Here is a 115,343-nt window from a genome sequence, read left to right as displayed (position 1 = left end):
ATTTTCCGAAGATGTAGTTTTTCTTTAATGCTTTTTTTGCTTCTTTAGAAAAAGTTCCTTTTCCTGTATTAAAATAATCCTGCGTATTGGTTATAATTACTACATCTTTGTCTTTTTTGATAAAAATAGTACCGTAATCTTCTGTTCCCAGTATTTGATAATAATCTCCTTTAGGCTCCAAGAATTGTTTGCGAACTCCTAACTGAATAAGTTTATCACCAAAAGTGGGATGCGTAGAGGTAAAAACAGCAGAAAATAACGGAATGTTCTTCTTAATCTTTTGTTCTGTTACTGTTTCTTCATAATTTTCATCATATCCATAAGATTTCGTTGTTACTTCAACTTCCTTCATGTTATAAAAAAACATGCTTAAATCACCATCAAAAAGCGTTGCTGTTGCTTCTTCATCTATTATTGTCGAAATTAAATCGGTTACAATAGTTATATCTTCTTTACGAAGTTTTGGATTTTGAAATAATTCAGCGGTTAAGGACGGAAAGCTTTCAAGTATTGCTTTACTGTTGACATGATAAGACATATATGCTAATGGCTTTTCATCAGGAAAGTAATTAAAGATGTTTTTATTCACTTTTCTATTCGTCATTTTTTCGACCATTGCAGCCATTGGTTCAGCATATTCGATGACTTCATCAATACGGGCATTGTCATTATCGAAATAAAAATCAAGGTTAATTCCTTTTACAAAATTCCCAAAGCTATTTTGTACCGGTAAAAACTTGTTATAACTGGTAAACTGTGACAAAGCACCATATGTAGAACTTAAAGTAGACATTACAGAACTGTAGTTTAACCATGACGAAATATCAGCACTGGCATTTATTTTATCTGAATGTGGCGGTGTAAAGCCATTTTCGAATAACGATTTGATAAAGAGGTTTTGTTGTTCTGCCTGCAAAAAATTAAAATCGGCTTCTGCTTTTTCATATTCAGCATTTGATATTCCGGCATACTCTTCTACTACTTCAGTATCATCATTTTCTGTTGTTGCGTTTGTCTCGTCTGTTGTCGTTTCTTCATAAGGTTCTTCGATTGAAATAGAATCTTGCGTTGTCTCAGGAAAAAGAATGTTTGATTTATACTTTTTAGTAAATTCTAAAATGACCAGATAATTATCATTCCATGCAAATGATTTCTTTTGGTTCTTTGGCGAAAAAAGCAAATATTTACCAAGGTCTTGTATTATTGGCACCTCAACAGAATCTGTATTTTTATTAATCGTGCGTTGCTCCATTAGAAACTGCTTAACGGCTTCTTTATTTTTTATAGGAATCGTAACCTGATAATACGGAATACTATCTGTAAAATTTCCATGAATAGATGCTTTTTGATCCATTTGAAAAAGAGCTGCGTATTTCGCTAAATCAGGACCATCCTTGTATTTCGCAATAAGCGGATGATTCAGTATATCAGTAAGGTTTACTTTTTTAGAAAGCTGGTTTCCATTAAATTGAACGAAATAATCGTATTGTTTTTGATTGGCTTGGCCAAAAGTCAAATGCAGGGCGAATAATAAAAAGAGCGTATAAAACTGCTTCATAAATCAGGGAGTTAATTGGATTGTATTGTTCATTAATGCCGATTTTTTAAGCACGCTATACATACTTTGTTTTAAAAATACGGTCTTTTTGTTTTGGGAAATTTTACTATTTGCATTTTGCACTGCCTGAACATCTTTATCAAATGTGTAAATAGCAATAATATTTGCTGCTTCAAGATCTTGTTTTTTCTTAGGATCTTTTAGCAATTTTTCAGGAATTGGATACGAAGCAATTCTTTCGAAGTTCTTGGCACTACTGGCAAAATGAATCTGATCGCTTTGATTGTTTATTGTATTTACAACAGCATTGAGTGCTTTTACATTTGCATAATTGAGTTTGATAATAAAAACATAATTTTCAAAATCAGTTTTGGTAGTTACATTTGTAATTCCGTCAATTTTAGACGCTTTTGCTTTAAAATCTTCCAGTTTTTTGGTGATTTCCTGTTCGTTTGGGATTTTTACGCCATCGACTTCTTCCAGCCACATTGCCGATTTTGTTTTAAACCAGGATTTCGAAAAATCAACCATCAACGTATATTCGCCACTTTGATCGTCGTGATGTTTGATTCTTTCTGTTATTTCAAAACAACTTGTTAGCAGTAAACAACAGCATAAAGCGAGAAATTTCTTCATCAGACAAATTTAATGGGAAAATTTTTAAAAACCATAGCATCCTAATAAACAACTTCCATTTCTAGGTTTTAAGAATTAAACGGAAACAAAAAAATAGCAAAATTTTAGATAATATTAACGGATTCTACCGTACCCTAATCTCCTTATTCTGTTGATTTTTCTTTAACTTTGCACTGCTTCACAAAAAGCATTATAATCTTCAAAAAAATAAAAAATAACTCCACTTTTAGCATTAAAGATTACCAATCTGCTTTCGAATAAATCAGATTAAAATCTGAAATCTAAAATCTAAATCCTAAATTATATGTTCCCATTACAAAGAAACCGCCGTTTAAGAACTAATGAATCTATTCGCTCTTTAGTTCGTGAAACAAGTTTGAGTCCACAAGATTTTATGCTTCCAATGTTTGTTGCTGAAGGAAAAGACGTCAAAGTTGCTATTCCGTCAATGCCGGGAATTTACCGTCATTCGTTAGACAATACCATAAAAGAAGTAAAGGAAGCGTGGGATTTAGGAATCAAAGCGGTTAATATTTATGTAAAAGTAAGCGATAATCTAAAAGACAATAAAGGTGTTGAAGCCTGGAATAAAGATGGTTTGATGCAACAAACGATCCGTGCGATCAAAGATGCTGTTCCGGAAATGATTGTTATGCCGGATGTAGCATTAGATCCTTATTCGATTTATGGTCATGACGGAATTATAGAAAATGGTCAATTAATCAACGACGCTACTGTAGATGCTTTGACCAGAATGAGTTTGAGTCATGCTGAAGCTGGAGCTGATTTTGTTGCACCAAGTGATATGATGGATGGACGTGTTTTAGCAATTAGAAAAGCACTGGAAGAAAACGGACATCATAATGTGGGAATCATGAGTTATAGTGCAAAATATGCTTCGGCATTTTACGGACCATTTCGTGATGCTCTGGATTCTGCTCCTGTAGATTCTCAAAATATCCCTAAAGATAAAAAGACCTATCAAATGGATTATGCTAATCGAATTGAAGGAATTCGTGAGGCATTATTAGATGTTGAAGAAGGTGCAGATATTGTTATGGTAAAACCCGGAATTGCTTATTTAGACATTGTTCGTGAGATAAAAGATACCGTTCATGTACCGGTTGCCGTATACCAAGTATCTGGTGAGTACGCGATGGTAAAGGCCGCAGCAGAAAGAGGATGGTTAGATCACGATAAAATTATGATAGAGCAACTTTATTGCATTAAGCGTGCAGGTGCCAGTATTATCTCTACTTATTTTGCAAAAGAAGCTGCAATTCTTTTAAACAAGTAATATAAATTAAAAGCTACTTTAGCCGAAAATATAACTTATGAAAAAAGTATTACTTGGACTTGCCATGATCGTTTCTTTAACAGCAATTGGTCAGGATATTAAAATTAAAAAAGATAAAATCAGTATCGACGGAACTGAAGTCGCGATTTTAGATAAAGAAAAATTATCGTATAAGATTCTTTCATTAGACAACAGACCTATTTTTTCTATCGAAAGAAAAGCTAATACCCTCCTTGATGGTTCAATGGTTTATTGGTCTCTTCTTACTGATTTAAGCAATAATAAAACAAATGAAATTGTTGATTATGGTACAGATCAGGGTTTAAGCTTTCAAAGAGCGATTATTGCCAGTGTTTGCAATGAAAAATACAAATTTATCAGCGCATCCGGTTTAGATGAAAAAGGCGTTTTAGAATTCATTAACGGAACACCAACTAACATTACAAAAGTTTTTGATGATGCAAATCAAAAAACAATTGACCAGTTAAAAACAGAAAATGATGCAATGGTTGCCCTAAGAATAAAAGTTGAGAATGGAAATATCCTTCAAAAACAGGAAGTTCTTAAAGATGGCCAGCTTGTTATGGATTATGTTGTAATAGGAGAAGTTAAAAAAAGCAATATAACTTTTATGCCTAATTTTCCGCCTAGTCTGGTTTATACTGTAAACTCATTATATTCTGAAAAAGACAATAACAGCAGAGTTCAAAACCGAGTTAAAGTATTGGGTGCCTGGTATGCTACAAAAACAGGATATCAAAACCCAAATACCAATAAAAATATCAGGGACGAAATAATTACCTGGGATAACAAATACTATAATTTAAGAGGAACTCTTACTGATACCGAGAAAATTAATCTTTCGTTTTATGGTAATGAAGATAAAGATCTTCTTTCAAAACAAATTGTAGCCAAACTTCTTTATAATGGCTATAAGTTTGAAGCAATGAAATAAAATTAAATCTATAATGAAAAAACTATTATTCTTATTTGCTGTTTTAGCTTTAGCTTCTTGTAAAAAAGAAGCAACAGAAAATACTGTTCAGGAACCTGTAGACAACTATTCAGAAGGACATTCGGCAGAAGCCAAAACTCCGGAAGCTTTAGGAAAACAAATTTTTGAAGGACAAGGAAACTGTTTTTCCTGTCATCAGGCTGATCAAACAGTAATTGGCCCAAGTATTCAGGAAATTGCCAAAATCTACAAAGACAAAAAAGGAGACATTACTACTTTCTTAAAAGGAAATGCTGAACCAATTGTAGATCCAAGTCAGTTTGCGGTTATGAAAACCAATTTTCCTGTGACTCAGGCAATGTCTGACGAAGAATTGAAAGCGATTGAGGCTTATATTTACAGTCATTTAAAGTAGTATTTACCATTTCTGCTGACATACTGTTGTCATTGCATGGTTTTACATTTACAGCTTAACAAAAATGACGTAAAATGATAATTCAAAAATTCAATGTAATTGGTATTTCAGTAAGAACTACAAATGAAAATGGTACTTCAGCAAAAGACATTCCAGTGCTTTGGAACAAATTTATGAGTGAAGAAATTCAGCATAAGATTCCGGGCAAAGTTTCGCAAGATCTATTTTGTATTTATACAGATTACGAAAAAGATCATACCAAACCTTACACTACTATTTTGGGCTGTAAGGTTGAAAGCTTAGACTTTATACCTGAAAACATGATTGGAATAACAATTGAATCCGCACATTACGAACAATTGATTGCCAAAGGAAATCTAGCCGAAGGAATTGTGTTTAACAAGTGGCTGGAAATCTGGAACTCAGATTTAGATCGAAGTTTTACTGCAGATTTTGAGGTTTATGGAGAGAAAACCCAGAATCCTAAAAATGCAGAAGTTGCAATTTATATTGCCATTCAATAACATACATAAACAAAAACGGCGCTAAAATTAGCGCCGTTTTTTATTTTATGATTGGATTGATTACCATATTTTAACTCTTTTTTCTGGTTCTACATACATCTTATCGCCTTTCTTAATACCAAAAGCCTGATAAAAAGTATCTAAATTCTGAATTGGCACAACAGCTCTGTACATTCCAGGTGAATGCGGATCTGTTTTAACCTGGCTTTTTATGGCTTCGTCTCTTGATTTAGTTCTCCAAACTGTCGCCCAGGAAATAAAGAAACGCTGTTCTGGTGTAAATCCGTCAATTAACCCCGGATTACCATGTTGTTTCAAATACAATTGCAAACCATCATAAGCTGCATTCGTTCCACCTAAATCTCCAATGTTTTCACCTAATGTAAATTTACCATCTACGTGAATTCCAGGAAGTGGTTCTAAAGCGCTGTATTGTGCAGCAAGTTCACCGCCAAGAGCAGTAAATTGTTTTAAGTCTTCAGGAGTCCACCAGTCAACTAAATTTCCATCAGCGTTGTAACGTGCACCAGAATCATCAAATCCATGAGAAATCTCGTGACCAATTACAGCTCCAATTCCACCATAATTAACGGCTTCATCAGCTTGGTAATTGTAGAAAGGCGGCTGTAGAATTGCTGCAGGAAAAACAATCTCGTTATAAGATGGATTAAAATATGCATTTACAGTTTGTGGCGACATTCCCCATTCTGTTTTATCAACCGGTTTGCCTAATTTGGCTAAATTTTCGGCATAAGACCATTTTGATATATTTCTCATATTATCAAAATAAGTTCCGCCTTCGTTAACATTTTTAAGTTCTAAAGCTGAATAATCTTTCCACTTGTCCGGATATCCAATTTTTACGGTAAGTTTCTTTAGTTTTTCAATCGCTTTAACCTTAGTTTCCTTAGACATCCAAGGCAAAGCATTAATTCTGTTTTCATAAGCTAACATAACATTGTTGATCATGTCTTTAGCTTTTGTTTTTGCTTCTGAAGGAAATAATTTCTCTACATAAAGTTTTCCTAAAGCTTCACCTGTTGCTCCGTTGATTACCTGAAGTGCTACTTCTTCACGCGGACGTTGCTTTAAAGCTCCTGTTAACGTTTTTCCGTAGAAATCGAAATTAGCGTTTTCAATATCAGTACTTAAAGTAGCTGCGGTTTTATTTAATAAAGACCATTTCAGGTATTCTTTCCAGGCTTCTACTTTCTTATCTGTCAAGGTTTTTTCTAGAGCAATCATATAACGCGGCTGCGCTACGTTTACTGTATCTAGTTTTGACATCCCGATTCCGGTGAAATATTTCTCCCATTGAATTGAAGGTGTATTCTTTTTTAAGTCAGCAACAGCTGTTGGATTATATTGTTTTCTACGATCTCTGCGCTCAACACGGTCTAATCTTGGCGCTGATAATTCAACTTCTAAAGCCACGATTTGTTTGGCGCTTTCTTTAGCTTTTGCAGGAGATTCTCCAATATATTGCATCATTCTTGCAATATGCACTTCATATTTTTCACGTTTTTCCTTAGAGTCTTTATCATCTGCGTTGTAATAATCTTTATCAGATAATCCTAAACCTCCGGGAACAAGGCTAACAGAATTTTTATTACTGTCTTTTGCATCAGCTGAAACATACACACTAAAGAAACCAATACTTCCCTGAGACTGCATTTCGATAAAGAAATTTTGTAAATCTGTTACGTTTTTAATCGCATCGATCTTCTTTAAATAAGGCTGAAGTGGTTTGATGCCGCTTTTATTACGACCAACAGTATCCATAATTGTATTAAACAAAGCAATTGCTTTACCCTGATCTGTATTCGATTTGTACTTAGGATCTTTTGAAGCTTCTTTTAAGATTGCAAGTGCATCATTATCTGTCTTTTGACGTAATTCGTTGAAACTTCCCCATGAATTTCTATCACTTGGTATTTCAGTTTTATCCAGCCAGGCTCCGTTTACGTAACGGAAGAAATCTTGTCCCGGACTAACTTTTGTATCCATGTTAGAAAGATTAATACCTGGTTCTTTCTTTTTTGCATCCTGAGCGTTTACTGCAGTAATAGTAATCATTGCAGAAACAACACAAAACATAGGTTTTCGTAGTTGTTTAATCATTTTAATTTATAGTTTTTAGTATATACACAAACATATTGCAATTATTTCAAACTCTATGTTAAATTTGCCAAATAATTGATTTTGAAAAACCTCGTTCATTTTTTGTTCAGAATTTGACTAAAAAAACAACAGAACAAACAATTGCAGGATAATTTTAAACAAAAAACGACGCTGAATCAGCGCCGTTTTTATAGTATTTATATATTACCAGATTTTAACTCTTTTAGCTGGATCAATATACATTTTATCTCCTTTTTTAATCCCGAAAGCATCATAAAAAGCATCTACGTTCTGAATTGGCACAACAGCTCTGTACATTCCAGGAGAATGCGGATCTGTTTTTACCTGATTTTTAAGGGCTTCATCTCTGGTTTTTGTTCTCCATACGGTTGCCCATGAAATAAAGAAACGCTGTTCTGGCGTAAAGCCGTCTATTAATCCAGGATTTCCATGTGCTTTTAGATACAATTGCAAACCATCATAAGCTGCATTAATACCACCTAAGTCACCAATATTTTCACCTAGTGTAAATTTACCATCTACATGAATTCCCGGCAACGGCTCTAATGCGCTATATTGATCTGCTAAAGCAGTACCAAGTGCCGTAAATTGTTTTAAGTCTTCCGGTGTCCACCAGTCTACTAAATTTCCTTCGGCATTATAACGTGCTCCGGAATCATCAAAACCATGAGAAATTTCATGACCAATTACAGCTCCAATTCCGCCATAATTTACAGCTTCATCCGCTTGATAATTATAAAACGGAGGTTGCAAAATTGCTGCTGGAAATACAATTTCGTTGTATGATGGATTATAATACGCATTTACAGTTTGTGGTGACATTCCCCACTCTGTTTTATCAACTGGTTTTTTTAGTTTTTCGATTCCTTTTTTAAAGTTCCATTTAGAAAGATTACGCTCATTTTCGAAATAACTTCCACCATCGGCTACACTTTTAATTTCAAGGGCAGAGTAATCTTTCCATTTATCCGGATAACCAACTTTTATGGTGATCTTGTTTAACTTTTCATTCGCTTTTACTTTTGTAGCTGCAGACATCCAGGTTAAATTATTGATACGGTTTTGATAAGCCAAAATAACATTATGAATCATATCAACTGCTTTCGCCTTTGCTTCGGCAGGAAATACTTTTTCTACATATAGTTTACCAAGTGCTTCACCAATACTGTTATTTACAACTTGTAATGCTTTTTCTTCTCGTGGTAATTGTTTTATTGCACCTCTTAAAGTCTTGCTGTAAAAATCAAAACTGGCAGTTTCAACATCTGTAGATAATGTCGTAGAAACTGTGTTTAGTAAATCCCATTTCAAATATTCTTTCCAGAGTGCTACTTTGTTTTCAGTAAAAACAGTTTGCAGAGCTTTCATATATTTAGGCTCCATAACTATTACAGTATCTAAGTTTGCCAAACCAATACCTGCAAAATAAGCATCCCACTTAATAGCCGGCGTTAATTTTTGAAGTTGGGCAATTGTCATTGGATTGTATTGCAAACGGCTGTCTCTGCTTTCAACACGGTTTAATCTTGGTTTAGACAATTCTGTTTCTAAAGCCAGGATTCCGGTTGCATTTTGTTTTGCTTTCTCAGGAGATTCTCCAATAATCTGAAGCATCTTTGCTAAATGCAATTCATATTTTGCTTTCTTTTCTTTAGAGTCTTTATCTTCAGATGTGTAATAATCTTTATCAGGCAATCCTAATCTGCTTACGCCAAGATATACAGAGTTTTTAGAACTGTTTTTTTCATCAGCACCAATATATATCCCAAAAAAGCCAGAACCTCCTTCAGGCTCCATCTCTACCAAATATTTTTGAAGATCAGCAATGTTTTTGATTGCATCAATCTTTTTAAAATAAGGTTCTAAAGGTTTTATTCCCGCTTTATTTCTACCCACTGTATCTAAAATCGTAGAGAATAAGTTAATTGCTTTTCCCTGATCTGTATCTGATTTATATTTTGGATTTTTAGATGCTTCTTTCAGGATAGACATTGCATCTTTATCTGTTTTCTTAATCAGTTCATTAAAACTTCCCCATGTTGTACGATCACTTGGAATTTCAGTCTGATCAAGCCAGGTTCCGTTTACATATTTAAAAAAATCCTGACTTGGACTAATTTTGCTATTCATGTATGAAACGTTAATACCCGGTTCTTTTGAAGCTGCATTTTGGGCTTTGACAGCCGTCAATGAAACCGTTACAAAAAAGGCGCAGAATAAAGGTCTGCAAATGTGTTTTTTCATTTATATTTAATTTTGTGGTCTTTATACAAACGTATTCCTAATATTTGAAACGCTATGTTAAAATTTTTGAAATAATCGCAAAAAAGCGATTTCTTCTAACATCATTAATAGATATCATCGAATATTTTCATGTATTTATTACCGGTTTATATCTGAATATTAGAATTGTTTTTGGAATATTTGTTACAAAGAATTTCAATAAAAGTGAGAACAAAAATTCAGAATGCCGTTTCAGGAAAAATTAATGCCATCGGATTACCTATTTTGGCTTTGTGCTGGGTAAGTTTCTTTTGGGGAACTACGTGGTTAGCTTCAAAAGAAGGTGTGAGACATATGCCCGGTTTGCAATTAGCGAATATTCGTCAGCTTTTGGGTGGAGTTCTTTATGTAGGATATTTTATTTTTAAAAAACAACCCTGGCCAAAAGGCAAACAATGGCGTACAATTATTGTTTTAAGTATTTTAAATTTTGCTTTGAGTAACGGATTAAGTACTTGGGGCGTAAAATATATGAGCAGCGGTTTGGGAGCGATTATTAGTGCACTTTTTCCTATTTGGATTATCATAATCAACTTTTTTAATGGTAAGAAAATTGCAAAAATGGCTTTGCTTGGAATTCTTATTAGTTTTGGAGGGATTTGTATTATTTTCATTGATTATATCGCCGATTTTCTAAAACCTGAATTTCAATTCGGAATTATTTTAATGACTGCTTCTACAATTACGTGGGCTTTTGGAATATTGGAAACTAAAAAACATGCCGTAAATTTTAATCCCTATTTTAGTTTAGGATTGCAAATGCTAATCTCGAGTGTATTACTGTTTGGAATCACAGAAGCTTCCGGAATTAATATTCCGCTTAGCGAAATACCTTTGGCTTCGTGGTGGTCAATTGGTTATTTGGTAATCATTGGTTCTGTTCTAACTTTTATTGCTTTTATATATTCCCTTCAAAATCTTCCAACAGAAATAAGCAGCATTTATGTTTACATCAACCCAATCGTGGCTATGGTTTTAGGCTCTTTTATTTTTGATGAGGTTTTAACGCAGGCAATTGTTATTGGTGCTGTCGTAACTTTAGCTGGATTGTATCTGGTCAATAAATCTATTCGAAAAAGATAAGGAGTATTTTTTGCCTTTTCTTAATCTGTTACATTGTTAAAAACCAAACCCAATTAGCATTTTAAAATACCCTTTTTGTACTTTTGCAGCAAATTATTTTTATGAAATCGTTTCTTTACAAATACCGCAAATTCTTTATTGTTCTTATTGTATTTTCGGCTGTTACTATATCCTTATTTTATTCGGCTTTAAAGCCACAAAAAACATTACCAATTTACAATCCTGCTGATGTAAACCCTGAATTGGTTGATAGTACGATTCAATATAAAAGTAAATACCATACAATTGCTGATTTTAAGTTTGTTAACCAAAACGGAGATACGATTACTCAAAAGAACTATGAAGGTAAAATTTATGTAGCCGACTTTTTCTTCACGACTTGTGGATCTATTTGCCCAAAAATGACGACAAATTTAGAAGATGTTCAAAAAGCAGTTTTAAATAATCCGAAAGTAATGTTGCTTTCTCATACTGTTTTTCCTGAAGTTGACAGCATTCCGGTTTTAAAAGCATATGCTATAAAACATAATGTTGTGGATAGTAAATGGAATCTGGTTACAGGAGATAAAAAAGAAATCTATACAATGGCCAGAAAATCTTACCTGGCGGTTAAACTAGGCAGACCAGATCAATTGTATGATATGGTACATACAGAGAATTTTGTTTTGGTAGATCAAAAACGTCGCGTTCGCGGTTTTTATGACGGAACAAATAAAGAGGAAATCAAACGTCTTTTAGAAGACATCAATTTCTTGTGCCAGGAGTAAAATCCCTTATTTTTAGAAACATTTAGCATTTACAAAAGTGTTAAATACCTTGAAATAAAGAATAATTGCCTACTTTTGCAATCTAAATTCAATCTAAATAAGCTTTGCAAAATACTATCCACACTCTAAAAAAAGGCGAGAAAGCCATTATCAAAGATTTTGATATCGATCTTATTCCTCTAAAATTATTAGAAATGGGTTGTTTGCCAGGCAACTTAGTCGAATTACTTCAAATTGCTCCTTTTGGAGATCCATTATATTTAGATATTAATGGTTCGCATGTTGCCATTCGTGTTGAAACTGCTCGTGAAATTGAAGTTGAACTTATCAAAACCAACTTATAATGAGCATTCAAAATATCAATGTTGCCCTTATTGGGAATCCAAATACTGGAAAAACTTCTGTTTTTAATCAGCTTACAGGTTTAAATCAACAAGTGGGGAATTATCCCGGAATTACGGTTGAGAAAAAAATCGGGTTCTGTAAATTGCCGCACAACATCAAAGCCAACATTCTTGATTTACCCGGAACTTATAGCCTGAACGCAAGTTCTATGGACGAAAGTGTGGTGATTGAGCTTTTGCTGAATAAAAATGACAAATTATACCCTGATGTTGCAGTTGTAGTTACAGATGTTGAAAACCTGAAACGAAACCTGCTGATTTACACTCAAATAAAGGACCTTGAAATTCCAACGATTTTAGTGATTAATATGTCAGATCGTATGGAAAGCAAAGGAATAACTTTGGATATTCCGTATTTAGAAGAAAAACTAAAAACAAAAATTGCTTTAGTAAGTTCACGAAAAGGTTTGGGAATTGATGAATTGAAAGAATTAATTGTTTCTTATAAAACGATTCCACACGAACCTTGCCTTAATGCTTCCGTTATTGACGAAGACTATTTTGAGAGTTTGCAAAAAGCATTTCCAAATCAATTATTGTATAAGTTGTGGCTTGTAATTACGCAGGATGTTAACTTTTTGAATTTAGACCGAAATGAAATCAGAAGTACTTTTACAAAATCACATTCAGAATTAAAGCGTTTACAGCAAAAAGAAACGATAAAACGTTATCAATTTATAAATGATGTTCTTAAGGAAGGTTTAAAAATTGATGCGACTAATGCCAAAGATTTTAGAGCTAAACTTGATCGTGTTTTAACGCACAAAGTTTGGGGTTATGTGATTTTCTTAGCGATATTATTTTTGATTTTCCAATCGATTTTCAGTTGGTCAACTATCCCGATGGATTTCATTGACAGCACTTTTGCTTCTTTAAGCAGTTGGGTTGCTCAGGAATTACCAAGCGGAATTCTTACTGATTTACTTTCGCAGGGAATTGTACCGGGAATTGGCGGTGTTATTATTTTTATTCCTCAAATTGCCTTTCTATTCTTGTTTATTTCTATTCTTGAAGAAAGCGGTTATATGAGTCGCGTGGTCTTTTTGATGGATAAAATCATGCGTAAGTTTGGTCTTTCCGGAAAAAGTGTCGTGCCTTTGATTTCAGGAACTGCCTGTGCGATTCCGGCAATTATGGCAACCAGAAATATCGAAAACTGGAAAGAACGTTTGATTACAATTCTCGTAACTCCGTTTACCACTTGTTCTGCAAGGTTACCGGTTTATACGATTATCATTTCATTGGTTATTCCGGAGGAACGCTTGTTTGGATTTCTAAATGTGCAAGGTTTGGCTTTGATGTTGTTGTATTTATTAGGTTTTGGAACTGCAATTTTATCGGCTTATATCTTAAATAAAATATTAAAAATAAGTGCTAAAACGTATTTCGTTGTCGAAATGCCAAGTTATAAATTGCCTCTTTTCAAGAACGTTGCGATTAATGTTGTTGAAAAAACAAAAGCTTTCGTTGTTGGAGCGGGTAAAATTATTTTAGCCATATCTGTTATTTTATGGTTCCTGGCTTCTTTTGGTCCTGGAGAAAACTTTAATGAAGCAGAAACTATTGTAAAAGAACGATTTGTAGACAAACCTCTAACCGAATTAGAATTCGAAAATGAAGTTGCTTCCCAAAAACTGGAAAACTCTTATATTGGAATCATGGGAAGAGTAATCGAACCTGCGATTGCGCCATTAGGTTATGACTGGAAAATAGGAATTGCGATTATCAGTTCATTTGCTGCGCGTGAGGTTTTCGTAGGAACTCTTGCTACTATTTATAGTGTAGGAAGCAGTGATAACGAAGCGACTATAAAAAGCAAAATGCAGGAAGAAATTAATCCGGAAACGGGTAAGAAGATCTTTAATTTTGCTTCTGGAATCTCCTTATTGTTGTTTTATGCTTTTGCAATGCAATGTGCCAGTACGCTTGCCATTACTAAAAAAGAAACGAATTCATGGAAATGGCCTGCAATGCAGCTATTCCTGATGAGTGGTCTTGCTTATTTTGTAGCGCTTTTTGCGTATCAACTTTTAAAATAAACAATCATGGTACAAGAAATTATTGCCTTTGTCATTTTATTTATCGCCGTTGGTTTTTTGGTTAGAAAATTCCTTTGGAAATCTAAAAAGAAAAAAGATTGCGGCGACGGTAATTGCGGGTGTTCTTAGAAGAAGGTTCTAACTTACTAAGGAACTAAGACACTGAGGTTTTTAGAAAGGCTTCGACTTCGCTCAGCCTGACAAAGCAAACAGCTTTTCATTTTACAGATATCAATTATAAAACATAAAAAAAATGGCTTCAATATGAAGCCATTTTTTATTACTGAAAACTGAAAACTGAAAACTGAGACTGAGACTCAAAACTGAGACTCAAAAACTTATTTAACCCCTTCCCACTCTGCATAAAACTGAGCAAGGAACAATTCCATGAAACGATGTCTTTCGGCGGCGATTTGTTTTCCGGTTTCGGTATTCATTTTATCTTTTAAGAGTAAAAGCTTTTCGTAGAAATGATTTATCGTTGGTGCATTATTCTTTTTATATTCTTCTTTGGTCATATTCGTTATTGGAGCAATTTCAGGATTATGAAGGGTTCTGTTTTTAAAACCTCCATAATTAAACGCTCTTGCTACTCCAATCGCCCCTATTGCATCTAAACGATCCGCATCCTGAACGATATCCAATTCTATAGACTTGAACTTCTTTTCGAAATTTCCACCTTTATATGAGATGTTTTCGATAATATTCACGACATGCTGAATAATATTTTCTGAAACACTTTCGGATTCTAAAAATAAACGAGCCGTTTTGGGTCCGATAGTTTCGTCTCCGTTATGAAATTTACTGTCGGCAATATCGTGAAGCAAAGCTCCTAATTGCACTACAATCAAATCACATTCTGTTCCTTTTGCGATTAAAAGTGCGTTTTTGTAAACTCGTTCGATATGAAACCAATCGTGTCCGCCTTCGGCATCATTTAGTTTTTCTTTTACAAAAGCGATTGTTTTGTTTATTAATTCAGGATTATTCATAGTTGTGTTTTTGAATTGAGAAATGGCAAGCGGATGACACAGATTAAGCAGATTAACGCTGATTCGTTTATTTGATACTTTTTAAATAAAAAATGTTGATTGTCAAAGTTTTGAAGCTTCAACAATCAACAATATGTTTTAAATGTCAATATCAAATATTAATTGCGAAATCAATTTTAAATCTATCCCGAGGCTTCGGGACTAAAATCTGCAATCTAAAATTATTTAAAGTCTCGCTGGTTCAACCCATTTAAAGATATGTGATTCTTGCGGAATTACTAATCTCTCTGAGATTCTTGCCATACGAGCCGGTAATTTCATTAAGTAATCACGTGCTTTTTCAGCTTCATCTGTTAAATTAGAAATTTTATCAATTTCCCATTTATCGATTAATTTTTGCATGATATCTACATAATCGTTTGCGGTGTAAACTCCAATACGTTGTGCAGAATCAGAAAATTGTTCAAAAGCAGAACTGATCTTTTGACCTGATTCTCTTAAAAAGTGTGCCGGCATAACGATTTTTTGTTTCATCATGTATTGAAACGCCAACATCATTTCGCTTGGATCAACTGCAAAAATACGAGTAACAAATTCGCTGTAAGCGTGATGATGACGCATTTCGTCACCAGCAATCATTTTACACATTTTAGACAACTTGTTATCACCAAATTTTTTCGCCATTTGAGCTACTCTGTTGTGTGATACATATGTTGCTAATTCCTGGAAACTCGTATATACAAAGTTTTTGTATGGGTCAGATCCAGTTCCAATATCAAAACCGTCGTTGATTAAATGCTGTGTTGTCATTTCGATTTCACGCATGTTTACACGACCGGACAAATACAAGTATTTATTTAGCAAATCACCGTGGCGGTTTTCTTCTCCGGTCCATTGTCTGATCCATTTAGACCAGCCATTTCCACCGTTTTCTATTTGATTTATTCCCTCTACATCCATTAACCATGATTCATATGTTGGCAAAGCTTCTTCAGTGATTGTATCACCTACAAGGGTTACCCAGAAATCATATGGTAATTCTTTAGCAATTTCACGTAACTCTTTTACCTCCTCAAAGAAATTTTCTCCTTCAGAATTAGGCAAAAAGTCTGACGGCTGCCAAATTTTTTCCACTGGAATTAAATACTGTTCAACGAAGCTATCCACGTTTTTTTCTAAAAACTGCATTACTTCTAATCTAATGTTTTTTATAGACATTACTTATTTTAGATTTGGGATTTTCATTTCAGATTATTCTGAATCAAAAATCTATTTATACTCGTTTACTCCTTCTACAACTGCTTTCTCTGTCATCGCCATTAAATCAGCAAAGTTATAGTCTTTTACGGCCAAAGCCTTATGTGCTGTAAAGGTAAGGCGATTTCCTAAACCTACAGGAAAAAAACCATATTTTACCATTTTCCATGAATTGTTGATACTCACTGGTACTATATACGCAGAAGGTGCATATTTACATAGAATTTTTAAACCATTTTGAGCGAATTCTTTAGGTTTTCCTGTTTTGCTACGCGTTCCTTCAGGAAAAATAACAGCAGATCTATTGTATTTCTCAATATATTCAGACAATCCTTTGATGGCAGGAATGGCTTGTTTTGGGTCTTTACGGTCGATTAGCACTGATCCTCCGTGGCGTAAATTATATGATACACTCGGGATTCCGCTTCCTAACTCCTTCTTACTTACAAATTTACAATGAAAACGTCTAAAATACCAAATCATTGCGATAATATCGTACATGCTTTGGTGGTTTGAAACAAAAATAATTGGAACTCCGGTTGGAATCGTTTCTCTGTTTTCGATTTTATACGTTGTTCCTACAAGATTTGTGCATCTTAAAAGGCAAAAATTTAAATAATCGACACTTTTTTTATGAGCCTGATAGCCAAAAACATTTAGGCAAATCCATTGTATTGGATGAAATACAAGCAAACACAAACTAAAAATGATATAGTATATGACAGATACTGGATAGGAAATTATTTTTTGCATGCTTAAAAAATTAATGCCCAAAAGTAATAAATAAATTTTTAGCCGTATAAAAATTGAAAACAATAACCGTTTTTCTGGTTTAATTGTACCTTTGCCTATAAAATTGCAAATTTTTTCTGAATTAAATGAACTTCACTTACCCCAAAAATGAACGCTTAAAGAGCAAAACGACAATAGGTTTACTGTTTTCTGAAGGAAAATCGGTTTCTAAATATCCATTGCGTTTAGTTTACCGTGAAGCGGAAGTTGATGCAGATGAAAAAATAAAAATGGGTGTTTCTGTCTCTAAAAAATACTTTAAAAAAGCAGTTGACCGCAATTATTTCAAACGCGTTTTGAGAGAAACGTACCGATTGAACAAACATTTGCTTTTAGACAATATCCAGCAACCGTATTCTTTGATGTTTTTTTATCAGACGAAAGACAAATTATCATACGAAGAAATCAATACCAAAACGATTCAGTTGTTTGAGAAATTTCTTTTGCAGGTAAACAAACCTATTGATTCTGAAAATAAAACGGAGTTGTAATGTTTCAATCATAACTTTATTTATCAAATTAGACCAACGCTTATAAAAAAATTGTAGTTTTAGATTTAATTTGAAATAGATATGAAATATATTTCCATTTTATTCTTTGTTCTTTTTAGCTTTACGGGTTGTGGTAAAAACGAAGAGCCAATTGCTGAGATGGCAGTTAGTGCCATTAAACTTGCTGCAAAAAACGAATCTGCTCCCAGTTCAGATGTACAAGCTGAGCCTGCTTCTCCTCAAATTCCACAAAAAATTATCAAAGAAGCTTCTCTTCGATTTGAAACTAATGATTTAGAAGAAACTTTTAAGCAAATTCAAACTGCAATTGTTACAAATAAAGCTACGATTGAAAATGATTCTGAAGGAAAAGATTATAACAACATTTATAGAAATCTAACCATTCGTGTTCCAAGTGAGAATTTTGATGCTTTTATAAATTCTGTTTCAAAAGGTGTTTCTTATTTTGAAAGAAAAGATATTTCGGCTCAAAATGTAACCGAACGATATATTGACCTAACCACAAGACTAAATAACAAACGTAAACTCGAAGCCCGTTACTTAGAAATATTACAAAAAGCGACAAAAATTAGCGAGATTTTAGAAATTGAAAAGCAAATTTCAGCCATTCGCGAAGAAATTGAAGCTAAAGAAGGGCAACTAAAATACCTGGAAAGTCGTGTATCAGAAAGTACTGTTACAATCGAATTCTACAAAACCATTGCTCAAAAAGAAGGGGTAAAAACTTCGTACGGATCAAAAATCTGGACTGCCCTTCAATCGGGATTTTATAGCCTTTCAGAATTTTTAATATCGATCATTAGCCTTTGGCCATTTATTATACTATTTTGCGTATTCGCCTATTTTATTAGAAAAAGATTTAAAAGAAAAAAACTATAATCATGTATCCTTATTTCAAAAAGAAATTCATCATACCAACTGTTGCGGCAGGATTTTTATTTATTGGAACCAGTTTCAAAGACGACTTTTTTGAAATTGCCAAGCAAATCGAAATCTTCACCACATTATTCAAAGCTGTTAATACGAATTATGTCGACGAAACCAATCCTGGTGACTTGATGGATAAAGCGATTAAAAGCATGTTGGGAAGTTTAGATCCTTATACTGTTTATTTTAACGAACAGGATGTTGTGAACTTTAAAATTAACAATACGGGAGAATATACGGGAATTGGCGCTTTGATCTCCAGAAAAAAAGATCGTTTAATTGTTCGCGAACCTTATAAAAATTATCCTGCTGATAAAGCGGGACTAAAAGCGGGCGATGAAATTATCCAGATTGGTGATGTTTTGATTGCTGATTTTAAAGATGATGCTTCGCAATTGCTAAAAGGAACCAAGAATACTAAAATCCAGATTAAATATCTACGTCAGGGAAAAACATTTACAACTGAATTAGTTTTGGATGAAGTGGATATTAAATCAGTTCCGTTCTACGGAAAGATAGATGATAAAACGGGTTATATCGTTCTGGCACATTTTAGCCGAAAAGCTTCAAATGAAGTAAAAGAAGCCCTGGAAAAACTAAAAGCAGACGGTGCTACGCAAATCGTGCTTGATTTAAGAGGAAATCCGGGTGGTTTGCTAAATGAAGCCATTGATATTTGTAATTTATTTGTTCCTAAAAATGAAGTTATTGTAACTACAAAATCAAGAATCGAAAAGCACAACAACACCTACAAAACGACAAAAGAACCTATTGATACTCAAATTCCGTTGGCGATTTTGGTAAACGGACGAAGTGCTTCTGCCTCTGAAATTGTTTCGGGAGCTTTGCAGGATTTAGATCGCGCGGTGGTTTTGGGAAGCCGTAGTTTTGGAAAAGGTTTGGTACAGCGTTCTGTTGATTTAACTTACGGAACTCAGCTAAAAGTAACAATTTCACGTTATTATACGCCTTCCGGCCGTTGCATTCAGGCTTTAGATTATGCACATAAGGATAAAAATGGCGTTGCTCAAAAAACGGATGCTAAAAACTTTAATGCTTTTAAAACCAGAAAAGGAAGAACGGTTTATGATGGCGGTGGCGTTTTGCCGGATATAGAATTAGACGAAGCTAAAATGAGCCCGATTACGACTGCGTTATTAAAAAATGACGGAATCTTTGATTATGCAACAACCTATTATTACAAGAACCCGAATCTGGGAGATAAAATCCCAACGGTTTCAGATGCTGATTATACCAGTTTCAAACAATATTTAAAAGCAAACAAAATTAGTTTTGACACGGAAACTGAAGTGGCTTTGAAGAACACTTTGGCTGCAGCCAAAAATGAAAAAATTGATGAAACGATAGCTCCGGAATACCAACAATTATTGGCAGCTCTCGAAAAAAGCGAAACAACTTTGCTGGATAAAAACCAAAAGGAAATTAGAAACCTGATTCAGGAAGAACTGATTAAGAGATATCAATATCAGGAGGGATTATATCAATATTATATTAGGAACAATTCAGAGATTAAGAAAGCGGTAAGCGTTTTAAATAATCAAACTGAATATAAAACGATTTTAAAGATGTAAAAAATGAAACTTTGTAGCGCCTTTTTTCTGTTTATTCTTTACAATTTATCGGCACAGCAAAACACCATTGAAACCATTTATTTCGAATTTGATAAATTCGATCTTACGCCCAGACAAACCGAAGTTGTAACTTGTTTTATTAAAGATATTGACAGCTCAAAAGTAGAGTCAATAGAAATTTATGGATATTGTGATGATCGCGGGAATGACGAATACAATTTCCGCTTATCAAATAATCGTGCCAAAACTATTCAGAAGCTATTAGTTTTGGCCGGGTTTAATAATCAGACTAAAATTATAATTATTGAAGGAAAAGGACGCGTCAGGATTAAAGCTGACACGGTTGAAAATCTTCATGAAACCCGTTCCAGAAATCGTAGGGTCGATTTGATTGTTGTCAAGAAAAGCAACCTGGGGAAGGGAATTCACAATTCGTTTAGCAATAAAATTAAAGTTGGCGATAAAGTTTTCTTAGAAAACATTCTATTTAATCTGGGAAGTTCAAAACTTACTTTTACATCTAAAAAAGAACTGGACAAAGTTGTCGCAATTTTAGAAAAACAAAAGAACATTAATTTCGAAATAAGAGGTCACGTTTGTTGCACTCCTCAAATATATAGTGACGGAATTGATAGGGACACAAAAGAAAGAAAGCTTTCCTGGAACCGTGCAAAAACCGTTTTTAATTATCTGAGTTCTAAAAAAGTTTCTAAAAACCGCATGACTTATCGAGGCTGTGGTAATCAATATCCGTTGGGAAAAGGCGATGCTCTTGATCGTCGCGTAGAGTTTTTAATTACCAAATTATAGCTTTCTGACTTAAAGTTAAACTCTAAGAAAAACTAGTATTCGATTGTTTTTAAATGTATTATAATTTAAAAACCTAAAATTTAAAATTATCGCAATATTGTAACATTAAAATTCACCCTGATCATTTTCAGATTTATAAATTTTTGAAATCCTCTTAAAAAATTATTCTTTTATCATCTCAATATGTGGGATATCATCTTCAAGATACATTTCGCTGGTTTGGACAAATCCGTGACTTTCATAAAATTTCTTCAGGTACAATTGAGCGCCAATAGTTATTTTATCTTTATTGAAATTTGATTTTATTCCTGCGATGGCTTCACGCATTAAATCATGTCCCCATTTTTTGTCACGATAATTGGCGTCAACTGTTACTCTGCCAATCGAGGTATTATCAAAGCTTATTCCTGCATCGAATATACGTGCATAAGCTACAATTTTATCATCGTACTCTCCAATTAGGTGCAAGGCTTTCTTATCTTTTCCGTCAAGGTCTAAATAAACGCAATTTTGCTCGACTACAAAGATCTCACTTCTTAGTTTGAGCAAATCATATAGTTCATGAACTGTTAATGCCTCAAAAGGCTTTATTTTCCATTTTAATTCCATTGTGTTGTATATTCAATTTTAATAGGGTTAGGCAAAATTACATTAAATAAAAATCCTGACTACAAACTGCAATCAGGATTTATACTTTTTAATGCACTAAAAACTTATTTTTTCTTCATTATGATTTCCATGCTTTTATATTCATTACCATTTTTTACGTCAAACATTTCCATTTTACGCGTTTGCGGGTCTACAATGGTATAAATTTCACGGAAGGGCGTTTTTTTCTGACTTACAGGATTTACCACATCTCCTTTCAGTTCCATACTTTTTGTTTTATCATCATATGTACCGGTTGCAACCATCATTCCTGTTCCCATGTTGTCGATAAAAGTTGTAGTATATTCTTTGCTGGCATTATTATAGGCAAGGGTACTTTTTCCTTCAAATGGCTGTCCCATTATTTTTCCCTCATAATTGGTTTCCTGATAACGTCCGCCAAGAATCATTTTGACATTTGCCGTAGAACTTGATTTTTCGGGTTTTCCATTTGGTTCATACCAGAAAGTCATGTCGCAATTCCAGGTTCCTACTTCATCTGTCATTAGTTTGTGCGGTTCACCGGGTTTGGCATATTCTTGCCAGGCTTTCATTTCTGTTGCTGAATCTACCGGTTGTTCGGCAATTGGTTCTGTGGTCGAAATGCTGTCTTTAGCATTTACGGTTCCAACTTCTGTTTTTACTTCTTTCTTACAGGAAGCAAAAAACAGTAGTAACATTACTAATACTGTGATTAAATTTTTCATAAGCCTTTGTTTTAATGTTTGTTACAAAACAAAAATAAGAAAAATATTAGTTAATTGTGTTCTGATTTGATTCTTAACGTTTATCGATTTTAACTGACTTTATAATTGCTTCTAAATCGAACATTAAATCTCGTTCCTGATTTGAGGGCGAATAACAGAATCCTTCAATAACCAAAATCCTGTTGTACATTTCATCTACTATTGCATAATTGATAAAAGGTCCTGACATAAAATCATTTTTAAGCTCCCATGTTCCTTTGGTCTCATAAGCATTTTTGTCGTCTAAGGTTGTTGCAGAAAAATATGGTGCATAAGCTTCGCCGGTAATCATTCTGGTATTGGGTTCACGTCCTTTGATGTAACTTCCAATAGAATCACGCATTCTGATAATATTGGTTACCATGTTTGAGTTCTTTTTAAAACTACGTAAAGGTATCTGGTAAATAAGTAAGCTCGTATTGCCGCTGATTATATCTTTTTTTAACCAAATGAAATTCTTTTTGTGCAACATGTATTCATATCCTGTTGGAATTTGTAAATCGATATGAAATTTGTTTTTTATAACAGCAGGGTTTAGAAGTGATTTGCTGTTATCTTCCTGGATTTTTTTTATTTCGGCATCGCGAATAATCTTAATAATTTGTGATGAATTAAGTTCGATACTGCAAATAATATCATCTACAGATTTACCGTAAATGCGAAACGTATTATGGGGCAAGGCTTTGCTGTGATAGATTTCGAATTTATCTGTAACTGCTTTTTTGACTACAATTATACTGCGGCTGTCGGTAACAAAGCCTTCAAGTAAACGAGCGGGATATTGATTTATGGTAAATAACGGTTCTTCCTGGGTAAGACCTAAAACCGGTGAGGCAAATTTATTACGGATACTGTCGCCTACTTCTCCATACCATAACTGATCGTCTATAATAATAGAGATCGAATTGGTTTTTCCGGATACTGGTTGGGACTGCTTTTCATTCCTGAAACATGAAATGAGTACAAATGGAATTAGCAGCAATAAAAAATGGGTTTTATTCATTTTCTTAATTTATGAAATAAAACCCAAATTTATGTAAGATTTTTTTACTATCCGTTTATTTTAAGTTTCATTCCGGGTTTAATATCTCCGTCTTTTATATTATTCCATTTTTTAATATCTGAAATCGTAACTCCAGGATATTTTTTTGAAATACTATATAACGAATCTCCTTTTTTAACGTAATAGTCTTCTCCAAGATCTTTGGTTGAAGTTGCTTTTTTCTTGAATGAATCAATCGAAGAATTTGAAGCTATTGCTGTGTTTACAGCATTTTCATCAATAATTTCAGGTGTTGTTTTAGAAACTAAAAGTGTTTTACCTAAACCAATATTATTTGAAGTTAAACTATTTAATTCTTTTAACTCCGCAATAGTCGTACCGAATTTTTTAGCAATGCTGCCTAAATTATCTCCGGCTACTACAACATATTCTTGTGATTGTGTATTGTTTTTATCCTTATCGTCTGCAGCAGCAATTGCTTCTTCAGATCTTTTCTCTACTGCAAGTGTTGCTTTTATTTCTTTTGGATTTTTAATAATCGGATCAACATCTGATTTAATCTTTAGACTTTTTCCAAGTGCAACGGCATTAGATTTAAGGTTGTTCCATTTCTTTAAGTCGATAATGTTTACGTTATATTTTGCAGCAATGGCTCCTAAATTATCTCCTTTTTGAACTTTATACCATTTAACATCTGTGTCGATCGTTTTCTCCAGTTTTGCTTTTGCTTTTGGCGTTACTTTCAAAGCCAATTTTGCGGGCATGGTTTTATTTAGCGACTGATACGCTACGTAATCATAAATTTTATTTTCGTTTGAAACAAATGTTGCGATTTTATCTTTTGGCAAACGCAAATAATGTGGTTCGTTTTGATAAAAAGGTACTACGTTTAATTTATACGAAGGGTTTAAAAGTTGTATTTGAGATTGAGGCATGTCTAACAAATCAGCGATTTGTTTGAATGACATTTGGTTTTTGATCTGAACTGTATCAGTTTCGAAGTTTTTAACTACGGCTCTTTGCGGATTGATTCCGTGTTCTTTATGATATTCAAAAAGATACATTGTAGCTAAAAAAGCGGGTACATAACCTTGGGTTTCTTTAGGAAGATGGTTACGAATGTCCCAGTATTTTGTTTTTCCGCCAGAACGACGAATTGCTTTGGTAACATTTCCCGGACCTGAGTTGTATGAAGCTAAAACAAGTTCCCAGTCGCCAAAAATGCTGAACATTTTAGTCATGTATTCTGAACATGCAGCTGTTGCTTTAAGCGGATCACTGCGTTCATCGATATAGGAATCTATTTTAAGGGCATATTGTTTCCCGGTTCCGTACATGAATTGCCAAAGTCCTGTGGCACCCATTTTAGAAACTGCTTTAGGATTTAAAGCAGATTCTACAACGGCTAAATATTTAATTTCTAATGGGACGTTTTGTTTTGCAAAGGCGTCTTCAAAAATTGGGAAATAATATTCTGATAAAGACATTAATCGTGAAAACGATTTTTTACGATTTTTAAGAAATGACTTTATTATGTTTTCTAAACCTTGATTGTATTCAATGTCAAAAGGTGATTTCTCATTCATTGCCTGAAGACGCTGTTTAAGCAATTCTGTTGGCAGTTCTTCATCTACAGTAACATCTGTGTTGATGGTTTGAATGTCTTTCGTGAGATCATCGTAAATATCCAGACTTACTAATTCGTTCATCCAGAGACTATCAACGCGAGTTGCCATCTCGTCTCTTTTAAAAGAATTTTTAACAGAATCTAAATACGATATCTTTACAATTGGCTTAATCTCTACATCTGTCTTTGCAACATCTTGTGCAAACATCGAAATTGAAAAAAAAGCAGAAACAACTATTGATATTTTTTTTACAATCATATAACATTTTTTTAAAATTCTATAAATCAAACTATTATAGAAACCTTACTTTTGCAAACTTAACCAGTTTATGGATGTAAATTATGTAAAAAAATGTTAATTGTGATATTTTAGTCTAAAATCGCAGCGATTCCAGGTAAAACTTTTCCTTCTAACATTTCTAGCATAGCCCCGCCACCAGTGGAAACATAGCTCATTTTGTCTTCGAAACCAAATTGTTTTACGGCGGCAACTGAATCTCCGCCTCCAACTAATGAAAATGCTCCATTTTCTGTTGCTTCAGCAATATAATCACCTAAAGCAATTGTTCCTTTTGCAAATGATTCCATTTCAAAAACTCCTAATGGACCGTTCCATAAAATAGTTTTTGACTCTAAAATTACTTTTTTGAAGTTTTCTAAAGATTTAGGACCTGCATCAAGACCTTGCCATCCGTCAGGAATTTCTGTTACGTTAACCACTTTTGTATTTGCCGTGTTTGAGAAATCATCTGCAGCAATTACGTCAACCGGAATATGGATCTGAACTCCTTTTTCTTTGGCTAATCTTAAAATTTCAAGTGCTAATTCTTGTTTGTCATCTTCGCAAATAGAATCTCCAATTTTACCACCTTGTGCTTTAATGAATGTAAAAGTCATTCCGCCGCCAATGATCATGTGATCTACTTTGTCTAAGATATTTTCGATAACAGTGATTTTAGACGATACTTTTGATCCTCCAAGAACTGCTGTTACTGGTTTTTCGCTATTTTTAAGTACTTTGTTTAAGCTTTCTATTTCTTTAGCCAACAATGTTCCGAAACATTTTTCTGTTGGAAAAAATTGTGCAATAATTGTTGTTGAAGCGTGCGCTCTGTGTGCAGTTCCAAAAGCATCATTTACATAGATGTCCCCAAGTGAAGCTAATTCTTTTGCAAAAGCAACATCTCCAGCTTCTTCTTCGGCATGAAAACGTAAATTTTCAAGTAATAAAACTTCTCCTGGTTTTAAATCTTTTGCTGCAGCCTGAGCTACTTCTCCAACACAATTTTCAGCAAATTTAACCTCAACTCCTAAAATTTCTGAAGCTGTTTTTAAAATATGTTTTAACGAATATTTTTCTTCAACACCTTTTGGTCTTCCTAAATGCGACATTAAAATTACGCTTCCGCCTTGTGCTAAAATAGCATCAATTGTTGGTTTTGCAGCTTCGATACGTGTAGCATCAGTTACATTAAAATTTTCATCCAGTGGTACATTAAAGTCAACACGGATAATTGCTTTTTTATTTTTAAAATCGAAATCGTTTAAAGTTTTCATTAGATAATTTTTTAGTTTTTTTGAAAGAAAAACAAATATAGAACTTTTAAAGTATCAATAAATATAAAAATAACCTATCTACAATAACGAAAACGTTATAAGTTAAGAAAAAAAACAAATTAGGTATTAAATTGTTGAAAATGCTCTTTAATCGTGAACCGGACTTTGTGTACAAGGACAGTTACTGATCGATTGTAAGAAATCGAAACCAATAGTTATCGAGTGTGTACCTGTGTTATAGTTACCCAAATCGTTGAACATTACCTGGTATGAATATCCAAAATAGAATTTAGATTTCATGAAACCTACCATTGGCCCAACTGATAATGGTTTAGGAAACTGGTCGTTTAGGAAACGGTATGAAACTCCTATCCAATAATAATCTTCGTAACGATTGTAACGTCTGTATTTGAAGTTGAAATCGGTTGTAGAACGTTTATCGCTGGCAAAATATTGGTAGTAAACAGACGGTTCATATTCGATACGGCTGTTTTCTCCGTCTTTAAAAACGTATCCTGAATATACCTGATAGTTTGAAAGTAAACTAGGTTCTACTCCTCTGTATTTATCGGTATTTTTCTTTAAAACGTTGTTGGCGTTAAAACTTACATAGAAACTTTTATTACGGTACAAAGCACTAATATCAAAGTTACTATTTGCATTATAACGATTGTCTGTAACTCCCGGATCAATAAAAGGCTGATTGGGCGTACTAGTAAATTCATCTGTATCAATACGGAAAGTATTGATGTTATAGGAAAGTCCAAAAGACAGATATTGCTTAGAATAGTAATCTAAAATGATGTGATGCGCAAATGAAATTTTAGCTCCTGTTTGACGCGTATAACCATTTTTATCATTATAAACATTAATACCAACTCCGGAACGATCCAGTACTCTAAAATCAGCATAAACCGATTGGTTATCTGGCGCATCTTTAATCCCCACCCATTGTGTAAGACCGTTTGCCCTAATTCTAAGGTTATCCCCAATACCGGCAAAGGCTGGTGAGATAACAAAGGGGTTGTCCGCCAAATATTGTGTAAAAACTGGTAGGTTTAACTCTTGGCTGTAACTTGTTGTTACAGCCATGAGTACTAAAGATAAAATAAACTTTTTCATTGTAATAATTTTTTTAGATAACATCATCAGGGGCTCTTATTTTGTTATCTGTATAAAGTGAAATGTCCTACAAACTCTCTCGCATCTTTCTCGTCTTTTAATTTAAGAACATACCAGTAATCTCCTGTTGGTAATTCTTCGCCATTGTATTTACCATCCCATTTTTGACCGTAGTGGTATTTAGCAATTACACGACCGTATCTGTCGAAGATTGAGAACTCAAGGTTGTTGTAAATATTTGTACAACCAGGACCCCATGTATCATAAATACCATCTCCGTTAGGGGTAAAGTAATTGTCAAGACAAACATCTACGTAAATAGCATGAACAGTAATTGTCGCTGTACATCCGTTTTGATCTCTTACTACTACTACATAATCTCCTGTTTTGTAGATTTTGTATTTGTTTGAAGATGTAAACGGCTCTCCGTTGAAACTGTATTCATAAGCAGGTGAACCACCAGCAGCAGTAACATTAATAATATTCATTTCCTGTTGTCCTGTAGTCTCAATAAGAGTTAACGGATCGTATGCTTTGATGTCGAAACTAATTGTTGGTACAATACATCCATTTGTATGTCTTGCTACAATAAAGTGTCTACCAGGAGCAACATTTGTAAAGATGTGGCTTGTCTGGAAAGGACCTGCTTCGTTATCAAGTGAATAATCAATTTGTGTAAGATCTATATTGCTTGCATCAACTGTAATAGTTACCATGTTAGATTGTGCATTGTTTACACAGTCATAATTTACTTCAACAATTGGGTTAAGAACTACCGGTAAAGGCATATTCTCTACAAACTCAACCGCACATCCCTCAGCATCTTTAACATAAACCGTATGAACACCTCCTGAAAGGTTAGTAAAGTCAAAGATTGTCTGACCAATTGCTCCTACAGTATAAGTTCCGTTTTTAACATCAAGACTTACGCTGTATGGTGCTGTACCTCCTTTAATTTCGATACTAAATGCTCCGTCTTTGTCGTCTTTACAAACTTCAGGAATCATAGAGTTTGCCAGTTCTTTAACAATAACAGGCAATGGTTGTGTAATCTCTATATCATCTATTTTGTAACAACCGTTTTCATCTTGTGTAACGATAGTGTAGATACCAGCTGTTAATTTCTCGAATGTGTTTTTAGTGTCAAACTGATTCAAGTTTGGTGAGATAGCATATTTAACTACACCTGTACCACCTGTGTAACTCATCACAATTTTACCATTGTTATCTCCGAAACAAGTAACATTGTTTTTTACATATGTAGCACTTAAACCAACTGCAGGTTCTTTAATTTCTACCGATTTAACTACTGCATCACAATCGCCACTTACAACTCTAACATTGTAATTTCCTGCGATCAGACCTTCGAATCTACCATTAGTCTGAGGCCCTTGTAATATAACTCCCGCACTTGTTTCTAAAGTATATTGATAGTTTCCTAAAGCACCTTTTCCTTCAGCAACGATAACGCCTGTAAAATCACCTGTACATTTTACAACTGCATTTGTAATATCTAAGTCTAATAACAGAGGCTCTAAAGCGTCTATTTTAATTTCGTTAGAAATACTAGCCACACAGTTATTAGCATCTTTTACAAAGTACTGGTATTTACCAACCGGCACCTGGAATGATACTGAACTTATAAATGGAGTAACATTATATGTTGTACCATCTGCACTGTAAGTGTAAGGAGCTAATCCGCCTGTTGCACTTAATGTAAGGGTCGTTTCTGTATCACATGTTTGTGATGTTGCTAAAGTTAAGTCAGCAACAATTTCTGTTGGTTCTGTAATAACAATATTAGCTGATGTTATTGAACAGTTGTATCCGTCAGAAACTGTAATACTATATGTTCCGGCAGGTAATCCTGCGAAAACAGGATCAATTTGCGGACCTGAAACAGCAACCGGGTTTACTGATAAGTAGTTTAATGTATACGAATAGTTACTTCCCTGACCACCTGTTGTTGTATGAACTGTAATGATACCGTCTCTTCCTCCAAAACAAGATAACATTGCCGCATTTGGCGTAGCATTTACCTGGATTGGATCCGGCTCAACTAATGTCACTATTTCAGAATCGATACATCCTTTACCATCTTTAGCACTTACTGTGTAAACTCCAGCTTTTAATCCTGTAAAGTTTCCATCAGTTCTGTAAGGAACTATTGGAGCACCGTTTAATGCTAATTCATAAGTATAGTTATTATCCCATCCACCTACTGCAGAAGCAGAGATTTCACCGTCATCATAATTTGCAGATGTACAAGTAATTGGACTAGTTAATACTTTAACCTCTAATTGAGCTGAAGGCTGTGCTATTGTAAACACAGTCGAAACAGTACATTCAGGTAAAGCTCTTAATTTTGCCGTTACGGTATATGTACCTGCAACAAGGTTCGAAATCAATTCAGGACCTGCACTTGTAGTTGTTCCTGAGATTACTGCAGGACCACCTGTAATAGTGTAATCAAAAGGACCAGCTTCATCAAGAGGATCAGTTTGATTGTCTACAAAATTTAATTCAACGCTTCCGGTACTTGTACCATAACAAATTTCTGTAGCAATTGGATTAACTTTAATTTCAAATGTGTTAGGATTTGAAACATAATGTGCTTCTTGTATTGAACAATGTGTATCAGGGTTTTCAACAGTAATTAAATAATTTCCTATTGGCAATCCTGTAAATACTCCTGTTGTATTGTTATCTGTAAATGTACTTCCGCCAATACCTTCAATTTTGTATAACAAGAATGCCGGAGCTGGTGTACCTGTTGTTTTAACAGTTACAGTTATATCTTCATTGTTTACACAAGTGATGTTTTTATTAATTGTAATATCAATATCATCTAAACTAATGAAAGGTTTAATATCGATGATTGATGTTGCTGATCCAACACATCCGTTTTCATCATAAACATTTACAGTATAAATACCTCCGCTAAGATCAAATACAGTATATACATTTGATGTACTGCTTTGAAGTACTGTTGCTCCTTTAATAAATTCATATTTAATGAAGTTACCAGAACCACCAGTTACATTGTTTACTGTAATTGTAGCCAGATTATTTCCGTTAGTACCAGGAGTACAACCAAATTGAGTAACAACCGGATCAGGAACTGTAATTACAGCTGGCTGACCTATTGTAACATCTTCTAATGCTTTACAACCTCTACCTGAAGTAACTGTTACGGTATATTGTCCTACAGGTAATCCTGTAAACACTCCAGATGTTTGATCTGGTCTTGTAACTGGTCCTGCAGTAATACTATAGTAATAAATAGGATTATTATTTACACCTGTTTCATCAATAGTAGCAGTAATAGTACCATCTGTAAATCCATTACAAGTTACATCAGTTCCTTTTACAAGTAAACCTTGAATGTCTGTAGCTTTTTCAATATCAAACTCAACTGTATCTGTACAATTAGTTGTTAGATCTGTTACAATAATAGTATGATGTCCGTGATTAACATTATTAAATGTTCCTGACGTCTGACCAAAGTTACCATCTAAACTATAGCTATAATTTGCAGGAGTTGCTCCTCCTGTAGCCGTAGCAGTAACTATACCATCTACGAAGTTACAACCTGGCAATTTAGTTACCACAACATCTAAAACTAATGGTGGTAAAATATTTACTACAGCTGTTGTTGTTACTTCACAACCATTACCATCTTTTACTGTTACATCATAAGAACGAGCATCAGTAACTGTGAATGTTGGACTAGATTGGAATCCGTTACCAATACTATAAAGGATTGGTGCTACACCTGTAACTCCGGTAATCGTAAATGTATACGTTCCGTTTGTTGCATCCGGACATTGACTGAACGGAGCCACACTTGGAGTTGTTGGTAATGCATCCTCAATAATTGTTTGAGTTTTTGTAGCTGGACATCCGTTAAGATCTTTTACATAAATATCCCAAACCATGTTAGCTCCATTGTTTGTATCTACAACAATCGTAGGATTAGCTCCAAACGTTGTTGGAACCGGAGATCCCTGAACTACTGCTGCATAACCATAAGCTTGCGTTCCGCCTGTAGCAGTAATTGTAATTATAGCTTTTTTATTGTTACAATTAATATTTGTTGCAGTAGATGTGAAATCCAGAACAGCCGGCTCACCAACTACAAAATTAATTACCTGACGCTGACATCCTGAAATATTATCTAAAACAGTAAATGTATAACTACCTGCTGTTAAACCTGTATATGTAATAACATCTCCAACTTTTGTAGCAGTTCCTGCAATTGGCGAGATACTATATCCATAATTAGCCGGAGTAATATAGTTCGTTACCGTAAAGGCTACTGAACCTGTATTACCACCATTACATAATACATCGCTTAATAACTGAGCAGTTACATTGATTTTCTCAGACTCTTTTATCACAATCGCTTTAGTTGTACTACAACCGTTAGCATCTGTAACTTTTATTTGATAATTATCTGGTAATAATCCTGGGAAAACACCAGTTGTATTGTTTGCTACTGCTGTTGCAGGCGAAACAATTTCATATTTATATGGTCCTACACCACCAGTTACTCCAGTTACAGTAGCTGTAGAAGTTCCTCCTACAGTGTTACAGTAAATTGGTGTTGAAGTAATATTCATATCTGTTGGCGGTGTGTAAGGATTAACGACTACAGAGTTTGCAACTCTACATCCTTTAGAATCGATTACAACATAGTAAACAGTTTTTGGAGTAACTATAGTACTTACAGTTAATGTTGGAGAATCTCCAAAAGTAACTCCATTATCAAAACTATATTTATATCCAGGTGTACCATCAGCAGCTGTTAAGGTAACAACTGCATCCTGAGGAGCATTAGTCAGGCTACAACCAAATGGTGTAACTACTGCTGTTGCTGTTAATGTAGCTGGCTCTGAAATTACAACAGTCTCACTTACAACACATTTTTTAGCATCTCTTACGTAAACTGTGTAAGTATTTGCTGTTAATCCAGCAAAAATGTTAGATGGCTGATATGTTGTACCATTAATACTGTATTCGTAAGCAGGAAGTCCGCTTCCGGCTGTGATTGTAATACTTCCGGTATTTCCACCATTACAACTTACGTCTGCGTGAGTTGTAGAAATTGTAGGCATTACAATAGGATTTACAACTACAGGAAGTGAAACTGCCTGACAGTTTTTACTATCTGTTACTGTAAAAGTATATGTTCCAGGAACATTTGTTGTGTATGGAGAAGTTGCCGGTGTAGGTGCACCTCCATTAAATGAAACCTGATAATTATTATATGTCAATGATCCCTGAGTAGCTGTTAGTGTAATTGTAGCTAAGTTAGGAGCGGCACATGTTAAATCCTGCAATTTAGCATCTAACAATAATTCCTGATCAAGGTTGTAAACATACGGTGTAACTGCATCACAATTGTTTGCATCTCTTACATAGAAAGTATAAGATCCCGGTGCATTTAATACGAAATCTGGACTAGATTTAAATCCGTTACCAATACTGTACATTAATGGACCAACACCATGACCAACCAAAGTAACATTTACCGGAGCACCATCATAACAAACACCAGTTATTGGGTCGATTGTTGGTCTAGGATCTGTTGCGATAGTTAATGGTAATTGTGCGATACATCCTTTTGAATCTTTTACATAGGCAATCCATGTTTTAGACGGATCTAAAATAGCATTAGGACTAGCTTTATAATCAGTTGCAACCGGAGTTGCAGGAGTTGCAACGAAAGCATAAGTATAGTTTGGAGTTCCTCCAGAACCTATCACGCTCACTTTTGCACCAAAACTACAGTTTGCATTAACATTAGAAACTAAAGATAAATCTAATGGTACAGCTGGTTGGCTAACCACTACAGTATTTGTAGCGACACAACCTGTTGCTACGTCTACAACATCAATTTTATAAGAACCTACAGCTAAATTTACAAGAGTAACTTTAGGGTTTGTATGCGTTCCTGCAACGGCAACACCGTTGATTGAATAGGTATATGATCCGGCAAAATTACCTACTGTAAATTCTACAGAACCATTTGGAGTTGCTGCTGTTTCGTTACAGCTAACATCTTTTATTAATTGACCAGAAACTGTAATATTTGTTACTGGTTTAATTGTGTATGATTTTTGGAATGAACATCCATTTGCATCAGTTACTTTGAAAACATAAGTATCTGGTCCAAGTCCTGCAAAAACATTTGATGTACCGTTATCAACCGTAATTGGTGATACGATTTCATATTTAGTAATTGCATATCCACCTACTACAGAAACTGTAATACTAGTTGTTGGAGCATTACAAGTTATTGCAGCACCAGCAAAAGTTAAGTTTGTAATTTTTTGGTATGGATTAACTGTTACCGTATTATCAAATGTACAGCCTTTAGCATCTTTAACATAATAGTGAATAGTTTGTACTGTACCATTATCCAGAACTGCTAATGTATTAGCGTCATTGTATACCGCAGAACCATCAAAATTGTATTTGTATGGAGCTGTTCCTGTACCTGCCGTAACATTTACTGTTACAACTGCTGGCTGAGCAACATTACTTGTGTTACAAGAATATGGTGTTACTGCTGCAGTAGCTGCAAGAATTGCTGGTTGTCCAACTGTGAAAGGTTTAGACAATGAACATCCTCTACCTGAGAATACTGTAATAGAATACGTTCCCTGAGGTAAGTTAGAGAATATGTTATTTGTTTGTACTGATCCCGGAGGAACTGGTAAGATAGAATACGTGTAAACCGGATTATCGCTGTTAGCAGCCAGATTTACAGTAATCGTACCATCACTAGCTCCGTTACAAGAAGCATCAATTACAACAGCAGTAAAATCTACAGGTGTTGGAGCAGATAACTCAACCGGAGCATTTGCAGTACACAATGTATTTGTATCTGTAATAGTAATTGTATAAGCACCTGCAGGAACACCTGAAATAACATTACCTAAAATAGTTCCCACATTAGGAGTGATACTATATGAATAAGTACCTGAACCTCCAGAAGGTGTCAATTTTATAACTCCATCGTTATTCGCACAAGTTGGTAATTTAGTAATAGCAGGTACTACTAAAAGAGGTTTTTCGATTACGATCGATTTAGTGTCAATACAACCGTTAACATCTTTGATGCTAATTGTATTTGAACCTGAATTAAGACCTGTAACGTCATAAGGTAAACCAGGAATACTTGTATATAAACCGTTGTTTACACTTATAGAATAAGGTGCAACACCTGCAGTAGTTTGAGAAACTCTCACTACATAAGTTCCTTCAGCCACACATTTGTCTACAACTGCTAAAGCAATTACCGGACTTGGTGCTAAAGATATTGTTGTACTAACTCTGTCTGTACAACCATTTGCATCTTGAACAACAATATCCCAATTGGTTCTTGTTGCATAGTTTAAGCTCAAAACATTGCCTGTATTGAAAACTGTAGGCGTGAAACCAACAGCTCCAGCAGCATATTTATAAGGACCTGTTCCTCCTGTTGTTGTTAGGGTAACCTGAGCATCTACATTACAAGTAGCATCTACAACTGCTGTTATAGCAGTTTTAAGTGGTTGTGCCGGTTGTGTTATGTCAAATGTATAAGCATTAGAACATAATGTACCTGTAGACTCAGAAACTTTTAAAACATAGCTTCCTGCTTTTAAATTTGGTATCGTATAAGAAACCGGACCACCTGCAGGACCTGTTAATGTTCCGCCAATTGGTGGAGTAACCGGTAATAAAGTCAAAGCATTTAAAACAACATAATTAATTACAGAAACTGTAGCATCGTAACCGCTAACAGTAAATTGTAATGTTCCTGTTGAAGTACCAGTACAAGTAACATTAGTTGCTGTTGTACCAGTAATTACTATTCCTGAAGGAGGAGGAGGAGTTTTAAATTCTAAAATAGAGATACAATCATTAGCATCTTTTACTTGTAAGTAATAAGTAGTTCCGTGTTGTAAACCTATAAATGTATAAGTTGGACTTGTTTGCGCAGGGCTTTCCGTTAAAGGTTGTCCAAAAATAGAATATTTATAATCTGGTGTACCTCCTGAAGTAGTCACTGTAACATTTACACCTGTAGCACAATTGTTTGAATCTATAACCGCAGTCATGCTCAAATAAGGTGGTGTTTCAATTCTTAATTTACCACTTTTAAATTCACAACCAACTGCATCTACAACGGTAATATAATAATCACCAAAGTTTAAGTTTGCAAATTTATGAACTGCAGTTGCCGCAGCGCCTGTTTCAGTATAGGTATCTATTTGTGTAAATGTATTATCGTATAGTCTGTAAACGTATGGAGCAACTCCACCTGAAACTACATTAAGGTCAAAACTACCAGGAGTATTTAAGTTACATAAAATTGCATTACGCACTATATTAACCACAATTGGAGCTGGATTATTCAACGTAATTGTTGCAGGTGCAGAAATACAACCTTTAGAATCTTTAACGAAATAGTCATAAGTTCCTGCAGCTAAACCTCCAAAAACATTTGTAGATACATAAGTAGCACCGTTATCAATACTGTAAGTAAAAGGAGAAACTCCTGATGTAGCTACCAATTTGATAGAACCATCTGTGTAAGCATTACAAGTTGGGTCAACTTTTGTAGCTGTTACAGCAATACTTTGCGGTGTTGTTGTAGTAACTTTATTGGTAACTTTTTTACAACCTGCTGCGTCAGTTACTTGAAAATAGTAATCACCGGCTACAGTTGTTGTAAATGTGTTTCCAACTAAATCCGGAGATGTACCATAAGTTACTCCGCCATCTGTAGAAACTAAATATGAATAAGGAGCTAAACCTCCGCCTGCATTAATAGTAATACTTGCTCCAGCAGGAGTTAAACAAGTAATATCGCTAACTAAAACAGCATTTGCTGTTAAAACAGAATTAACTGTAACCGTAGCTGTAGCGGTACAATTATTAGCATCCTTAACCGTAACAATATATGTTCCCGGAGAAGTAACTGTAAAAGTATCTGCAGGGCTAGGCGTAACACCATTACTGATAGAATACGTTAAAGGTGCAACACCTCCTGTACCAACAGCTTTTATCACAAAAGAAGTTCCTGTTGAAGTACATTGATTTGTAACCGAAGCTGTAACAGTAGGTGCAATATCTGTAGTAACTGCTACATCTAATTTAATCAAACAACCATTTGCGTCTTTTACCCAAACATCCCAATCTGTAATTGTAGCGTTAAGGTTAGCAGTGTTATTTGATACATAATCACCTGCTGTAGGTGCAACATTATTTTGTACAAAAGCATAAGAGTAAGCTGTAGTACCTCCAGTAGCATTAACTGTCACTTTTGAAGTAGTTACATTACAATTCGCATTTACCACATCAACAGTAGCTGCAAGAGCTTGGGTTGGTTGTGTAATTGTAACTGATTTATTGTCTTTACAATTTGTAGTATTATCTGTTACCTCAAGGTTATAAGTACCCGCAACTAAACCATTTAATGTAATAACATCTCCTGTTGTTACATTTGTATAAGGTAATCCTGCAGGAGTAGAAGTTACTGCAACAGCATAATTTCCTGTTGCGCTAAAGCCACTGATCGTGAATCTTGCTGAACCTGTATTTCCTCCAAAACATAAAACGTCTGTCAATTTAGATGCTGTAACAGCAATTGGTGTCAGACTGTTTACGGTATAAGACTGAATTGCAAAACATCCGTTTGCATCAGTAACTTTAAAAGTATAAGTATCCGGAGTTAATCCTGTAAAAATTCCTGTTGTAGCTCCCGTTACGTTTGTAATAGCAGAAGCCGGAGCAGTAATTACATAAGCTAAAGTTCCAACACCATTTGTTGTTGTAACTGTTACTGTACTTGTAGTACTTGCAGCAGGAGAACATAAAATTGCTGTACCGGTAATTGATGCAATAATTGGAGGATCTAATTTTTTTACAACAATTTGTTGAATTGCTGTTGTACATCCTTTTGCATCTTTAACAGAATAGTTGATCGTTTGATCTGTTCCGTTATCATTGATTGTTAAGGTATTATTGTTGCTATATGGACTTCCGTTGAAGCTATATTCATATGGAGCTGTACCAGTTGTTGGTACTGCAATTGTAATCGTAGCAGATTGTTTTGTATTTGTAACACTACAAGTAAAATTAGTAGCAGTAGCAGTAGCTGTTAAAGTAGTAGGCTGACCAATAGTTACAGTTACAGTATTTGTACAACCTTTACTGTCTTTTACATAGAAAGTATATGAACCTGCTGCTAAATTTTCGAATAATGAAGTTAATGCATAAGTTGTTCCATTAGAACTGTATGTATATCCTCCTGAACCACCAGCTCCTGTTAACTGAACAGAACCTGTTGCTGAACCATTACAAGAAGCATCAACTTTTACAGCAGTAACAGTTGGGTTTGTAATTGGGGCAACAGTAGTAGATGTAGTAGTCGAACATCCGTTAGCATCTGTAATTACAAATGTATAACCATCAGCGTTAGACGGAGTTACAGAAATTGTAAATGATGTTCCGGCAATAGGACCAACCGGAGAACTTGGTGTTCCCGATCCTTTTGTTACTGTATAAGTATATGGTGCTTTTCCTCCTTTAACATCAACTTTGATAGTGGCGTCTGGAGTAGTAGTACAATCTAATTCTTTAGTTACACCTGCCAAAGCAGATACCTGAGGGTAAACAGTTACCGGAGTAGCTGCACTAGTTGTACAACCATTTTTATCCTTAACTGTAACTGTGTATGTTCCTGCAGTTACTGTAAAAGTATTACCTGGCTGGAAATTCGTTCCATCAATACTGTAAGATAAAGGGTTTAATCCTGTAGCATTTGCCGTAATAGTAAAGCTTGAAGTTGAACCTGTCTGACATTGATTGTCAACAGTAACTAAACTAATTACCGGTTTAGCATCTACAGCGATAGTGATTGGGAAATTATCTGTACAACCATTAGCGTCTTTAACGTAAACAATCCAGTTTAATACTGTTCCGTTTGCAGTATCAACTGTCAATACATCATTATAAACCGTAGGAACTGGAGCTCCTTGTCTTGCAACAGCATAGGTGTAAGCAGGAGTTCCTCCTGTTGTAGTAGCTGTAATTTCGGCTGTAAATTTATTACAATTTACTGTAGTTGCCGTTGCAGTAACATCTAACACAGCAGCTGGCTGCGCTAAAATAACTGAATAAGTAGCCTGACATTTTGTTAATCTGTCTGTTACAGTAATTGTATAAGTACCTGCAGGCTGAGCAGCAGTAACAGCAATAGTTGTTGTTGCCTGGCTTACATTTGTAGCTTGCTGAATAATTGTATTAGCAGCGTTTCTAATAATATAATCGAATCCGCTTGCTTTTACTCCACTAACTGTAAATTCAATAGTTCCTGTAGATCCAAAACATTTAATATTTGTAAGTACTGAACCACCAGCAGTAATATCAGAAGTACCTTTTACGGTATGACCTTTTGTAAATAAACAATTTGTAGCAGTATCAGTAGCCTGGAAAATATAATCACCAGGAGCTAATGATTTAAAGTCACCTGTTGTATTTGTTGCAGGATTAAATCCGGCAGGACCAGAAATAATCTGGTATGTAATAGTCGCTAAACTTCCAGCTTTTACAGCTGTCAAAGTTACGTGTCCGCCTGGAGGAGTTGTAGAACAATCGTATCCGCTATCAACGATAGTGATATCTGTGATTTGATCTAAAGCACCAATGGCAATAGATAACGGTCCAAGCTGACAATTATTAGCATCTCTAATATAAGCAGTAACCGTACCTGCAGTTGTTGTAGAGAATGTATTTGTTGTTGTAAAATTAGTAGTTCCGTTAAAACTATACGTGTAAGTACCTGTTCCGCCACCAGCAGTAACTGTAACTACTGCAGGAACTGTTCCTGTAGCACTACATTTAATTGTTGTAGCAGCAATTGTTCCTGTTACAACAGCCGGTTGCGTTAATCTTATAATTGCACTTGCAGAAGTACATCCTTTGCTATCTCTAACCTGATACGTATAATCAACGTTTGGACTTAAATTAGAGTATAAAGTATTTGTTGACCAACCTAAATTGTTAAAGTTATATTCATATCCGCCTGAACCACCCGCACCAAGTAATTCAACTGTACCGTTTTGTAAACCATTACAAGTAATTTGTGTTGGTGAAGCAGTAACAGTAGGATTAGTAATTGGGCTAATAGTAGCCGTAACAGTTGTAATACAACCTTTAGAGTCTGTAATTTCAAAAGTATAAAGTCCCGCTCCGGTTGTAGCTGAGTAATTAAATGTATTACCAGTAACATTTACAACACCGCCATAAGCTCCGGTATCTTTTTTAACTTTATAAGTATATGGTGAAACTCCATCTGTAATGTCAACTTTAATAGTAGCATTAGGAGTTGTACAATCTAATGTTTTTGTAATTGAAGCAGCCGCTTTTAATTCCGGTGCAATAACAATATTTGAAATTGTTACAGGACAGTTATTGCTATCTGTAACTGTAATAGTATGTGTACCTGGTCCAACATTTGTAAATGTATTCGTGTTTTGTGCAGGCGCACCATCTAAACTATATGTTATTGCTCCTGTACCTGTTGCAGTCACTACAAGTGTAGCTCCTTTACTAGATGAGAAACAATAATTTGAAGTAGCAGCCAAACTTGCTGTTGGCAATACTGGCGCATCTACAACTACTTGCGCAGACGCAGTAGAAGAACACGCATATTGATCACGGGTTACAACAGTATAAGTTCCTGTAGGGACATTTGCAAAAACTCCAGTGTTTTGGAAAGCTCTTACAACTGTAACACCATTTGCAGCTCTTAATTCGAATTCATAAGCAGGAGTTCCTCCTGTTGCAGTAGCTGTAATTGTTGCACCTGTAGTACAAGTTGCAAGTTTAGTAACTTTTGCATCAATTTTTAATTCGGCTGGAACACCAATAGGCTGGCTAAATGGGAAACTACAACTTGCAGCTTTATCATCGTAACGAATTAAAATATTATATGTTTTACCTGTTAATCCGGTAACAGTAACAGGAGATGTTTTAGAGTTTGTCCATGTTGTTCCATTATCCAATGAATAATCGAAACCATAAGCAGTTCCAAAATTTTGAGCTGATAAAGTGATTTCTCCATTATTAGCACCAAAACAAGTAAGATCTTTATGACCTACAATTGCAGCTGAAAACGCTTTATCTGTACCCACAACAACTGGGAAATCTTTTGTAGCAAGACAAGATTCCGGAATCTGGCGAACCCAGATATCATCTATAAGTACGTCATTACCGTTAAATTCATTACTGTAAGATCTAATTACAAAACTTAAATTAGTTTTACCAATACCCGGATTTAAGGTTAACTCTTTATATTCCCATTTTTCAGTTTTAGGAACAACCCATGGGTTTGATGTATCTGTAGTAGCAACAATTTCTTCTACTCCACCTACATTATTTAAATTGTTTACTAACTGAATCGTTAATTTTGGATCAGCATGAGATGTTGATGTTTTAACAATAAGGTTTTCTGCCCATAACGAAATAATTACAGACTGATTATCAATAACATCTTTAATTGGTTTACTATATAAAATACCACCAATTCCTGCAGAACCTCCTACGTTTACACATAAAAATCTTCCTAACGGATCTTGTGGAACTGTATGATCTTTTGCAAAAATCCAAGAATTTCCAAAGTTTGTTTTAATAGAACTAGCTACCGCATATTTACCATCATTAATTTGGTAATCGTTAAAAGCTCCACAAGGATATCCAACTGGGTGTGGTGTAGATTCATCTTCAAAACAGTAAGCAGGATTAATACCTGGAGTAGTTGTATAACCACCTTTACCAAAATCTTCCTGTAATAAGTTACTATAAGTAGAAACTGTAGTTACAGTATACTTAACAGAAATTGTATGAGTTCCTGAAGGAACATTTGCAAATACGTTATTTGTAATTGGAGTATTTGGAATACCATTTCTAAAATATTCATACTTATAGTTTGCAGATGTACCGTTTGTAACCGTTACAGTACTTGTTGCAGTACCATTACAATTAAATATCGGATCTTCAACTTTTATAGTTGGTTCAGCTGGTTTTTGATCCAGAGTTACCGTGTAAGGAATTGTATACTCACAACCAACTGCATCTTTAATTTTTAAGATGTAAGAACCTGGCAATACATCTTTTTCATTTGTAGCCTGCCATGTTGCACCACCATCAAAACTGTATTGATAAGGAGTCGTTCCTCCTTGTGCATTATTAATTCTTAATTTACCACCTTGCTGACCTAATGTACATCCTGCCAATGCTGCAACACCACCAGATGCTGTAACAGCAGAAGTTGGTCCTAAAATGATTTTTTGTACCGCAGGATCTGAACAATATTTAATAGTAGGCTGACCAAATTCAGGAGTATAAGTTATACCATATCTTACTACTACATTATAAGTACCAGGTTGTAAATTAGAAAACACAGGATTTGTTTGATAAGTTCCTCCATTATTAATACTGTAAGACATACTATATCCGTTAGCATTAGTAACATTTACTCTAATTTCAGAGTTATCATTATAACAAGTACTGTTTGTATTTGTAATTGTATAAGTTGGTTTTGTATTACTAGGAACTACAACTGTTCTTGTTAGTGTACAGTTATTTTTATCTACAATTTTAATTACATATGTTCCCGGAGCAGTAACTACATACTCGTTTGAACTTTGAAAAACGGTATCGCTATTTATAAAATAAGAGTATGGGCTGTTTCCACCTTCTGTAGTAATTTTAATTTTTCCGTCGCTACAAGCTGTCAATGGTTCTACCAAAGTTGCTGTTGCTTTGTACTCATTCCAAACCTTACCTATATAAATGTATTTTGTATCCTTACAACCATCATCTGTAGAAACCTCTACAACATAATTTTGATCTGTAGTTAAATTATCAAAAGTATATTCAGATGCTGCAACCGGTCCTACATTATATAACAAGCTTCCGTTATTGTAAACTTTATAATAGTATTGAGGATTAGCATCATTTACCGCCACTTTAATTCTACCTTTTTCTCCATAACACAATGGTTGTGTTACTTCTGAAACAACAGCAAAATTTCTTTGTCTGATTTGAATATTAGGAACTGTAAAAATACAAGGATTTAGATTTACACCAGTTTGTCTGATGTATACCGTATAGAATCCTGCAGTAGTTACATTAAAAATATTACTTGCCTGATAATTTGTACCATTAATACTGTACTCATATCCTGCCGGAACACCACCAATAGTAATTGTACCTGGTTTTCCGCAAATAATATCTGTATGTTTTTCGGTTGGGTTTAATGAGTTGGTAAATACATTAAAATAGAAACGGTTAAAACAACCACCTGCATAATTTAATGTTAACCTGTATTGTCCCGCTATCTTGGCTTCATAATTTGGTCCGGTCGCAACCTGAGTCCATGCACATGAAGTCCCTTCATTAGCACAACTTGCACTAATTGGAGCAGCACAACTTGCCTCATCCAGTTTTTCCCAAACAAGAGTAGAACCATCTGAAATATGAGTTTCTATTAATCTCGAATCATTTGCACCACACAAGAAAAGATTAGGTAACTCTTTTCCGTTGTTAGGACAAATTAATACCTCACCTTTATATGGAGCTTTTGCATACGGAATAACCGGATTTGTTGTTGTAGCACCAAATCTCGTTACAGTAAAAGCCTGGTAAATTGATCTACATGGAGCTGCGGCTAAATTATAAACATAATAAATTCCAGGCTCTTTAACAGTAAGAGTTTGTCCTGTACCTATTTGTTTAGTACGAGCTTCATCACTAAACCAAGTATAAGAAGTATACCCATTAGCAGCTACCAGATTTACATCATCTTTACATAAAGTAGCAGTTGCTGTATATTTACAACCATCAACACCTACTAAAAAGTTAGTCGCTTTTGGAGTTAATATACATCCTGTATTGGTATTAACACTTGGATCGTCTGAAATTTGAAAATCAGGATTTAATGTTCCTTTATAAGTTGCGTAAGCCGAGTTATCAATACTGTTAGAACATGCTTCACTCAATGAATTACAATCAGGAACAACCTTAACTTTGAAACTGATGATTTTATCTGATAATGAATTTGCCTTAACTACTGAATCATCAATTTTAAATACAATACTTCTGGTAGCAGGATCATAACTTTGAATAGACACTCCAGCTGGTAAAGGATTTATATCAGTAGGATAATTAAATATAATATTGATAGGCAATTGATCTCTAATCGTTAAAGATTTAGCATCATCATTACCCGTGTTTTTAAAACCAATTTCATAATTTAATTGTTGACCTAATGTTACATTCTGGTTTCCAATATCTGTACCCGCAGAATTTTTTACAATTTTTGTCAGTACAATATGAGGTTCGATAATGTCTACCGCAAAAGCATTAAAATAATAGAAATAAACGTCCTGAGTACTTCCTAACTTAATTTTTGCCGAAGTTTCATTATTATCAATTACAATCCCCCCGGGCCTTAACAGCGTTCCCGGATTATTAATATTCAAGATACCGGCATCATACCCTAAGGTGTTGGTACTGGCGGGATTTCGATTTAAGAAATCTTCTGTTTTATCCGTTGCCGGATCAACAAAAGTTACACTACTGTTAAAGAAGTTATTTGATGGCCTGATGATTGCATTTGCAGCATTTGTAGCCGTAATAGTTGTACCATTAATTTGCAGATAATCTCCCGCAATAGGCTGATCTCCCTCTAAAGCTGCAAAAGCAAATTTTACACGAACAGGACCAGTAGGAATAGTTTTAAATCCGGCAACATCAATATCTAAAGTTGTTGCTCCACCAATACCGCTAAAACCATCAAACGAAGTAATAAATTTTGCAGGTAAAGTAGGATCTTCATAAACCACAAAAATAGACCAACCGGCAGATAAACCAGTTCCGCCATTTGTTCCTTCGCTAGACTTAACGTTTGCAACAGTATATAAACCCTGAGCATTTGTTTGTCCCGCAACTAAAGATGTAATATCCGCATAACACGCATATGCTTTGTTATTATCACCACCAATTGGCGCTGCATTAGCATCATGAATGATTTGACCGGTAATGTCATTATAGCCACCTGTAGGCAACTTAAGTTTTACTTTTTCTATACCTGTACGATCATTTTGCTGAAGGATCGCACCCCAATATAAACCAGCATAAACTATTTTATAACAGGCAGGTTTTGGTACTGTTAATGTAGCACTACTCGAACTGAATGTAGTGTTATCATTATCGATATCAATATATTTCATATTGAAATCAGAATTGTATCCATTACCATTATAAGCGTCTTTTGGACTCCTATTATTGGTTTCCCTGTTCAGGATATTGTTACCAATAAGTAACATATCACCCTTCAATCTCTTGTCAAATCTTGGCGTAAATGGCTTAAGATTTTGAGAAATTACAAAGTAACTTTGAAAGAAAATCAAAGCTATTAAAATCAATCTTAGGTTAGTAGGTGTTTTCATAATCATTTTTTTGTTTACTTACATCTTATCCTCTAAGGGGCATTAGTGAATAAAACAATTAGTATTCTATAACATTTATTATTATGTCCTTCTTAATTTCTTAAGAAGGACCGACTCAATCTTAATACGTATTAATTCTCAACTTTTACGATAGCCATTTTCCCGTTATATGGCTTAGTACCTTTTGCTTCTAATGCTTTAGTTGCTTCAGATAATCCATCGAATTTCTCGTAATAGATATAATATTTACTTGTTGTCACATTGTAAAAGAAATTAACATCTGAACGTCCGGCTGCCACCGCTTTGGTTAAGAATTGATCTCTTTTTTCAACACTGCTGTGAACGGCAATAATTAAATAATAACCATTATCAGAATTTTTAATGTTCTTGATAATTTGCATATTCGATTGGTCTTCACCAAAATCAAAATCACTTGCGGTTAATGGTGTACTACTCAATTTTGTTGTTTCTTTTATACGTTTAAGAGCAGCAACGTCCTGCGCATATCTTCCTTGATCATTCTCGTAAGCTGCACGTTTGATTCTACGTTTTTTCTCTATCTCAGTTTCTGCTTTAATACGTTCTAAATTCGAAAGTAAAGTAGCACTATCCTGTTCCATTTTTAATTGTGCTGCTTTCAACTGATTTATCTTTTCAAGATAAGCTTTGTTCAGAGCGTCATTTTTATTAGGAACTTTTTTAAGTCTTTCGTTATATAAATTAGTCAACTTATCGATTTCATCTTTTTGAGCTCTGTTTGCTTCTGCAAGTTGTGCTTTTAATGCCTCTAACTGACTGTTTTCTGCCGCAACACTTTTAAATGGTTTAGGCTCTCTGTAAATTCCTTTTTCGCTTAAATCATTCTCTTCTCTTAAGTCATTCAAGTCTCTTTGTTTATTTGCCACTGTTGTATTAAACTGTGATAATAAATCTTTTTGATTTTTACTTGAACTTTCAATAGATTCCGTCAAACTTTCTATCGCTTTTGCTGTATCATCTTTTGGAGCCGAAGCAGCTTTTGCAAGTGCATCTGCAGCCAGTTTAGCCTGAAGAGCCTCAGCATCTGCCTTCGCTTTTGCATCAGCTAGTAATTTTGCTTCACGTGCTTCTTCTGCCAGTCTCAATTGTCTTGTTTCCTCTTCAGCTTTTAATCTTTCTGTAGATTCAGCATCTGCTTTAGCTTTTTGATCAGCCAATAACTTAGCTTGTGCTGCTTCCATATCTGCTTTTGCTTTTGCGTCTGCAGCTAGTTTTGCCTGAATTGCATCTGCATCTGCTTTCGCTTTTGCATCTGCAGCTAACTTAGCTTGTTGTGCTTCGGCATCGGCTTTCGCTTTTGCATCTGCTGCTAGTTTTGCTTTTAATGCATCAGCGTCTGCTTTAGCTTTTGCGTCTGCAGCTAACTTAGCTTGTTGTGCTTCTGCATCAGCTTTTGCTTTCGCATCAGCAGCTAATTTTGCTTGTTGTGCTTCCGCGTCTGCTTTGGCTTTAGCATCTGCAGCTAATTTTGCTTGTAACGCATCAGCGTCTGCTTTAGCTTTCGCATCAGCAGCTAATTTTGCTTGTAATGCTTCAGCATCTGCTTTAGCTTTTGCATCTGCAGCTAGTTTTGCTTGTAATGCATCAGCGTCTGCTTTAGCTTTCGCATCTGCTGCTAATTTAGCCTGAAGTGCAGCCGCATCTGCTTTCGCTTTTGCGTCAGCTGCTAGTTTCGCTTGTTGTGCTTCTGCATCAGCTTTTGCTTTCGCATCAGCAGCTAATTTTGCTTGTTGTGCTTCAGCATCTGCTTTCGCTTTTGCATCTGCTGCTAGTTTTGCTTGTAATGCTTCAGCATCTGCTGCTAATTTTGCTTGCAATGCTTCAGCATCTGCTTTGGCTTTTGCGTCAGCAGCTAGTTTTGCCTGTAATGCTTCAGCATCTGCTTTGGCTTTTGCATCTGCAGCTAGTTTTGCTTGTAATGCATCAGCGTCTGCTTTAGCTTTCGCATCTGCAGCTAATTTTGCTTGTAACGCATCAGCGTCTGCTTTTGCTTTCGCATCAGCAGCTAATTTTGCTTGTAATGCTTCTGCATCGGCTTTTGCTTTTGCATCTGCAGCTAGTTTTGCTAAACGAGCATCTTCTGCTTCTTGTAATTTTTTCGCTTCAGCATCTGCTTTCGCTTTTGCTGTTGCTTCAGCATCTGCCTTAACTTTGGCATCAGCCAGAAGTTGTGCTTGTAATGCTTCCATATCCGCTTTAGCTTTCGCATCAGCAGCTATTTTAGCTTGTTGTGCTTCTGCATCGGCTTTCGCTTTTGCATCTGCAGCTAATTTTGCCTGAAGTGCATCAGCATCTGCTTTCGCTTTTGCATCTGCAGCTAATTTTATTTTAAGAGCTTCCGCGTCTGCTTTTGCTTTTGCATCAGCTGCTAATTTTGCTTGTAATGCTTCTGCATCTGCTTTAGATTTTGCATCGGCTGCTAATTTCGCTTGTTGTGCTTCAGCATCTGCTTTCGCTTTTGCATCTGCAGCTAATTTTGCTTGTAATGCTTCTGCATCTGCTTTAGCTTTCGCATCGGCAGCTAATTTTGCCTGAAGCGCTTCTGCATCTGCTTTCGCTTTTGCATCAGCGGCTAATTTTGCTTGTAATGCATCAGCGTCTGCTTTAACTTTAGCTTCAGCATCTAATTTTGCCTGAAGTGCATCAGCATCTGCTTTCGCTTTTGCATCTGCAACTAGTTTTATTTTAAGAGCTTCGGCATCAGCTTTGGCTTTTGCTTCAGCAGCGATTCTTGCTTCTCTTGCTTCTGCATCAGCTTTTGCTTTTGCATCGGCAGCTAATTTTTCTTTTAATGCAGCCTCTTCAGCAGCTTTCTCTTTTGCTGCAGCAGCTAATTTTGCTTTGTTGGCAGCATCAATATTTGCTTTTGTTTTTGCAGTTGCAGCAGCAGCAATTTTCGCTTCAGCAGCTAATCTTGCCTGATAAGCATCTGAATCTGCTTTTGCTTTTGCATCTGCAGCTAAAATAGATTGTAAGTCTGCGGCTTCTGCTTTTGCTTTTGCATCTGCTTTACGTTTTGCTTCTGCAGCATCAGCTTTAGCTTTTGCATCAGCCACTAATTTTGCCTGAAGTGCTTCGGCATCAGCTTTGGCTTTAGCATCTGCAGCTAATTTTGCTTTTGCAGCAGCTTCAGCATCGGCTTTCGCTTTTTCAGCAGCTAATTGTGCTGGTGTTTTTTGAGGTGTTGCACTTTCAGCAACTTTAGCTTTTGTAGCTTCAGCATCGGCTTTCGCTTTCGCGTCTGCAGCTAATTTCAATTTCAATGCTTCGGCATCGGCTTTTGCTTTATCAGCCGCTAGTTGAGCTGGTGTTTTTTGAGGTGTTGCATTTTCTGCCGCTTTTGCTTTTGCAGCAGCCTCAGCATCTGCTTTCGCTTTTGCGTCTGCAGCTAATTTCAATTTCATTGCTTCGGCATCAGCTTTTGCTTTATCAGCTGCTAATTGTGCTTGTGTTTTTTGTGCAGCAGTAGCTCCTGGTTTATTTGCAGCTGCTTGTGCTCTTGCAGCGGCAGCAGCATCTACTCTTGCTTTATTATCTGCAGCTAATTTTATTCTACGGGCTTCAGCATCGGCTCTTGCTTTATCTGCAGCCAATTGCGCTTGTGTTCTTTGTTCTGTACCAACTGCTCTGTTTGCAGTTGCAGTTTGTGCTCTTGCTGCAGCAGCGGCATCTGCCTTGGCTTTAGCATCGGCGGCTAATTTTATTTTAATAGCTTCTGCATCTGCTTTCGCTTTATTGTCGGCTTCTAATTTTGCTTTTGCAGCGGCTTCAGCATCTGCTTTTACTTTTTCTGAAGCGGCAAGTCTTGCTGCTTTCGCTTCGGCATCTGCTTTGGCTTTAGCTTCTGCTGCCAGTCTTGCTTTTTCTACACCATCAGCTCTGGCTGCTGTTGTAGCGCTCGATGGTTTCGCAATTACAGCTTTTGGCTTAGACGGATCTAGTAATGCACCTTCTTCATCATCACCATAATAATAGTTTTTGTTTTTGAATTTATAAGCAATTGCAAATTCATGAGAACCTCCCATGTTAGTGAAATTACCCATTCCTCTTTCATAGTTATATTCAATAGCAATACTTGGAGTTATATTAACACCAAGTCCTGCTGAAACACCATATAAAGTATTGTATCCTGCCTGCGCCCAAACTCCTTGCGGAATAGCGATCATGGCAAGTCCTGAAATAACTGTTTTGTCTTGTTTGATTTCTGTTTTTACAATTCCTGAAAATTTACTTCTGTCAAAAAAACCATAACTATCAATGTATCCTGTGTACATTGCATGAAGTTCGATTGCTCTTTCCGGATCTTCTTTTACAATACCACCACCAAAATTGTAAAGGATCAGGTTATTTACCGATACTCCAAAATCAAGAAATGCAGTTCCGTAATTAATCCCCGGATTTACGGTAAGTAGAGTGTGTGAAGGATAATCTCCGTTTAAAAGATTGGGATCATCAGTGATAAGTTTTCCTTTGTCTAAACCGCTTTGATAAACACCAACGTTTAAACCAAAAGTTAAATTACTATCCTGTTCTAAAACGATGTTATGTGCAAAGTTTCCTATTCCGCCAAAAACAGTCATCAGACCATAATTTTGCTGGAATAAGCCAAAAGCAAATGCTTCATTTTCTCTAAAACGTCCGGAATAATTGGCTAAGTAAGTATTTGGTGCATTCTCAAATTGCACCCATTGTCTTTTATTATAAAAACTTGCATAAGCATTTGTTTCGCGAACAAAACTGAATGCAGGGTTAATTAAATATCTATTAAACTTTAACGAATTTCTGATAGGTAACGAAAACGAAACAACTCCATCCTCAGAAGCTGTCTGTGAATAGAGTGTATTTGAAAAACCGTAAAATAAAGTTATGAATAGTAAAATTTTCTTCATATTATCTTATCACAGTTATTGATCCTTTTTTTTCACCTGTGTCGGATTGAATGACATAGTAATATACTGGATTTACATTTTTAAAATCTTTTATAAACGAATTGACTTCAGGATCATAATTGCTTCCTACATCATCAAACATTATTTCGCCATTTGAACTTAAAATTATTATTTTAGTTGAGGCTGTTTTGTATGCATCAGGAATGTTCCAATATGGATTTGCAAGACTAACTACGTTTGGAATAACAGTTGCCGGTCCTACTTCACCTTTTGCTCTAAAACTAAATTCTTTAGAAGATAAACATCCTGAAACCTGAGAAATTTTTACTTTATATGTACCAATTGCTGTAACTACATAAGTATCTGTTGTTGCACCAGAAATAAGATTATTGTTTAAATACCATTCAAATGTTGGACTTGTGGCATCTGTTGTTATAGTAACATTTTGAGTTCCTCCTTCTATAAGTTCAAATTCGTCAGCTACATCAATACTGGCATTAAAACCGTTGTTTTTAAGGTCAATTGTTCCGGTAGAACTACAACCTCCAAAATCTACAGCCACAGTATAAACTCCGGCATCTTTTGCAGTCACAGTACGGGTGTCACCACCAAATGCAACGCCATCTTTTTTCCATACATAATGATTACCCTGAGTTGCTGTTAAAACAGTTCCGTCAACACTTGCACAAAAAGGATTTCCTAAACTAGAAGTAATTGAAACTGCAGATCCGCCAGAACCTGAAGTACTAACGGTAACACGATTTGAACTAAAGTTTACATCAGAACATAAACCATAATCAATTTCAGCATAATATTTTCCCGGAGCATTTACAACTAACTCTTTAGAGCTTTGTCCAGCAATTGCAACATCATCTTTATACCATTTATACTTAATTTTTGGGTAATTTACCGGTGATGAATTTACCACATCAGGCGTATCGTTATTAATAGATAATGTCAGGCTTCCACCTGCACATAATAACGCAACATCATTTTTATTATTAATGAAAAAAGAGCCTTCGAAATCCTTAAAATATATAGGGAAAGAGGTATTACCTAAAGTATTTTTAAAGCTGGTACTGGCTGGAGCACCTGCTAAAGAACTCTTAACCCTAAAACTATAAGTGTCTGCACCAACTATAGTAGTTGGTACAGCAAATTTTATAGTTTGTGAAGTAGAAGAAAGATCTGTTGCCAGAAGTTTCGTTGTAGCAATAGGAGTTGCATAACTACCCTGACTGTTTGAAAGTTCAATCACAAAAGTAGTTCCTGCAGGAAAATCTATATAACTAAATGTTGCATAAAATTCATTGAAATTATTACCCGCGCATAACTTCTCCAGACCATCAAGTGTTTGTGGTACAATAGTTTGTGCTTGTATTTTTGAATTAACAACAAAAAGAATACTCAAAAACAGAAAGCATTTAGTTAAAGATAGAGTAGTTTTTTTAATCATATAGTGCGTTTTCTGGCCAAATCTATATTCTCAAAAAACAAAATATCAATAAATGTTTCTGAAAAATCATACTTATAGTTCTCAATAATGTCCTTTGCGAGAACAGAATAAAAAGCTGCTATAAAAGGTTTTTCTTCACAGTTTGAGTTGTCTCCTTTATTCGCATCAAGTGCCATAACAAGGCCATCTTTGGGGATAGATGGCCCTACTATAAACTGATTAGAATTATCTAATTTGCCGATTGTTGTATCAGCACTATCATTTTTTTGGTTTGTAGCCGCAGTCAGGCTGCAAATAGCATCAATAGAAGCCGTAGGTCTTTCTAATGAACTTTGTGCATATAGACTTAACGTAATAGGTGAAACCAAAAATATTATATATAAAAAATATTTTTTTCTAGATTGAGCCATTATGTCTTGATCTTTATTTGGTCCGTTTTAAGACGAGTACATAAATTGTGTCTGGGGACTTTATTAATAAAATTTACGCTTTAAAATAAAAATCTAAATCTATTTATCTATTTCCGCTTGAGGCTGTGATTTTACCTAATTGAAGTCTGAAATCAGGTTTTTTAGCATTGAAAATATCAATAAATGTTTCTTTATTGTCACTTTGAGAGTATACGTTAAAGAATACACTGTTTCCATACCAGCTTTCTAAATCTTCATTGTTAGAATTGTATTCTGTAAAGATATTTCCGTTACATAAGTTGAAATACATTTCCTCAAATTTGATTTTTTTAAGGTTGGCATCATTGATTTCTGTTTTGCTGTCTAATAATACTGCAGGATTAAATCCAGAGATTACACTTCTTTTCATTTCAAGAGAAGCATTTTCAGCCACATACACGGCTTCTTTTACTAAACCTGCCTGAATATCAGCTTTAATGTTTTCACTGTCATTAAGCATTGTAATATTAGTTGCAACTACTAAAGTCTGTTTTTTGGTAAAATCAGTTTCACTTTTCTTTTCGTATGATTTTACTTCCATACAACGAGATCCGTCTTTAGTACTAGAGAAATAAGAAGATCTAACCGCTAATGAGTTATAGAAACGACATTGAACACCCTGAGAGAATTTAAAATCGTCGTTTATTGATTTATAAGAAACAAATTTTGTAACATTTACATCACCTCCTAATAAACCAAATGAGTCTCCTCCGGCATAGCTTACCATTACGTTTTCAAGAACTGTTTTGTTTCCAACACCTGCAAGAGTTAAACCGTTGAAAGTATCAACACCTTTTACTTTTTTTCCTGCAAATTCGATTCTAACAAATCTTAAAACTCCTGAATTAGAAGCTACATTATCACCACCATAAGTTGTCAAAGTAGGATCAAGATCCATGTTGTAAGAACCTACGTTTCCAAATTTGTTTATTGGAGCATCACCAAGAATTACAACTCCACCCCAGTCACCAGCTTTTTTCTGGCTGCGGTTAGAAGTAAATACAATTGGATCAGTTTCTAAACCATCTGCAATAAGTTGTGCACCTTTTGTAACTACCAAAGCACCTTTTGTTTCAAAATCACCAATAATCAAAGTTCCTGGCTCAATAGTCAAAACAGCATTGTTGGTTACATAAACATTGCCTTGTAAAACATAAATATTCCTCTTCAGCAATTTAGTATTAACAGAAATGTTTCCTGCTAAAATTTGGTTTGCTTCTCCATACTCTACTTTGTTAGGCTTAAATTCGGTCCAGTTGTTCAACCAATTGTTGTAGCCCATAATTCCTTTCTCTTGCTGAGCACTCATAGCAGTAACAGTCAAAAGAACACAGATCATTTGAGTAATTTTTTTCATGATAAGGGGGTATTACGGTTAATAATAAATTTGGGTATGCGTATGCGTAAATGAAAAAACTCATCTCGGGTTTTCTGAATTTTTTTTTTCAGAACACATCGAGAACGAGTTGTTTTTTTATCTCTTTTCTCAAAATGACGCAAAAAATTTAACTCATCTACGTAAACACTTCAAAAAAGGTTTTAAAAAATATAAATATTTATTACATTTCGTTCAATTCGTTGAACTCATGTAAAGATTTCAATGTGCTTTCGTAAAATAAAATTGCAGCGATTAAGTTTCCTTTATCAGAATATGGCATCATTTTTCTTTGAAATTCTACTGTAGTATCCAAGAAAGTTGTAGTACCAACAGCCTGAGCATCTAATACTTTTTTGTGTTCACTGTCGTCCGGAATACCTAAATCTGCCATCGTAACACCAGGTTTAGTAACCAAAGCTATGTAAGGAAGTGTTTTTACCAAAACTTTAATACGCTCAATGTATAATTCTAAAAGTTCTCCCTTTTGCATACCACTTAATTCTTTTTGATCATGGTATTTACGGATAAGAGCTGTTGTACTAATAATACTTCTTGGAGCATTTTTTGCCTGAGCCGAAATAGCTCCGGTTGTCATGAAAAAAAGTGCGCTTAATAAAATAATTTTCCCTTTCATAGATTCTTTTTATAAATGGTTGTTGATGAAAACAAAAATATATAAATTAACTTAAATTGCAACTTTATTGATTTCTTTTTTCAAAAAAAAAGCTTAAAAAAAGCTTAAAAATCAGCGTTATGTCGAGAAAATGTGCGTTTTAACGAGGTTTTTGTTAAATTTGTTAAAACCTAAACCGTAAGATATTAACTATAAAAAAAAATGATTTTCGATAAAAAATAACCAAAAAAAACTTACTTTTCGTAAGTTTTAGAAAAAAAATTTCACTAAAAAACACCCATATCTACTCCATTTATCATTGTTATTAACAAAAGTTGGTTAATAAACTCTAAAAAATAAAAACTTTTTATTTCGGCATAAATAAAAAGCAAGCGATAAACTTTCTGTCTAAAATTTTTGACTACATCATTTTCTTCTATCTTTGCTTCATGCAATTTTCTCAAATTTTAGGTCAAGATTACATCAAAAGTCACTTGATAAAAAGTGCATCTTCCGGAAGAATTCCGCACGCACAATTATTCATTGGGCCAGAAGGAAGTGGTACATTATCAACTGCAATTGCTTACGCGCAATATATTTTATGTAACAATACAGGAAACGAAAACTCAAACGGAAATGATTCCTGCAATTTGAAGTTTCAAAACATTTCGCATCCGGATTTACATTTTATCTACCCAACAGTCACTACCGAAGACGTAAAAACCAAACCAAAAAGTTTAGACTTTATTCAGGATTGGCGTACTTTTATTCAGGAAATGCCTTACGGGGGTTTATTTGACTGGTACAAAGTTTTAGGTGTTCAAAATAAACAGGGAGAAATTCGTGTAGAAGATGCTACCGAAGTTTTAAAATCACTTTCGTTAAAAGCATACGAAGGCGGTTACAAAATCATGATTATCTGGATGGTCGATAAGATGAATATTGCCGCCTCGAATAAGTTATTAAAACTTCTGGAAGAGCCTTCGGATAAAACTATTTTTATTCTGATTTCTGAAAATGAAGAAGACATAATACAAACGATACGTTCTCGTTGTCAGGTAATTCACTTTAACGGATTACCGGAAAAGGTCATTGCCGAAGCATTAATTTCAAAAGAGAATATCGATGAAAAATCTGCTTTTAAAATCGCACATCAGGCACAAGGAAATTTCAACAAAGCGATTTCATTATTGAAAGAAGATGACTCTGAATATCCTTTTGAACAATGGTTTGTCAATTGGGTTCGCGCTGCCTTTAGAGCAAAAGGAAATGCGGCTGCAATTCAGGATTTAATTTCCTGGAGTGAAGAAATTGCTTCTCTTGGGCGTGAAAGCCAGAAAAAATTTATTCAGTTTTGTATCGAAATGTTTCGTCAGGCACTTTTACTCAATTATGAGGCTCCAACTTTGGTTTATATTGAACCTAAAGTCGAAAAATTTAAACTTGAAAATTTTGCCCCTTTTGTGAACGGAAATAACATTCACGAAATTTTCAAAGAACTTTCAGATGCCATGTATCACATTGAAAGAAATGGAAATGCAAAAATAATTTTGACAGATTTATCTATAAAACTTACTCGTTTAATTCATAAAAAATAGTTTCAAATGAATAACAATGTTGCCTCCATTTTACTATTAGCATTTTTAGCGTTAACATTCTTGCAATCAGGATATGAAAAAATCTTTTACTGGAAAGATAATGTCGATTGGCTCAAAGGCCATTTTGCTAAAACACCCTTAAAAAACCAAGTACCGCTTGCACTTTTACATCTTTTAATTCTCGAATTAATTTCCGGAATTTTATGTGTTGTAGGTGCCATACAATTACTCACAAACAGTGGCCGTGAATTTGGTTTTTATGGAGCTATTTTTTCCTGCATCAGTTTATTAATGATGCTTTTTGGGCAAAGATTAGCCAAAGATTATGACGGCGCAAGAACCATCGTTATCTATTTTATTCCAGCTGTCATGGCTGTTTACTGGCTGAATTAAAAATAAGCCACTGATTTCACAAATTAAAAAGATTTAAAAAATCATTGAAATCATTTTAATCTGTGGCAAAAAAAATGCTCGCTTAGCGAGTAAAAAACAAAATTTTACATTAAAAAAATGAGTCCAAAACATCCTTCAGAATCTCTGACTATTTTAACCGATTTAGTTTTACCGAGCGAAACAAATCCTTTAAACAACCTTTTTGGCGGCGAATTATTAGCCCGTATGGATCGCGCAGCAAGTATTGCCGCCCGCAGACATTCACGCCGAATTGTAGTTACGGCATCTGTAAATCACGTTGCTTTCAACAGGGCTATTCCCCTGGGAGCCGTAGTCACAATAGAAGCAAAGGTTTCCAGATCTTTTAAAAGTTCTATGGAAGTTTTCATCGATGTTTGGGTAGAAGACCGTGAATCCGGAAGCAGAACCAAAGCCAACGAAGCCATTTATACTTTTGTTGCAGTGGATGATAGCGGAAGACCAGTAGAAGTTCCGCCAATTGCCCCACAAACTGACCTTGAAGTACAACGATTTGATGCTGCATTGCGTCGTAAACAATTGAGTTTACTATTGGCAGGGAAAATAAAACCTTCTGAAGCCACAGAATTAAAGGCTTTGTTTTTGTAGTATCAAATTTGATACAATTTGGAACAATCAGGTGAAATCAAACTCCAAAAAAAAGAAGTATTTTTACAAATTATAAGCCCATACAAATCTAAATCAAGAAGTTATTTATTTTACGATTTATTTTTGATAAAGAAAAAAAATATAAAACTTAGATGAAAGAAAAAGAAAAAGAGAAAGAAAAGATGAGTTCAGAAAAAGATGCCAAATTAAAAGCGCTACAACTTACGCTTGACAAACTAGATAAAACTTACGGAAAAGGTACCGTAATGAAAATGGGCGATAAAGCCATTGTAGAAGTTGAAACTATTTCTTCAGGTTCTCTTGGTGTAGATTTAGCCCTGGGAGTAAACGGTTACCCAAAAGGTAGAATTATCGAAATATACGGACCAGAATCTTCTGGTAAAACAACCTTGACTTTACACGCAATTGCAGAAGCTCAAAAAGCAGGCGGAATTGCTGCGTTTATAGATGCTGAGCACGCTTTTGATAGAAATTATGCGGAGAAATTAGGCGTAGATATCGAAAACCTGATCATATCTCAACCAGACAACGGAGAACAAGCTTTAGAAATTGCAGAGAACCTTATTCGTTCAGGAGCAATTGATATTGTGGTAATTGACTCGGTTGCTGCATTGACTCCAAAAAGTGAAATCGAAGGTGAAATGGGAGATTCTAAAATGGGTCTTCACGCACGTTTGATGTCTCAGGCTTTGAGAAAACTAACCGGAACTATCAGTAAAACAAATTGTACAGTATTCTTCATCAACCAGTTGAGAGAGAAAATTGGAGTTATGTTTGGTAATCCTGAAACTACAACTGGTGGTAATGCCTTAAAATTCTATGCTTCAGTACGTTTAGACATTCGTCGTTCCTCTCAAATTAAAGATGGTGAAAACGTAATTGGAAACAGAACAAAAGTAAAAGTGGTAAAAAATAAAGTTGCACCACCTTTTAAAACTGCTGAATTTGATATCATGTACGGAGAAGGAGTTTCTAAAACTGGAGAAATTCTTGACTTAGCGGTTGAATTTGAAATCGTTAAAAAAGCAGGATCATGGTTTAGCTACGGAGATACAAAATTAGGACAAGGTCGTGATGCTGTAAAATCTTTGATTAAAGATAATCCGGAATTAGCAGATGAATTAGAAATAAAAATTAAAGCGCATATTAAAGAATTAGCAAACGCTTAAAAAATACAAAAGACTTAATTATTAAGACTTTATACAAACCCGACAAACTTTTAAAAGCTTGTCGGGTTTTTTATTTCAAAAAAAGAATAAAAATGACGCAACCATTTTATAATAAGTTCATCTAGTAAACAGACATAAGATTTGATTAGGTATTAGGCCATAATACCAACATTGAACTTTTTTTCAGAATAAATTTGGTTGTTTGTTCGATAAAACCCGTTAACTGTTTGGTGTTAACGGGTTTTTATTATTATTGAAAAAAGTTTCATTACTCACGCAACCTTTTTTATTTTTTACTCTCTATTATATTGTGACGTTAACTGAGTTTAAGATAAGCTCTTTATTATCAATCCTTAATTTTTTGAAACCATGAAAGAGAAAATAGAAGTGTTGTACAATAAAAACCGTAGAAAAACCAAATTGAAATTTAAAAAAGTATTGCGTTTTATTTCAGAAAAAATAATTCATCGATAGTATTTTGAATATAAAATGGGGATTTTAATTCAAAAGAAAACCCGATAACTTTAATAGTTATCGGGTTTTTTCTATTTTATCTATTCTCTTTCTTCTATACTCTTTCTTCTATATTCTATACTCTTTCTTCTATATTCTTTCCTCTTTCTTCTATATTCTTTCCTCTTTCTTCTTCTTAAATTCAAGCAACCCCTTATAAATCAATTGTCTTACCTCATCCCTAAGCGTTTTTCTATTCTCGCTTGTTAATCCTTCGGTTTCCACAAAAGGAAGAATTTTTCCTCTCATTTTTCCAGGACTTCCACTTAAAAAAGTATAAGAGAATCGTTCCTTGTTATCTGCGAAAACAATGGGTACAATTGGAATTTGATGTTCGATTGCTAAACGAAAAGCTCCATCTTTAAACTCATCTAATAAAATAGTTTCATCATCCGGAACTCCGCCTTCAGGGAAAATACAAATACTAAGTCCTTGATTAAGTCTGTCTTGTGCTCTTTTAAAAACTTCATTTTTACTTCTGGACGAATTTCTGTCTACCAAAATACACGTACGTTTATAGAAAAAACCAAACAAAGGAATTTTTGAAAGTTCTTTTTTTCCAACAAAAACAAATGGATTTCTAACGACAGCCAACATCAGCATAATATCTGTCATCGAAGTATGATTTGCCACGATCATGTAGCTCTTATTTTTAATCAGTTTTTGTTCACGCTCGACTTTATAATAAAAACCCATCCCGAAAAGAATGAATTTAGCCCAAATGCGGGCCATTTTAAAAAAATAGGGATATCCGCTTTCTGATATAATAGAAATCAGTAAAAACGGCAGCATAATCAATATTGGAATGGCCATCAAAATGTAAAACCAAATGCGCCATAAAACCCAAAAAACAATTTTAATTCCTTTCATGGTTTCAAATGTAAGAAAACAGAAATGAATTTTACAAAAAGAATTTACTATATAAAAAATTATAGGGATGCTTTTTACCGCAAAGCGCGCAAAGTTTTTTCGCAAAGTAAAGAAGTAGTGAAATATCTATAATTGTAATGGATAAGATCACAAAGCTATGTGTACAATCTTTAATATTTACGAAAAAACTTTGCGCGCTTTTCTGTAAAACATAAATATTAACATAAGAAAATATTTATTAAATTTGATGTTTTTAAATTATGACAGAAAACGAAATATCAAATATTATAATTGGGCTCGCAATTGAAATTCATAAAGTGCTAGGACCAGGTTTATTGGAGAATGCTTATCAAGAATGTTTATATTATAAAATTAAACAACGTGGACTTATTGTTGAAAAAGAGAAGTCTATGCCTTTAATTTTCGAAGAAGTTCAACTTGATTGTGCATATCGGATTGATTTACTGGTTGAAAATAAATTCATAATCGAAATAAAAAGTGTAGAATCACTAACTGTAAATCATTTAGCTCAAACTTTAACTTATTTAAAAATTGGTAAATACAAACTAGGGTTACTGATAAATTTTAATGAAGTTTTACTAAAAAACGGTATTAGAAGAGTCGTAAATAACCTATAGATAAAGCTTAGAGAACTTGAAAAATCTTCTAAAAGCTTGGTGATCTTTGCGAAAAAACTTTGTGAACTTTACGGTAAAAAAACCTCAAAATAAACTTTGCATAAAAAACCTTATGCACTTTGGGGTAAAAAAACGAAATTTGCGGTTAAGAAAAAACGAGAATGGCAAAAATACTTACTGGTGTTCAGAGTACTGGAACTCCACACTTAGGCAATTTATTAGGAGCAATTATTCCTGCAATCGAATTATCAAATAATCCTGCAAACGAATCTTATTTGTTTATTGCTGATTTACATTCGATTACACAAATTAAAGACGGAAAAACATTAAGAGAAAATACCTATAGTACCGCTGCAGCATGGCTTGCTTGTGGTTTAAATCCTGATAAAGTTACTTTTTACAGACAATCTGATGTAGTTCAAACTGCCGAATTGACTTGGTATTTAAGTTGTTTTTTTCCATTTCAACGTTTGACTTTAGCACATTCTTTCAAAGATAAAGCAGATCGTTTAGACGATGTTAATGCCGGACTTTTTACTTATCCGATGTTGATGGCAGCAGATATTTTATTGTATGATGCTGAATTTGTACCAGTTGGAAAAGACCAATTGCAGCATTTAGAAATCACACGCGATGTAGCGTCTCGTTTTAATCACCAAATGGGAGAAACATTTGTAATTCCTGAAGCTAAAATTCAGGAAGACAGTATGTTGATTCCCGGAACAAATGGTGGAAAAATGAGTAAATCGGCCAATAATATTATCAATATTTTCCTTGACGATAAAACATTGCGCAAACAGGTTATGAGTATCGAAACGGATAGTACTCCGCTTGAAGCACCAAAAAACCCTGATACTTGTAATGCTTTTGCAATCTATTCTTTGTTAGGAACCGAAGAACAAATCGCCGAAATGAGAGCCAATTATCTTGGAGGAAATTATGGTTACGGTCATGCTAAACAAGCTTTATTTGAATTGATTACAGAAAAATTTAAAACCGAAAGAGAAAAATACAATTACTATATCAATAACCTTGACGAAGTAGATGCCTTATTAAAAAAAGGTGCAGCAAAAGCATCAATTGTTGCTGATGGTGTTCTGGCAAAAGTTCGCGAAGTACTTGGTTTTGGGAAATAAAACATATTGCCGCAAATTGCACAAATTTACATAGACTAGTCCCTGAACATTTGTGCAATTCGTGGCATTTTTTATCTTAAATAGCTTCAAACAATTTCCCCGGCAAAGGTCTAATCACACCTTTTAATTCCATATTCAACAACATACCTGAGATTTTATAAATTGGGAAATCGCATTTTAAAGCAATAGTATCTAATAATTCCTTCCCATTTTTTAATAGAAAATCGTAAAGCTTTTGTTCCTCTTCCTCTAATTCTACAAATAACTGTTTCTGAACCGGTTTGGCTTTATTTTCAATATCCCAATTCAATATATAAACTAAATCTGCCGCACTCGTAAGTACATTTGCTTTTTGTGTTTTAATTAAATTATTGCACCCCTGACTGTACTTATCACTAACACGGCCCGGAACAGCAAAAACATCCCGATTGTAATCGTTTGCTAAATTTGCTGTAATTAGCGATCCTCCCCGATCAGCTGATTCTATTACGATTGTAGCTTCGGTCATGCCGGCGACAATACGATTTCTGCGTACAAAATTTTCTTTATCCGGATTAGACGAACTCCAAAACTCTGTAATAAACCCACCATTTTCCTCTATTTTTGCCACATATTTTTTGTGTAATTTTGGATAGATTTGGTTTAATCCATGTGCCAAAACACCAATGGTCTGTAAGTTATATTCCATCGCTAATTGATGCGCAACGATATCAACACCATAAGCAAAACCGCTTACAATTACAGGATCAAGCGGCGCAAGATCTTCAATTAATTTCTTGCAAAATTCTGCTCCATAACCTGTTATCTGCCGAGTTCCCACAATACTGATTATCTTCTTGCTCTTTAAACTTATATTCCCCGAAGAAAAAATTAAAACCGGAGAATCTATACAATGTTTGAGACGTTCAGGATAATCTTCATCTTTAAAAAAAGATACTTTTATGTTGTTCGATTTTATGAATTCAAGTTCCTGATTTGCCTTTTCAAAAACCCTTTTATCCTTTAAATTCCTTAATAAAACTGTTCCAACTCCATCAATAGCAGCAATTTGATTCATTTTAGTTTTAAAAATAGCCTCAGCATTACCAAAATGTGTCAGTAATTTTTTTGCCATTATATCCCCAACTCCATCCACTTTTAATAAGGCTAATAAATAAAATAAATCTTGATCTGACATGAATTGAAATAGAGTTAAATGGCGGCGAAAAATAGATTTCTAAAACAAATCTGAGAATTTATTTTAGGATCAGCAAAGATATAAAATATACGTAAATTCTCTCAAAAAAACGGCTATAAAAATTCTTTATAGCCGTTTTAATATTTTAATTACTAATCCTAATTATTTAAATACTACTGAATTCAGTTTGCTGTAAATTTCACTTCAAAAAGTTTTTCTAATTGTCTAAAATTAAATTCAATATGATTGTTTTTAAAATAAGGACTTGCTGATTTAAAAATTGAACCATCATAATACTGAGCTTCAGTTCTAACTAAACTAACCATATTATCCGGAAGAGAGATTACTTCTTGCTGATTAAAATGAATTTTTACTTCCGATGTTTCAATAGAATACTTAGATACCATTCTATATTCATTCCAATTACAACGACAAGTTGCTTTGCCATCTTTAGCAAAAGCTTTAGCAACAAATGAAACATCTGTCATTGAATTTTGATAAGGTCCAGCATAGCCATGTTTATCTCCACTTCCACTTTCTTTCCAACATTTAATTGAAGTTTTGTCTATTTTCCATCCTTCAGCAGAAGAATTGTGAACATTAAATTGCTTTACAACATCTTTTGTTTTGTTACTACCTGATGTTGCGTGAACTATATCTGTCTGTCCATTACTTTCTTCCTTAACTTCATAATGAACTTTGTAAAAGGCTTTCACTGTTGCTAAGTTTTTTGGAACAACAATAAATCGAGGACTATATTTATGCACTTTATCTTTACCTATAAACCTTTTCTCAAACAAGAATAATTTAAAAATGTTTGTTGAATCAGGAGAAAATAAATCATCTTCAGTTAATGGCACTGTAAATGAAATCAACTTATCGCTACTTATTGAGGTTACAGGAATCTTTTTTCCTGCAAAAACTATATAATTTTGACTATTATTAAGTCGTACTCCTTTTACATCAATTACAATATTTTTATTTTGGGAGGCTGTAAGCATTGGTATTTTAAAAAATGTTGGACTAGGATACTTGTCAGAACCAATAATTCTAGTTGATGCATTTTCAATAATTGTTGTCCCATCCTCAAGTCCATTAATTAAATCCCCTATTGAGCCCTCAAGTTTTTCATTTATTGTATTGACATCATTAAGTATTGCTAGCTCCTTTTGCGTCAAATTTCTATCCAAATCATCTCCAAGGGATTTAATTACGCCATTTAAATATGATGTGTAGTTTAATAAATTAATATAAACTGTTCTTTGTTGGTCAGATAAAACATTATCTGCTTTTTCAATGGCACCATTAACGGTGTTGTCAAGCGTTTTTGCTCCAACAATAAGTGTTCCTACAGTTTGTGCGTTTAGTGAATAGGCACAAATTAATATCAGAATTAATGTAATTTTTGTTTTCATAATTTCTATATTTTTGGTTTGCCTACTCTAATTCCCATTTTCGGCTAACTGGTTGATTATTAAACCAAAATTCGAAATTACAGCGCATAAAAAAATCCCTACAAATGGGGATTTTTTGGTTTAAAAACTATTTTGATTAATTTAAAACTACTTTGGTCAAAGTATGATGAAGTTAAAAATCATACTTGCGTTCTACTGCAAAACGTATTAAGTCGGTTTTGCCGTAGAGATTCATTTTTTTGAGGATATTTTTACGATGCGTATCTACAGTGCTTTTGCTTATAAAAAGTACGTCGGCAATTTCGTTAGATGTTTTTCCTTCGCCAATAAGTCTCAGGATTGCCTTCTCCCGATTGCTTAAAAGGATATTTTCCTTAGTTATTTCGTCTTTGACGATAATTGCGTCGTCAAAAAAAGTTTCGTTGCTTATAACGGCTCTAATTGCTTCAATTAATTTCCTGAGCGGGGAATTTTTCATAATATAGCCTGATGCTCCCGCTTGTTTCATTTGCTGGATAGCTTCTGCCTGATCAAACATGCTAAAAGCAATGATCTTGATTTCTGGAAATTCGCTCTTAATAATTTTAGTGGCACAAATTCCGTCACATTTTGGCATTCGGATATCTGTAATAACAATTTGTGGCCTTTTTTTACGAACCAGTTGTATCAGCTCTTCTCCGTCGTTGGCTTCACCTACAACGGCAATATCATCTTCAAATTCTAAAGAAAGTTTGATACCGTCTATAAGCGACTGATGATCTTCGGCAATGATTATCGTTATCATAATGGCAAATCTATAATGATGGTAGTTCCTTTGGTCAAAATTGAATCTATGGTAAATGTTCCGCCCATTTGTTCTACTTTTTTCTCCATATTTTTGAGCCCAATTCCGGATTTGCTTACCACCATTTTAGGATCAAATCCTTTTCCGTTATCTTCAATAATAATATTAATTTCCTTTGATGTGCCCTGGGTTAAGTAAATATTGACTTCGGTTGCTTCAGAATGTTTTATAATGTTTGTGCACAGTTCCTGAATCATCCGAAATAAAGCAACTTCTATCGTGTTTTCTAATCTTTCTGTAAGCTCAAACGGAATAACATTTATGGTTAAATGCTCTAAAACACTCATTTTCTCGGCCATTTTATTAACAGCAACCAGCAATCCTTCGCTGCCAATAATGCCTAAATTTTTAAGATGTGCAATATTCCGTACCTTTTGATACGCCTCTTCAAGTAAAGCATCGGTTTTATCATAAAGTTGATTTTCTTGTTGATTAGCTATTTCGTTGTGACGCTTTAGATTTTGGAAATTTAATTTTAGCGTTGCCAGCATACTACCCAAATTATCATGCAATTCGTTGGCGATATTTTGTCGTTCTTTTTCCTGGCTTTCAAGCATTAGATCAATATCGTTAAGTTCCTGATCTTTGAGTATTTTTTCTGTTTTTTGTATCTCAATAAGTTTTTCCTGTTCCGCAATTTTTTTCTTTTTTGCAATATTCTTGTAGACTAGAATACTGATTACCAAAACAATAATCAAAACACTTATCATCAAATACAAAACAACCTTGTTTTTTTTGATGTTTGTTTTTAACTCCAGGTTCTCAAGTTCTTTTTCCTTGGTTTTATATTTGGTATCAAAATTATTAATGGCAATATTTTGCTGTTCTGTATTTAACGAATCATGATATTTATTTGAAATTTCTAAGTGATACAAAGCCTTATTAAGGTTTTGAGCATCCTTGTAATTTAAATAAAGAAAATTATTGATGTTTTCTTTATTGACTTTGTTGTATTCGATGAGTTTTATTTTATCTGCCTGAAGTAATAAATCAATCGCTTTTTCGTACTGATGAAGCTGCGAATAATTAGAAGCCTGATTCATCAAATTATAACAGATGTAATTGGGATTTAGTGTTTTTTCCTGGTGCAAAAGCAAGTTATCTTTCCGGAGATAATACAAACTGGAATCTGGTTTATATAAAACATCGCTAAAAAGTACCGCAAGATTATTATATATCTTACTTTCAAGCTTTTTATCCTTTACTTTGTGGTTTAAAACTATTGCTTTTCTAAAATAATACAGACTTTCTTTGGCTTCTTTGCTATTGATTTTTAAAGAGGCTAATTGAACATATCCTTTAAGAATTTTAGCATTATCTTTAGTTGAAAAAGCATAATCCATATATTCTTTGAGATAGAATTGGTGCTTTTGCGTATTGTCTTTATAACTAACTAATAATGAAGCAATATTAAGGTTAATTTCCATTGCTTTTTCTACAACATTAGCTTTTAAATATTGTTTTTTAGCAATTAAATAATTTTCAATTGCCTTTACATCATTGTTTTCTTTACTATAACTTTTTGCTGTAAGAAAATAATAATACCCTAAATCTTCTGGTGAAAAAGCAGTTGTACTTAGTAAAGAAAGTTGCTTTAATGCTTCTTTTGATTTGCCTTCTGCAATAGAATTTTCGATAGAACTCAAAACTTTATTTTGTCCCACACAAATGCTCACCATACCAAGTAAAGTGAGCATAAAGTAAAAAGTTGTATGTCGTTTATTTTTTCGCACCTTCACGGATTGTTCCTCTGCCAGTTGTATCTGGAATATCTTTCCCTTTCTCTTTTTTAAAATCAAAAACCCTTCTGTATACATCTTCAATGGGTCTCTTTAATTCTCCATTTTCATGATGAAAAGCAACCTTTATTGGCCTAGAAAAGTCAATTGATAAAAATTTCTTATCACTTAAATCAATAACAAATGATTCAAAAAAATCATTCGCTACTAAAGGTTTTCCAAAAAGGTCCTTAAAATGAATTACAATTTTGTTTTCTTTCTCATCTGAAATATTATAGATATCATAAATACCATAAAAATTATTTCCAGAAAGCGGTGGTATCACTACAGCTATAACTGCTTTTTTACCTTTCAAAATAGTACCATCAACATCATAATTTTCCATAATTTTAGTTTTTAAGTTAATAATAATCAAATCTATGCATTTATTAAAGGAAAAAAATACCTACAAATGGGTATATTTAAGAGAGTTGTTTAAAAATCTAAAAAAGGAATCATTTACTTAAAGTTATGTGTTCTAAAGTTTAGAAATTAATTACTAATAAAAATACTTTGAACAAGAAGATTTATCAAATCATATTTCAAAATAACAAAAAATAAACACCCATAATTCAAAGTAAATTCTTCCAAAAATAATAAATTTAAATATTATATCCAGAATCAGAAAAAAGATTAATTATCATAACTAATTGAAAATTAATTAACTGTAAAAATATTCGAATTGTTAATAAAAATTGTGAATAAAATTTTGATAACTATATTCGTTGCATAACTTTGTTACTATGAAAATCGAAACTTACATAGCACAGTTATTGTATCGTTATCAGTGTGTAACGGTTCCAGGGTTTGGAGCATTTTTAACCGAAATTCACTCGGCTCAGCTTAATGAAAGCACAAATTCGTTTTTTCCACCCAAGAAAATGATTTCTTTTAATAGCCATTTGAAAAACAATGACGGGCTATTGGCAAATCATATCGCAAACGGAGAAAAAACATCTTACGGTTTTGCTGTAAGTGCCATTGCTTTTGAAGTTCAGAGCTGGAAAAAAACCTTAGATGAAAATGGCACAATAAGCCTAAAAAATATTGGTGAAATTCGTTTAAATTCTGAGAAAAATATCATCTTCACACCAAATGATCAAACCAATTTCCTAACAAGTTCTTTTGGATTAAGTCCGTTTGTTTCACCAATTGTGAAAAAAGAAAATTTTGAGAAAAAAATCAGGGAAATTGAAGAAAGAGAGCCTATTGCCTTATTTGAAGAAGAAGGAAGATCTTCGAATTCATTCTTGAAATATGCTGCAATTTTTGTTTTAGGATTAGGAATTACAGGAAGTATAGGATATCCATTATATCAAAATCAAATAGCTACCAAAACACTTATTGTTGAAAGTGCTGTTCAGAAAAAAGTACAAAACAAGATTCAGGAAGCTACATTTTTGATTCAAAATCCATTACCAGCTGTAACACTTTCTGTAGATTCAGCAAAAGTAGAAGCTGCTGAAGAAAAAGCGATGCCTTATCATATTATGGCAGGCGCATTCAGAAGTGAGCAAAATGCAAGAAAAGCCTATAACCAATTGATTAAAGATGGTTTTAAAGCAAGAATGCTAGGCGAAAACAAACATGGTTTATTCCCTGTTTTATACGGAAGTTATGCTACAATGGCTGAAGCCGAAAAAGCACAAAAAGAAATTCAGAAAGGTGAAAATCCAGATGCCTGGATTCTAATTGAATCACTATAATATCAAAATCCTAATCCTTAACGATTAGGATTTTTTTTGTCTTATTTTGTCTTTAAAAAAACCTTATCTGTCCTCGTTTCTATAGTCGTAAATCTATTTTTGTTCCACACTTTTAAAGAACAAAAAATGAAATACACCCTAAAATTATTTCTTGTAGCGGTACTTATTCTAAATTCAAATGTTTTTATTGCACAGACAATATCAACTACTGAAAAAGCTCAGGAAATCGCACAGAAAAAAGCTGATAAAGAAGCACAAAAGGCAACAAATGATTACCGAAAAAAGCTAAGCGACGAGCAATCGACTTTAAAAAAAGAGCAAAAAAAGCTCGACAAGCATCAAAAGGATCTCAAAAATTCTGAAAATGATATTGCAGCTACCAACAAGAAAATCGATAAACTAGAATCAAATAAGCAAAAGCTGGAATCAAAGATAAACTCCAGTTCGATTTCTCAGGAAGATCTTCAAAAACAACAGATTAAATTAAAAGAGCAAGATCTTGAAATTCAAAAACTGAAACTAAAAAAGATGGAACAGCAAAAAAAACTGGATAAAGTAAAAGCTGAAAATTAAAACTAAAAAAGCCTATTTGTGTCTGCAAATAGGCTTTTTTGTTTATCGTGGAACAATTATCGCATCCTGATTAAGAATTTCTTTATCGCCCTGAGTAATAATTAATCTGGCGGGAGGTGAATCTTTTTCGCCCAAAACTATGATATCACAATCATACACATAGTTTCCTTTTTTAAATTCTATATGATGATTTCCTCCGCTTCCATCCTGAATCCATTTTCCGTTAGTGATAATTAAATCAGGCTTTTCAGTCATTTTTTGTTTGATTGACCACGAAGCATATCGATAATTATTATTCCCTAAATCATCAATTCTAATTCTGAATTTTGAAGTTTCCAGAATATAAACCGGTTCTTTAAATTTCGCAATAGACGAATGTACCTTCGCTTTGTCGCTTTTAATCAGTTTATTTTTTAAATCTTCCTCATATTTTGATTGATGATTTATAGTAATCAAACGACCATCTTCATCGATCCAAATACTGCCCTGATTTAGCATTATTCCGCGCCAGCCCACTTGTGACCAATCTTTTGCAGGATTAGATTTAATGATTTCATTTTTTAAATCGGCATCAAAAATCTGATCATATCTCTTTATAAAATCGGCCTTGTTCTTAACAGAAGGAATGGGATAATCTCTGTTTAAAGGATACCGAATAATATTTGCTACAGCCTCTTTTTTATTATTTTTTACGTTGTCTATAAACGTTTTAATAAACTTTTGATATTCTGGTTTTAAATCCTGTCCTACTGCGTTGTGAACAGAAAAAACAAGTAATGCTATGTATATCAGCTTTTTCATATTTCTATTTTACATAATGTTTATATAGTTTATCTCAAAATTTCATCACAAGGATTCAGAACAAATTCCAAATTTCGCGCCAAAAATCAAAAATCAATTTATACTGGCCTTGAACATTTTAAGTTCATCCCAGGTAAATTCATCTCCGTGTTTTTCTTTTAAACCGTTCAGAGATTCTTCCTGATAAAACTGAAAAGCTTCCCGAAGCGCCAGTATTTTATCGTACGGCAAAACATCTGAAATCTCTACTTTTTTAGCCTGGATAAGTTTAACCAAATGCATTTCGATAGTTTGCACTGTTAATTTACGAATTCTGGCAATATCCTGAATAGAATTTTTTTCCAGCCACAAATCGTGCGTTTCTTCTATTGTTGTTTTCTTCGCAGTCTTTGGTTCATTTTTATCCAGTTTTCTCGCAGTATAACGTACTACAGGCTCATCAGATTTAAAAATATCGGTATTCGACATATTAAATTCCTCCCGGATCTTCGCAATCTTGTCTAATTTATAGTTTTTAATCGCTGTAGACGTCAATTTTTCTTTACAGATGGTTTCACCAGCAACGACAATTTCTATTAGCAATTTGGCCTTCATTAAACGCAAAACAGCTTTGGTTTGCAAATCATCTAAAAAAGCAAGCTCTTCATAAAACTCTTTTACTTTTTTAAATTTCTGAATTTCCGCCATTTTATTCAAAAGATCCGTCACCAATTTGTCCATTGGCTTGAAAAAATAATCATATGCTGCCACTACCCTTTCCTGAACAAAAAAGAGATCTACCGTTTCTTTATTAAAAATTTTATTAAGCTGATGAACGAATTTTTGTGCCGGATCTGCCAGCGAATCTATTATTTCTAAACGTTTATGTGCCCAGGCAGCATGTTTTGATTTTTCTGAAGCCACTGCGTTTTCGTTATAACTAAAACGATGATTGCGCCATTCTTGTGCTAAATCTGCCCAATTAAAACTGTTAATCAAATAGTTATGAATAAAATTTTTAGTTTCAAAATGCAAAGAATGTTTCAGAATTTCTTCAGTCGCTTTATTCAAAGCATAATCCATAACATCCTGATCGTTCGAAATACCATTCATTTGCAGCGGAGAAAGCAAAATAAGCCCATTTAAGGACGTTAAACGCGATAATGCAACATATGCTTGTCCGGGCAAAAAAACTTGCGATACATCGAGCGCTGCTTTCTCAAAAGTTAATCCCTGACTTTTATGAACCGTTATTGCCCACGCCAATTTAAGCGGATAATGTGCAAATGTGCCTAAAACTTCTTCTTCGACTTCTTTGGTGAGATCGTTTACTTTGTATCGAATGTTTTTCCACTCGTATTTTTCAACCTCAATGGTTTTATTCTCTTCTGGAAAATGTATAAATATTTCTTCTGGTGAAAGTGATTTTACAACGCCCATTTTTCCGTTGAAATAACGCTTATCAAAAGACAAATCATTTTTAACAAACATGACCTGAGCGCCAATTTTTAGTTTCAGATTTTCTTCGACCGGAAAAATTTTCTCTGGAAAATCTCCCACAATAAAAGGCTGATAAGCAAATTCATTTCCGGCTAAATCGCCTATTGCCTGTTCGTTAATCGAATCGGCTTTAGCATTATGCGTTGTAAGTGTAATATATCCAGGATTATTTTTTAAATCAAAATCAGGTTTCACATATTGATTTAAAACATGAATATCCTGAGGCGTAATCTCATTGTTTCGAAGATTGTTCAAAACCGAAATAAAAGTATCATCAGACTGACGATAAATCTTTGATAATTCGATATATAAAGGCGGATATTGCTGAATTACATGCGAATGAAAAAAGAATTTTCCTTTGTAATAATTGCGCAAAGTTCGCCATTCTTCATCTCTGATTACCGGCGGAAGCTGTAATAAATCACCAATAAAAAGCACCTGAACTCCACCAAAAGGACGCGAATTTTTACGCACCGTTTGCATCATAAAATCGATAGCATCCAGTAAATCAGCACGAAGCATACTCACTTCATCAATAATCAAAAGCTCCATATTTCTGATCACATTACGCTTTACATTATTCATTTTAAAGTGTCGGCGCAAGGTTTCCTTATTCTCAAATTTAACTGTTTCAGTAAACTGAGAAGCTTCGTCATAAGATGGAATAAAAGCTGAAAATGGCAATTGAAACATCGAATGAATCGTTACTCCGCCGGCATTTAGCGCCGCAATTCCAGTTGGCGCCACAACTACCGTATTTTTGTGCGTTGTAGCAATGATTTCGCGTAAAAGCGTAGTTTTTCCTGTTCCTGCTTTACCAGTCAGGAAGATAGATTTTTGCGTTTGATTGATGAATTGTAAGGTGTAAGCAGCTGCTTCTGTAACGTTTTGCATTGGGCTTGTATTGAAAAACTAAAAGTATCGCATTTTTATAAAAGAAAAAACCTAAATCTTTACAGACTTAGGTTTTTAATTTAATTAGTTAGTTTGGTATTATTTTTTAGCAGCTTCTCCTTCTTTTACTGCTGGTTTTTCTTCTGTTTTCGGCTCAGCTTTATATTTGTCATTCAAAGCTTTAATGATATCTTTTGTAATATCGTATTTCTCTTCAGCATATAAAATTGATGCAGCATCACCAGTACCATAGATATAAGAATAACCGTTTTTCTTACCGTAATCCTTGATGAATTTTTTCACTCCGCTTACTAGAGAATCCATTTCAACACCACTTTCTTGTTGCAATTGTTGAGACAAAGCTTGTTGAGCATAACCCAATTGTTGTTCTCTTTTTTGCAATTCAGCACCTCTTTGTTGAGCCCAGGCTTGACCATTTGCTTGTGCCTGACTTTGAAAATTAGCAGCGTCTTGTTTAAAACGTGTAATCTCAGCTTGTAGTTGTCTTCCTTTTTCTTCGGCTTGAGCTTTGTATTTAGCTTCAAGGTCTTTTGCTTCAGTGTACTCTTTCATTAAAACTGAAGTATCTACGTAAGCTGTTTTTACTTCCTTAACTTCTGCGGTTTTATTACATGAAACGGCGAAAATTGAAAGTGCGATAATTACTAATGCTTTTTTCATTTTTTGAATTTCTATTTTTTTAATGTATTGAAGACAAAAATATAAAAAAATAAATAGCATCAACATAAAGTTTAAAAAATGGTGGAATTTTATGATATTGTTTTTATTTATCGAAAAAAAAATGTCAATAATTCAACACTATCAAAAGTGACTTCCATATCTTTTATTAGAAACACTTTCTCAAAAAAGACATATTTCATCTTTATTTAGGCTAAAAAGTCGCAAGAAACAGGCTTATTTCGCGTTTTAGCCGTTTTTTAAATCACAAAGTGAATGTTGAATGCTTTTTTTTTCATTTTTATGTTTTTGAAATTTATGACATCTAAAAAAGTCAAAAAATCATTTATTATTTTAAAATTTTTAAAACCGAAATTCAATTACCAACATTTTTTAAAATTCTGCTTTTCTGAAAATATAAAATCCAATTTTCGATAAAATTAAAATTCCTGACAATTTTCATCTTCATGATTTCAAAAATTTAAAATCAGAAAAATTCAGTCGCAAAACTTCAAAAAACACCCGTTTTTTATGGTATTGTTTTTATTTATGGAAGCTGTTTAAAGCATAAAAAACCACTATCGAAAGTGGCTTTTATAGCTTTAATTAGAGACGTTTTCTCAAAAAAGAGGATATTTCCCCTCACTTGAGCGGAAAAAGCGCCAGAAACGCGCTTATTTTGCATTTTAGCTGTTTTTCAAGACATAAATGTGGGATGAATACTCTTTTGTACTGCTCGCTTTTAAATTTGATTTTAAACCAACAAAAAATGCACTCACATAATTCATTTTCCCGGTTTTATATTTTTCGGATAATAGACTCACATAAAAAGAATCAAATTTCATCGGAAGCACTTTTTCTAATTTCATATCCACTTTTTCAAAAAGTGATTTGATGGCTTTTTTTGAAAAATGCCAAAAGTGAATTGGCACATCATAAGCTGCCCAAAAAGTTTCATAATGTTTTGCGTCGTATGATTTAAAATTTGGAACCGCAATAATTAATGTTCCAGTTGGTTTTAATAAACGTTTTAATTCCTGGATTTGCAATTCTAAATTTGGAACATGTTCTAAAACGTGCCACATGGTAATTACGTCAAATGAATTATTTTCAAGAGCACTAATTTCATTCACAAAAGAAATTCCTTTTTGTATCGCAATATTTTTTGCTCTCTCGCTTGGTTCTACTCCAACAGTTTCCCAACCGTCATTTTTTGTCGTTAATAAAAAATCTCCGGTTCCGGCACCAATATCTAAAATTCGTCCTTTTTGGGGTTGCTCACTATTAATCAAATTCAATTTATTTTTTAAAGCAATATTTTTCACAAAGTGATATGCTTTTTCAAATAACGATCGTTTGTTATCAGTGTGCGAAATATAATCTTCGCTTTCATAATATTTACCTAGATTTTCTAAATCAGGTTGCGGAGATGTAATCAACATATCTAAAGTTTCATCATAATACAATTCGAAAACTTCTTTAGATACAGAATGGTCTTTTACAGTAAGAAAATGTTTTTTGTTTAAAACGTCCATTTTTTAATTATAGGTATTTTGGTTTAATTTCATAGCAAACCCTAAAAGCAAAATTTTACTTTTAGGGCTTATTAATTTTTATATTTATTTTTTTTCTTCTAGCGTTTCCAATTTATTTTTACAGCCGACATTTTTTCATTTTCAATTCTTGTCTCTGCAATAATTGCAAAACCGTTTTTAATATAAAACGGCATTGGCGATTTATATAAATCTCCATTTTGTTTTACTTCATTTTCATGATCAGTAACCCAGCCATTCAAACAATCATTTTTACTTTTTATTTTATTCATCAAAAGTGATCCATTTCCTTTTCCTTGAATTTGATGATCTAAAATTATTGCAAACCAATTTTCATCCTCTCTCAAAAAAGTAAAAGTCCAACCCACAATTAGATCTGAATCATCAAATAATAAATAATGTTTTGTATTAGAAAGTCCATTTAAATACAAATCAAAATCTGCAATAGTTTTCAAATGTAATCTCGCAGGATATTCATTATTCCACAGTTCACGCAAAACTTCTTTTTGTCCTTCAGATAGAACTTTGACTTCGACAATTTTCATATTGGCAAAATTTAAATAAATAGTTTCACGTGGAACAATTTAATCATTTTTAATTATTCGGATTTATATCGTAGAGACGCACAGCAGTGCGTCTTGGTTCCAAAGATTAATTTGTATAATATATACTAGGCGTTAGATGCACAGCAGTGCATCTCTACAAAATACAAAATCGTAAATTCGTTTCACGTGGAACAATTCAATAAAACAGTCTCAGCATTCAGTATCCAGCATTCACTGAAAACTAAAAACTGAGACTGATCACTTTTCTTACCTTCCCATATAAATCAACAATACGGAAATATCACTTGGTGATACTCCGCTTATTCTTGAAGCTTGAGATATTGTTACAGGACGAATCTTGCTCAATTTTTGCTTTGCTTCAATCGACATTGATTTGATTTTATTGTAATCGAAATTTTCCGGAATCTTCACTTCTTCTAAACGAGTAAGTTTATCAGCGTTATTTCTTTCCTTTTCTATATAACCGGAATATTTCACCTGAATTTCGGCTTGTTCTAAAATCTCCTGATCTACATCATTCGATTCAATATACTCCTTTACTTTTTCAAACTTCATCATATCCTCCAAATCAATTTGCGGACGTGAAAAAACTTTAAACATTTTATCACCTTGCGTAATCGGAGCTGTTTCTTTCGCTTCCAAAATTGGATTTGTTTCAGCAACCGAAACACTTGTTTCTTTAAAGAACGCAACCATCTTTTCAGATTCGTTTAATTTCTTTTCCATTCTGCGTAAACGAGCTTCAGAAGCTAAACCAATTTCATGCGACATTGGCGTTAATCTAAAATCTGCATTATCCTGACGCAACAAAGTTCTATACTCCGCTCTTGATGTAAACATACGATATGGCTCTTCCGTTCCTTTCGTAATCAAGTCATCAATCAACACTCCAATATAAGCTTCGTCACGTTTTAAAATCAATGGCGCTTTTTCGTGCACTTTTAAATGCGCATTTATTCCGGCCATCAATCCTTGAGAAGCTGCTTCTTCATATCCTGTTGTTCCGTTTATTTGTCCGGCAAAATATAAACCTTCAACTAACTTTGTTTCCAAAGTATGTTTCAATTGCGTTGGCGGGAAATAGTCATATTCGATTGCATAACCTGGGCGGAAGAATTTCACTTTCTCAAAACCTGCAACAGAACTCAAAGCTTTAAACTGAATATCCTCCGGAAGCGAAGTCGAAAATCCGTTTACATAAACTTCACAAGTATTCCAACCTTCCGGCTCAACAAATAATTGGTGACGTTCTTTATCAGCAAAACGATTAATCTTATCTTCTATCGAAGGACAATATCTTGGACCAAGACTTTTAATCCTTCCGTTAAACATTGGCGAACGATCAAAACCTTCTCTCAAAATATCATGAACATCCAATGACGTGTATGTCATATGACAAGATCTTTGATGCGTTAACGGAACGGTTAAATCCGAATAAGAAAACTTATCCGGTTTCGCATCTCCTTTTTCTTCGTTCATTTTAGAATAATCCAAAGAACGTCCATCAACTCGTGGTGGCGTTCCTGTTTTCATTCTTCCTGATTCAAATCCGGCTTTCACCAAATCTTCGGTAATTCCTGTTGCGGCACTTTCACCTGCTCTTCCTCCTCCGAATTGTTTTTCTCCGATATGAATCAAACCATTCAAAAAAGTTCCGTTTGTCAACACAACAGATTTAGATCGAATCTCTACTCCTAGCGAAGTTCTGATTCCTTTTATCTTTCCGTTCTCGATAATCAAACCTTTCACCATCTCTTGGTAGAAATCCAGATTTGGAGTTCCCTCCAACATCATTCTCCATTCTTCGGCAAAACGCATTCGATCACTTTGAACTCTTGGCGACCACATAGCAGGTCCTTTTGATTTGTTCAACATCTTAAATTGAATTGCCGTGCGATCGGAAACAATTCCCGAATATCCACCAAGCGCGTCAATCTCACGCACAATTTGTCCTTTTGCAATTCCTCCCATCGCTGGGTTGCAAGACATCTGTGCAATGTTCTGCAGACTCATGGTAACCAATAAAGTTTTTGATCCTAAATTTGCGGCCGCTGCCGCGGCTTCAGATCCAGCATGACCTGCACCAACTACAATAACATCGTATTCTTCTAAAAACATTTTGTTTTATTATTCTCTGCAAACCGTTTAAGGCGATTCTCAGAATTACTTTTTAACTCCTTTTTGTTCCACGTGGAACGGCGCTAACGCGCAAAATTCAAATTTTCAAATTCAAGAACACAATCTATAAAACCTAGATTCCGTCTTAAACGACATAAATCTGTTCCACGTGGAACAGATTACACAAACACATTCTTCAATCTTTCTATCAAAATTTCCAGAACGAAACTTCTGTTTCACGTGAGACATTCTTGATTCGTTCGAAAAAAAATTCAATTCAACAATTCAAAACTCAGTATAAAAATCAAAATACTGCTGATTTCAAAATCTCAAATTCAAATCTCAGAATTCAAAAACTGTTCCACGTGAAACATCATTTTTGCAATTTCAAATTTTCAAATACATCCTGTTCCACGTGGAACGATTTAAAAAATGAATTTTCGAACAAGAAAAACCAAAATCAAAACCGATTATTTCATGTTCCACGTGAAACACTTTATACTAAATCTTAAAAAAAATCAAGATTAAATCCCTATCGGTTTTTCTAAAATTATACTTAAAAAGTTCCACGTGGAACACTCTAATTTCAAAATTTTAAATATATTTCACGTGGAACCTTTATAAAATCTATCAATCTAGATGAAAATGTTTCACGTGGAACACAAAATTCTAAATATTCAAAAGTGGTTTAATTACTGTTCCACGTGAAACATTGCAATCTTATCATCCTCTTTTGAACGCATAAGTTCAGCTTCAGAATCACTCTTATCTTTGTATCCACAATAATGTAGTATACCGTGAGCAAGAACACGTTTCAATTCTTCGATAAAAGAAACATTGAAATCCTTAGCATTATCTTCTACTCTTTCAACAGAAACAAATATATCTCCGTTTAATTCATTACCAACTGTATAATCAAAACTGATAATATCTGTTAGTGTATCGTGATTTAGATATTCTACATTTATCTTATGAAGATATTCATCATCACAAAAAATGTAATTTATCTCACCTTCGTTTTTGTTTTCAGACACGATTACAGCACTTAACCAATCTGCAAAGGCTTGTTCGTTGTCTAAAGTAAATTCGGTTTCGTAATTAAAATTGATCATTTTGTATTAAAATATTCTTGAACCTTTTGATTAAAATTCGAGCGCAAAGGTAGTGATTGTCTGTTTAATATCTCAACACTGTTTAAATATTCCAAAAGTGAACTAGGTAAAGCATTCGTTCTATTAGAAAATTCAGCCTTGTTAGTTTCAGATTGACGCTTTGTATCTTGACCTTGTTGCTGAACTGCATTGTTTAATTTTAATAATTCTTGTTGAATATTAAGGATACGTTGTAAGTTCTCATTCTTAAATCCTTTATTCAAAAGTTGTTTTTCAGAAGCTTTCATTTGGTCAATTACAGATTTACCCTGCGAATCTAATCCTTGTTTAGCTAATTCTTTTTGCAAAGCTTCACGAAGTTTTACTTGCTCTTTATAAATTTCCATGATAGCTTCAGCATCTCCTTCTCCATCATTACCATCTTTTCCTTCATTACTTTTTCCACCGCTTTTATTTCCTTGACCATCTTTACCTTCACCGTTTTTACCTTGACCTCCTTTTCCCTGACCTTGCTTGCCTTCACCAGATTTTCCTTGTTGACCTTCGCCTGGTTTATCTCCTGGTTTGTCACCAGCTTTCATTCCCTCTTTCATCTTATCTGCTAAGCCTTTTTGTTTTTGAATAATATCCGGTAATTGCATTCCTTGTCCGTCACCTGGTTTTGGTTTTCCTGATCCTGGTTTAGACATAGACATTTGCATATTGTTTAATAAATCACTTAAAAAATCAGCTAATTTATTAGCAGATGAAACAGCATATTGTTGATGCGAAACTCCTTTAGGAACCTGAACATCACTTAAAGTTTCAATGGCTTTATCTATATTGTATTGTACATTTCCAATTTCTTTGGTAACATCTTCGGCTACTTTTGGGTTACGAAGAGACAATGCAAACAAACTATCATCAACATGTTTAAACTGTTGTTTTAAATTTTGTTGTGTTTTAATATTTCTGGTAAATGCTGATGAACCTAATTTCATTGTTTTAAATTGTTTCATCACATCTTCCTGAGATAACGAATAAGCTAAAAGATTATCCAGAACCTGACGAAGCATGGCAACATCTTCCTCTAGTTGTTCTTGTTCTCCACCTTCCATACTTGAATCCATTTGCTCAGCCATACTTTTCATTTTCTTGGCTGCACTTTTTTGTTTTGGCTTAGCCGAAGATGAATTCTTTTTACTCAGTTCTTCAGAAGCTTTTTGTAAATCATTCTTCAAATCCTTTTCTTTTGAAGCATCATTCGGAATATCCAAAGGCGCTTTTAAAGTTTTATTTTCTTCTTTCAGATCTTTTAAATCTTCCTGAATTTTATCAAAAGCTTTATTAATCTCGTCTTGTTTATCCTGAGTATTTTCTTTTTCTTTATTCGAAAGTTGTTCCTGTTGGTCTGCTAACTTCTTTAATTTATCTGCAACTTGTTCTGCTTTTTTAGATACATAGAAACGTTTGGTTAGTTCAACTAATTGTTCCAAATTACGAGATTGGTTCTTACTGATCTGTTTGAACTTTTCCATTTTATCAAACAACTCTTCGCTGTTTAATTTATCATTTAAGTTCTTCAATTCATCCATTAACTTCTGATTTTTTTCTAAATCTTTCTCTGCATTATCTAAACGCTTTTGTAAATCATCAGCAGTATTGTCTTTCTTTTCAGATTGAAATTTATCAAGATTCTTGTTCATTTTCTCAGCGAATTGCTTCATCAACTCGTCTTGTTGTTTCTGACGTTTGATAAAATCGTTGACTTTTTGCTGATCTTTAAACTCTAGATTATCTTTCTCTCTTCCTGCTTTCTGAATCTTATCCATTTCAGAAAATTGTTTTTCCTGATTTTTTAAAGACTTCGATAAACTATTTATATTCTGGTTTTGTTGTTGCAATTCCAGATCATGAACTTCATCTGTTGTAGAAACACGATCAGAAAAAACAGAAGACTTTGTACTCTTAAAACCATGTGGTGCATCATTATCAAAAACCTCAAAATAGTATTCGTAAGATACTCCTTCCTGCACGGCAAGATTACTTGGAAAGTTAAAAACAAACTGATCAAATACTCCAGACTTCACTGGAATGGTTCCACGCTTGGCAGTGTTTAGTTTGTTGCGTTCGTAATAAACAACCTGTAATTTAGACAAACCGTAGTCATCTCCTAACCTACCCAAAACATAATTCTTATCCAGTTTCAAACTGTCCGGAGCTGGCGCAACATTGATTGTTGGATGCTGGTCTTTGATAACTGACAGCTGATAATTGAGTTTTTCGTAATTTTTTACTTTATTATTAGAGGTAAGAATTTGATATTCTGTATTTTGACTGATATTTTTAGCTAATTTAAACTCATTTTCGGCCTTATTGAACTTCAAAACTGAGTTTTCATCCTTCCAAACAATCTCCTGAGTCGATTGCGTATTCATTTTCCAAGTCACCAAAGTTCCTTCCGGTACAATTGCATTTCCAGTTCCCTGAATAGTTTCTGATTTCTTTTTCAGATAAGATGGAAAATTCAACACCATTTCAAAGTTGGCAATTGACGGAACGGTGATTACTTTTAATTCATATTCTTCAGATGAAACTGAATTTCCTTCAAAAGAAAACTCCACATTCGAAACTGGTTTTTCAATCTTGAATTCAAACTTTCCAGGTTGAGATGATTCCATAAAATAACTTTCATTACCAATATGAATCATTACATTTTCCGGAACAACATTACCAACTGATTCCATTTTGATAACGAAATCTTTGTTTTGTTCTGTTTGCAAATTCGCATTTAGAACTACAAATTTAAAAGGTGCAGGTGGCAAAAATGTAGCATTAAAATGCACTACTCTATTTAAACTTTGAGAAATTACATTACTATTTCCTGAAATATAAAATACAGCAAAAAGCAAAATTGGAATGATTGCTAAAGGCAAATACTTCTTATTGTTTTTAAAATTGATCGCATTTCCAAAAGGAATTGGTTGCAATGAATTTGCTTTTTGCTCTATCGAAGCCAACATCAACTCTGAACTTTCTGCTGAATTCTCAGACGCTGACAATTGCAAAAAGTTAGTTAGCTTATCACTCACCTCTGTGAAATGATTTCCAATAATTGCCGAAGCCTGATTATAATCGATTCCTTTTTGAAGTTTGAACAACTTAAAAATTGGGAATAAAATAAATCGGAACAATAGAAAAACTTCTACTCCTATAAATATCCAAAATAATAATGTTCTTCCTAATGGTTTTAACCAAAGAAAATATTCAATAAAAAGCGTAAACAGAAAGTACAATAATCCGAAACCAATAAAAAGAAGTCCTCCTTTTATCAATTCATTCGTATAATATTTCTTTATAAATGCTTCTAGCTTTTGGTATATAGCAGATGTTGTTTTCAATGTGAATCTGTTTTATTTATAACCCATAAAAGTAGTAATTTTAATTAGATAATTCTCAATGAGAAAATTAGTCAATTGAGCTACAAACAAGACATTACTAATTAGAAAATGATGAATTAGATAATTAGAAAATTGAGCTGCAGGAAAACATTATCAACTTAAACTTCTCGGATAATTTAATAATGGTAATTAAAAAATTAAGCCAAAAACAAGACAATTATCTAATTAAACACATTTTCTAATTCTCTAATTAGAATTGTATCTTTGCAACAAAATTTAAACAAATGTCACAGCAAGTTCGTGTGCGTTTTGCACCAAGTCCAACAGGACCTTTACATATTGGCGGAGTTCGTACTGCCCTATTTAATTATTTATTTGCCAAAAAAAACAATGGTGTTTTTTATCTAAGAATTGAAGACACAGATCAGACTCGTTTTGTTCCTGGTGCCGAAGCTTATATTATGGAAGCGCTGGAATGGTTAGGAATTTCTCCTGAAGAAACTGTTGGGAAAAACGAAAAATTTGGTCCGTACAGACAAAGTGATCGTAAGGAATTATACCAAACTTATGCTGATCAACTGATCAATTCTGGTTGGGCATATTATGCTTTTGATACTCCAGAAGCTCTTGATGCTTTAAGAAAAGAACAAGAAGCTGAAGGAAAAACATTTATTTACAATCACACAATCCGTGAAAAGTTAGATACTTCTCTGGTAATTTCAGCTGAAGAAGTAGCTAAAAGAATTGCAAATGGAGAACATTATGTGATTCGTTTTAAAACTCCGGTTGATGAAACTTTACATTTAAAAGATATCATTCGTGGTGATGTAAAATTCGAAACCAGTTTACTTGATGATAAAGTTTTGTTTAAAAGTGACAGAATGCCAACTTATCATTTAGCCAATATTGTTGATGATCATTTGATGGAAACTTCACACGTAATTCGTGGTGAAGAATGGTTACCATCAATGCCACTTCACGTTTTATTATACAGAGCTTTTGGTTGGGATGCTCCGGAATTTGCACATTTACCTTTAATCTTAAAACCAAATGGAAAAGGAAAATTATCTAAACGTGACGGTGAAATCGGTGGATTTCCAGTATTTCCTTTAGATTGGAAAGAACTAAAAGGATTTAAAGGTGACGGATATTTGCCAGATGCATTAATAAATTTCCTTTCTATGATTGGCTGGAATGATGGAACAGAAAAAGAATATTTTTCATTACAGGAATTGGTTGAAGCTTTTGATTTAAGCAGAGTTCATAAAGCTGGAGCAAGATTTGATATTGATAAAGCAAAATCTGTAAATCATCATTACTTGTCAAATAAAAGTGATGCGTTTTTAGCTGAAATTTTCGAACCAATTTTAGAATCAAAAGGTATTAAAATCAACAAGGACGTTGTTATAAAAATAATGTCATTGATAAAAGATCGTTTAGTTCTTGCGAATGATATTTGGGATTTGACTGATTTCTTTTTCCAGGCACCAACATCATATGATGAAAAAGCAAGCAAAAACTGGAAAGAAGAAACACCGGCTTTAATGCAGGAATTGATTTCTACTCTTGAATATATTGATGGTTTTGATTCAGCAAATATTGAAGCAATCGTAAAAGACTGGTTGACTAAAAACGAAATCGGGATGGGTAAAGTTATGCAGCCTTTCCGTCTAAGTTTGGTTGGAGCTCTTAAAGGTCCTCACCTATTTGACATTGTTGAAATCATCGGAAAAGAAGAAACTATTTCGAGAATTCAGAAAGCGATTTCAACTTTATAATATTTTACCATTAAAATATTAAGTTCATAAAGTTTGGCTTAATTTTTCTTAATCCCTTAATGGTTTAAAAAAAAGAAACATTAAGAATGTTTCAAAAAACAAAACGCTAAGACACATTATTAAAATGGTCTTAGCGTTTTTTTTACGCTTAAAAAAATTGAAATTGGCAGAATATTCGTAATTTACCAGATCATAAAAACTAAATCAATATCATTATGGGTACAGCATTTATTATCCTTTTAGTCGTAGGATTTTTTATTTTAATGTCTTCCTTCTTTACTGTAAAACAACAATCATCAGTAATTATAGAAAGATTTGGAAAATTTCACAGCGTAAGAAATTCAGGATTACAATTAAAAATTCCGGTTGTTGACAGATTGGCCGGACGTGTAAATCTAAAAATTCAACAACTTGATGTTATCATCGAAACCAAAACCAAAGACAACGTTTTCATCAAAATGAAAGTTTCGGTTCAGTTTAAAGTTATTCAGGAAAAAGTATATGATGCTTTTTATAAACTAGAATATCCACACGATCAAATTACCGCTTATGTTTTTGATGTCGTTCGTGCCGAAGTTCCTAAACTAAAACTGGATGATGTTTTTGAAAGAAAAGATGATATCGCGATTGCCGTAAAAAGAGAATTGAATGAAGCCATGACTACTTACGGATATGATATTATCAATACTTTGGTAACAGATATTGATCCGGACATTCAGGTAAAAAATGCGATGAACAGAATTAATGCTGCTGACAGAGAAAAAACAGCTGCTGAATTTGAAGCTGAAAGTTCAAGAATAAGAATCGTTGCAAAAGCAAAAGCTGAAGCCGAAAGTAAACGTTTACAAGGCCAAGGTATTGCAGATCAGCGTCGTGAAATTGCAAGAGGACTTGTAGAAAGTGTTGAAGTTTTGAACAATGTGGGTATTAATTCTCAAGAAGCTTCTGCCCTGATTGTAGTAACTCAACATTATGATACTTTACAAGCTATTGGTGCAGATGCTAATTCTAACTTAATTTTGTTACCAAACTCTCCTCAAGCCGGAAGCGATATGCTAAATAATATGGTTGCATCGTTTACAGCATCAAACCAGGTTGGCGAAATGATGAAGAAAAACAATAAGAAAGTGGTAAAACCAAAACCAATTCAGCCACAATCTGGTTATGAAGATGACATCATACCAGAATCAGGACAATAACATAAAACAAAAAAGAGGCTTAATTGCCTCTTTTTTTATTCATAAACCAATTGATAATATACGGTAAAATTGATTGAAAAATTTGCGAATATGAAGTTGTAAAATAATCTTTGAAAGAAGAAAAGACTCCACTAACAATATTTTCTGGTGTAATTGACTCCTTAGTTCTTTGAAAACTTAAAACCAATTTCTGGTAATTTATCTCTTTCTCTAATTTCAGAATTTCTAAATCTCTTTCGATTTCTGCGTATGATGCGTATTTTTTATTTTCCATAATTAGTCATTAAAAAAGATTTCTGAAAATTTTTCTAATATAGGACCTTCTACAACTTTATCTTTTAAGAAGAAAAGTAAAATTGTAAACACTAAATAGATCCCTCCTACTGCTAAAAATCCAAGTGCATTACTTTCAAATAAAGATCCAAAAGCATAAGCTGCAGCAAAAGATCCAAAAATCATCACCATACTAAAACACAATAAAATCAAAGTAAACTTAAAAATTAAAGTTGTCGATTTCATGGCAACCTTAAAACCCCAAAGTTTATAATATGCCAAATGACTGTCCAGATAAACTTTAGCCTGCTCTTGTATATTTTCAGTATTTTCTTTTAATTCTTCAAAAGCCATAATTGTAATTTAAATTAAAAAAGAAGCACAAAACTTGTAATTTAATAATTGATTTAGATTTTTTCTAAAATTGAAATAACCTAAGCAACCATAAAATTCACTCTAGTTTTGTGCTTCCTGGATTTATTATTTTTGAAGTTTTGCGTTTTGCGCTTTTAAATCAGCTAATTTAGATTCCAAAAAACTGATTACTTCTTCTGTTTTATAACTCATATTCGAGAGTAATTCACCATATGTTCCGTCAAGATTTTCTTTTGCATGAGCAAATTTTTCACGTAGCACTTCAGAACTGGCTGAAAGAGAATCTTGTAAATTATGTTTTGCGTCATCCAAACCTTCTTTTAATTTAGCACGGGTTTTTGATCCTTTATCCGGAGCAAATAAAATTCCGATCGCTGCTCCTACCGCAGCACCAGCTAAAATTGCTGCAACTGTATTTACGTTTTTTGACATAATATTAAAATTTTAATGAATAATAAAGGTAGTCTTTTTTTAAATTATAAATTATTGATTAATTGTAATTTAATTAAAATTAACACTAAATTTAATACACATATGCAACAGCTTCATACTTACCGTCTCCTTTATCTATAACACTTACAAATGGATAACCATTAGAAGCAGATTGAGTTTTGATTCTCATTGTAGTATGATTTTGGTTTGCAATTGGCGGTTCACCTTTGGTCTTTGTCGAGACTCCTGAAAAATTAGCAACTTGTTTTAAACCTATTGTCTTATCCTGAGATAAAATAGTTACAAATTTATAATCTGATTTTGAATCTACGGTAACTTTATCAGATACTTTCTGAGTTTGATTAGATTGTTTATTAGTAATTTTTGAAACTGCATATTTGCTAATTTTATGTTCTTCACTACTTCCGTTTACAGCATAGTAAACTAAATCATTTTCGATTTTTATAAAATTAACATCCAGTTCTTCACCATTGTGTTTTGTAATTTGGTGCGTTTGCGAAATTGCAATATTTGCAAATAAAATTGATAGCGTAAAAAATAGAATTTTCATAATATTAAAATTTAAGGATTAAAATTGTTTCTGTCAAAACGAAAGACAAAATTTCAAATAAGCCATAAAATTAATTTCATGAAATTTTTAAATTATGAACTACCCTCTGAAAAATACTTTTATGCTCGAAGTATTATCAAAATACAATCACAATTACAATTGACCATAAAACCAATCTTTAGAATTCATATTTAGAATTTACTCTAAAACCAAAAATTATTCATTTTTAAATTATTAGAAAAATTCATATTCGATTCTTAAGTGTTTTTAAAGTTTGACACTTTAGATTTGACGTTTGGATAAAAATAGCAACTTTATAAACAATTGTATGTTAACAACGTAAAAAACGGGCTGAAACCATACCTAAAACTAAAATAAAAGCTTCTGTTTGATTATTTTTTAAAAGATGATTAACGAGGTGGAATAAATTAAAATTTAGCTTAAAATCAATTTATGAAGCTTGTTTTTAATCTAAAAAATCTATAAAATATTAAATTTTAATAGATAAATCAAATAATAAAAAAAGCGCTTATAAAAGCGCTTTTTAAATAGATTATATTGATATTATTTTTTTACCATTTCGGCAAGAATTTCAATTTCTCGCTCTGAAGCATTTTTTGGAGGATTTGAATACAATTTCAGAATTTCATCTTCAAATTGATTTTTCAAATTTAAATCTTCTATATCTCTTAAATTTAAAAGAGCTTTAGATCTCACATAAGTCGACTCGCTTCTAAGAGACATTGTATATAATTTTTTAATATCATCTTCTTCAAAATCTTTAGATTTCAAAATTGAATATTTTAAAATAAACTGAGCAAACAACAAAGATCCTTTGTTATTGTTGATATTCTTTTTTAATGAATTTTGTAATAAAGAAAAACTCGTAACATTTTTAATGCTCTCCCCTATTGCACTTTCAATTGCAATACGTTCCGGCTTAGTATCTACTTTAAAATATTTATTGATATCTTTTAAAGAATTATTGATGCTATTTTCTTCTTTTTTCCCCTTCTCTTCCCAGGCATCTTTAAGTCCAACAGTTTTGTTAAACACTAATTTTGAAGCAGTTGAATCTTTATCAACAGTAAAATACCCTAAACGTTGAAACTGAAATTTATCTTCATTTTGAGCTGTTGATAAACTTGGTTCAACAAATCCTGTGATAATTTCTAAAGAATTTGGATTCACAAAATCTAAGAAATTTTTCTCTTTATAACTGTCTGGAGCTTCATCTGTAAACAAACGATCGTACATACGAACTTCTGCTTCAATTGCATGCGATATAGAAACCCAATGCAATGTTCCAGACACTTTTCTTTGACTTGCTTCTGTCCCGCTTCCGCTTAAAGAATCGGTATCATAAGTTACATGAATCTCTGTAATATTTCCTTTAGAATCTTTTATAACACTTTCTCCTTTAATGATATAAGCATTTTTAAGACGTACTTCTTTTCCTAAAGTTAAACGGAAAAATTTAGCCGGAGCTTCTTCTAAAAAGTCTTCTCTTTCGATGTATAATTCACGAGAAAAAGGTACTTTTCTGAACCCTGCATTTTCATCTTCCTGGTTATTTTCGGCTTCCAACCACTCCTCTTTTCCTTCAGGATAATTTGTAATTACCAGTTTTACAGGATCTAAAACAGCCATTACACGGGGTGCAATTTTGTTCAAATCTTCACGAATACAAAACTCTAAAACGGAAACATTTATTAAATTATCACGCTTTGCAATACCAATTGTATTAGCAAAATTACGTAATGAAGCAGCTGTATAACCACGTCTTCTTAATCCTGAAATGGTAGACATTCTAGGATCATCCCAACCGTTAACATGCTTTTCCTTAACTAGTTGCTGTAATTTTCTTTTACTAACAACGGTATGTGATAAGTTACGTCTTGCAAATTCTCTTTGCTTTGGACGAAGCTTATTATCTTCTAAAATCTGATCTAAAAACCAATCGTATAATTCGCGGTGAGGCAAAAATTCAAGTGTACAAAATGAGTGTGAAATTCCTTCTAAATAATCACTTTGTCCGTGTGCCCAGTCATACATTGGATAGATTTTCCAATCATCGCCGGTTCTATGATGATGCCTGTGTAAAATCCTGTACATGATAGGATCACGCATCAACATATTAGTTGATTTCATATCTATTTTTGCACGAAGAATGTGAGTACCTGCCTCAAATTCACCATTTTTCATTCTTTCGAATAAATCTAAATTCTCTTCTACAGAACGATTTCTAAATGGACTATCAGTTCCAACACTTGAAGGAGTTCCTTTTTGAATTGCCATATCTTCGGAAGATTGACTATCAACATAGGCTTTATCTTTTTTAATTAATAAAACTGCCCAATCATACAATTGTTGAAAATAATCAGATGCATAACGTTCTTCTGACCAGGTATAACCCAGCCATTCAACATCTTTTTTAATTGCATCAACAAATTCCTGTTCTTCTTTTTCAGGGTTTGTATCGTCGAAACGTAAATTCACAGGAGACTGATAATCAATTCCTAGACCAAAATTTAATGCAATAGAACTTGCATGACCAATGTGTAAATAACCATTTGGTTCTGGTGGAAAACGAAAATGAAGTTTACTTTGTGAAAGACCTGATTTAAGATCCTCTTCTATGATTTGTTCAATAAAATTGAGTGATTTCTCTTCTGATGCCATTATTTTATAGTAATTTTAGCAAAGATAAAAAAGTTTACAGTTTTCGGTTTACAGTTTACAGTTTTCTTTAGAAACTTCTCAGTAAACCTGAAACTTAGAACTTGAAACTAAATTTAAAATGGGAGTTATTAAACTAAAAAATATCCGTACTTTTTCCTACCACGGATGTTTAATCGAAGAAGGAAAAATTGGATCTGACTACACTGTTGATCTAAAAATTAAAACCAATTTACAAAAATCAGCGCAAACAGATCATCTTTTAGATACTGTCGATTATGTTCATTTGAACAAAATTGTTACTGAAGAAATGGCCATTCGTTCCCATTTATTAGAACATGTAGCCAAAAGAATCAATATTCGTGTACTTGCCGAAATAGAAATGATAGAAAAAAGTACTGTTTGGGTTTCTAAAATAAATCCTCCTATTGGTGGTGATGTTGAATCAGTTACTATAAAAATGACAGAAAATAGAAAGTAATTCTTTTAAATAAAAAGCTAATTTTTTAAAATACTTCATTTTAATCTTTTGAAATTTAAAGATTTTAGTTACTTTTGCCATCCGTTCAACTACGGCGTCGTGGCCGAGCGGCTAGGCTGGGCTCTGCAAAAGCTCCTACTCCGGTTCGAATCCGGACGATGCCTCTAAAACCTTCAAGGAAACTTGGAGGTTTTTTTATGTTTTAAATTTTTAGAAAAAATTAGATTAAAGATTACGTTCGAATCCAGACGATATCTCAAAAACCTTTAAGGAAACTTGGAGGTTTTTTTATGTTTTGAATTTTTAGAAAAAATTAGATAAAGATTATGTTCGAATCCGGACGATATCTCAAAAACCTTTAAGGAAACTTGGAGGTTTTTTTATGTTTTGAATTTTTAGAAAAAATTAGATAAAGATTTATGTTCGAATCCAGATGATGTCTCTAAAAGAGATACAGAAATGTGTCTCTTTTTTTGTGCTTAATTTTTAGAAAATTTCATCATTAAACTTCTATACAAACCCGACAGGTTTTAAAAACCTGTCGGGTTTACTTTTCGGAATTACTAGTGTGATTCTTCGTTCCTCAGAATGACAAACTGGAGTCAACTTTGTCGAAGTTTAAAACTTTGACAAAGTTTTATCACTACGAAGGTTATAAACATAAAAAAACCTCTGAAATTCAGAGGTTTAAATTTATAATTTTGAGTTATTAACAACTACTTTTCAATCTTCTCAAAAGCATTTCGAACCATTTCTTTCTCTTTAGGAAACCAACCCTGAGTTATTAACACAATTCCAAAAACCATTAAAACAATACTGATCGCTTTTTTAATTTTGAGAATATTAGTTGGTGTCATTTTAGATTTTAACTGCTTCGCTAATAATATTTTAATACAATCTACTAATAAATAAGTAATAATAACCGCTGTAAAAAAAGTAAACATTCTTGAATTTTGCATTTCTAATTTTGGTCCTACAGAAATAATAACTGCCAGCCAAAAACCCAATACACCAATGTTGATAACGTTCAGTAAAAAGCCTTTTATAAACAAACTACCGTAGTTTCTTTTAATGATATCGCGGTCGATTTCTTCATCATCAATTTTTTCTTCATTTTTTAATCTTACGAATGAAATTATGCCGTAAGCCAGCATAATGATTCCGCCAAAAATAAAGAGAGCAGGTTTGTCCTTTAAACTCTGAATAAGTCTGTAACTTCCTAAATAAGCAATTCCTATAAAAAAAATATCACCTAATACTACACCAAGATCAAAAACTATTGCAGCTCTGAATCCTTTTGTAATACTGGTTTCCAGTAGTATAAAAAATACTGGACCTACCATAAAACTTAAAAAAAGTCCCCATGGCAGTCCAGCCAAAATATCATTTATCATTCAAATACGATTTCTTATTTTACTTCTTCGATTTTACCTCCAAAAACTGTTTTCTGATTAATTTGTTTCGGTTTACCATAAATGTAAATAGAGCCTCCTGCGCTCACTTTTGCATCAACTAAGGTCGAAGCATTCACATCTGCTTTTCCTCCCGCAGAAACGCTTACTTTAGTCTGAGACGTGGCTAATTTACTTCCTAAGAAATATCCACCGGCTCCTAAACTTGCATCAAGGTTATCTGCTTTACCCGTTGCAGTAATTTCTCCGCCAGAAACAGAGCTTACTTTTAGTTTATCAACATTTAAATCTACATTGATTTTAGCACCTTCCTGAGCACTTACTTTAAACGAAGTTGCTTTTATGGCTTCTTTACTTGTAACCTCTGCACCTTCATTAGCATCAATCAATTCAATATGTTTATAATACAAAGTTACTTCAAGATCATTTCCTGACAGCAGTTTTGGAAAAGGCATTCTTAATTTCAATACACCATTCTTATTTACAGCTTCCAGTTCTGTTTCTCTTGCTCCTTTTATAACAACTTTATTTTCAGACGACTGAACTAATTTTACACTTAATTTGTCGTAAACTTTTACGGTATCAAAATCACCTAAATCTTTGGTAACCTGACCAAAAGACATTTGAACAAATAAAATTGCCGCTCCTATAATTAACTTTTTCATACTTTTATTTTTATAATTAAACCTCTATTCTGCTCGTCGTAAAAAATGAAAATCCAGTTGTTTCTTCACTAAATCGGCATTTTTAACTTTTACATAAATTTCATCTCCTAGTTGTAAAATACTGTTTGAAGTCGCTCCAACTAATGCATATTGTTTTTCATCGAAGGTATAATAATCATCTTTTATTTCTCTGATTCTTACCATTCCTTCGCATTTGTTAGACACGATTTCAACATAAATTCCCCATTCAGTAACACCGGAAATAACTCCAAGAAATTCTTCGTCCTGGTGATCCTGCATATATTTTACCTGCATGTATTTAATACTATCACGTTCAGCATTAGTTGCTAAACTTTCCATATTCGAACAATGCAAACATTTTGTTTCATAAACTTCTTCGTCTACAGATGCTCCATTATCCAGATAATATTGCAGCAAACGATGTACCATTACGTCTGGATAACGACGAATTGGCGAAGTAAAATGGCTGTAATAATCAAAAGCTAATCCATAATGGCCAATGTTCTCTGTAGAATATTTGGCTTTACTCATACTTCTAATTGCAAGAGTATCAATTAAATTTTGCTCTTTTTTACCATTTACTTCTTCCATTAAGGCATTCAATGATTTCGAAATATCGCCTTTGTTACGGAAATCTATTTTATAACCAAATTTAGCAATTACAGTTTGCATTGCAATTAATTTGTCTTCATTTGGTTCATCGTGAATCCTGTAAACAAAAGTTTTCTTTTGCTTTCCAATATATTCAGCTACTTTTCTATTGGCTAAAAGCATGAACTCTTCTATCAAATGATTCGCATCTTTAGACACTTTAAAATAAACTCCTTCTGGTTCGCCTTCAGCATCTAAGTTGAATTTCACTTCTACTTTATCAAAAGAAATAGCACCATTTGCCATTCTTTTCTTTCTTAAAATTTTAGCTAATTCATCAAGTTTTAAAGTAGCATTTGTAATTTCATCAGAAACGGTATAAGATTCTCCGGTAATTGAAACATCAACCGGAATTGTACTGTCTTTTGTTTCAATGATATATTGCGCTTCTTCGTATGCAAATCGCTGATCTGAATAAATTACTGTTCTACCAAACCATTGGTTAATAACTTGTGCATTTTCTGAAACTTCAAAAATAGCCGAGAACGTATATTTCTCTTCATTCGGACGTAACGAACAGGCAAAATTAGATAAAACTTCCGGAAGCATTGGCACTACTCTATCTACTAAATAAACCGAAGTTGCACGTTGATAAGCTTCATCATCCAGGATTGTTCCTTCTTCAAGATAATACGAAACATCAGCAATATGAATACCTATTTCGTAATTTCCGTTTTCTAACTTTTTGAAAGACAAGGCATCATCAAAATCTTTTGCATCTTTTGGATCTATCGTAAACGTAAGTGTATCACGCATATCACGACGTTTTGCAATCTCAGATTCCTGAATCGAAGTATCTATCTTTTGTGCATAAACCTCTACTTCTACCGGAAAATCTGATGGTAAACCATATTCAGCTAAAATAGCGTGAATCTCTGTATTGTGTTCTCCCGGTTTTCCTAAAACTCTTACTACAGAGCCAAACGGACTATCAGCTCTTTTAGGCCAATCTTCAATCGTAACTAGTACAACATCACCATTTTCTGCTTCTCCAAATTTATCTTTTGGAATAAAAATATCCGTATACATCTTAGGATTTGCTGTAGAAACAAAAGCAAAATTGGGTTGAATATCAATTACACCAACAAACTCAGTTTTATTTCTTTCTATAACTTCAATTACTTCACCTTCAGGTCTTTTACCTTTTCTACGGTTATAAACATAAACTTTTACCTTGTCTTTGTCTAGCGCACGGTTCAAATTATTTGTCGGAATAAAAACATCTTCACTAAAATCCGGACAAATGAAATAGGCCGTTTTTCTGCTCGTCATATCAATTGTTCCTTCGTAATAATCCTGACTTTCGGCTTTTACTAAATATTTACCAGGTTCAGATTCTATTATTTTTTTTGAAGCAGCCAGTATTTTTAAATCTTTTATAATCTGGTTTCTGCTTTTTGTATCGTCAAGTTCAAGCTTTGCTCCTATTTGTTTGTAATTAAATGCTTTATTAGGGCTTTGCGATAAAATTTTTATTATTTTACTAGAGAAATCTTTCTCATTTTTTATCGGCTTTCTAATTTTCTTACTCATATATCTTTTCTTAAAAAGTTAAAATTACAAATAAGATATCAGATTATAGATTTTAACAAATAAATTATTAAAAATATAACTTTCGTATATTTACAAAAAGACCCTTTATGGAAAGCTTTAAAACCATTGCAATATTCAATTATCAGCACGAAACAGTCATTCTCAAACACTTATTAGAGCAAGAACAAATTCCGTATTATTTTGAAAACGAAATGACCCTTTCAGTTGTTCCTATGTACACGACAGCATTGGGCGGAATCAAACTCAAAGTTCATCCAAACGATTTCGACGAAGTTCAACAAATTCTGGACAATCTTAATAACCCACTTAAAATCGTTTAAACTCTTCTATATTTTTTCAATTTCAATTTTTTTTTCTTTTTAAACTTTCAAAGTTGTCAACATATATTAAATACAACAAAAAGAAAAATTTAAATTAAATTAATTTTTGGTTGTTATTATAGCTTGTTAATATGTGCTATAAATTTATTTTTAAAAGCATTGAAATGAAGTTTCTCTTAGTTATCTTGAGTTATCAACATACTTATATTTTGTTAAAGGATTAATTTCTAAGCCTTTTTGTATTTTAATTAACAACGGTTGACAACTAAAAAACAATTGATTTTGTAGATAAGTTCATAGGTTGATTTTTGTTGAAAATAGCATTTTTGATATTGATAACTTTTCTAAAAATTCATCAAACTTTATTAGGTTATTTCATTGCAGTTTTGGATTAGGTTTTTTTTCGACACAACCAAAAAAAACTTCTAATTTTCTATCTCAACTTATGAACAAATAATGTTAATTTAAAGTTAACTGAATATCAACGAATTACGTTTTGCTATTAACATTATAAAATTTTAACAAAATTATTGCTTATTATTTATTGATTATGAGCAACTTATAGAGTTGTTAATAATGTTGATAACTGTTAAGTTTTTGATATAAAGCCAGTTGTAATTTTATCTTTTTTTGACATGAGTTTAGCGAATGTACACGAAATTTAATTGTTATGTTTTGAATAAGATTTTAAAACTAACCATAAAAAGAAATTAGTGAAAATTAGTGAAATTCGTGGCAAACATTTATTAAATGAGTAAATTTGCAAAACACAACTTAATAGTATTCAAAATGAAAATTTCAATAGGAAACGACCACGCAGGACCAGATTATAAAAAAGCAATCGTAACAATGCTTAAAGCAAAAGGATATGAAGTAACCAATTATGGTACAGATTCTGAAGATTCTGTTGATTATCCTGATTTTGGTCATCCGGTTGCGAATGATGTATCTGAAGGTAAAGCTGATTTTGGAATTGTTATCTGCGGAAGCGGAAACGGAATTGCAATGACTGTTAATAAACACCCGAAAGTAAGAGCTGGCTTATGCTGGACTAAAGAAATTGCTTATTTAACGCGTTTGCATAACGATGCAAATATTGTGAGCATTCCGGCACGTTTTACATCTATTCCTCAAGCGGTAGAAATTGTTGAAACGTTTTTAACAACTGCTTTTGAAGGCGGAAGACACCAAAACAGAGTGAATAAAATCGCTTGTCAGTAAAAAAGTCAAAAAAAATCGGGTGCTTCGCACCAATAAGAATAGTAAGCCGGGCGGATTTTTAAAATTCATCCGGTTTTTTGTTTAAATAGCTTAATTTCAGTCTATTATAAGACTGTTTTACACTTATTAACATTGTTAATATCTATAGTTTTATATTGCTAATTAGTTAAAAATAAAGCAATTGTAAAAATATTTACGTGTTAATAAACAGAAGAACAGCAATTAAAATTTGAATAAAAACAATTGCCGAGAATTTTATAATAAAAGAAGATTTACTCGTTTTATGTCTAAAGAAAAGCATAGCTGTTAATAAACCTATTGTTCCGCCAATTGCTTCAAATAAAAACAGTGTATTTTCAGGAATTCTGCGTTTATTTTTTCGAGCTTGATTTTTATCATATCCGGCAAGAATAAAAACGAAGATATTTACAAATAAAAAATACAGTAATAAAACTTTCATAGGCTAAAAATTAAAAACAAAGATATTATTTTAGCCGAGTGATTTATTAATCTGTTCATGGTTTTAAAAGACAGATTATCTCATTTGTAATCAAGAAATTATTTCATTAAAAGTATGACTAATATTCAATTCATTGCCAAGACTGTTCAAACAGCAGCGATTAACATTCAAAACACGGTTAAATTATTAGACGAAGATTGTACGATTCCGTTTATTTCGCGTTATCGAAAAGATACAACCGGAAATCTTGATGAAGTTCAGATTGAGCAAATTGCAAAACTTCACAAAGAATTTGAAGCGATTGTAAAGCGTAAAGAAGCTGTTCTTAAATCTATTGAAGAACAAAAATCGCTTACGCCTGAATTGAAGCAGAAAATTGAGCAAAGTTTTGATTTACAAGAGATAGAAGATTTTTATCTTCCGTATAAAAAGAAGAAAAAAACAAAGGCAGATGTTGCGCGCGAATTTGGTTTAGAACCTTTGGCGAAAATTATAATGTCTGAAAATGATGTTGATGTCGATTTTATTTCGACACAATATTTGAATGAAAATGTTATTAATGAAGAAGCGGCCATGCAAGGTGCACGAGATATTGTTGCAGAATGGATTAACGAAAATATTTATGTTCGTAAACAATTGCGACGTTTATATCAACGAAAAGCAACGATTGGAACTAAAGTTGTAAAAAAGAAAGCTGAAGAAGAAGGAGCGCAAAAGTTCAGTCAGTATTTTGATTGGGAAGAACCTTTGACAAAGGCGCCTTCACATAGATTATTGGCAATGCTTCGTGCAGAAAATGAAGGTTTTGTTAAGATGAAAGTCGATGTTGATATCGATGAAGCTTATGATGTTATTGATGAAATAATCATTAAAAAACAAAACAGCACAACGGCACATTTACAATTAGCAATAGAAGATAGTTATAAACGATTGTTGAATCCGGCGATTGGAAATGAAACTTTGCAAGAAGCAAAAGCAAAAGCCGATGCCAATTCTATTCAGGTTTTCGCGAACAATTTAGGTCAGTTATTATTAGCGCCGCCTTTGGGCGAAAAACGAATCCTGGCAATCGATCCGGGATTTAGAAGTGGTTGTAAAGTAGTTTGTCTGGACGAAAAAGGAGATTTACTTTATAACGAAACCATTTATCCGCACGCACCTCAAAACGAGGAAGCAATGGCGATCAAAAAAATCCGCTCGATGGTAAATGCGTATCAAATTGACGCGATTTCTATAGGAAACGGTACTGCTTCAAGAGAAACCGAATTTTTCATCAAAAAAATCGCGTTCGACAAACCACTGCAGGTTTTTATTGTTTCTGAGGCGGGAGCTTCGGTTTATTCAGCGTCAAAAATTGCACGCGAAGAATTTCCTAATTATGATGTAACGGTTCGTGGATCAGTTTCTATCGGACGCCGACTTTCTGATCCTTTAGCGGAGTTGGTGAAAATTGATCCAAAAGCAATTGGAGTTGGACAATATCAACATGATGTTGATCAAACTAAACTTAAAGAAGAATTAGATAACACAGTAATTCGTTGTGTGAACTCGGTTGGAATCAATATTAACACGGCGAGTAAACATTTACTAAGTTACGTGAGTGGAATAGGAGAGAAACTGGCTGAAAACATCGTACAATATCGTTCAGAAAATGGTCCGTTTGAGGATAGAAAACAGCTAAAAAAAGTGCCTCGCTTAGGCGAGAAAGCGTATCAACAAGGTGCGGCTTTTATTAGAATTTCGAATGCTAAAAATCCGCTGGATAATTCAGCAGTGCATCCGGAAGCTTATCCGGTTGTGGAGAAGATGGCAAAAGATTTGAAACTTTCGGTAAACGACTTAATTGCAAACAAAGAAAAAACAGCACTTATTAAGGCTGAAAAATATATAACACCAGAAATTGGTTTACTGACCTTGAAAGACATCATAAAAGAGCTTGAAAAGCCCGGATTAGATCCAAGAAAGTCGGCTAAGGTTTTTGAATTTGATGCAAACGTAAAATCAATCAAAGATTTAAGAACCGGAATGATTCTGCCTGGAATTGTTAATAACATCACCAATTTTGGTTGTTTTGTTGATATCGGAATTAAAGAAAGCGGACTCGTTCACATTTCACAACTAAAGGCCGGATTTGTAAGCGATGTAAATGAGGTCGTTAAACTTCACCAACATGTTGATGTAAAGGTTACTGAAGTCGATGAGGATAGAAAAAGAATTCAGTTAACAATGATATTGTAAAATATTTAAACAAAAAAAAATCCCAAACTACAATCGTAATTTGGGATTTTCTATTTTTATTAGATTACTTTAAAAGTACCTTTTTAGTAATGCTTTTATCTCCATTTGTAATTTTTATCAAATACAAACCAGAAGAATAGTTGGATAAATTAATTTCTGTATTTTCTGCAGTTGTTTTTTGTTCTGAAATTATTTTCCCTTGTGGAGAAATTACTGAAATCACAGATTTTTCAGGAGCAAAAACCGTAAATTTATCACTGCTTGGATTTGGATATAAAGTAACCGTAGCTTTCTCAATATCAAAATTGTCAGTTGCTAAAGTAGCGGTTTGAGGCAGATAAAAATTTCCTGTTAATAAAAAAGAATACAATGTTTTTAAAGTATGATTAAAATAACTGTTAGGTTCGTTTAACTGATTTAAGTCTGTGTAAGAAGCATTTAAATGTGTTTGATTTTCTCCAGCCATCGCTGCACAGGCAAATGCACCAACAAAAGTGGCATTGTGCCATTGACCATTTAAAGTTCCGTTCTGGTTATATCCGTCTTTAATATTCGAAGATCCTCCAAGATTCACACGAACAAAATCAGATGATTTTTTAGCATATGCTTTGGCATCGGCATTTCCAAACCATACATAATCAACAGCAATACGCCATGGAGTTCTGGCAGCATCATACGTATATGTTTTTCCTTCTCTGTTATAGCCGCTCGCTTGAGGAGAATAAGCACCTGATCCTTGACACCAGTCAGAAACTAATCCGCCAACTGCATTATTTACCGTTAAGTTATTGTTGATAACTGCATAAGATTTTGCAGCAACAGAATTCCAGAAAGAAGTATCGTTTGTAAATGTCCCAAAAACGCGGTAATACGCCGGAGAAAAATACGAAGGATTAGTAATTTGGCTTCCGCCGAATTGATCTCCTGGTTTTAGAACAAAAGTATTGGTTTCGACTTCATGAGCTTTAATGGCCGCTATTAAACTTTTTGCGTCATTTTTATAATTAATTGTTCCTGTACTCGTCCATTGATAATCAGCAACAATAAGGGCAAAAGCAGCGTCGAGTTCAGCATCTGTAGCACCATTTGCACCGTTGATTCCAGAACAGCCATTGATTTTCCAGTTCATTACACCGTTAGAATTTACGTTGTCTTTATAATACAGCCAAAGACCATCGAATAAGGATTTGTCAGCCGCATAAACGGCAAGGAGCATTCCGTAACCAATTCCTTCAGATACAGTTTCAGACGGATTGTCAAATTTTACTCTGTATCGGCCGTTGGAGCAGGCTTCGACAAAGTTGGTTTTCCAGGTATTATAATTGTTTTGGGCATCGAGACTATTTTTATTGGATGCCATTAGACCATTTGTAAATGTTACATTGGCCGGAAACGGTTGCTTTTGTGAATAACTTTTAAGGCACAAAAAAGCAACAGTAATCAGAAGTAGGTTTTTCATAATTATTGTTATTAAATTTAGGGACGATAAAAGTAAGATTTTTTAGATAAAAACAAAACCCCAAATTACAATTTGTAATTCGGGGTTTATAATAAGGGTTAAATTCTTATTTAATTTCTTCCTCTTCTTTTTTAACAGAAGGTGCAGGTGGAGTCTGATCGTCTTTAGCAGCGTTTTTAAATTCCTTAATTCCGCTTCCTAAACCTTTCATTAATTCCGGAATTTTTTTACCTCCAAAAAGTAATATCACAATACCTACTATTACGAGGATTTCTGTAAGACCTAATCTTCCCATGATTGTATATTTAATGCCGAAGCAAATTGATTTTCTAAATTGTACCGCAAAGGTATATAGAAATATACGAAGAAGAAGTGTTTTTGGATTAAAATATTTGTTTCTATTAGCGTTAAATATTTTATAAAATGCTGAAATAACTGTATTCCTTTATTTTTGTAAGGCATTAACAAGACTATTAATTATTATATTTGCTCGTATAAATATCCATAATGACTAAGAAAAAATTCAATTTCAGAAAAAAATTATTCATCAAAAACCGATTGGTAATTTTGAACGAAGACACTTTTGAAGAAATTTTTTCATTCAAATTAAACTTAATGAATGTTTTTGTAACGTTCACATTAGGAGGTATATTTTTAATTTTAATTACTACTTTTATCATTGCTTTTACGCCTTTGCGCGAGTTTATTCCAGGCTATTCTTCTACAGAATTAAAAAAGAATGCAACTGAATTAGCGATTAAATCAGATTCATTAGAAACAGCTTTAAAGAAAAATGAAGCTTATATAAATGGTATTCAGAAAGTGCTGAGGGGAGAATTAGAATATGCGAAATTTAATAAAGATTCTATTTTAGCAGATGCTGATGAACCTATTGAGGTAAATATGAAACCTTCAGAAGAAGAAATTAAATTAAGAGAAGAAGTGAACAGAATGGAGAAGGAGTCCGGTGAAAAAACTCGTAATAAAAACAAAAGTGACAAGAAATAATACCCGTAACAAATGTCTATTAAATCAGTAGCAGCAAAATTATTTGCCACCAAGATATATTATAAAACAAAGGCTTGGGCCAGTAAACCAGTCGAAACTCAACAAGCCATATTCAAGAGTTTAATTAATAGTGCCAAAGAAACGCAGTTTGGTACAGATCATCATTTTGATAAAATAAAAACGGTTCACGATTTCAGAAAACGTGTTCCGGTTCGTGATTATGAAGATTTAAAACCTTACATAGATAAGGTTCGAATGGGAGAAAAAAATATTCTCTGGAAAGGAAAACCTATTTATTTTGCTAAAACTTCAGGAACAACATCCGGGGCAAAATACATTCCGTTGACTAAGGAATCAATGCCGTATCATATTGAAGCTTCTCGAAATGCGATTTTACATTATATATATGAAACCGGAAATGCTGATTTTGTCGATGGAAAAATGATTTTCCTGCAGGGAAGTCCAATTTTAATTGAGAAATACGGAATCAAATTTGGAAGATTATCCGGAATTGGGGCTCATTTTGTACCTAAATATCTTCAAAAAAATAGAATGCCATCCTGGGAAACCAATTGTATTGAAGATTGGGATACTAAAGTGAATGCAATTGTTGAGGAAACAATTGAACAGGACATGACTATAATTTCCGGAATTCCTTCCTGGGTACAAATGTATTTCGAACGATTACAGGAAAAAAGTGGTGGCAAGAAAATAGGCGATTTATTTAAGAACTTCAATTTGTTTATTTACGGAGGTGTCAATTATGAACCTTATCGTGCGAAGTTCGAAAAAATGATTGGCCGTAAAGTAGACAGCATTGAGTTATTCCCTGCTTCTGAAGGTTTTTTTGCCTATCAGGATTCTCAAAAAGAAAAAGGAATGCTTTTGTTATTGAATTCAGGAATTTTCTATGAATTCATTAAAGCAGATGAATTCTTTTCTGAAAATCCAAAAAGTTATACCGTTGACGAAGTAGAAGTTGGTGTAAATTATGCCTTGATTATTTCTACAAATGCCGGACTTTGGCGTTATAATATTGGTGATACAGTTCAGTTTACATCTTTATTTCCGCATCGCGTTATAGTTTCAGGCCGAATCAAACATTATATTTCTGCTTTTGGTGAACACGTTATTGCCAGCGAAGTCGAGAATGCAATGAAAGAAGCCACGAAAGGAACTAAAATTGTGATCAATGAATTTACAGTTGCACCTCAAATAAATCCGTCAAACGGATTACCGTATCACGAATGGCTGATAGAGTTTGAAAATGAACCTGAAAACATCGAAACTTTTGCAGAAACAATCGATGATTCAATGCGAAAACAAAACATTTATTACGATGATTTGATTACCGGAAATGTGTTGAGAAAAGTGGTTGTAACTAAAGTTTCGAAAAACGGATTTCAGGATTATATGAAATCTCAGGGAAAATTAGGCGGACAGAATAAAATTCCGAGATTGTCAAATAATCGTGATATTGCAGATAATTTGAAATAGAAATAATTTTTATTGATGAAATATAAATATAATTTCAGGCCCGCATATAAATCTCAGGAATTACTAATCGAAATATTTAGCGGCGCTGAAAATGACGATTTTTTATCAGATTTTTTGAATGCTATTAGCGAAATAAACCCGAAAGTCGACAGCATTAAAAATCTTTGGATGAATGATGAAGATCTATTTGAAATTACATCAGACAGTGGTTTCTTTTTACTTTCAAAAGACATTTGGGACTTAGCATTTATAATGTCAGAAGAGAATCAGGAATGCATTCATAAAATAAATTCAATTTTATCAGAAGACAAGAATTTTCAAAAGATAGAAGTCAATTTTGAAGATTATAAATAAAAAACAATCAGAATATTAGTTTTAAGATAATAAAGCTTTAATAAAGTTTTGATTTTTAATTCCTAATTTCGTTTAAATAAAAAATACTCAGAAGATCTTTTTTAAAAGATTTTAAATAAAATAGCATGAAAGAAACCAAACATATATCAAGATCAAGAGCGCAGGAATCATCTGCAGCAATCGAAAAAATGTACATTACTATGCGCCACTTATTCAACCGCGGTTTTTATAAACCAATGGGAGTTTCCGGCGATAGTTTACGCGAATCATTATTAGCATTGCGTCCGGAAATTTACGGAAATATAGGCGAAGAAAAAGTAGAACTTAACGGACTTTTGTACGTTATAGAACGTTTACCAATTGGTATTGAACAATGTCGATTTATTAATTTAACTTCGGATGAAGGATATTCTAAATCACATTTCCAGGCAATTGTTCCTCCAAAAAGAAGAAGAAATTGTTATAGAATCGATGAAGAACAAATGAATGTTGAAATCACTCGCGGGCGATCTGACATTTATGATATTCTAACACATTTGACTTTTATTTTTATTGAATCTCATAAAATTAAAAACAGGGTTTTATTAGACGATGGTGGCGAAGTTTCGCGCGATTGGATGAAATTAGAACAGGCGGTATTGCAAACGAAAAAGCTTTCTCAGATAGAAAAAGAAAAAGCAATCTCGCATGTAGCTAATATTTTAGCAAGAACTTTTGAGGAAGTTTTAGACATATATGACGCTTTTGGTTCAGAAAATGCGCCGGATCGCTTCCTGCATGTTATATACTGGCTGGGAAAATTAGCAATAGAAGAAGTTGTAGATAATAATAAACGTACCATTACTTTTAGTCCCGTTTTAAGAGAACGTTTAGGGCATCATATTCACGGTGAAATTTGGGCAACAAACATCAAGGAAGTTTTAAAGGCAAATAACCTTTTAAAACGCCCTATTCACGTGATAAGCGCGAATATGCATAGTGTAATGAATTCTATTTTTGCAACACCGTTATTGAAAACAAAATTCAAGGACAAGTCTGATTTTTATATTTATGAAGAATTAAGTAAATCCGGAGCAAAAGAAACCAGAAGTATTGTAGAAGAATTGGCCTTAAAAAACGGTATGATTTCGCTGCCGGATAGTTCAGGGACAAATATAGACGTTCAGATTTTTGATACTGCAAAAATTGACTGGGCAAAAACGGCTTTTCCAAAAGCGGTTCTTGACGAAGCTGCACCTGTTATTATTGTAATGGATTATGCTTTTGGAGAACAGGCATATGAAACCATTGATGAACTTTTAAAACCGTATAAGAAAGAAACGTTACTGAATGTAAAATCAGTTTCGATAATGGGTAAAGCCGGAATTCTGGAAGGCGGAAAAGGCGATATCATGATCCCAACTGCACACATAAATGAAGGAACAGCTGATAATTATTTCTTCGAAAATGAATTAACAGGAGCTATGTTTGAAGGAAATGACATTGCAGTTTTTGAAGGCGCAATGGTTACAGTTCTTGGAACCTCATTACAAAACAGAGATTTATTGAAGTTCTTTCACGAATCGACCTGGGGAGTAATTGGTCTTGAAATGGAAGGATCTTATTATCAAAAAGCCATTCAGTCAGCTTCAAAAATCAGAAAAAGTGTTCCGCACGATATCAAAGTTCGTTATGCGTATTATGCATCAGATAATCCTCTGGAAACCGGAAGCACATTGGCTTCTGGCGGATTAGGAACTACAGGGGTAAAACCAACATATTTGATTACGATTAAAATTCTGGAACAAATTTTCAACGTAAAATAAAACCGAAAAGTCTGAAAACAGATCAAATAAACAATGAATAACAATTGCTGCCTAATTTATTTAGGCAGTTTTTTTTTAGAATAGTTTCCAGAATTTCCAAATCACTTACATTTGCGATGTATAAATAATTACTATGAAAAGAATACTTATTACCGGAGCGGCAGGATTTTTAGGATCGCATTTGTGTGACCGATTCATTAAAGAAGGCTATTATGTTATTGGAATGGATAATCTGATTACGGGAGATCTTAAAAATATAGAACATTTATTCAAATTAGAACATTTCGAATTTTATCATCATGACATCACCAAGTTTGTACACATTCCGGGTGATTTAGATTACATTTTACATTTTGCTTCACCGGCAAGCCCTATAGATTATTTAAAAATTCCAATCCAGACGTTGAAAGTCGGATCTCTTGGAACGCATAATTTGTTGGGATTAGCGAGAGTAAAAAAAGCAAGAATTTTAATTGCTTCAACTTCTGAAGTGTATGGAGATCCATTGGTTCATCCTCAAACCGAAGAATATTACGGGAACGTAAATACAATTGGACCGCGTGGTGTTTATGACGAAGCAAAACGTTTTCAGGAATCAATAACAATGGCATATCATACTTTTCACGGAGTAGAAACCAGAATCGTACGTATTTTTAATACTTACGGACCAAGAATGCGCTTGAACGATGGTCGTGTAATTCCTGCTTTTATTGGTCAGGCTTTACGCGGAGAAGATCTAACGATTTTTGGAGACGGAATGCAAACGCGTTCTTTCTGTTATGTTGATGATCAGGTCGAAGGTATTTTTAGATTATTGCACTCAGATTATGTATATCCTGTAAATATTGGAAATCCGGACGAAATCACCATTAAAGATTTTGCAGAAGAGATCATTAAATTAACCGGAACAAATCAAAAGGTAGTCTATCATCCTTTACCTATTAATGATCCATTACAGCGCCAGCCAGACACTACAAAAGCAAAAGAGTTATTAGGTTGGGAAGCGAAAGTAAGCCGTTCTGAAGGAATGAAGATTACATATGACTATTTCAGATCACTTTCGAAAGAAGAATTATCAAAAGAAGAACATAAAGATTTTTCGAATTATATTAAATAAAAAAAACGGGCAATTATCATTTGATATTTGCCCGTTTTCTTTGTTAACGATTTTGCTTAAAATGCATTATTTTCAATAAGTTCTTTCATTTGCGCATCCAGGTTAAAATGACTTTTTGCATGAATAAAAATATCCTTTTTCATTTTTTGAATCTCGGTTTTTCCTAACGCTGAAATCTGAATTAAAGTTGCATTTAGTTGCTCAAAATCTTCTACAGGAACAACCCAACCCAAATTGTTTTCTTCAACAATATTTTCTCCTTCGCCTCCGCCAAAATAAAAAACAGGAAACCCTAAAGCGCTGTATTCAAATATTTTTGAAGGAACAGATCCATAAATTCTTGTTTTAAGAGGAACAAGGGCAATGTCCTGATTCTTTAATGTTTCGTGCAGAACATTTCGTTCTAACATTCCGTGAAAAATTATTTTTTTTGTTGGATTTTGGCTGAGGTGATTCACAATTTGAGTTTTCTCTGCGCCATCGCCAAAAATATGCAGTTCGATATTTAAATTTTCTAAATTCAATTGCTGAATAAGTTCAAAAACACCTTGTGCAACACCAAGTAAACCAGCATAAAATAACTTTATTGGTTCGGTAGAATTATCCTTTTCTTCAAGGAAATCTTCCATAAAATGATCGGGATAATTGCGATATAAAAAGCATTTTTTTTCAGGAAAAACAGAATGGATATGTTCAATTATTTCATTGGACTGACCAAAAATATGCGTTGCCTTTTTATAAATAAAGCGTTCAATAAAAAGCAGAACTTTATGTGAGATACTATTTTTCTTTAATACTTCGAGTTCAATAGCAGCAGTTGGCCAGAGATCTGAAACATTCAAAATAATGGTTTTACGCTTAAGCCAAAGTGTAAAAAAAGAAACGAACGAAAGTAATAACGGCGGCGATTGTACAATAACCTTTTTAGGCGTTTTGGCAAAAAGTAAATAAAAGAATAAAGTAGTTGAAAATGAAAGTGTTGAAACAATTCGTTTAAAGATATTCGAACTATTACTAGGATAAATCCAAAGCCTTTTTAGTGTGATATTCTGAATCTTTTCAGTAACTGAGAACTTACCTTTATATTCCGGAAATAATTCTCCTTTAGGATAATTTGGAAGCGGAGAAATTACCGAGACTTCGTATCCGTTTTGATTTAATTTTAAAGCCAGTTGCTCAATTCTATTGGCAGCAGCACCTTTTTCTGGCGGATAATAATTTGATATGATTAAAATGTCCTTCATTATTTTTTATCCAATAAAATTGAAATAATTCTTTCCGATGCTTTTCCATCCCATAACTCAGGAATACCACTTTTTCGCGGACCATTTTTCAAGAACGAACCAAAGACTTTTTGTAAATTTTCTAATGATGTTCCTACGATAGTATTAGATCCTATGGTTTCTGTTTCAGGTCTTTCAGTGTTATTTCGCATCGTAAAACACGGAATTCCCATTACGGTTGTTTCTTCAGAAATTCCGCCGCTATCTGTAATAACCGCGAAACTATTTTTGATTAAATACATGAAATTTAAATACCCTTGCGGAGCAACAAAAATAATATTTTTGAACTTAATATCGCTTTCACTCAAAATTGCCTGTGTTCTGGGATGAATTGGAAACAATATTTTTTTGTTGTTAAGCAAATTGTCAATTCCGTGCAATAATTTAATTAATGATGAAACTTCGTCAACATTTCCGGGGCGATGAAGCGTTAAAATAATATAATTTTTTTCGCTAAGTCCATGTTCATTCCAAAAGTCCGGAGCCGAAATTCTATCAATATTTTGATATAAAGTATCGATCATCACATTGCCCACAAAGTGAACATTTTCAGGATCTGAACCCAATTTTAGTAAATTTTCTGATGCAGAATTTGAGGTTGTAAAAAAATAATCAGTAATACTATCCGTCAGCATTCTGTTGATTTCTTCGGGCATTGTTAAATCTCCGGAACGAATTCCGGCTTCGACATGCGCTACTTTTGTATGGCATTTTTTTGCCACGATTGAACATGCCATTGTAGAATTGACATCACCAACAACCAAAACTAAATCACTAGGGTTTTGAATTAATTCTTTCTCAAAAGCAATCATGATTGCAGCTGTTTGTTCTGCCTGAGAACCACTTTTTACTTCTAGATTTACATTTGGTTTAGGAATATTTAATTCTTCAAAAAAAGTATCACTTAGGTTTTTATCATAATGCTGACCTGTATGAACCAATCGAAATGAGATATCAAAACCTTCATTTTGCTTGCTTTTAATGGCATTAATAATGGGTGCAATTTTTATAAAATTAGGTCTTGCGCCGGCGATTATAGTGATTTTCATAAGTTGGTGGTATTCTTTCTAAAAACTTTCTTTTGGCAAAAGTAAAGTTTAAATTGGAATCTGGATAAATTGAGATACTTTCTTGAATGTTTAATCGAATTTTGAATTGTATTAAACTTATCTTGTCAGAATTGGAGGTCGCAATTTGTGATCTCCAATTTGATTTTTTTGAAATTCTTTAAGGTCAAAATTTGTGACCTTAAAGAATTGAATTCATTTTCAATATGTTAAAACTTAAACTTGAAGTCGCAAATTGCGACTTCAAGTTTCAAGGTCGCAATTTTCGACCTTGAAAGTAGGGAATTATTTTTTATAGCCAATTTTGACTCTTTCATTTTCATCTTCTTTCTTTTCAGTCAATTCATCTAGATAGGAAAAAACCAATTCAATATTCTTATCGTGATTCTCTAACTTCTTTTGAATCTGGAGTATATCAACTTTAATTTCTGTTGTATCCAAAAGCATTTGTCTCACTTTCGTGAAAATACGCATGATTTGAATATTGGTTTGAATTGCTTTATCACTTTTTAATACACTTGAAAGCATTAAAACACCATGTTCAGTAAATGCCATTGGTACATAACGTAAGCCCATTTTTTCAGAATTGGAGGTCGCAAATTGCGACCTCCAATTTTCAAATTCTTTTTTATTGAGTTCAAACATGAAGTCTTCGTGAAAGCGAGAGATGTTTCTTTTTACTTGTTCTTTTAATCGTTTTGTCTCTATTCCATAAAGTAAAGCGAGATCACGATCAAGCATCACTTTTTGACCGCGTATAAAATATATTTTATTAGAAATTGTTTCTTCAGAAAGTAGAGATTGATCGTCCATGAGTTTTTAATTAAAAAAAAACAAATGTAAGATTTTATTTATGTTTATAGATACGATTTAAATTGTTTTAGTTTTCCGCTTTTGCTTCTTTCCAGAACTGCTTTTCGAGAAAAAGTGAAGTTTAAATTAGGTTCTAAGTATAACGAGATTGCCTTTTCTATTTTTTGAATTTGAGTATTATTCAATTCAAAATCACTAACGTATTCAATTTCAAAAGTATCCAATTGCATTTGTTTGATAATAAATTCTTTTACATTTCCGTCATCTTCAACAATGCTTTTGGTTACGTAATAAAAGGTCAAACCTGGTGATTTTTTTCCGCTTGGGAGAATCGCAATATCGTTCGTTCGTCCGATTAGTTTTTTAAGAATTGGTTTTTGTGGTGTACTTTTTTCATCTAAAATTCCAATATCGCCTATTTCATATCTTATAAACGGATGTGCTTTATTAAACAAAGAAGTAATCACAATTCGGCCTTCTTTCCCGTAAGGAAGAACATTATTATTTTCGTCTAAAATTTCAACAAACAGTGTTTCGGAATTTACTTGCCATTCTCTATTTGGATTTTCAAAAGCAATTAAATCAAGTTCTGAAGCACCATATTCATTAATAACGGGAATTCCGAATTGTTTTTCCAACAGTTTTTTATCCGATTCAAAAAGCATTTCCGAAGTAACGAAACACGCTTTTAAAGTTGGACAAGTTTCATTTAAAACAATATTTTTCTGTTCCAAATATTTAGCAAATAAAACGATCGAACTTGTATAACCGTTGATATAATCAAATTTTTTAGTTTTAAATTTTCGAAGGAATTTTTCCAAAATAGCATCGGATAAATCGAAAACCGGAAACCGAAAACGATGTGTCAAAAAATCTTTTATCCGTTCTTTTTTATATCCAATAAAATCCATCGGAATACCATAAAAACGAGCTTGTAGAGAATGATTAAAATCGATTTTATACCAACCAAAACGCATAAAAATTGAAGTCCATGTCAAGGCGTGGGAATATTTATCTTTAGCAAAAACAAAAGGAGTTCCACTGGATCCGGAAGTTTTGTTGAGGTATACATTTTTTTTCGAATATCCTTTTGAAAGTCTTTCTTCGAGCGGTTTTTGTAGATTTTGTTTGTTTAAAATGGGTAAATTTTCCCATATCAAATCTGTATTATTTCCAACTAATTCCTGGTAAAAAACATTGTTTTTTAGATGAAAATCTACAATTTCTTCTTTTTTATTTTGGAGAAAAAGTACATATTCATCTTCAGATAAATTCACGATTTTATCCAATTCAGCCTTAGCTTTCTTTATCGGAAAACCATTTAATTTTAGCGAAATGTCAAAAATAGAAATCATTTGAGGATAAATTTTTATCAAAAATAATATTATCCAATTACTAACAGAGAAGAATGAGTAAGTTTTTAAGATTTAATTATTTTTTACGTACAAAAGCAATTATTTTTGCACCACAACTAAATACAACTACACATGACAATTTTACTATTGGGATCAGGAGGAAGAGAACATGCTTTTGCGTGGAAAATGATTCAGAGTCCGCTTTGCGAAAAACTTTTTGTTGCACCAGGAAATGCAGGAACGGCTGCGATTGCTACAAATGTGGCAATGTCTCCAACAGATTTTGATGCGATTAAAACATTTGTGATTCAGGAAAATGTAAAAATGGTGGTCGTAGGGCCAGAAGATCCTTTAGTTAAAGGGATTTACGATTATTTTAAAAATGACGAAAGTTTACAACATATCCCGGTTATCGGGCCATCAAAATTAGGGGCTCAATTAGAAGGGAGTAAGGAGTTTGCAAAAGAATTCCTGATGAAACACAACATTCCAACTGCTGCTTATGACAGTTTTACTGCAGAAACAGTAGAGAATGGATGTGCATTTCTTGAAACTTTACAACCACCATACGTTTTAAAAGCAGACGGTTTAGCTGCCGGAAAAGGAGTTTTGATTATTCAGGATCTTGAAGAGGCTAAAACGGAACTAAGAAACATGTTGGTTCATGAAAAATTTGGAGCTGCAAGTTCTAAAGTAGTAATCGAAGAATTTCTGGACGGAATCGAATTAAGCTGTTTTGTTTTAACTGACGGAAAAAGCTATAAAATTCTTCCAACAGCAAAAGATTACAAACGTATTGGAGAAGGCGATACAGGATTAAATACAGGCGGAATGGGAGCAGTTTCTCCAGTTCCTTATGTTGATGCTGTTTTGATGGAAAAAATTGAAACGCGTATTGTAAAACCAACAATCGAAGGTTTCCAGAAAGACGGAATCGAATATAAAGGATTTGTATTTATTGGTTTAATCAATGTAAAAAACGAACCAATTGTTATTGAATACAATGTGAGAATGGGAGATCCTGAAACCGAAGTTGTTGTGCCAAGATTAAAATCTGATTTGGTTGCATTGTTCCAGTCAGTTGCGGATCAAAAGTTAGATACTTTCGAATTAGAAGTTGATCCAAGAAGTGCTACTACAATTATGGTGGTTTCCGGCGGATATCCTGAAGATTTCGAAAAAGGAAAAGTAATTACAGGATTAGAAAATATTACAGATTCTATAGTTTTTCACGCAGGTACAAAATTAGATGGCGAAAATGTCGTTAGTAATGGAGGACGTGTATTGACTGTAACATCTTATGGGGACGATTTTCAACAGGCCATAAAAAAATCTTACCAAAATATAGATAAACTAAATTTTGATAAGATGTATTTTAGAAAAGATATTGGCTTCGACTTACTTTAAAAAAGAGTGAGCTGTAGTATCTTGATTTTCTGTTCCGGCGTCATCAAAAATGCGTAATTGTTTAATCCAATAAACGATTGCGCATGCACAGATGATCATAAAAATCCAGTTAATAGTATTCGCACCAAACCAAGTAATAAGTTCTAAGTGACGTAAAAAGTCAAGTGGAGCAAATAAAATGTTAACGAATAAGTATTGTATTCCTTCAAAAAAAGCTGTCATAATTTATAAAATTATATGTTATTTATTGTTTTTAACGCATTGAAGACAAAATTCAATAAAGAATCTTTTTTCAACTTGTTGGTTTTCCTTTTTAAACAAGTATTATATTTACAATCACAAAAGTATAAAATATCCTTATGATAACAAGTGTTTTTAAAAAATCTACGCCATTAAATTATTCATTGGTCGTAATTTTAATACTGGTTTTCTTTTTTGTTTTTCAAATTAAAGATCCATCATGGGTGAGTTCTTATTTTTTGGCGTTCCAAAAAGTAAGTCTTCTATGCTTTATTTTAGCGTCTTTTTTCCTGATTAATTTTATCGTAAAAAAGAATGGGCTCAGTAAAGACAACGGTTACGCGATATTTTTTTACTTATTGTTTATATTGTTTTTCCCCACAATTTTTAATAATGCAAATGTTGTATATGCCAACTTTTTTGTCTTGTTGGCACTACGAAGACTTATATCGTTACAATCCTTAAAAGCTGCAAAAGAAAAAATATTCGATGCTTCTTTTTGGATTTTAATAGCTTCTTTATTTCAATTTTGGTGTGTTCTTTTCCTGATATTGGTTTTTATATCGATTATTTTTCACGTTTCGAGGGATTATAGAAACTGGATTTTGCCTTTTATAGCGCTTATGGCAGTATCAATAATATTTTTATTTATTTCTTTAATATTCCATATTGATATAATCGAATTTTTTCAGGAACGTGCCGTAGTAGATTTTAGTATTGATTATTTCAAGAACAATTACGAAAACGGGGCACTTTCTATATATGTTGCTGTATCTTTATTTTTTATAGTTTCGATGTTAAGCACATTGTCAAACAGACCTCAAATCGTACATTCATCATACAAAAAAGTGGTAGCTTGTTTTTTTATTGCTGCTTTTGTTTACATTATTTCACCAGATAAAAGTAATGATCTTTTGTTATTTAGTATCGCTCCTTTGACCATTATGGCATCAAGTCATGTAGAATATATGAAGCAAAAACTCAATAACGAAATTGTTTTTTATGTGCTGATTTTGTGTAGTTTATTTACATTTTTCTCTCAACTATAATTTGCTTCCGTAAGCAAGATCGCCGGCATCACCAAGTCCCGGAACAATATAATTTTTCTCATTTAATTTCTCATCCAGAGAAGCAACCCATAAATGGCAGTTGTCAGGAAGGTTTTTTTCAAGAAAAGCAATTCCTTCGGGTGCAGCAATAACCACTACAATATGAATTTCTTTTGGAGTTGCATTTTCAATTAATTTTCCGTGAACAGCTACGATAGACTGACCGGTTGCCAACATTGGGTCAAGCAGTAAAACTGTTTTATCATTTATGTTAGAAACAGCTTGATATTCTACCCGAATTTCGAATTCATCATCATTATTAGGATGATATCTGCAAGCCGAAACAAAACTGTTTTCAGCATGATCAAAGTAGTTCAAAAAGCCATTATGAAGCGGTAATCCGGCTCTTAAAATCGAACATAAAACCAAATCACTTTCTATTTCGGTTGTTTTTTTAATGCCAAGCGGAGTTTGAATTTCGATATTTTTATATGACAAATCTTTACTTAGTTCATACGCCATAATTTCGCCAATTCGTTCAATATTTCTTCGAAAACGCATGCTGTCGTTCTGAACATTAATATTTCTGATTTGACCTAAAAAATGATTTAATACGCTATTATTTTCAGAGATATAATGGATTTTCATAATAAAATTTTAGAATTATCAATAGGTTAGAGTACGATAACGAAAAATTCATCGTTTTATTCGCACGATAAAAGTATAAAAAGTATCTTTGTAACTCTAACAAATAAAGACATGTTTTCAAAATTAGCATATTCTGTTTTCGAACAAAGCATCAAAGATTATCATCAATTTGATAATGTTGATCAACCTATAAACAATCCTTATCCTAAAGATAAATTTGAGCATTTATTATATTTAAAGAACTGGATTGACACTGTTCAATGGCATTTTGAAGATATTATTCGTGATCCGCAGATTGATCCGGTAGCAGCTTTGACTTTAAAACGAAGAATCGATGCATCGAATCAGGAACGTACTGATATGGTGGAATATATCGATAGTTATTTTTTACAAAAATACAGTGATGTAAAAGTAAAAGATGGAGCAAAAATCAACTCAGAAAGTCCTGCCTGGGCTTTTGACAGATTGTCTATCCTGGCGCTAAAAATTTATCATATGCATGAAGAAGCTACTCGTGCAGAAGCTTCTCAGGAACACAGAGATAAATGTCAGGAAAAATTAAACATTCTTTTAGAACAAAGAAGTGACTTATCTACAGCAATTGATGATTTACTTGCTGATATCGAAAACGGTGAAAAATTCATGAAAGTGTACAAACAAATGAAAATGTACAACGACGATGAATTAAATCCTGTTTTATACCAAAACAAAAAATAATTGGCAGAATTGTCCAATAAAATTAAGCATATAGCCGTCATGAGACTTTCCGCAATGGGAGATGTCGCCATGACGGTTCCTGTTTTACGTGCTTTTGTAAAACAGTATCCAGAAGTAAAAATCACGGTAATTTCACGTCCGTTTTTCAAGCCATTTTTTGACGGAATCCCTAATCTTCATTTTTTTGCTTTTGATGAAAAAGAACGTCACAAAGGTTTTGCAGGGCTTTTACGTTTATTCAATGATGTAAAAAAACTTAAAATTGATGCTTTTGCAGATCTTCATAATGTTTTAAGATCTAAAATTGTGAGTTTACTTTTCGCTTTAAGCGGAAAAAAAAGAGCTACAGTTGACAAAGGAAGGGAAGGTAAAAAAGAATTAACCCGCGCCGAAAACAAGATTTTCAAACCATTACCAACCATGCTCGAAAGACACGCAAAAGTATTCGAAGAACTTGGTTTTTCTTTAAATTTATCATCCCGAAGCGTCGGGACTGAATTCCCTGAAAAAGCAATTTTAAATTCAGAAATTCTCCAAATTATTGGCAATCAAAATCAAAAATTAATTGGGATTGCACCTTTTGCACAATACGATTCTAAGGTTTATCCGCAGGATTTAATGCAGGAAGTTATCGCAAAACTAGCTGAAAATAAAGACCATAAAATAGTACTTTTTGGAGGAGGAAAGAAAGAAATTGAAATTCTGGATTCATTTGCAAAACCCTTTGAAAATGTAATTAATATGGCTGGAAGAATTAAATTTCAGCAAGAATTACAATTGATTAGTAATCTCGATGTAATGTTATCTATGGATTCTGGAAATGCTCATATTGCTGCAATGCTGGGTGTAAAAGTAATCACACTTTGGGGCGCTACACATCCGTACGCAGGATTTTTACCATTCAATCAAACCATAGAAAATGCCATAACTTCTGATAGAAATCAGTATCCAAAACTACCAACATCGGTTTATGGAAATAAGATTGTTGAAGGTTATCAGGATGCGATGAGAACTATACTTCCGGAAGAAGTTGTAAATAAAATTAAAAGTCTTTTGTAAATTTAAGAGACTGAATTTCAATAAAAAAAAATCCAAATTCCAACTTTACAATTGGGATTTGGATTTTTTATTTTAAGATCAATCTTTGACTTATTCTCATAAATCAAAGAAAAGATATCCCATTGCTTTCTTTTTGTTTCTATCGACTATAACTTTTACAAAATGATTTTCTTTTTCAGTAGCGAGTAAAATGTGTTCAAAATCGTCGGTTGAATTTCTGTAAACCTTATGTACCAATTCAGATTCTTTAATTTTTTTCGATAAAATTTTAGCAGCTTTTAATTCACTCACATATGGCCAAATATTAAAAAAACTATCTTTTGATGATATTTCTTTCATTCCTTCAGTCATTGATGAATTATATTTTTCTGCCGAAAGTAATTTAGGGACTTTTCGGTTTCTTCTTTTTTTAATTATAAAGTAAATACAAAACAAAGAGGTTATTACAAAAAGTACGATAAAAGATAGACGGAGGTAGTGATGCATTGCCATAATATTTAATATTTAAATGAGTTGACAAATCTTATTTAGTCTACAATCTTATAAAATGCGAGATTGTGATTGCTTTAATTTTACCTCTAATATAATAAAAATTCAGCAATATTTTAGCAAAAATTTGTTTTTATTGCAATCTGAACTATAGCCAAATTTTCTCATCCCGACATCTGTTGTAAATATAATTTTTAAGATTTGAAATGGTAGCTTCATAATTAGGCGCCTCATAACCAAAACGTTCATGTTCCATTTGCTCTTTTTCGATAGCATTGCAGCCTTTTATAACTTCTTTGAGCATATCTAGCATAGCGAGTTCTTTATTGTTGGTTTTTTGATATTTGAGCTCAACAATTTCATCTTGCAATTCTTCACAGTATTCTACAAGTTTCACTACTTCGGGTTCATCTAAAAAATATTCTTTACTTTTAAAAATTTCTCGTACAGATCTCATATTCAATTAATTTTCAATTTTAAATACCAAATTACAATTTTGGAAGATGTAAATTGGAGTTTTATATTTGACAAAGTTTGTATACGCATTTTTATCGTGATTCAGTCGCAGTCGCAGTCGCAGTC

88 protein-coding genes and 1 tRNA gene (1 of these 89 cut by a window edge) are annotated in these 115,343 nt (G+C 33.4%); 37 read left to right on the top strand and 52 right to left on the bottom strand.

Features of this window, described 5'->3' with window-relative positions; genetic code table 11:
* Positions 1 to 1,558: the 5' portion of a hypothetical protein gene (locus BXU01_RS05885; protein ID WP_083692167.1), read on the bottom strand. 227 nt of this gene lie to the left of the window's left edge; 1,558 of the gene's 1,785 nt are visible here — the first part of the coding sequence; the start codon lies at positions 1,556 to 1,558; its stop codon lies off the left edge, out of view.
* A 3-nt stretch (positions 1,559 to 1,561) separates the two neighbouring features.
* Positions 1,562 to 2,194: a hypothetical protein gene (locus BXU01_RS05880; protein WP_083692165.1), complete on the bottom strand. Its 633-nt coding sequence runs from the start codon at positions 2,192 to 2,194 to the stop codon at positions 1,562 to 1,564.
* A gap of 304 nt (positions 2,195 to 2,498) precedes the next feature.
* Between BXU01_RS05880 and hemB the strand changes: the two genes are divergently transcribed.
* From hemB to BXU01_RS05860, 4 genes are all read left to right on the top strand, one after another.
* Complete coding sequence (gene hemB / locus BXU01_RS05875) at positions 2,499 to 3,491, top strand: porphobilinogen synthase (protein WP_083692163.1); 993 nt, start codon at positions 2,499 to 2,501, stop codon at positions 3,489 to 3,491.
* 37 nt (positions 3,492 to 3,528) lie between these two features.
* Entirely contained in the window at positions 3,529 to 4,446 is a 918-nt protein-coding gene (locus BXU01_RS05870) for a hypothetical protein (protein WP_083692161.1), read from the top strand.
* A gap of 13 nt (positions 4,447 to 4,459) precedes the next feature.
* Positions 4,460 to 4,861 (top strand): c-type cytochrome, encoded by a 402-nt coding sequence (locus BXU01_RS05865; RefSeq protein WP_083692159.1) that lies wholly within the window; start codon positions 4,460 to 4,462, stop codon positions 4,859 to 4,861.
* Between the two features lie 74 nt (positions 4,862 to 4,935).
* A complete protein-coding gene (locus tag BXU01_RS05860) occupies positions 4,936 to 5,385 on the top strand; it encodes a GyrI-like domain-containing protein (RefSeq protein ID WP_083692157.1) in 450 nt (149 codons plus the stop codon).
* Positions 5,386 to 5,445: 60 nt separating this feature from the next.
* Here BXU01_RS05860 and BXU01_RS05855 read toward each other — a convergent pair whose 3' ends face one another.
* On the bottom strand, positions 5,446 to 7,506 hold the full coding sequence (locus BXU01_RS05855) for a M13 family metallopeptidase (protein ID WP_083692155.1): 2,061 nt from the start codon (positions 7,504 to 7,506) through the stop codon (positions 5,446 to 5,448).
* Between the two features lie 204 nt (positions 7,507 to 7,710).
* Positions 7,711 to 9,771, bottom strand: a complete 2,061-nt coding sequence (locus BXU01_RS05850) for a M13 family metallopeptidase (RefSeq protein ID WP_083692152.1) — start codon at positions 9,769 to 9,771, stop codon at positions 7,711 to 7,713.
* A 204-nt stretch (positions 9,772 to 9,975) separates the two neighbouring features.
* Here BXU01_RS05850 and BXU01_RS05845 point away from each other — a divergent pair, with 204 nt between their 5' ends.
* The 5 genes from BXU01_RS05845 to BXU01_RS05825 all read left to right on the top strand — a co-directional run bounded on the left by BXU01_RS05845 (position 9,976) and on the right by BXU01_RS05825 (position 14,232).
* The gene (locus tag BXU01_RS05845) at positions 9,976 to 10,893 is read left to right on the top strand and encodes a DMT family transporter (RefSeq protein ID WP_083692698.1); all 918 of its coding nucleotides are present in this window, start codon (positions 9,976 to 9,978) and stop codon (positions 10,891 to 10,893) included.
* Between the two features lie 101 nt (positions 10,894 to 10,994).
* Positions 10,995 to 11,660: an SCO family protein gene (locus BXU01_RS05840; RefSeq protein ID WP_083692150.1), complete on the top strand. Its 666-nt coding sequence runs from the start codon at positions 10,995 to 10,997 to the stop codon at positions 11,658 to 11,660.
* 104 nt (positions 11,661 to 11,764) lie between these two features.
* Positions 11,765 to 12,004 carry a FeoA family protein gene (locus tag BXU01_RS05835; protein ID WP_017495803.1) on the top strand — a complete coding sequence of 80 codons (240 nt, stop codon included), beginning with the start codon at positions 11,765 to 11,767 and terminating at the stop codon, positions 12,002 to 12,004.
* Complete coding sequence (feoB, locus tag BXU01_RS05830) at positions 12,004 to 14,103, top strand: ferrous iron transport protein B (protein ID WP_083692148.1); 2,100 nt, start codon at positions 12,004 to 12,006, stop codon at positions 14,101 to 14,103. The genes BXU01_RS05835 and feoB overlap by 1 nt, the downstream gene beginning before the upstream one ends.
* A gap of 6 nt (positions 14,104 to 14,109) precedes the next feature.
* A complete protein-coding gene (locus BXU01_RS05825) occupies positions 14,110 to 14,232 on the top strand; it encodes a FeoB-associated Cys-rich membrane protein (protein ID WP_083692145.1) in 123 nt (40 codons plus the stop codon).
* 209 nt (positions 14,233 to 14,441) lie between these two features.
* Here BXU01_RS05825 and BXU01_RS05820 read toward each other — a convergent pair whose 3' ends face one another.
* The 3 genes from BXU01_RS05820 to BXU01_RS05810 all read right to left on the bottom strand — a co-directional run bounded on the left by BXU01_RS05820 (position 14,442) and on the right by BXU01_RS05810 (position 17,105).
* A complete protein-coding gene (locus tag BXU01_RS05820) occupies positions 14,442 to 15,095 on the bottom strand; it encodes an HD domain-containing protein (RefSeq protein ID WP_083692143.1) in 654 nt (217 codons plus the stop codon).
* A 225-nt stretch (positions 15,096 to 15,320) separates the two neighbouring features.
* Positions 15,321 to 16,313: an acyl-ACP desaturase gene (locus BXU01_RS05815; RefSeq protein ID WP_055094415.1), complete on the bottom strand. Its 993-nt coding sequence runs from the start codon at positions 16,311 to 16,313 to the stop codon at positions 15,321 to 15,323.
* A gap of 51 nt (positions 16,314 to 16,364) precedes the next feature.
* The gene (locus BXU01_RS05810) at positions 16,365 to 17,105 is read right to left on the bottom strand and encodes a 1-acyl-sn-glycerol-3-phosphate acyltransferase (protein WP_083692141.1); all 741 of its coding nucleotides are present in this window, start codon (positions 17,103 to 17,105) and stop codon (positions 16,365 to 16,367) included.
* A 125-nt stretch (positions 17,106 to 17,230) separates the two neighbouring features.
* Here BXU01_RS05810 and rnpA point away from each other — a divergent pair, with 125 nt between their 5' ends.
* From rnpA to BXU01_RS05790, 4 genes are all read left to right on the top strand, one after another.
* A complete protein-coding gene (rnpA, locus tag BXU01_RS05805) occupies positions 17,231 to 17,635 on the top strand; it encodes a ribonuclease P protein component (protein ID WP_083692139.1) in 405 nt (134 codons plus the stop codon).
* A gap of 81 nt (positions 17,636 to 17,716) precedes the next feature.
* A complete protein-coding gene (locus BXU01_RS05800; protein ID WP_083692137.1) occupies positions 17,717 to 18,535 on the top strand; it encodes a DUF4349 domain-containing protein in 819 nt (272 codons plus the stop codon).
* Positions 18,536 to 18,537: 2 nt separating this feature from the next.
* Positions 18,538 to 20,175 carry a S41 family peptidase gene (locus BXU01_RS05795; RefSeq protein ID WP_083692135.1) on the top strand — a complete coding sequence of 546 codons (1,638 nt, stop codon included), beginning with the start codon at positions 18,538 to 18,540 and terminating at the stop codon, positions 20,173 to 20,175.
* Between the two features lie 3 nt (positions 20,176 to 20,178).
* Entirely contained in the window at positions 20,179 to 20,985 is an 807-nt protein-coding gene (locus BXU01_RS05790; RefSeq protein ID WP_083692133.1) for an OmpA family protein, read from the top strand.
* A 162-nt stretch (positions 20,986 to 21,147) separates the two neighbouring features.
* Here the strand turns inward: BXU01_RS05790 and BXU01_RS05785 are convergent, their stop codons facing one another.
* The 12 genes from BXU01_RS05785 to BXU01_RS05730 all read right to left on the bottom strand — a co-directional run bounded on the left by BXU01_RS05785 (position 21,148) and on the right by BXU01_RS05730 (position 54,046).
* Positions 21,148 to 21,594, bottom strand: a complete 447-nt coding sequence (locus BXU01_RS05785) for a GNAT family N-acetyltransferase (RefSeq protein ID WP_083692131.1) — start codon at positions 21,592 to 21,594, stop codon at positions 21,148 to 21,150.
* Positions 21,595 to 21,698: 104 nt separating this feature from the next.
* Positions 21,699 to 22,340 (bottom strand): DUF1579 domain-containing protein, encoded by a 642-nt coding sequence (locus BXU01_RS05780; RefSeq protein WP_083692130.1) that lies wholly within the window; start codon positions 22,338 to 22,340, stop codon positions 21,699 to 21,701.
* Positions 22,341 to 22,413: 73 nt separating this feature from the next.
* Positions 22,414 to 23,382 carry a DUF4837 family protein gene (locus BXU01_RS05775; protein WP_083692129.1) on the bottom strand — a complete coding sequence of 323 codons (969 nt, stop codon included), beginning with the start codon at positions 23,380 to 23,382 and terminating at the stop codon, positions 22,414 to 22,416.
* A 47-nt stretch (positions 23,383 to 23,429) separates the two neighbouring features.
* Positions 23,430 to 25,268, bottom strand: a complete 1,839-nt coding sequence (locus BXU01_RS05770; protein ID WP_083692128.1) for a LysM peptidoglycan-binding domain-containing protein — start codon at positions 25,266 to 25,268, stop codon at positions 23,430 to 23,432.
* A 110-nt stretch (positions 25,269 to 25,378) separates the two neighbouring features.
* On the bottom strand, positions 25,379 to 26,566 hold the full coding sequence (gene pgk / locus BXU01_RS05765; protein ID WP_083692127.1) for a phosphoglycerate kinase: 1,188 nt from the start codon (positions 26,564 to 26,566) through the stop codon (positions 25,379 to 25,381).
* A 147-nt stretch (positions 26,567 to 26,713) separates the two neighbouring features.
* Positions 26,714 to 27,688 (bottom strand): type IX secretion system membrane protein PorP/SprF, encoded by a 975-nt coding sequence (locus tag BXU01_RS05760; protein ID WP_165689763.1) that lies wholly within the window; start codon positions 27,686 to 27,688, stop codon positions 26,714 to 26,716.
* Between the two features lie 44 nt (positions 27,689 to 27,732).
* Entirely contained in the window at positions 27,733 to 45,201 is a 17,469-nt protein-coding gene (locus BXU01_RS05755; RefSeq protein ID WP_123773956.1) for a T9SS type B sorting domain-containing protein, read from the bottom strand.
* A 131-nt stretch (positions 45,202 to 45,332) separates the two neighbouring features.
* On the bottom strand, positions 45,333 to 50,129 hold the full coding sequence (locus BXU01_RS05750) for a type IX secretion system membrane protein PorP/SprF (protein ID WP_083692124.1): 4,797 nt from the start codon (positions 50,127 to 50,129) through the stop codon (positions 45,333 to 45,335).
* Between the two features lies 1 nt (position 50,130).
* A complete protein-coding gene (gene sprC, locus BXU01_RS05745) occupies positions 50,131 to 51,540 on the bottom strand; it encodes a gliding motility protein SprC (RefSeq protein WP_304440572.1) in 1,410 nt (469 codons plus the stop codon).
* 41 nt (positions 51,541 to 51,581) lie between these two features.
* Positions 51,582 to 51,995, bottom strand: a complete 414-nt coding sequence (locus tag BXU01_RS05740; protein ID WP_083692122.1) for a hypothetical protein — start codon at positions 51,993 to 51,995, stop codon at positions 51,582 to 51,584.
* A 103-nt stretch (positions 51,996 to 52,098) separates the two neighbouring features.
* Positions 52,099 to 53,391 (bottom strand): hypothetical protein, encoded by a 1,293-nt coding sequence (locus BXU01_RS05735; RefSeq protein WP_083692121.1) that lies wholly within the window; start codon positions 53,389 to 53,391, stop codon positions 52,099 to 52,101.
* Positions 53,392 to 53,593: 202 nt separating this feature from the next.
* A complete protein-coding gene (locus BXU01_RS05730; protein WP_055094446.1) occupies positions 53,594 to 54,046 on the bottom strand; it encodes a hypothetical protein in 453 nt (150 codons plus the stop codon).
* A 428-nt stretch (positions 54,047 to 54,474) separates the two neighbouring features.
* Here BXU01_RS05730 and BXU01_RS05725 point away from each other — a divergent pair, with 428 nt between their 5' ends.
* The 4 genes from BXU01_RS05725 (at position 54,475) to recA (ending at position 57,833) form a co-directional block, all read left to right on the top strand.
* Positions 54,475 to 55,623 carry a DNA polymerase III subunit delta' gene (locus tag BXU01_RS05725; protein WP_083692120.1) on the top strand — a complete coding sequence of 383 codons (1,149 nt, stop codon included), beginning with the start codon at positions 54,475 to 54,477 and terminating at the stop codon, positions 55,621 to 55,623.
* Positions 55,624 to 55,629: 6 nt separating this feature from the next.
* The gene (locus tag BXU01_RS05720; RefSeq protein ID WP_055094450.1) at positions 55,630 to 56,016 is read left to right on the top strand and encodes a DoxX family protein; all 387 of its coding nucleotides are present in this window, start codon (positions 55,630 to 55,632) and stop codon (positions 56,014 to 56,016) included.
* A gap of 117 nt (positions 56,017 to 56,133) precedes the next feature.
* Positions 56,134 to 56,643: an acyl-CoA thioesterase gene (locus BXU01_RS05715; RefSeq protein ID WP_083692119.1), complete on the top strand. Its 510-nt coding sequence runs from the start codon at positions 56,134 to 56,136 to the stop codon at positions 56,641 to 56,643.
* A gap of 182 nt (positions 56,644 to 56,825) precedes the next feature.
* Entirely contained in the window at positions 56,826 to 57,833 is a 1,008-nt protein-coding gene (gene recA / locus BXU01_RS05710) for a recombinase RecA (protein ID WP_056248944.1), read from the top strand.
* A 624-nt stretch (positions 57,834 to 58,457) separates the two neighbouring features.
* Here recA and BXU01_RS05705 read toward each other — a convergent pair.
* Entirely contained in the window at positions 58,458 to 59,216 is a 759-nt protein-coding gene (locus tag BXU01_RS05705; protein WP_083692118.1) for a 1-acyl-sn-glycerol-3-phosphate acyltransferase, read from the bottom strand.
* A gap of 260 nt (positions 59,217 to 59,476) precedes the next feature.
* Here BXU01_RS05705 and BXU01_RS05700 point away from each other — a divergent pair, with 260 nt between their 5' ends.
* Both BXU01_RS05700 and trpS read left to right on the top strand, forming a co-directional pair.
* Positions 59,477 to 59,854: a GxxExxY protein gene (locus tag BXU01_RS05700; protein ID WP_083692117.1), complete on the top strand. Its 378-nt coding sequence runs from the start codon at positions 59,477 to 59,479 to the stop codon at positions 59,852 to 59,854.
* A 161-nt stretch (positions 59,855 to 60,015) separates the two neighbouring features.
* Complete coding sequence (gene trpS / locus BXU01_RS05695; RefSeq protein WP_083692116.1) at positions 60,016 to 60,990, top strand: tryptophan--tRNA ligase; 975 nt, start codon at positions 60,016 to 60,018, stop codon at positions 60,988 to 60,990.
* A 76-nt stretch (positions 60,991 to 61,066) separates the two neighbouring features.
* Here trpS and dprA read toward each other — a convergent pair whose 3' ends face one another.
* The 5 genes from dprA to BXU01_RS05670 all read right to left on the bottom strand — a co-directional run bounded on the left by dprA (position 61,067) and on the right by BXU01_RS05670 (position 66,550).
* Positions 61,067 to 62,167 (bottom strand): DNA-processing protein DprA, encoded by a 1,101-nt coding sequence (gene dprA, locus BXU01_RS05690; RefSeq protein WP_083692115.1) that lies wholly within the window; start codon positions 62,165 to 62,167, stop codon positions 61,067 to 61,069.
* Between the two features lie 182 nt (positions 62,168 to 62,349).
* Positions 62,350 to 63,582, bottom strand: coding sequence for a hypothetical protein (locus tag BXU01_RS05685; protein WP_083692114.1), 1,233 nt, complete (start codon positions 63,580 to 63,582; stop codon positions 62,350 to 62,352).
* 172 nt (positions 63,583 to 63,754) lie between these two features.
* On the bottom strand, positions 63,755 to 64,366 hold the full coding sequence (locus BXU01_RS05680) for a response regulator transcription factor (RefSeq protein WP_083692113.1): 612 nt from the start codon (positions 64,364 to 64,366) through the stop codon (positions 63,755 to 63,757).
* On the bottom strand, positions 64,363 to 66,123 hold the full coding sequence (locus tag BXU01_RS05675) for a sensor histidine kinase (RefSeq protein ID WP_165689762.1): 1,761 nt from the start codon (positions 66,121 to 66,123) through the stop codon (positions 64,363 to 64,365). The genes BXU01_RS05680 and BXU01_RS05675 overlap by 4 nt, the downstream gene beginning before the upstream one ends.
* A 22-nt stretch (positions 66,124 to 66,145) precedes the next feature.
* Positions 66,146 to 66,550 carry a hypothetical protein gene (locus BXU01_RS05670; RefSeq protein WP_083692111.1) on the bottom strand — a complete coding sequence of 135 codons (405 nt, stop codon included), beginning with the start codon at positions 66,548 to 66,550 and terminating at the stop codon, positions 66,146 to 66,148.
* A gap of 397 nt (positions 66,551 to 66,947) precedes the next feature.
* On the opposite strand from BXU01_RS05670, the gene BXU01_RS05665 reads away from it, so the two are divergent.
* On the top strand, positions 66,948 to 67,910 hold the full coding sequence (locus tag BXU01_RS05665) for an SPOR domain-containing protein (protein WP_055094468.1): 963 nt from the start codon (positions 66,948 to 66,950) through the stop codon (positions 67,908 to 67,910).
* A 126-nt stretch (positions 67,911 to 68,036) separates the two neighbouring features.
* Complete coding sequence (locus BXU01_RS05660) at positions 68,037 to 68,483, top strand: hypothetical protein (protein ID WP_083692110.1); 447 nt, start codon at positions 68,037 to 68,039, stop codon at positions 68,481 to 68,483.
* A 42-nt stretch (positions 68,484 to 68,525) separates the two neighbouring features.
* Here the strand turns inward: BXU01_RS05660 and BXU01_RS05655 are convergent, their stop codons facing one another.
* From BXU01_RS05655 to BXU01_RS05620, 8 genes are all read right to left on the bottom strand, one after another.
* Positions 68,526 to 69,284, bottom strand: a complete 759-nt coding sequence (locus BXU01_RS05655; RefSeq protein WP_083692109.1) for a hypothetical protein — start codon at positions 69,282 to 69,284, stop codon at positions 68,526 to 68,528.
* Between the two features lie 93 nt (positions 69,285 to 69,377).
* Entirely contained in the window at positions 69,378 to 71,657 is a 2,280-nt protein-coding gene (locus BXU01_RS05650) for a helix-turn-helix domain-containing protein (protein ID WP_083692108.1), read from the bottom strand.
* A 99-nt stretch (positions 71,658 to 71,756) separates the two neighbouring features.
* Positions 71,757 to 72,338 (bottom strand): OmpH family outer membrane protein, encoded by a 582-nt coding sequence (locus BXU01_RS05645; RefSeq protein ID WP_083692107.1) that lies wholly within the window; start codon positions 72,336 to 72,338, stop codon positions 71,757 to 71,759.
* 683 nt (positions 72,339 to 73,021) lie between these two features.
* A complete protein-coding gene (locus BXU01_RS05640; RefSeq protein ID WP_083692106.1) occupies positions 73,022 to 73,870 on the bottom strand; it encodes a bifunctional 2-polyprenyl-6-hydroxyphenol methylase/3-demethylubiquinol 3-O-methyltransferase UbiG in 849 nt (282 codons plus the stop codon).
* A gap of 98 nt (positions 73,871 to 73,968) precedes the next feature.
* Entirely contained in the window at positions 73,969 to 74,433 is a 465-nt protein-coding gene (locus BXU01_RS05635) for an N-acetyltransferase (protein ID WP_083692105.1), read from the bottom strand.
* A gap of 267 nt (positions 74,434 to 74,700) precedes the next feature.
* Positions 74,701 to 76,572, bottom strand: coding sequence for a tRNA uridine-5-carboxymethylaminomethyl(34) synthesis enzyme MnmG (gene mnmG, locus BXU01_RS05630; protein ID WP_083692104.1), 1,872 nt, complete (start codon positions 76,570 to 76,572; stop codon positions 74,701 to 74,703).
* Between the two features lie 692 nt (positions 76,573 to 77,264).
* Positions 77,265 to 77,684, bottom strand: a complete 420-nt coding sequence (gene ybeY / locus BXU01_RS05625) for an rRNA maturation RNase YbeY (RefSeq protein WP_083692103.1) — start codon at positions 77,682 to 77,684, stop codon at positions 77,265 to 77,267.
* Positions 77,681 to 81,064: a DUF4175 family protein gene (locus tag BXU01_RS05620; RefSeq protein ID WP_083692102.1), complete on the bottom strand. Its 3,384-nt coding sequence runs from the start codon at positions 81,062 to 81,064 to the stop codon at positions 77,681 to 77,683. Before BXU01_RS05620 ends, ybeY begins: the two co-directional genes overlap by 4 nt.
* 284 nt (positions 81,065 to 81,348) lie before the next feature.
* On the opposite strand from BXU01_RS05620, the gene gltX reads away from it, so the two are divergent.
* Together gltX and BXU01_RS05610 are read left to right on the top strand one after the other, a co-directional pair.
* The gene (gltX, locus tag BXU01_RS05615; RefSeq protein WP_083692101.1) at positions 81,349 to 82,842 is read left to right on the top strand and encodes a glutamate--tRNA ligase; all 1,494 of its coding nucleotides are present in this window, start codon (positions 81,349 to 81,351) and stop codon (positions 82,840 to 82,842) included.
* A 215-nt stretch (positions 82,843 to 83,057) separates the two neighbouring features.
* Positions 83,058 to 84,041, top strand: coding sequence for an SPFH domain-containing protein (locus tag BXU01_RS05610; RefSeq protein ID WP_083692100.1), 984 nt, complete (start codon positions 83,058 to 83,060; stop codon positions 84,039 to 84,041).
* Positions 84,042 to 84,060: 19 nt separating this feature from the next.
* On the opposite strand, the gene BXU01_RS05605 is transcribed toward BXU01_RS05610, so the two are convergent.
* The 5 genes from BXU01_RS05605 to BXU01_RS05585 form a co-directional block, all read right to left on the bottom strand.
* Entirely contained in the window at positions 84,061 to 84,315 is a 255-nt protein-coding gene (locus tag BXU01_RS05605) for a DUF6327 family protein (protein WP_083692099.1), read from the bottom strand.
* Between the two features lie 2 nt (positions 84,316 to 84,317).
* Positions 84,318 to 84,668 (bottom strand): competence protein, encoded by a 351-nt coding sequence (locus tag BXU01_RS05600; RefSeq protein WP_083692098.1) that lies wholly within the window; start codon positions 84,666 to 84,668, stop codon positions 84,318 to 84,320.
* 126 nt (positions 84,669 to 84,794) lie between these two features.
* Positions 84,795 to 85,121, bottom strand: coding sequence for a YtxH domain-containing protein (locus BXU01_RS05595; RefSeq protein ID WP_083692097.1), 327 nt, complete (start codon positions 85,119 to 85,121; stop codon positions 84,795 to 84,797).
* Positions 85,122 to 85,212: 91 nt separating this feature from the next.
* Positions 85,213 to 85,692, bottom strand: a complete 480-nt coding sequence (locus BXU01_RS05590; protein WP_083692096.1) for a hypothetical protein — start codon at positions 85,690 to 85,692, stop codon at positions 85,213 to 85,215.
* 564 nt (positions 85,693 to 86,256) lie between these two features.
* Positions 86,257 to 88,374: a glutamine--tRNA ligase/YqeY domain fusion protein gene (locus BXU01_RS05585; protein ID WP_083692095.1), complete on the bottom strand. Its 2,118-nt coding sequence runs from the start codon at positions 88,372 to 88,374 to the stop codon at positions 86,257 to 86,259.
* Positions 88,375 to 88,492: 118 nt separating this feature from the next.
* On the opposite strand from BXU01_RS05585, the gene folB reads away from it, so the two are divergent.
* Positions 88,493 to 88,852, top strand: coding sequence for a dihydroneopterin aldolase (gene folB, locus BXU01_RS05580; RefSeq protein ID WP_083692094.1), 360 nt, complete (start codon positions 88,493 to 88,495; stop codon positions 88,850 to 88,852).
* A 93-nt stretch (positions 88,853 to 88,945) separates the two neighbouring features.
* Positions 88,946 to 89,016: transfer RNA gene (locus BXU01_RS23615), tRNA-Cys, on the top strand.
* 552 nt (positions 89,017 to 89,568) lie between these two features.
* Here the strand turns inward: BXU01_RS23615 and BXU01_RS05575 are convergent.
* From BXU01_RS05575 to rnr, 3 genes are read right to left on the bottom strand one after another with little or no spacing between them, the layout of a single operon-like run.
* On the bottom strand, positions 89,569 to 90,246 hold the full coding sequence (locus BXU01_RS05575; RefSeq protein ID WP_083692093.1) for a LysE family translocator: 678 nt from the start codon (positions 90,244 to 90,246) through the stop codon (positions 89,569 to 89,571).
* A 14-nt stretch (positions 90,247 to 90,260) separates the two neighbouring features.
* The gene (locus tag BXU01_RS05570; RefSeq protein WP_083692092.1) at positions 90,261 to 90,929 is read right to left on the bottom strand and encodes a head GIN domain-containing protein; all 669 of its coding nucleotides are present in this window, start codon (positions 90,927 to 90,929) and stop codon (positions 90,261 to 90,263) included.
* Positions 90,930 to 90,953: 24 nt separating this feature from the next.
* Positions 90,954 to 93,134 carry a ribonuclease R gene (gene rnr / locus BXU01_RS05565; protein WP_083692091.1) on the bottom strand — a complete coding sequence of 727 codons (2,181 nt, stop codon included), beginning with the start codon at positions 93,132 to 93,134 and terminating at the stop codon, positions 90,954 to 90,956.
* Between the two features lie 107 nt (positions 93,135 to 93,241).
* On the opposite strand from rnr, the gene BXU01_RS05560 reads away from it, so the two are divergent.
* Both BXU01_RS05560 and rpiB read left to right on the top strand, forming a co-directional pair.
* A complete protein-coding gene (locus BXU01_RS05560; RefSeq protein WP_083692090.1) occupies positions 93,242 to 93,475 on the top strand; it encodes a DUF2007 domain-containing protein in 234 nt (77 codons plus the stop codon).
* A gap of 789 nt (positions 93,476 to 94,264) precedes the next feature.
* Positions 94,265 to 94,696 carry a ribose 5-phosphate isomerase B gene (gene rpiB, locus BXU01_RS05555; RefSeq protein WP_083692089.1) on the top strand — a complete coding sequence of 144 codons (432 nt, stop codon included), beginning with the start codon at positions 94,265 to 94,267 and terminating at the stop codon, positions 94,694 to 94,696.
* A 193-nt stretch (positions 94,697 to 94,889) separates the two neighbouring features.
* Here the strand turns inward: rpiB and BXU01_RS05550 are convergent, their stop codons facing one another.
* Entirely contained in the window at positions 94,890 to 95,156 is a 267-nt protein-coding gene (locus BXU01_RS05550) for a DUF1294 domain-containing protein (RefSeq protein ID WP_083692088.1), read from the bottom strand.
* A gap of 114 nt (positions 95,157 to 95,270) precedes the next feature.
* On the opposite strand from BXU01_RS05550, the gene BXU01_RS05545 reads away from it, so the two are divergent.
* Complete coding sequence (locus BXU01_RS05545; protein ID WP_083692087.1) at positions 95,271 to 97,394, top strand: Tex family protein; 2,124 nt, start codon at positions 95,271 to 95,273, stop codon at positions 97,392 to 97,394.
* A gap of 64 nt (positions 97,395 to 97,458) precedes the next feature.
* Here the strand turns inward: BXU01_RS05545 and BXU01_RS05540 are convergent, their stop codons facing one another.
* On the bottom strand, positions 97,459 to 98,853 hold the full coding sequence (locus BXU01_RS05540; protein ID WP_083692086.1) for a glycosyl hydrolase family 8: 1,395 nt from the start codon (positions 98,851 to 98,853) through the stop codon (positions 97,459 to 97,461).
* Positions 98,854 to 98,959: 106 nt separating this feature from the next.
* Entirely contained in the window at positions 98,960 to 99,148 is a 189-nt protein-coding gene (locus BXU01_RS05535; RefSeq protein WP_055096778.1) for a twin-arginine translocase TatA/TatE family subunit, read from the bottom strand.
* A gap of 212 nt (positions 99,149 to 99,360) precedes the next feature.
* On the opposite strand from BXU01_RS05535, the gene BXU01_RS05530 reads away from it, so the two are divergent.
* From BXU01_RS05530 to BXU01_RS05510, 5 genes are all read left to right on the top strand, one after another.
* Positions 99,361 to 99,861, top strand: coding sequence for a peptidase (locus BXU01_RS05530; protein ID WP_083692085.1), 501 nt, complete (start codon positions 99,361 to 99,363; stop codon positions 99,859 to 99,861).
* A 12-nt stretch (positions 99,862 to 99,873) separates the two neighbouring features.
* Positions 99,874 to 101,358 carry a GH3 auxin-responsive promoter family protein gene (locus tag BXU01_RS05525; protein ID WP_083692084.1) on the top strand — a complete coding sequence of 495 codons (1,485 nt, stop codon included), beginning with the start codon at positions 99,874 to 99,876 and terminating at the stop codon, positions 101,356 to 101,358.
* Between the two features lie 15 nt (positions 101,359 to 101,373).
* Complete coding sequence (locus BXU01_RS05520) at positions 101,374 to 101,712, top strand: hypothetical protein (protein WP_083692083.1); 339 nt, start codon at positions 101,374 to 101,376, stop codon at positions 101,710 to 101,712.
* Positions 101,713 to 101,837: 125 nt separating this feature from the next.
* Positions 101,838 to 103,517 carry a hypothetical protein gene (locus tag BXU01_RS05515; protein WP_083692082.1) on the top strand — a complete coding sequence of 560 codons (1,680 nt, stop codon included), beginning with the start codon at positions 101,838 to 101,840 and terminating at the stop codon, positions 103,515 to 103,517.
* Positions 103,518 to 103,650: 133 nt separating this feature from the next.
* Positions 103,651 to 104,634 (top strand): UDP-glucuronic acid decarboxylase family protein, encoded by a 984-nt coding sequence (locus BXU01_RS05510; RefSeq protein ID WP_042564890.1) that lies wholly within the window; start codon positions 103,651 to 103,653, stop codon positions 104,632 to 104,634.
* Between the two features lie 56 nt (positions 104,635 to 104,690).
* Here the strand turns inward: BXU01_RS05510 and BXU01_RS05505 are convergent, their stop codons facing one another.
* From BXU01_RS05505 to BXU01_RS05490, 4 genes are all read right to left on the bottom strand, one after another.
* A complete protein-coding gene (locus tag BXU01_RS05505; protein WP_083692081.1) occupies positions 104,691 to 105,878 on the bottom strand; it encodes a glycosyltransferase family 4 protein in 1,188 nt (395 codons plus the stop codon).
* The gene (gene wecB / locus BXU01_RS05500) at positions 105,878 to 106,966 is read right to left on the bottom strand and encodes a non-hydrolyzing UDP-N-acetylglucosamine 2-epimerase (protein WP_083692080.1); all 1,089 of its coding nucleotides are present in this window, start codon (positions 106,964 to 106,966) and stop codon (positions 105,878 to 105,880) included. The genes BXU01_RS05505 and wecB overlap by 1 nt, the downstream gene beginning before the upstream one ends.
* A gap of 303 nt (positions 106,967 to 107,269) precedes the next feature.
* Positions 107,270 to 107,797 carry an ORF6N domain-containing protein gene (locus tag BXU01_RS05495; RefSeq protein WP_083692079.1) on the bottom strand — a complete coding sequence of 176 codons (528 nt, stop codon included), beginning with the start codon at positions 107,795 to 107,797 and terminating at the stop codon, positions 107,270 to 107,272.
* Positions 107,798 to 107,841: 44 nt separating this feature from the next.
* Positions 107,842 to 109,152: a phenylacetate--CoA ligase family protein gene (locus BXU01_RS05490; RefSeq protein WP_083692078.1), complete on the bottom strand. Its 1,311-nt coding sequence runs from the start codon at positions 109,150 to 109,152 to the stop codon at positions 107,842 to 107,844.
* Between the two features lie 132 nt (positions 109,153 to 109,284).
* Between BXU01_RS05490 and purD the strand changes: the two genes are divergently transcribed.
* Positions 109,285 to 110,559: a phosphoribosylamine--glycine ligase gene (gene purD, locus BXU01_RS05485; RefSeq protein ID WP_083692077.1), complete on the top strand. Its 1,275-nt coding sequence runs from the start codon at positions 109,285 to 109,287 to the stop codon at positions 110,557 to 110,559.
* Here purD and BXU01_RS23835 read toward each other — a convergent pair.
* Positions 110,551 to 110,781 (bottom strand): hypothetical protein, encoded by a 231-nt coding sequence (locus tag BXU01_RS23835; protein WP_041519835.1) that lies wholly within the window; start codon positions 110,779 to 110,781, stop codon positions 110,551 to 110,553. The genes purD and BXU01_RS23835 overlap by 9 nt on opposite strands.
* A 137-nt stretch (positions 110,782 to 110,918) precedes the next feature.
* Here BXU01_RS23835 and BXU01_RS05475 point away from each other — a divergent pair, with 137 nt between their 5' ends.
* Positions 110,919 to 111,848, top strand: coding sequence for a DUF6427 family protein (locus BXU01_RS05475; RefSeq protein ID WP_083692076.1), 930 nt, complete (start codon positions 110,919 to 110,921; stop codon positions 111,846 to 111,848).
* Here the strand turns inward: BXU01_RS05475 and upp are convergent.
* Entirely contained in the window at positions 111,843 to 112,496 is a 654-nt protein-coding gene (gene upp / locus BXU01_RS05470) for a uracil phosphoribosyltransferase (RefSeq protein ID WP_055096799.1), read from the bottom strand. The two genes, BXU01_RS05475 and upp, sit on opposite strands and share 6 nt — an antisense overlap.
* Positions 112,497 to 112,607: 111 nt before the next feature.
* Between upp and BXU01_RS05465 the strand changes: the two genes are divergently transcribed.
* Together BXU01_RS05465 and BXU01_RS05460 are read left to right on the top strand one after the other, a co-directional pair.
* Complete coding sequence (locus tag BXU01_RS05465) at positions 112,608 to 113,213, top strand: DUF4254 domain-containing protein (RefSeq protein WP_083692075.1); 606 nt, start codon at positions 112,608 to 112,610, stop codon at positions 113,211 to 113,213.
* Positions 113,214 to 113,252: 39 nt separating this feature from the next.
* Positions 113,253 to 114,272: a glycosyltransferase family 9 protein gene (locus tag BXU01_RS05460; RefSeq protein WP_083692074.1), complete on the top strand. Its 1,020-nt coding sequence runs from the start codon at positions 113,253 to 113,255 to the stop codon at positions 114,270 to 114,272.
* 96 nt (positions 114,273 to 114,368) lie between these two features.
* Here the strand turns inward: BXU01_RS05460 and BXU01_RS05455 are convergent, their stop codons facing one another.
* Complete coding sequence (locus BXU01_RS05455) at positions 114,369 to 114,758, bottom strand: hypothetical protein (protein WP_255373711.1); 390 nt, start codon at positions 114,756 to 114,758, stop codon at positions 114,369 to 114,371.
* Positions 114,759 to 114,909: 151 nt separating this feature from the next.
* On the bottom strand, positions 114,910 to 115,218 hold the full coding sequence (locus BXU01_RS05450) for a hypothetical protein (protein WP_083692072.1): 309 nt from the start codon (positions 115,216 to 115,218) through the stop codon (positions 114,910 to 114,912).
* Between the last annotated feature and the right edge of the window lie 125 nt (positions 115,219 to 115,343).

It is taken from the genome of [Flexibacter] sp. ATCC 35103 (assembly GCF_001975985.1).
Taxonomy (GTDB): Bacteria; Bacteroidota; Bacteroidia; order Flavobacteriales; family Flavobacteriaceae; genus Flavobacterium.
Note: the sequence above shows the minus strand (reverse complement) of the source record. Positions and strands in the feature narration are given on the sequence as shown.

Bases quoted from the DNA above. Each gene is read 5' to 3' on its own strand.
- BXU01_RS05880 (WP_083692165.1), bottom strand. From the start codon at position 2,194: ATGAAGAAATTTCTCGCTTTATGCTGTTGTTTACTGCTAACAAGTTGT.
- hemB (WP_083692163.1), top strand. From the start codon at position 2,499: ATGTTCCCATTACAAAGAAACCGCCGTTTAAGAACTAATGAATCTATT.
- BXU01_RS05870 (WP_083692161.1), top strand. From the start codon at position 3,529: ATGAAAAAAGTATTACTTGGACTTGCCATGATCGTTTCTTTAACAGCA.
- BXU01_RS05865 (WP_083692159.1), top strand. From the start codon at position 4,460: ATGAAAAAACTATTATTCTTATTTGCTGTTTTAGCTTTAGCTTCTTGT.
- BXU01_RS05860 (WP_083692157.1), top strand. From the start codon at position 4,936: ATGATAATTCAAAAATTCAATGTAATTGGTATTTCAGTAAGAACTACA.
- BXU01_RS05855 (WP_083692155.1), bottom strand. From the start codon at position 7,506: ATGATTAAACAACTACGAAAACCTATGTTTTGTGTTGTTTCTGCAATG.
- BXU01_RS05850 (WP_083692152.1), bottom strand. From the start codon at position 9,771: ATGAAAAAACACATTTGCAGACCTTTATTCTGCGCCTTTTTTGTAACG.
- BXU01_RS05840 (WP_083692150.1), top strand. From the start codon at position 10,995: ATGAAATCGTTTCTTTACAAATACCGCAAATTCTTTATTGTTCTTATT.
- feoB (WP_083692148.1), top strand. From the start codon at position 12,004: ATGAGCATTCAAAATATCAATGTTGCCCTTATTGGGAATCCAAATACT.
- BXU01_RS05825 (WP_083692145.1), top strand. From the start codon at position 14,110: ATGGTACAAGAAATTATTGCCTTTGTCATTTTATTTATCGCCGTTGGT.
- BXU01_RS05820 (WP_083692143.1), bottom strand. From the start codon at position 15,095: ATGAATAATCCTGAATTAATAAACAAAACAATCGCTTTTGTAAAAGAA.
- BXU01_RS05815 (WP_055094415.1), bottom strand. From the start codon at position 16,313: ATGTCTATAAAAAACATTAGATTAGAAGTAATGCAGTTTTTAGAAAAA.
- BXU01_RS05810 (WP_083692141.1), bottom strand. From the start codon at position 17,105: ATGCAAAAAATAATTTCCTATCCAGTATCTGTCATATACTATATCATT.
- rnpA (WP_083692139.1), top strand. From the start codon at position 17,231: ATGAACTTCACTTACCCCAAAAATGAACGCTTAAAGAGCAAAACGACA.
- BXU01_RS05800 (WP_083692137.1), top strand. From the start codon at position 17,717: ATGAAATATATTTCCATTTTATTCTTTGTTCTTTTTAGCTTTACGGGT.
- BXU01_RS05795 (WP_083692135.1), top strand. From the start codon at position 18,538: ATGTATCCTTATTTCAAAAAGAAATTCATCATACCAACTGTTGCGGCA.
- BXU01_RS05790 (WP_083692133.1), top strand. From the start codon at position 20,179: ATGAAACTTTGTAGCGCCTTTTTTCTGTTTATTCTTTACAATTTATCG.
- BXU01_RS05785 (WP_083692131.1), bottom strand. From the start codon at position 21,594: ATGGAATTAAAATGGAAAATAAAGCCTTTTGAGGCATTAACAGTTCAT.
- BXU01_RS05780 (WP_083692130.1), bottom strand. From the start codon at position 22,340: ATGAAAAATTTAATCACAGTATTAGTAATGTTACTACTGTTTTTTGCT.
- BXU01_RS05775 (WP_083692129.1), bottom strand. From the start codon at position 23,382: ATGAATAAAACCCATTTTTTATTGCTGCTAATTCCATTTGTACTCATT.
- BXU01_RS05770 (WP_083692128.1), bottom strand. From the start codon at position 25,268: ATGATTGTAAAAAAAATATCAATAGTTGTTTCTGCTTTTTTTTCAATT.
- pgk (WP_083692127.1), bottom strand. From the start codon at position 26,566: ATGAAAACTTTAAACGATTTCGATTTTAAAAATAAAAAAGCAATTATC.
- BXU01_RS05760 (WP_165689763.1), bottom strand. From the start codon at position 27,688: ATGAAAAAGTTTATTTTATCTTTAGTACTCATGGCTGTAACAACAAGT.
- BXU01_RS05755 (WP_123773956.1), bottom strand. From the start codon at position 45,201: ATGAAAACACCTACTAACCTAAGATTGATTTTAATAGCTTTGATTTTC.
- BXU01_RS05750 (WP_083692124.1), bottom strand. From the start codon at position 50,129: ATGAAGAAAATTTTACTATTCATAACTTTATTTTACGGTTTTTCAAAT.
- BXU01_RS05740 (WP_083692122.1), bottom strand. From the start codon at position 51,995: ATGGCTCAATCTAGAAAAAAATATTTTTTATATATAATATTTTTGGTT.
- BXU01_RS05735 (WP_083692121.1), bottom strand. From the start codon at position 53,391: ATGAAAAAAATTACTCAAATGATCTGTGTTCTTTTGACTGTTACTGCT.
- BXU01_RS05730 (WP_055094446.1), bottom strand. From the start codon at position 54,046: ATGAAAGGGAAAATTATTTTATTAAGCGCACTTTTTTTCATGACAACC.
- BXU01_RS05725 (WP_083692120.1), top strand. From the start codon at position 54,475: ATGCAATTTTCTCAAATTTTAGGTCAAGATTACATCAAAAGTCACTTG.
- BXU01_RS05720 (WP_055094450.1), top strand. From the start codon at position 55,630: ATGAATAACAATGTTGCCTCCATTTTACTATTAGCATTTTTAGCGTTA.
- BXU01_RS05715 (WP_083692119.1), top strand. From the start codon at position 56,134: ATGAGTCCAAAACATCCTTCAGAATCTCTGACTATTTTAACCGATTTA.
- recA (WP_056248944.1), top strand. From the start codon at position 56,826: ATGAGTTCAGAAAAAGATGCCAAATTAAAAGCGCTACAACTTACGCTT.
- BXU01_RS05705 (WP_083692118.1), bottom strand. From the start codon at position 59,216: ATGAAAGGAATTAAAATTGTTTTTTGGGTTTTATGGCGCATTTGGTTT.
- BXU01_RS05700 (WP_083692117.1), top strand. From the start codon at position 59,477: ATGACAGAAAACGAAATATCAAATATTATAATTGGGCTCGCAATTGAA.
- trpS (WP_083692116.1), top strand. From the start codon at position 60,016: ATGGCAAAAATACTTACTGGTGTTCAGAGTACTGGAACTCCACACTTA.
- dprA (WP_083692115.1), bottom strand. From the start codon at position 62,167: ATGTCAGATCAAGATTTATTTTATTTATTAGCCTTATTAAAAGTGGAT.
- BXU01_RS05685 (WP_083692114.1), bottom strand. From the start codon at position 63,582: ATGAAAACAAAAATTACATTAATTCTGATATTAATTTGTGCCTATTCA.
- BXU01_RS05680 (WP_083692113.1), bottom strand. From the start codon at position 64,366: ATGATAACGATAATCATTGCCGAAGATCATCAGTCGCTTATAGACGGT.
- BXU01_RS05675 (WP_165689762.1), bottom strand. From the start codon at position 66,123: ATGCTCACTTTACTTGGTATGGTGAGCATTTGTGTGGGACAAAATAAA.
- BXU01_RS05670 (WP_083692111.1), bottom strand. From the start codon at position 66,550: ATGGAAAATTATGATGTTGATGGTACTATTTTGAAAGGTAAAAAAGCA.
- BXU01_RS05665 (WP_055094468.1), top strand. From the start codon at position 66,948: ATGAAAATCGAAACTTACATAGCACAGTTATTGTATCGTTATCAGTGT.
- BXU01_RS05660 (WP_083692110.1), top strand. From the start codon at position 68,037: ATGAAATACACCCTAAAATTATTTCTTGTAGCGGTACTTATTCTAAAT.
- BXU01_RS05655 (WP_083692109.1), bottom strand. From the start codon at position 69,284: ATGAAAAAGCTGATATACATAGCATTACTTGTTTTTTCTGTTCACAAC.
- BXU01_RS05650 (WP_083692108.1), bottom strand. From the start codon at position 71,657: ATGCAAAACGTTACAGAAGCAGCTGCTTACACCTTACAATTCATCAAT.
- BXU01_RS05645 (WP_083692107.1), bottom strand. From the start codon at position 72,338: ATGAAAAAAGCATTAGTAATTATCGCACTTTCAATTTTCGCCGTTTCA.
- BXU01_RS05640 (WP_083692106.1), bottom strand. From the start codon at position 73,870: ATGGACGTTTTAAACAAAAAACATTTTCTTACTGTAAAAGACCATTCT.
- BXU01_RS05635 (WP_083692105.1), bottom strand. From the start codon at position 74,433: ATGAAAATTGTCGAAGTCAAAGTTCTATCTGAAGGACAAAAAGAAGTT.
- mnmG (WP_083692104.1), bottom strand. From the start codon at position 76,572: ATGTTTTTAGAAGAATACGATGTTATTGTAGTTGGTGCAGGTCATGCT.
- ybeY (WP_083692103.1), bottom strand. From the start codon at position 77,684: ATGATCAATTTTAATTACGAAACCGAATTTACTTTAGACAACGAACAA.
- gltX (WP_083692101.1), top strand. From the start codon at position 81,349: ATGTCACAGCAAGTTCGTGTGCGTTTTGCACCAAGTCCAACAGGACCT.
- BXU01_RS05610 (WP_083692100.1), top strand. From the start codon at position 83,058: ATGGGTACAGCATTTATTATCCTTTTAGTCGTAGGATTTTTTATTTTA.
- BXU01_RS05605 (WP_083692099.1), bottom strand. From the start codon at position 84,315: ATGGAAAATAAAAAATACGCATCATACGCAGAAATCGAAAGAGATTTA.
- BXU01_RS05600 (WP_083692098.1), bottom strand. From the start codon at position 84,668: ATGGCTTTTGAAGAATTAAAAGAAAATACTGAAAATATACAAGAGCAG.
- BXU01_RS05595 (WP_083692097.1), bottom strand. From the start codon at position 85,121: ATGTCAAAAAACGTAAATACAGTTGCAGCAATTTTAGCTGGTGCTGCG.
- BXU01_RS05590 (WP_083692096.1), bottom strand. From the start codon at position 85,692: ATGAAAATTCTATTTTTTACGCTATCAATTTTATTTGCAAATATTGCA.
- BXU01_RS05585 (WP_083692095.1), bottom strand. From the start codon at position 88,374: ATGGCATCAGAAGAGAAATCACTCAATTTTATTGAACAAATCATAGAA.
- folB (WP_083692094.1), top strand. From the start codon at position 88,493: ATGGGAGTTATTAAACTAAAAAATATCCGTACTTTTTCCTACCACGGA.
- BXU01_RS05575 (WP_083692093.1), bottom strand. From the start codon at position 90,246: ATGATAAATGATATTTTGGCTGGACTGCCATGGGGACTTTTTTTAAGT.
- BXU01_RS05570 (WP_083692092.1), bottom strand. From the start codon at position 90,929: ATGAAAAAGTTAATTATAGGAGCGGCAATTTTATTTGTTCAAATGTCT.
- rnr (WP_083692091.1), bottom strand. From the start codon at position 93,134: ATGAGTAAGAAAATTAGAAAGCCGATAAAAAATGAGAAAGATTTCTCT.
- BXU01_RS05560 (WP_083692090.1), top strand. From the start codon at position 93,242: ATGGAAAGCTTTAAAACCATTGCAATATTCAATTATCAGCACGAAACA.
- rpiB (WP_083692089.1), top strand. From the start codon at position 94,265: ATGAAAATTTCAATAGGAAACGACCACGCAGGACCAGATTATAAAAAA.
- BXU01_RS05550 (WP_083692088.1), bottom strand. From the start codon at position 95,156: ATGAAAGTTTTATTACTGTATTTTTTATTTGTAAATATCTTCGTTTTT.
- BXU01_RS05545 (WP_083692087.1), top strand. From the start codon at position 95,271: ATGACTAATATTCAATTCATTGCCAAGACTGTTCAAACAGCAGCGATT.
- BXU01_RS05540 (WP_083692086.1), bottom strand. From the start codon at position 98,853: ATGAAAAACCTACTTCTGATTACTGTTGCTTTTTTGTGCCTTAAAAGT.
- BXU01_RS05535 (WP_055096778.1), bottom strand. From the start codon at position 99,148: ATGGGAAGATTAGGTCTTACAGAAATCCTCGTAATAGTAGGTATTGTG.
- BXU01_RS05530 (WP_083692085.1), top strand. From the start codon at position 99,361: ATGACTAAGAAAAAATTCAATTTCAGAAAAAAATTATTCATCAAAAAC.
- BXU01_RS05525 (WP_083692084.1), top strand. From the start codon at position 99,874: ATGTCTATTAAATCAGTAGCAGCAAAATTATTTGCCACCAAGATATAT.
- BXU01_RS05520 (WP_083692083.1), top strand. From the start codon at position 101,374: ATGAAATATAAATATAATTTCAGGCCCGCATATAAATCTCAGGAATTA.
- BXU01_RS05515 (WP_083692082.1), top strand. From the start codon at position 101,838: ATGAAAGAAACCAAACATATATCAAGATCAAGAGCGCAGGAATCATCT.
- BXU01_RS05510 (WP_042564890.1), top strand. From the start codon at position 103,651: ATGAAAAGAATACTTATTACCGGAGCGGCAGGATTTTTAGGATCGCAT.
- BXU01_RS05505 (WP_083692081.1), bottom strand. From the start codon at position 105,878: ATGAAGGACATTTTAATCATATCAAATTATTATCCGCCAGAAAAAGGT.
- wecB (WP_083692080.1), bottom strand. From the start codon at position 106,966: ATGAAAATCACTATAATCGCCGGCGCAAGACCTAATTTTATAAAAATT.
- BXU01_RS05495 (WP_083692079.1), bottom strand. From the start codon at position 107,797: ATGGACGATCAATCTCTACTTTCTGAAGAAACAATTTCTAATAAAATA.
- BXU01_RS05490 (WP_083692078.1), bottom strand. From the start codon at position 109,152: ATGATTTCTATTTTTGACATTTCGCTAAAATTAAATGGTTTTCCGATA.
- purD (WP_083692077.1), top strand. From the start codon at position 109,285: ATGACAATTTTACTATTGGGATCAGGAGGAAGAGAACATGCTTTTGCG.
- BXU01_RS23835 (WP_041519835.1), bottom strand. From the start codon at position 110,781: ATGACAGCTTTTTTTGAAGGAATACAATACTTATTCGTTAACATTTTA.
- BXU01_RS05475 (WP_083692076.1), top strand. From the start codon at position 110,919: ATGATAACAAGTGTTTTTAAAAAATCTACGCCATTAAATTATTCATTG.
- upp (WP_055096799.1), bottom strand. From the start codon at position 112,496: ATGAAAATCCATTATATCTCTGAAAATAATAGCGTATTAAATCATTTT.
- BXU01_RS05465 (WP_083692075.1), top strand. From the start codon at position 112,608: ATGTTTTCAAAATTAGCATATTCTGTTTTCGAACAAAGCATCAAAGAT.
- BXU01_RS05460 (WP_083692074.1), top strand. From the start codon at position 113,253: ATGAGACTTTCCGCAATGGGAGATGTCGCCATGACGGTTCCTGTTTTA.
- BXU01_RS05455 (WP_255373711.1), bottom strand. From the start codon at position 114,758: ATGCATCACTACCTCCGTCTATCTTTTATCGTACTTTTTGTAATAACC.
- BXU01_RS05450 (WP_083692072.1), bottom strand. From the start codon at position 115,218: ATGAGATCTGTACGAGAAATTTTTAAAAGTAAAGAATATTTTTTAGAT.